Origin of the sequence: Bacillus sp. LNXM65, assembly GCF_002998575.1 — a bacterium.
Taxonomy (GTDB): domain Bacteria; phylum Bacillota; class Bacilli; order Bacillales; family Bacillaceae; genus Bacillus.
Map to the genome: position 1 here is coordinate 1 of NZ_PVRB01000001.1, position 115,343 is coordinate 115,343.

Annotated in this window: 94 protein-coding genes and 3 pseudogenes; 68 read left to right on the top strand and 29 right to left on the bottom strand. The window is 42.8% G+C overall.

Translation table 11 applies throughout. The annotated features are described in order from the left end of the window. Positions 1–301 (top strand): transposase (locus tag C6Y03_RS00005; protein ID WP_142393295.1); only part of this gene is annotated, 301 nt, incomplete at its 5' end. Positions 302–421: 120 nt separating this feature from the next. On the opposite strand, the gene C6Y03_RS00010 is transcribed toward C6Y03_RS00005, so the two are convergent. Together C6Y03_RS00010 and C6Y03_RS00015 are read right to left on the bottom strand one after the other, a co-directional pair. Further along, positions 422–1,084: a lysozyme family protein gene (locus C6Y03_RS00010; protein WP_034660911.1), complete on the bottom strand. Its 663-nt coding sequence runs from the start codon at positions 1,082–1,084 to the stop codon at positions 422–424. 97 nt (positions 1,085–1,181) lie between these two features. Further along, positions 1,182–2,507: an APC family permease gene (locus tag C6Y03_RS00015; protein ID WP_066030775.1), complete on the bottom strand. Its 1,326-nt coding sequence runs from the start codon at positions 2,505–2,507 to the stop codon at positions 1,182–1,184. 186 nt (positions 2,508–2,693) lie between these two features. Between C6Y03_RS00015 and czrA the strand changes: the two genes are divergently transcribed. Next, entirely contained in the window at positions 2,694–3,023 is a 330-nt protein-coding gene (gene czrA / locus C6Y03_RS00020) for a Zn(II)-responsive metalloregulatory transcriptional repressor CzrA (protein WP_007500691.1), read from the top strand. Positions 3,024–3,055: 32 nt separating this feature from the next. Here czrA and C6Y03_RS00025 read toward each other — a convergent pair whose 3' ends face one another. Continuing rightward, a complete protein-coding gene (locus C6Y03_RS00025; protein ID WP_106037307.1) occupies positions 3,056–3,580 on the bottom strand; it encodes a CcdC protein domain-containing protein in 525 nt (174 codons plus the stop codon). Positions 3,581–3,698: 118 nt separating this feature from the next. Here C6Y03_RS00025 and C6Y03_RS00030 point away from each other — a divergent pair, with 118 nt between their 5' ends. The 5 genes and pseudogenes from C6Y03_RS00030 to C6Y03_RS00050 all read left to right on the top strand — a co-directional run bounded on the left by C6Y03_RS00030 (position 3,699) and on the right by C6Y03_RS00050 (position 8,541). Further along, positions 3,699–4,631 carry a helix-turn-helix transcriptional regulator gene (locus tag C6Y03_RS00030; protein WP_034660908.1) on the top strand — a complete coding sequence of 311 codons (933 nt, stop codon included), beginning with the start codon at positions 3,699–3,701 and terminating at the stop codon, positions 4,629–4,631. 54 nt (positions 4,632–4,685) lie between these two features. Continuing rightward, positions 4,686–5,159, top strand: coding sequence for a GyrI-like domain-containing protein (locus tag C6Y03_RS00035; RefSeq protein WP_106038611.1), 474 nt, complete (start codon positions 4,686–4,688; stop codon positions 5,157–5,159). Between the two features lie 307 nt (positions 5,160–5,466). Next, a complete protein-coding gene (locus tag C6Y03_RS00040) occupies positions 5,467–6,348 on the top strand; it encodes a hypothetical protein (protein ID WP_106038612.1) in 882 nt (293 codons plus the stop codon). Beyond that, a complete protein-coding gene (locus C6Y03_RS00045) occupies positions 6,311–6,916 on the top strand; it encodes a DUF4166 domain-containing protein (RefSeq protein ID WP_106038613.1) in 606 nt (201 codons plus the stop codon). The genes C6Y03_RS00040 and C6Y03_RS00045 overlap by 38 nt, the downstream gene beginning before the upstream one ends. Then, a pseudogene (locus C6Y03_RS00050) lies at positions 6,909–8,541 on the top strand (YndJ family protein). Before C6Y03_RS00045 ends, C6Y03_RS00050 begins: the two are co-directional and overlap by 8 nt. Here C6Y03_RS00050 and C6Y03_RS00055 read toward each other — a convergent pair. Beyond that, positions 8,531–9,010: a site-2 protease family protein gene (locus C6Y03_RS00055; protein ID WP_106038614.1), complete on the bottom strand. Its 480-nt coding sequence runs from the start codon at positions 9,008–9,010 to the stop codon at positions 8,531–8,533. The pseudogene C6Y03_RS00050 and the gene C6Y03_RS00055 overlap by 11 nt on opposite strands. A 231-nt stretch (positions 9,011–9,241) precedes the next feature. Between C6Y03_RS00055 and csaA the strand changes: the two genes are divergently transcribed. The 3 genes from csaA (at position 9,242) to C6Y03_RS00070 (ending at position 13,109) form a co-directional block, all read left to right on the top strand. Next, a complete protein-coding gene (gene csaA / locus C6Y03_RS00060) occupies positions 9,242–9,574 on the top strand; it encodes a chaperone CsaA (RefSeq protein WP_003215734.1) in 333 nt (110 codons plus the stop codon). Between the two features lie 513 nt (positions 9,575–10,087). Next, positions 10,088–11,479 carry an MFS transporter gene (locus C6Y03_RS00065; protein ID WP_095285278.1) on the top strand — a complete coding sequence of 464 codons (1,392 nt, stop codon included), beginning with the start codon at positions 10,088–10,090 and terminating at the stop codon, positions 11,477–11,479. 22 nt (positions 11,480–11,501) lie between these two features. Beyond that, complete coding sequence (locus C6Y03_RS00070; protein WP_106031103.1) at positions 11,502–13,109, top strand: glycoside hydrolase family 43 protein; 1,608 nt, start codon at positions 11,502–11,504, stop codon at positions 13,107–13,109. Positions 13,110–13,153: 44 nt separating this feature from the next. Here the strand turns inward: C6Y03_RS00070 and xylR are convergent, their stop codons facing one another. Next, entirely contained in the window at positions 13,154–14,314 is a 1,161-nt protein-coding gene (gene xylR, locus C6Y03_RS00075) for a transcriptional repressor XylR (protein ID WP_066030783.1), read from the bottom strand. Between the two features lie 213 nt (positions 14,315–14,527). Between xylR and xylA the strand changes: the two genes are divergently transcribed. The 3 genes from xylA to C6Y03_RS00090 all read left to right on the top strand — a co-directional run bounded on the left by xylA (position 14,528) and on the right by C6Y03_RS00090 (position 18,172). After that, complete coding sequence (gene xylA / locus C6Y03_RS00080; protein ID WP_106031105.1) at positions 14,528–15,865, top strand: xylose isomerase; 1,338 nt, start codon at positions 14,528–14,530, stop codon at positions 15,863–15,865. 35 nt (positions 15,866–15,900) lie between these two features. After that, entirely contained in the window at positions 15,901–17,400 is a 1,500-nt protein-coding gene (gene xylB, locus C6Y03_RS00085) for a xylulokinase (RefSeq protein ID WP_060596529.1), read from the top strand. 88 nt (positions 17,401–17,488) lie between these two features. Further along, on the top strand, positions 17,489–18,172 hold the full coding sequence (locus C6Y03_RS00090) for a glycoside hydrolase family 11 protein (protein ID WP_106038615.1): 684 nt from the start codon (positions 17,489–17,491) through the stop codon (positions 18,170–18,172). Positions 18,173–18,218: 46 nt separating this feature from the next. Here C6Y03_RS00090 and C6Y03_RS00095 read toward each other — a convergent pair whose 3' ends face one another. Continuing rightward, complete coding sequence (locus C6Y03_RS00095) at positions 18,219–20,261, bottom strand: molybdopterin oxidoreductase family protein (RefSeq protein WP_106038616.1); 2,043 nt, start codon at positions 20,259–20,261, stop codon at positions 18,219–18,221. A 128-nt stretch (positions 20,262–20,389) separates the two neighbouring features. Next, entirely contained in the window at positions 20,390–21,586 is a 1,197-nt protein-coding gene (locus C6Y03_RS00100; RefSeq protein ID WP_060596527.1) for a cytochrome P450, read from the bottom strand. Between the two features lie 470 nt (positions 21,587–22,056). Here C6Y03_RS00100 and proC point away from each other — a divergent pair, with 470 nt between their 5' ends. The 3 genes from proC to C6Y03_RS00115 are packed head-to-tail and all read left to right on the top strand — an operon-like array spanning position 22,057 to position 25,287. Then, positions 22,057–22,854, top strand: coding sequence for a pyrroline-5-carboxylate reductase (gene proC, locus C6Y03_RS00105; RefSeq protein ID WP_066030788.1), 798 nt, complete (start codon positions 22,057–22,059; stop codon positions 22,852–22,854). Positions 22,855–22,881: 27 nt separating this feature from the next. Next, positions 22,882–24,000, top strand: coding sequence for a glutamate 5-kinase (gene proB / locus C6Y03_RS00110; RefSeq protein ID WP_060596525.1), 1,119 nt, complete (start codon positions 22,882–22,884; stop codon positions 23,998–24,000). 18 nt (positions 24,001–24,018) lie between these two features. Further along, the gene (locus C6Y03_RS00115) at positions 24,019–25,287 is read left to right on the top strand and encodes a glutamate-5-semialdehyde dehydrogenase (protein WP_066030789.1); all 1,269 of its coding nucleotides are present in this window, start codon (positions 24,019–24,021) and stop codon (positions 25,285–25,287) included. 63 nt (positions 25,288–25,350) lie between these two features. Here the strand turns inward: C6Y03_RS00115 and C6Y03_RS00120 are convergent, their stop codons facing one another. Beyond that, positions 25,351–25,920 carry a GNAT family N-acetyltransferase gene (locus C6Y03_RS00120; RefSeq protein ID WP_060596523.1) on the bottom strand — a complete coding sequence of 190 codons (570 nt, stop codon included), beginning with the start codon at positions 25,918–25,920 and terminating at the stop codon, positions 25,351–25,353. Positions 25,921–26,010: 90 nt separating this feature from the next. On the opposite strand from C6Y03_RS00120, the gene C6Y03_RS00125 reads away from it, so the two are divergent. Then, the gene (locus C6Y03_RS00125) at positions 26,011–26,832 is read left to right on the top strand and encodes a MerR family transcriptional regulator (RefSeq protein WP_106038618.1); all 822 of its coding nucleotides are present in this window, start codon (positions 26,011–26,013) and stop codon (positions 26,830–26,832) included. A gap of 49 nt (positions 26,833–26,881) precedes the next feature. Here the strand turns inward: C6Y03_RS00125 and C6Y03_RS00130 are convergent, their stop codons facing one another. The 3 genes from C6Y03_RS00130 to gltC all read right to left on the bottom strand — a co-directional run bounded on the left by C6Y03_RS00130 (position 26,882) and on the right by gltC (position 31,438). After that, complete coding sequence (locus tag C6Y03_RS00130; protein ID WP_034660888.1) at positions 26,882–28,711, bottom strand: ABC transporter ATP-binding protein; 1,830 nt, start codon at positions 28,709–28,711, stop codon at positions 26,882–26,884. Continuing rightward, positions 28,708–30,441 carry an ABC transporter ATP-binding protein gene (locus tag C6Y03_RS00135; RefSeq protein WP_095285267.1) on the bottom strand — a complete coding sequence of 578 codons (1,734 nt, stop codon included), beginning with the start codon at positions 30,439–30,441 and terminating at the stop codon, positions 28,708–28,710. The genes C6Y03_RS00130 and C6Y03_RS00135 overlap by 4 nt, the downstream gene beginning before the upstream one ends. Before the next feature lie 94 nt (positions 30,442–30,535). Next, positions 30,536–31,438, bottom strand: a complete 903-nt coding sequence (gltC, locus tag C6Y03_RS00140) for a glutamate biosynthesis transcriptional regulator GltC (protein ID WP_106038619.1) — start codon at positions 31,436–31,438, stop codon at positions 30,536–30,538. A 153-nt stretch (positions 31,439–31,591) separates the two neighbouring features. Here gltC and gltB point away from each other — a divergent pair, with 153 nt between their 5' ends. Next, complete coding sequence (gene gltB, locus C6Y03_RS00145) at positions 31,592–36,163, top strand: glutamate synthase large subunit (RefSeq protein WP_106038620.1); 4,572 nt, start codon at positions 31,592–31,594, stop codon at positions 36,161–36,163. A 16-nt stretch (positions 36,164–36,179) separates the two neighbouring features. After that, on the top strand, positions 36,180–37,664 hold the full coding sequence (gene gltD / locus C6Y03_RS00150) for a glutamate synthase small subunit (protein WP_106038621.1): 1,485 nt from the start codon (positions 36,180–36,182) through the stop codon (positions 37,662–37,664). Positions 37,665–37,726: 62 nt separating this feature from the next. On the opposite strand, the gene C6Y03_RS00155 is transcribed toward gltD, so the two are convergent. Continuing rightward, on the bottom strand, positions 37,727–38,929 hold the full coding sequence (locus C6Y03_RS00155) for a nitrate/nitrite transporter (protein WP_106031113.1): 1,203 nt from the start codon (positions 38,927–38,929) through the stop codon (positions 37,727–37,729). Between the two features lie 169 nt (positions 38,930–39,098). Here C6Y03_RS00155 and C6Y03_RS00160 point away from each other — a divergent pair, with 169 nt between their 5' ends. From C6Y03_RS00160 to C6Y03_RS00200, 9 genes and pseudogenes are all read left to right on the top strand, one after another. Then, entirely contained in the window at positions 39,099–41,357 is a 2,259-nt protein-coding gene (locus C6Y03_RS00160) for an FAD-dependent oxidoreductase (protein WP_106038622.1), read from the top strand. Further along, positions 41,354–43,492: an assimilatory nitrate reductase catalytic subunit NasC gene (gene nasC / locus C6Y03_RS00165; protein ID WP_106038623.1), complete on the top strand. Its 2,139-nt coding sequence runs from the start codon at positions 41,354–41,356 to the stop codon at positions 43,490–43,492. Before C6Y03_RS00160 ends, nasC begins: the two co-directional genes overlap by 4 nt. A gap of 87 nt (positions 43,493–43,579) precedes the next feature. Beyond that, on the top strand, positions 43,580–45,994 hold the full coding sequence (gene nirB, locus C6Y03_RS00170) for a nitrite reductase large subunit NirB (RefSeq protein WP_223260716.1): 2,415 nt from the start codon (positions 43,580–43,582) through the stop codon (positions 45,992–45,994). 23 nt (positions 45,995–46,017) lie between these two features. Then, positions 46,018–46,341 carry a nitrite reductase small subunit NirD gene (nirD, locus tag C6Y03_RS00175; protein WP_034660879.1) on the top strand — a complete coding sequence of 108 codons (324 nt, stop codon included), beginning with the start codon at positions 46,018–46,020 and terminating at the stop codon, positions 46,339–46,341. Positions 46,342–46,368: 27 nt separating this feature from the next. Beyond that, entirely contained in the window at positions 46,369–47,112 is a 744-nt protein-coding gene (locus C6Y03_RS00180; RefSeq protein ID WP_170938391.1) for a DUF421 domain-containing protein, read from the top strand. Between the two features lie 82 nt (positions 47,113–47,194). After that, positions 47,195–48,175 (top strand): annotated as a pseudogene (locus C6Y03_RS00185) (pectinesterase family protein). Positions 48,176–48,302: 127 nt separating this feature from the next. Further along, positions 48,303–49,787, top strand: a complete 1,485-nt coding sequence (gene dacB / locus C6Y03_RS00190; protein ID WP_106038625.1) for a D-alanyl-D-alanine carboxypeptidase/D-alanyl-D-alanine endopeptidase — start codon at positions 48,303–48,305, stop codon at positions 49,785–49,787. 19 nt (positions 49,788–49,806) lie between these two features. Next, positions 49,807–51,174, top strand: a complete 1,368-nt coding sequence (locus tag C6Y03_RS00195; RefSeq protein WP_060596512.1) for an MATE family efflux transporter — start codon at positions 49,807–49,809, stop codon at positions 51,172–51,174. 64 nt (positions 51,175–51,238) lie between these two features. After that, positions 51,239–51,799 (top strand): CatB-related O-acetyltransferase, encoded by a 561-nt coding sequence (locus C6Y03_RS00200; RefSeq protein ID WP_106038626.1) that lies wholly within the window; start codon positions 51,239–51,241, stop codon positions 51,797–51,799. Positions 51,800–51,819: 20 nt separating this feature from the next. Here C6Y03_RS00200 and C6Y03_RS19245 read toward each other — a convergent pair whose 3' ends face one another. Continuing rightward, positions 51,820–52,155, bottom strand: coding sequence for a BclA C-terminal domain-containing protein (locus C6Y03_RS19245; protein ID WP_106071668.1), 336 nt, complete (start codon positions 52,153–52,155; stop codon positions 51,820–51,822). Positions 52,156–52,654: 499 nt separating this feature from the next. Further along, positions 52,655–52,915, bottom strand: coding sequence for a hypothetical protein (locus C6Y03_RS19250; protein ID WP_066030800.1), 261 nt, complete (start codon positions 52,913–52,915; stop codon positions 52,655–52,657). A 183-nt stretch (positions 52,916–53,098) separates the two neighbouring features. Between C6Y03_RS19250 and C6Y03_RS00210 the strand changes: the two genes are divergently transcribed. Next, a complete protein-coding gene (locus C6Y03_RS00210; protein ID WP_060596504.1) occupies positions 53,099–54,118 on the top strand; it encodes an LLM class flavin-dependent oxidoreductase in 1,020 nt (339 codons plus the stop codon). A 38-nt stretch (positions 54,119–54,156) separates the two neighbouring features. Here the strand turns inward: C6Y03_RS00210 and C6Y03_RS00215 are convergent, their stop codons facing one another. Continuing rightward, the gene (locus C6Y03_RS00215) at positions 54,157–54,777 is read right to left on the bottom strand and encodes an acetate uptake transporter (protein ID WP_106038627.1); all 621 of its coding nucleotides are present in this window, start codon (positions 54,775–54,777) and stop codon (positions 54,157–54,159) included. Between the two features lie 142 nt (positions 54,778–54,919). Here C6Y03_RS00215 and C6Y03_RS00220 point away from each other — a divergent pair, with 142 nt between their 5' ends. After that, positions 54,920–55,741 carry a uroporphyrinogen-III synthase gene (locus C6Y03_RS00220; protein ID WP_106038628.1) on the top strand — a complete coding sequence of 274 codons (822 nt, stop codon included), beginning with the start codon at positions 54,920–54,922 and terminating at the stop codon, positions 55,739–55,741. 40 nt (positions 55,742–55,781) lie between these two features. Here C6Y03_RS00220 and uptA read toward each other — a convergent pair whose 3' ends face one another. After that, entirely contained in the window at positions 55,782–56,384 is a 603-nt protein-coding gene (uptA, locus tag C6Y03_RS00225) for an undecaprenyl phosphate transporter UptA (protein ID WP_095285257.1), read from the bottom strand. A 357-nt stretch (positions 56,385–56,741) separates the two neighbouring features. On the opposite strand from uptA, the gene C6Y03_RS00235 reads away from it, so the two are divergent. Together C6Y03_RS00235 and C6Y03_RS00240 are read left to right on the top strand one after the other, a co-directional pair. Further along, positions 56,742–56,972: an excisionase family DNA-binding protein gene (locus C6Y03_RS00235; protein ID WP_034660863.1), complete on the top strand. Its 231-nt coding sequence runs from the start codon at positions 56,742–56,744 to the stop codon at positions 56,970–56,972. Between the two features lie 79 nt (positions 56,973–57,051). After that, positions 57,052–58,041: a hypothetical protein gene (locus C6Y03_RS00240; RefSeq protein WP_223250437.1), complete on the top strand. Its 990-nt coding sequence runs from the start codon at positions 57,052–57,054 to the stop codon at positions 58,039–58,041. 12 nt (positions 58,042–58,053) lie between these two features. On the opposite strand, the gene C6Y03_RS00245 is transcribed toward C6Y03_RS00240, so the two are convergent. From C6Y03_RS00245 to C6Y03_RS00270, 6 genes are all read right to left on the bottom strand, one after another. Continuing rightward, complete coding sequence (locus tag C6Y03_RS00245) at positions 58,054–59,154, bottom strand: Ger(x)C family spore germination protein (protein WP_066030803.1); 1,101 nt, start codon at positions 59,152–59,154, stop codon at positions 58,054–58,056. Further along, positions 59,151–60,251: a GerAB/ArcD/ProY family transporter gene (locus C6Y03_RS00250; RefSeq protein ID WP_060596498.1), complete on the bottom strand. Its 1,101-nt coding sequence runs from the start codon at positions 60,249–60,251 to the stop codon at positions 59,151–59,153. Before C6Y03_RS00250 ends, C6Y03_RS00245 begins: the two co-directional genes overlap by 4 nt. Positions 60,252–60,263: 12 nt before the next feature. Next, positions 60,264–61,751, bottom strand: a complete 1,488-nt coding sequence (locus C6Y03_RS00255) for a spore germination protein (RefSeq protein ID WP_060596497.1) — start codon at positions 61,749–61,751, stop codon at positions 60,264–60,266. Positions 61,752–61,824: 73 nt separating this feature from the next. Next, on the bottom strand, positions 61,825–63,168 hold the full coding sequence (locus C6Y03_RS00260; protein ID WP_106038629.1) for a (Fe-S)-binding protein: 1,344 nt from the start codon (positions 63,166–63,168) through the stop codon (positions 61,825–61,827). Further along, positions 63,165–64,574: a glycolate oxidase subunit GlcD gene (gene glcD / locus C6Y03_RS00265; protein WP_106038630.1), complete on the bottom strand. Its 1,410-nt coding sequence runs from the start codon at positions 64,572–64,574 to the stop codon at positions 63,165–63,167. The genes C6Y03_RS00260 and glcD overlap by 4 nt, the downstream gene beginning before the upstream one ends. A gap of 77 nt (positions 64,575–64,651) precedes the next feature. Continuing rightward, positions 64,652–65,785 carry a CdaR family transcriptional regulator gene (locus C6Y03_RS00270; protein WP_106038631.1) on the bottom strand — a complete coding sequence of 378 codons (1,134 nt, stop codon included), beginning with the start codon at positions 65,783–65,785 and terminating at the stop codon, positions 64,652–64,654. 125 nt (positions 65,786–65,910) lie between these two features. On the opposite strand from C6Y03_RS00270, the gene C6Y03_RS00275 reads away from it, so the two are divergent. Further along, the gene (locus tag C6Y03_RS00275) at positions 65,911–66,489 is read left to right on the top strand and encodes a branched-chain amino acid aminotransferase (RefSeq protein WP_106038632.1); all 579 of its coding nucleotides are present in this window, start codon (positions 65,911–65,913) and stop codon (positions 66,487–66,489) included. Between the two features lie 24 nt (positions 66,490–66,513). Here the strand turns inward: C6Y03_RS00275 and C6Y03_RS00280 are convergent, their stop codons facing one another. Further along, entirely contained in the window at positions 66,514–67,284 is a 771-nt protein-coding gene (locus C6Y03_RS00280; protein ID WP_095285250.1) for a DeoR/GlpR family DNA-binding transcription regulator, read from the bottom strand. A 122-nt stretch (positions 67,285–67,406) separates the two neighbouring features. On the opposite strand from C6Y03_RS00280, the gene C6Y03_RS00285 reads away from it, so the two are divergent. The 10 genes from C6Y03_RS00285 to C6Y03_RS00330 all read left to right on the top strand — a co-directional run bounded on the left by C6Y03_RS00285 (position 67,407) and on the right by C6Y03_RS00330 (position 79,518). Next, entirely contained in the window at positions 67,407–68,213 is an 807-nt protein-coding gene (locus C6Y03_RS00285; protein ID WP_060596491.1) for a tyrosine-protein phosphatase, read from the top strand. Positions 68,214–68,237: 24 nt separating this feature from the next. Then, positions 68,238–69,776, top strand: a complete 1,539-nt coding sequence (locus tag C6Y03_RS00290; RefSeq protein ID WP_106038633.1) for a glycoside hydrolase family 10-like protein — start codon at positions 68,238–68,240, stop codon at positions 69,774–69,776. A gap of 142 nt (positions 69,777–69,918) precedes the next feature. Continuing rightward, complete coding sequence (locus C6Y03_RS00295; protein ID WP_034660853.1) at positions 69,919–71,061, top strand: acyl-CoA dehydrogenase family protein; 1,143 nt, start codon at positions 69,919–69,921, stop codon at positions 71,059–71,061. Between the two features lie 42 nt (positions 71,062–71,103). Further along, a complete protein-coding gene (locus C6Y03_RS00300; RefSeq protein ID WP_034660852.1) occupies positions 71,104–72,741 on the top strand; it encodes an AMP-binding protein in 1,638 nt (545 codons plus the stop codon). Positions 72,742–72,749: 8 nt separating this feature from the next. Then, on the top strand, positions 72,750–74,099 hold the full coding sequence (locus C6Y03_RS00305; protein WP_095285246.1) for an acetyl-CoA carboxylase biotin carboxylase subunit: 1,350 nt from the start codon (positions 72,750–72,752) through the stop codon (positions 74,097–74,099). After that, positions 74,096–74,311, top strand: coding sequence for an acetyl-CoA carboxylase biotin carboxyl carrier protein subunit (locus tag C6Y03_RS00310; RefSeq protein ID WP_034660850.1), 216 nt, complete (start codon positions 74,096–74,098; stop codon positions 74,309–74,311). Before C6Y03_RS00305 ends, C6Y03_RS00310 begins: the two co-directional genes overlap by 4 nt. A gap of 11 nt (positions 74,312–74,322) precedes the next feature. After that, positions 74,323–75,231, top strand: coding sequence for a hydroxymethylglutaryl-CoA lyase (locus C6Y03_RS00315; protein WP_106038634.1), 909 nt, complete (start codon positions 74,323–74,325; stop codon positions 75,229–75,231). A 14-nt stretch (positions 75,232–75,245) separates the two neighbouring features. Then, complete coding sequence (locus C6Y03_RS00320) at positions 75,246–76,028, top strand: enoyl-CoA hydratase (RefSeq protein ID WP_034660848.1); 783 nt, start codon at positions 75,246–75,248, stop codon at positions 76,026–76,028. Between the two features lie 18 nt (positions 76,029–76,046). Then, positions 76,047–77,570 (top strand): acyl-CoA carboxylase subunit beta, encoded by a 1,524-nt coding sequence (locus C6Y03_RS00325; RefSeq protein WP_106038635.1) that lies wholly within the window; start codon positions 76,047–76,049, stop codon positions 77,568–77,570. A gap of 13 nt (positions 77,571–77,583) precedes the next feature. Next, a complete protein-coding gene (locus tag C6Y03_RS00330; protein ID WP_106038636.1) occupies positions 77,584–79,518 on the top strand; it encodes an AMP-binding protein in 1,935 nt (644 codons plus the stop codon). A gap of 29 nt (positions 79,519–79,547) precedes the next feature. Here C6Y03_RS00330 and cysI read toward each other — a convergent pair whose 3' ends face one another. Together cysI and C6Y03_RS00340 are read right to left on the bottom strand one after the other, a co-directional pair. Continuing rightward, positions 79,548–81,266, bottom strand: coding sequence for an assimilatory sulfite reductase (NADPH) hemoprotein subunit (gene cysI, locus C6Y03_RS00335; protein WP_106038637.1), 1,719 nt, complete (start codon positions 81,264–81,266; stop codon positions 79,548–79,550). A 37-nt stretch (positions 81,267–81,303) separates the two neighbouring features. Beyond that, positions 81,304–83,124, bottom strand: a complete 1,821-nt coding sequence (locus C6Y03_RS00340) for an assimilatory sulfite reductase (NADPH) flavoprotein subunit (RefSeq protein ID WP_106038638.1) — start codon at positions 83,122–83,124, stop codon at positions 81,304–81,306. A gap of 275 nt (positions 83,125–83,399) precedes the next feature. Between C6Y03_RS00340 and C6Y03_RS00345 the strand changes: the two genes are divergently transcribed. Continuing rightward, positions 83,400–83,798: a DUF3221 domain-containing protein gene (locus C6Y03_RS00345; RefSeq protein ID WP_223249559.1), complete on the top strand. Its 399-nt coding sequence runs from the start codon at positions 83,400–83,402 to the stop codon at positions 83,796–83,798. A 62-nt stretch (positions 83,799–83,860) separates the two neighbouring features. Here the strand turns inward: C6Y03_RS00345 and C6Y03_RS00350 are convergent, their stop codons facing one another. Further along, positions 83,861–85,288 carry an aldehyde dehydrogenase family protein gene (locus C6Y03_RS00350; RefSeq protein ID WP_066030817.1) on the bottom strand — a complete coding sequence of 476 codons (1,428 nt, stop codon included), beginning with the start codon at positions 85,286–85,288 and terminating at the stop codon, positions 83,861–83,863. Between the two features lie 211 nt (positions 85,289–85,499). Between C6Y03_RS00350 and C6Y03_RS00355 the strand changes: the two genes are divergently transcribed. Genes C6Y03_RS00355 through C6Y03_RS00365 form a run of 3 tightly spaced genes read left to right on the top strand, consistent with a single transcriptional unit; the run spans position 85,500 to position 87,126 of the window. Continuing rightward, positions 85,500–85,925: a DMT family transporter gene (locus tag C6Y03_RS00355; protein ID WP_060596692.1), complete on the top strand. Its 426-nt coding sequence runs from the start codon at positions 85,500–85,502 to the stop codon at positions 85,923–85,925. Positions 85,926–85,938: 13 nt separating this feature from the next. Continuing rightward, positions 85,939–86,619, top strand: a complete 681-nt coding sequence (locus tag C6Y03_RS00360) for a Crp/Fnr family transcriptional regulator (RefSeq protein WP_066030818.1) — start codon at positions 85,939–85,941, stop codon at positions 86,617–86,619. A gap of 21 nt (positions 86,620–86,640) precedes the next feature. Continuing rightward, entirely contained in the window at positions 86,641–87,126 is a 486-nt protein-coding gene (locus C6Y03_RS00365) for a DMT family transporter (protein ID WP_034660841.1), read from the top strand. A 10-nt stretch (positions 87,127–87,136) separates the two neighbouring features. Here C6Y03_RS00365 and C6Y03_RS00370 read toward each other — a convergent pair whose 3' ends face one another. After that, positions 87,137–88,543, bottom strand: a complete 1,407-nt coding sequence (locus tag C6Y03_RS00370; protein WP_106038640.1) for a phospholipase D-like domain-containing protein — start codon at positions 88,541–88,543, stop codon at positions 87,137–87,139. 159 nt (positions 88,544–88,702) lie between these two features. On the opposite strand from C6Y03_RS00370, the gene C6Y03_RS00375 reads away from it, so the two are divergent. From C6Y03_RS00375 to C6Y03_RS00395, 5 genes are all read left to right on the top strand, one after another. Continuing rightward, positions 88,703–89,479 (top strand): MurR/RpiR family transcriptional regulator, encoded by a 777-nt coding sequence (locus C6Y03_RS00375; RefSeq protein ID WP_106038641.1) that lies wholly within the window; start codon positions 88,703–88,705, stop codon positions 89,477–89,479. A 130-nt stretch (positions 89,480–89,609) separates the two neighbouring features. Continuing rightward, the gene (gene pfkB, locus C6Y03_RS00380; RefSeq protein ID WP_106038642.1) at positions 89,610–90,524 is read left to right on the top strand and encodes a 1-phosphofructokinase; all 915 of its coding nucleotides are present in this window, start codon (positions 89,610–89,612) and stop codon (positions 90,522–90,524) included. A 13-nt stretch (positions 90,525–90,537) separates the two neighbouring features. Beyond that, on the top strand, positions 90,538–91,953 hold the full coding sequence (locus C6Y03_RS00385; RefSeq protein WP_106038643.1) for a PTS fructose transporter subunit IIC: 1,416 nt from the start codon (positions 90,538–90,540) through the stop codon (positions 91,951–91,953). A gap of 15 nt (positions 91,954–91,968) precedes the next feature. After that, positions 91,969–92,427, top strand: a complete 459-nt coding sequence (locus C6Y03_RS00390; protein WP_106038644.1) for a PTS sugar transporter subunit IIA — start codon at positions 91,969–91,971, stop codon at positions 92,425–92,427. 2 nt (positions 92,428–92,429) lie between these two features. Further along, complete coding sequence (locus tag C6Y03_RS00395; RefSeq protein WP_034660835.1) at positions 92,430–93,299, top strand: class II fructose-bisphosphate aldolase; 870 nt, start codon at positions 92,430–92,432, stop codon at positions 93,297–93,299. A gap of 43 nt (positions 93,300–93,342) precedes the next feature. On the opposite strand, the pseudogene C6Y03_RS00400 reads toward C6Y03_RS00395, so the two are convergent. Next, positions 93,343–94,861, bottom strand: a pseudogene (locus tag C6Y03_RS00400) (MDR family MFS transporter); the annotation flags it as partial. 119 nt (positions 94,862–94,980) lie between these two features. Here C6Y03_RS00400 and C6Y03_RS00405 point away from each other — a divergent pair. The 16 genes from C6Y03_RS00405 to C6Y03_RS00480 all read left to right on the top strand — a co-directional run bounded on the left by C6Y03_RS00405 (position 94,981) and on the right by C6Y03_RS00480 (position 114,583). After that, a complete protein-coding gene (locus C6Y03_RS00405) occupies positions 94,981–95,451 on the top strand; it encodes a MarR family winged helix-turn-helix transcriptional regulator (RefSeq protein ID WP_106038646.1) in 471 nt (156 codons plus the stop codon). 303 nt (positions 95,452–95,754) lie between these two features. Then, entirely contained in the window at positions 95,755–96,816 is a 1,062-nt protein-coding gene (locus tag C6Y03_RS00410; RefSeq protein ID WP_223251116.1) for a dimethylarginine dimethylaminohydrolase family protein, read from the top strand. Between the two features lie 429 nt (positions 96,817–97,245). Then, entirely contained in the window at positions 97,246–99,318 is a 2,073-nt protein-coding gene (locus C6Y03_RS00415) for a BglG family transcription antiterminator (RefSeq protein WP_223260718.1), read from the top strand. 15 nt (positions 99,319–99,333) lie between these two features. After that, positions 99,334–99,600: a PTS sugar transporter subunit IIB gene (locus C6Y03_RS00420; RefSeq protein ID WP_106038648.1), complete on the top strand. Its 267-nt coding sequence runs from the start codon at positions 99,334–99,336 to the stop codon at positions 99,598–99,600. 24 nt (positions 99,601–99,624) lie between these two features. Beyond that, positions 99,625–100,887 (top strand): PTS ascorbate transporter subunit IIC, encoded by a 1,263-nt coding sequence (gene ulaA, locus C6Y03_RS00425; RefSeq protein WP_106038649.1) that lies wholly within the window; start codon positions 99,625–99,627, stop codon positions 100,885–100,887. 17 nt (positions 100,888–100,904) lie between these two features. Next, the gene (alsE, locus tag C6Y03_RS00430; protein WP_106038650.1) at positions 100,905–101,597 is read left to right on the top strand and encodes a D-allulose 6-phosphate 3-epimerase; all 693 of its coding nucleotides are present in this window, start codon (positions 100,905–100,907) and stop codon (positions 101,595–101,597) included. A gap of 182 nt (positions 101,598–101,779) precedes the next feature. Next, the gene (locus C6Y03_RS00435) at positions 101,780–102,820 is read left to right on the top strand and encodes a LacI family DNA-binding transcriptional regulator (protein ID WP_060596466.1); all 1,041 of its coding nucleotides are present in this window, start codon (positions 101,780–101,782) and stop codon (positions 102,818–102,820) included. A 216-nt stretch (positions 102,821–103,036) separates the two neighbouring features. After that, positions 103,037–104,293 carry an ABC transporter substrate-binding protein gene (locus C6Y03_RS00440; protein ID WP_106038651.1) on the top strand — a complete coding sequence of 419 codons (1,257 nt, stop codon included), beginning with the start codon at positions 103,037–103,039 and terminating at the stop codon, positions 104,291–104,293. 30 nt (positions 104,294–104,323) lie between these two features. Then, positions 104,324–105,256, top strand: coding sequence for a carbohydrate ABC transporter permease (locus C6Y03_RS00445; protein ID WP_060596464.1), 933 nt, complete (start codon positions 104,324–104,326; stop codon positions 105,254–105,256). After that, positions 105,256–106,086 carry a carbohydrate ABC transporter permease gene (locus C6Y03_RS00450; RefSeq protein ID WP_060596463.1) on the top strand — a complete coding sequence of 277 codons (831 nt, stop codon included), beginning with the start codon at positions 105,256–105,258 and terminating at the stop codon, positions 106,084–106,086. Before C6Y03_RS00445 ends, C6Y03_RS00450 begins: the two co-directional genes overlap by 1 nt. A gap of 31 nt (positions 106,087–106,117) precedes the next feature. Further along, complete coding sequence (gene melA, locus C6Y03_RS00455) at positions 106,118–107,449, top strand: alpha-glucosidase/alpha-galactosidase (RefSeq protein ID WP_106038652.1); 1,332 nt, start codon at positions 106,118–106,120, stop codon at positions 107,447–107,449. A 347-nt stretch (positions 107,450–107,796) separates the two neighbouring features. Then, entirely contained in the window at positions 107,797–109,257 is a 1,461-nt protein-coding gene (locus C6Y03_RS00460) for a CoA-acylating methylmalonate-semialdehyde dehydrogenase (protein ID WP_066030829.1), read from the top strand. Positions 109,258–109,480: 223 nt separating this feature from the next. After that, positions 109,481–111,016, top strand: a complete 1,536-nt coding sequence (locus C6Y03_RS00465) for a glycoside hydrolase family 43 protein (RefSeq protein ID WP_066030830.1) — start codon at positions 109,481–109,483, stop codon at positions 111,014–111,016. Between the two features lie 53 nt (positions 111,017–111,069). Beyond that, on the top strand, positions 111,070–112,338 hold the full coding sequence (gene xynC / locus C6Y03_RS00470) for a glucuronoarabinoxylan endo-1,4-beta-xylanase XynC (protein ID WP_060596459.1): 1,269 nt from the start codon (positions 111,070–111,072) through the stop codon (positions 112,336–112,338). A gap of 131 nt (positions 112,339–112,469) precedes the next feature. Further along, positions 112,470–113,177 (top strand): response regulator transcription factor, encoded by a 708-nt coding sequence (locus C6Y03_RS00475; RefSeq protein WP_034660819.1) that lies wholly within the window; start codon positions 112,470–112,472, stop codon positions 113,175–113,177. A 2-nt stretch (positions 113,178–113,179) separates the two neighbouring features. Continuing rightward, positions 113,180–114,583, top strand: coding sequence for a sensor histidine kinase (locus C6Y03_RS00480; protein WP_106038653.1), 1,404 nt, complete (start codon positions 113,180–113,182; stop codon positions 114,581–114,583). Positions 114,584–114,637: 54 nt separating this feature from the next. Here C6Y03_RS00480 and C6Y03_RS00485 read toward each other — a convergent pair whose 3' ends face one another. Beyond that, on the bottom strand, positions 114,638–114,946 hold the full coding sequence (locus C6Y03_RS00485; RefSeq protein ID WP_106038654.1) for a magnetosome magnetite crystal formation protein family: 309 nt from the start codon (positions 114,944–114,946) through the stop codon (positions 114,638–114,640). Between the last annotated feature and the right edge of the window lie 397 nt (positions 114,947–115,343).

The window sequence follows — 115,343 nt, forward strand, 5'->3', positions numbered from 1 at the left end:
CGTATCGTGTCCTTTCCTTGAGAGCTGTACAAGATCGAAAAATCATCAAAAAGTGATCTCAAGACATGTATGGGAGGAACACAAAGAAAAGATCAGACAAAATCGTCTGTCTGCCTCTGGAAAAGAGCTATATAAAAAAAGAAAAGAAAAAATAGAGCGAAGCTTTGCAGATTCAAAACAACTGCACGGGCTTCGCTACTGTCGGTTGAGGGGAAAACAAAACGTGAGTGAGCAAGTTCTCCTCACAGCTGCGTGCCAGAACATGAAGAAGATTGCCACACACCTAGCGAAGCTAGGCTAGGTGTGTGGGAGGCCTTTTTCATTAAATCCCATCCATCATAATTACGATGAAAATAAAAAAGATTGTAGAAAAACATGAGTTTCTCTACAATCTGAGCACTTCCTAAACGGAAGTGCTTTTTTACGATGATGGTGTGGATGATGAAGCCAATTTCATCTTTTCTTCAACTGTTTTCGTTTTTTCTTTTACTTTTTCAGCATAAGTGAAATCACCGTAGCAATACGGATAGCGGAAGTTATCTTTGTTGCCTCCGCACGTATAGACTTCGGGGTTTTGTTTCACTTGCTTTTTGGAGTATTGCTTTGCCAATTTCTCGGAATGTTTTCCCCCGTTTTTTGCAACAAAATCAATATAGCCGATTCCCATATTATAGCTTTGAATAATGGTTTCCAAATCAACGCCTTTTTTCTTCCCATGCTTGTACATAGTAGAAAAATGATGGACTCCTTGTCTAATGCTTTTCTGAGGGTCATTGATTTCATTTCGTTTCAAACCAAGAGATTCAGAGGACTGCATTGGATCTCCGCCTCTGCCTTTTGATTCTTGATACATCATACCGAGGATTAACGCGGTATATTGATCTAAATCTTGATCTCTTAGCTCTGTTTCTACAAGCGGCTTGTAATCATCCAATCTCGACAAAACAATTGATTCCGTATCAATCGGCAGCTTTTTTAATTCCTTTTGATTAAAGGACATGACAATGGCTGCTAATACGAAAACAAACAGAAAAATCGTGAAGCAGCCTGAAATGGCAAAACATCCTGTTTTTTTCTTTTTCAAGGTCAGTTCACCCCTGTTTTGCCCCGCTTTTAAAAGGGAAGTACAGCCTTTTTATTATGCCATATCCTGTACAGGATACCAAGTGAAAACCTTATAATCAATCATACCCAAATGTAAATTCGGTTCTTGTTTTCAGTCTGTAGCAGAAATAAACAAAACCGATAATCAGCCAAAGCATACCAATGATTAATGCATTTGTACTGATGCTCGTTAACAGCCAAATACAAAAGGCCGTCCCGCACAGAGGGATCAATGCGTATCTCAATGTATTGAGCACACCTCTTTGTTTTTGTCTGACGAAATAGTACGCAAAAACAGACAAGTTCACAAAAGTGAATCCAATCAACGCGCCGAAGCTGATAAAGGAATAAATGACTTCAAGTTCGCCAACGACTGCGGTTAAGGAGAAAGCACCAATTAATAAAATATTAAAAACAGGGGTTTTTAATCTCGGATGAATATATCCGAAGAAACGCTTCGGTAACGACTCATCTCTACCCATTGCATATAACAGCCTTGCTGCACTTGCATGTGACGATAAGGAAGAAGAGATGACAGCGACCATTGTGCCAGCTAAAAAGAACGAGTGGAGAAATGCGCCCCCCACAAATTCCGCAATTTCAAGTGAGGCAGCATCGGGATGCTTGAACTGTTGAAAATTTGGAAATACCTGCTGCAAAAAATAAGACGTCAAGGTAAACAGTACGCCTCCAATGGCGACGGTTAAGAAGATGGCAAGTGGGATCGTCTTTTTTGGCTTAATGGTTTCCTCAGACATGGTCGAAATTGCATCAAATCCTAGAAACGAAAAACATAAAATGGTCGCTCCTGAAAAAATAAGCGCTGGTTCTAAGCTCGCTGAATAAAAAGGCCGGGCGGACAATAATTCTCCACTTCCAGCGTTTTGTGTGAGCCCATAAATAACAAACCCAACAAAAGTGACGGCGACAATGACCTGGAAGGTCACAAATAGTGCCGTGATGTTGGCTGTAAGCCGAATACCGATTACATTGACAGTCGTTATGGCGATAGCAAGTATGATGATCCAAATGTAATGAGGTACATCAGGAAAGGCTGCGGTTAAATAAGCACTTCCGATCGCAAAATTCACCATAGGCAAAAATAAATAATCCAGTAAAAGTGTCCAGCCCACAAGGAAGCCGACATGAGGATGAATACTTTTTTGCGCATATGTATAAGCAGATCCTGCTTTTGGAAAAGCCTTCACCATATTCCCATAGCTAAGCGCTGTCAATAGTAATGCAAGTAACGTAAATATATAAGCTGCAGCGACGTGTCCTTTCGTCAGCTGAGCAACAATGCCGTATGAATCAAATACGACAAGTGGATCCATATAAGCAAGCCCGATCACAACAAGTGGAAAGACAGTCAGGCTGCGTTTTAGTCTTGGCTCTTCAGTCAATTTGCCTATCAGCTCCTCTAAAAAAATGAATAAATAATGCTCATTTTAAAAAGAATGCTACCAAGTGTCAATGCTATTTGAGTAAATCTTTTTTCTAAAGTGTGCCCGCTTTGCATGCCGGACGTTTTGGTATATGATGATACAGAGAATAAGTCGTGATTTGACGGACAAGAAAGGTGAAGCAAAATGAAGGAAGAACTGAATACAAATCAAGAACAGGAACGGATGGAGCTGGATGAAGAAAGTCTATTTCTTGTCTCCCAAACCTTTAAAGCTTTATCTGATCCGACTCGTATTCGAATTCTGCACCTGCTGTCTCAAGGTGAACACTCGGTAAATGATATAGCAGAAACACTGAATCTCATGCAATCAACCGTTTCTCATCAGCTGCGCTTTTTAAAAAACCTTCGTCTCGTGAAATCTAGACGAGCAGGGACCTCGATTTTTTACAGCCCTGAAGATCAGCATGTGATGGAAGTGCTTGAACAGATGATTCACCATGCACAGCACGATTGATAAAAAACCTTCCTACGCCTATAGGAAGGTTTTTATGCATGATGCACATGTGTCGATCGTTTACTTGCTTTCATCATGTGATAAGAAAAAACAACATAGTAAGCAGCTAAAAGAAAAAAGCTGAGCATGGTCATCGCATCATCGCTCACGATATGCTGATATAGTTCAACGACACTGATCTTGGTCATCGAATGGTTTGTCAGCTCAACCAGCTTAAAACTAAGCCTGGATAAAAACAAACATAAAATGAAGCTTTCAATCCATTTACTCGTTTTCATATACAGCCGGCCATTTTCTTCTTTCATTCGAATCGTCTGATAGGCATGAACAGCCAGGCTGCTTCCAAAAAGCATGCCAATAGCGGCATAGATGAAGATACTGTGATTTTGCCATCCTTCTGATAGGAGAATAAGGGCAGAGAGACCAAAGATATACATTCTCATCAAAAGACTGATGGGGCGTACAAGCTGATAGCGTCTCATTCGATTCATTCGAATCATGATGCAGATCAACATAATGCTCCCAATCATGAACAACTGCCACACGTTATGTGTCATGATGCAACCTCCTCCTGCACGTGCAGGGATGTAAACGAATGCTGGCTGTTACTTATCTTTACCATTCTTTCTTTTTTTATCAAAACAAAACCTACATTTATGAAAAAGAGGAAAAGTCATGAAAATCGACCGCATTTTATCTATTGTGATGCTGCTCATTAGCAAGAAGCAAGTACAGGCGAAAGATCTTGCTGAACTCCACGAAGTGAGCGTGAGGACCATTTATCGTGATATTGATACCATCAATCAAGCGGGAATCCCTATTGTGACAACCCAAGGAGCAGGTGGAGGCATTTCACTTGTTGAGGACTATCGTTTAGAGAAAAAATTATTTACCGATGATGACATCGAGGTCATTTTAACAGCCCTCGAAAGCATGACGAGTGCGTACTCCTTTAAAGAAAGTGAGCATGTACTGAAAAAAATCAAATCGCTCATTCCCACGCATACGGGTGAGAGCGAAAAACAGCATCATGTCTTCATTGATTTAAGCTCCTGGGGAAAAGACAGCCAGGCAGAGCAGAAGCTCCAGCTCATCCATACAGCTGCCTCAGCGCACCAATATATTCAGTTCACCTATCGCAATGCGAAAGGCGAAACACTTCCACGCAAAGTGGAGCCTTATACGCTTGTTTTAAAAGGAAGGCATTGGTATTTGTATGCGTTTTGTTGTGTGAAAAAAGCTTTTCGTCTGTTCAAGCTGACCAGAATGACGGGTCTTGTCACCATTTCAGGATATTTCCAACCGAAAAGAATCAAAAACGAAGAGAAGCCTTGGAATGACTCTTGGCAAGAACAACCATCGGTCAGCTCTGTCACGCTCAGGTTAACGGAAGCATCAGTGGGCAAAGTGAAGGAATGGGTGGATGAGAACGAATTGAACGTATGTTCAGACGGAAGCTATCTTGCCACCATCACTGTACCTCAAGATGATTGGTTAAATAGTTTCCTATTCCATTTAGGTCCAGATGTCGACATTCTTTCCCCGAAGCATGTCAAAGAAGCGTTTGATCTCCAGTTGAAACAATTTCTCAAACGAATGGAAACTTGACACAATGTTGTCAGGTTTCTTTTTATATGATAGAAAAAAAGGAGATGAGAATGTATGTACGATATCGTGACATTAGAGAAACAATGGATGAAAGGGTTGTCTGTTCGAACAACAAACGAAATGGAGCAAACAAAAGAGCGGAAGATTGCTCCGCTCTGGCAGCAATTTTTCTCGCAGCAGCTTCACGGAGGGCAAGCGCCCGTCATAGGGCTGTATTCAGATTATGAGAAAGATGAACATGGCTCTTATTTATTTACTGCTGGGCAATTCGTGGATCAGCAGTTAGAACATGCCATAGAGATTCCTGCGTCCACCTACGTAAAATTCCAAACGAGAAAGGGCCCGATTGAAGAGGTCGTGTTTGAAACATGGCAGCAGATTTGGACGTGGGATGAGCGCCATTACCGCACATATACAGGCGACTTTGAATGGTATGATGAAAGATCTATAGATCCAAAAGAAGCGCAAATTGATATTTATATTGCGATTGATCAAGAAATGCTTGCTAAAACTAATAGCGTTAGTTAAGTTATTGGAGCTACGCTTATCCTGGCGACCTTATCATAAAGCCTCAAGAAAAGCTTCAAGCTGCCGTTTGTGAAGAAGGCATACACGGAGGGATAAAGAAGAAGCTGTTTTACCCTTTGCCATGCAGTATGTTCAATTAAAGGAGATCTGTCTCATTGACAGGTCTTTTTTTTGCAGTGAATCGATATTTTAAAAGGGCGGCCGTCTTGAAGAATTTTTTTAACAGAAAACGAATAAAGATTTGACAGTTTTGTGAAACATGGTATGCTTATTATGTGAAATAATTCACATAGAGGAGTAGAGGCAGATGAAAAGAAAGCCTGTTTATGTGGAAACAACCATTCATGCACCTATAGAGAAAGTATGGGAATATACGCAAAATCCAAAGCTTCACGAACAGTGGGATTTGCGTTTTTCAACCATTTCATTAAATGAACCCCAAAATGAACAGCCCCAATCCTTTTTGTATGAAAAGCATCTTGGGTTTGGTTTAAGTGTCACAGGGACAGGAGCGTATCGAACAAGAATGATGGATGAACGGAATGAGCGGGCATCCTCACTTAATTTCAAATCGTCACACCCATTGTCTTTTATCAAAGAAGGCAGTGGCTACTGGAAGTATATGAAAACAAGCGATCACATTGTATTTCAAACTCAATTTGATTACGAAACGAAAGAAGGAAAAGGTTGGACATGGGCAGACCGGATTCTTTTTCGCCCGATGATAGGATTTATGACGGCCTTTAGTTTTGGCGCTTTAAAGACGTGGCTTGAAAAGGGAACGCATCCTCGGTTATTACTAGAGAGAACACTTGCTCATTACGGGATTTGTTTGCTGTTTGCCATCGTCTGGCTATGCCAAGCGGTCATCCCTTTTTCACATTCTGCTTTTGATCATAGCATGAGTTTTCGATTGTTTTATGCGCTTTTAGGTGTATCATGGCTAATTCCTAAGCTATCAAAAAAATATCTTTTCATTCTACAAAGCATTTTTTTTCTGATCATGCTTTGTATAGGGATCCTATCCCCGCAAACGACGCTTCATGAGCCGCTTGTGATGAGTGCATTTTTCATCTTGTCGATTGCAGGTATGATCAATTTAAGAGATTGTATAGATGTATTTTCCATCAAACGAAAAAGGGGAGGTAGACATGGTCGTTCATCGTCATCAAGTAAAGGATTACGATAAGCTGCATCCAAAACTAAAAGAGAGATACAACCGCGCGTTTTCTGCTGAAGGCACCATGGGGGAGATAGGCGGCGGGTCAAGACTCATTCGATTGATCTTCAGAATTGGTCCATTGTTTCGTTGTTTTTTCCCTGAGAGAGGAAAAGATATTCCTTTCCAAATTGTCAATGAGCCCTTTGTGACAAATAAGGGGGAGGAAGGGATGCACTGGTATCGAACGTTTTATTTCCCAAAGAAGGAGCGGCACTTTGATGCAGATATGATCATTGATCAGAAGAGTCATACAGTCCTAGACTACTTTGGAAAGCCTAGACTTCTTGTGTCAGAGCTTCATTTTACAGTAACAAAGCATGGTTTCCTGCACATTCAATCCGGCCGGCAGAAGTTTTTGATGTTCGGCAGGGAATGGCCGCTGCCTTCATGGCTTTATGGTGTGTCAGATGTAACGGAAGGCTACGATGAGGATGCAGGTGAATATACCATTGATGTCCACGTGAAAAATCGCCTGTTTGGTACTCTTTTTACATATAAAGGCCGTTTTACAGAAAGGATGTCTCCTGATGAATAAGTGGCATTTGACCTCCAGTCTGATCTTTATGTCTTTTTTTATCGCCACCCGTTTGATGACAGGTCCGATAGCAGAATTTTTTGTTCTCATGGCGATTCTATTTTTTCTTCCCGCTGCCTTACACTTTTTTGAGAAAGAAGGGAAGAAACAAAAGCCAGGGATGCTGATCGGCTTTTTAATGAAAGCCTTTCCACTAGCGGCTCTTTGTGCAACCGCTGCTTTTATCTATCATTCCGCCTGGTTTGCATCGGGCTGGCTTTTATATACATTCCTGTTGGCGTTATTTGGCTTTGCTCGTTTGCTGAAAAGAGGAATCTTTCCGCTTCATGAGCTGATGATCGATGGCGCATGGATGTATATCGCTTTAGGCGGGCTTTGGTTTTGGCTGTACACAGCAGATATACAGGTGATGACATTTTCGCCGATCATTGTTCTTTTGACCGCTATTCATTTTCATTACTCGGCTTTTTTTATCCCGCTTTTTTATGGATTATTAGGGAGACAGCGAACAAAGGAGACAGCTTTATACAAAGCGGCGGGCTGGGTGATTTTGCTGTCGCCTGTGATGATTGCTGTTGGGATTAGCTTCTCCCGTCTATTTGATACATTCAGCGTCATTCTTTATGTGGTTGCCCTCTACATATATGGAATCCTTTGTGTGAAAACAAGATTTCGGTCAACTTTCGCAAAAGGTCTTGTTGTGTTTTCTAGCTTTGTTTTAATGGGGACGATCGTGTTATCTCTTCTTTATTCAGCGGGTATGCTTATGCGCGTGACCTACATCAGCATTGATCAGATGATTTGGTTTCATGGCAGTATCAATGCTTTTTTTGTGATTTTGCCAGGTTTAATTGGCTGGGTGATCGAAGGACCGAAGGATCAATTGAAGCAGAAGGATTTTCCGATTTCGAAAGTGCATGGTCGCTTTCATTTGATCTCTTTTCAAGAGGAAAGAGTGCACGATCGAGAGAAGCTCGGTTTAGTCGATTCACTTGATGAATTAAATGGAACGACATTTTCAGCTGATCGGGTTTCACCTGTGATTCGCAGATTTTATGAGAACCCTATGGCTTTTACGTTAAAAGCAGCCGTCAGCTTTCATTGGTGGGTGAGGCCTTTTGTTTTTTTACTTCAGCCAGTGTTTAAGAAAATAGGTCAGCTTTATTTGGGGTCATCTCGTATTCCTTATGAAATGCCGGAAAGTCTTTGTAGATTTCAACACCCTAAGGAAGAAAGAGAGAATGTGCGTGCGTGGATTCGTCATAACGCAAAAGGGGAGCAAGTCTTTTTTGCACTTTATGCTCTTCATCACGATGCAGCTGCGGGTTATATGAATATTGCGCTGCCGCTTCCGTATTCTCAGCTGACTGCCATTTTAAAACCTTTTAATGAAAAGGAAGACTTTCTATTAAAAAGCACATGTCCAAAAGGCAGTACCGGTGACGAAGGATTGTATTTACATACGCCTTTTATCACCATGAAACTGCCAATGGAAGAAAGCTTTCATTCTGAAGCCGGAGACAGATCAAAGTCTCACAGCGGTCCACCAAATGAAGCTGTTCGGTATTCCTTTTTTAACGATTCATTATCATATTGACAGCGAAAGTCATCATGTTAGTCAATGATGTCACATGGTTCACCGTGCCGAATGATGTTCACAATCGCTTGCCCATCACTCGGATGATGATCTGCATACTGGACTGGCAGCAGTGCAAAAAATACATAGTAGATTGAGAAGTAAGCAAATTGATAGAAAAATTGGTGCTCTGGCAGGAAATCATTGGCGATCATTGTATTCAGTATGAGAACACTGAGCAGGTTGCATAATGAACCGCCTAAGTAGACAAGAATGTGCGAAAATCGGTTATTTTTCCTCATTTCTTCATAGTGGCAAAATGCATCTAGAAAATAGATTCGTCTAATTTCAACGACGCCTACTTTCAACACTTTTTTGCCTCTGCCAAGAGCAAAGGAAACCTTTGCCCCAAACATCCACGCGACCACAATATGGCCAAGCTGATGAAGGATGGCAACGATAGGAAGAATGACGAAAAACGACCAGCAAAACGTCCACATATCCGATAATGTAAACAAGTGTGAACCCTCCCCAATATATTCGGGAGGAAGCAGTAGGATTATTTGCCATTTTACTGAATTCATTTTCAGGATGCAAACATTTAATACACGACTATAAATTTATTATGTAAACTAAAAGGGAGATTTTAGCGCTGAATAGGCTTTTTGAACCTCCTTTTTGACGAAATGAATGTGCTACAATGGATAATCAATAGATTACGTTACCTTTCGTGAAGGGGAGAGAGTCATATGGCAGATATTGAACAGTTTTTGGCGTTAGATATTCGTGTTGGGACGATCATAGAAGCAGAATTTTTTGCAGAGGCAAGAGTGCCTGCGTTGAAACTCAAGATTGATTTTGGTGAAGAAATTGGTGTAAAACAATCTAGTGCTCAGCTGACAAAGCGTTATACAGCGGAGAATCTTACCGGCAAACAAATTGTAGCAGTCGTTAATTTCCCGCCAAGAAGAATTGCAGGGTTCAAATCAGAAGTGCTTGTCTTAGGAGGCATGCCATCAAAAGAAGACGTGGTTTTGCTAGCCACAGATGAACCGGTTGAGAATGGAACAAAAATAGGGTAAGAAAAAAGACATCTTCCTCAGAAGATGTCTTTTGCGTATTGAGGCGGAATAACCACACGCCACATTCGTGTGTGTCTCAAAGAGACATGTTACCCGACTTACACAATTCAGCTCATCGCTTGATTAATATAGCATGGGATGAGCTTGAATGCAACCATTAAATGAATTCTTTCAGATTTTCATGTCATTTTACAAGATGAATGACAAAAAATCGATTATTTGGATTATTTTTTCAAAAAATATTGAAAAGTCAGATCAGATTTTATAAAATGAATTCATCTTAGTTTGTTTGGTCAATAAACTAAGATGGATTTCAAGCATTGATTCCTATATTGAAGGAGATGATTCCGTCATTCAACTGATTTGCTGCTTAAATGGGCTAAGCTGAAAGGATGAGATGTTCAGCTACATTTTTACAACAAATTGAAAGCGCTTTATATTTCCCGCATTGATTGCTGCTGCCCTCCATCATCTGTTCGTTAGAAGAGGCTAAGTGAAGAAGGGAGAAAGCTCATGGTTAGTGAGAATTTAAAGAAGATTCGTATGTCTGAAAAAGTGGGATATGCTTCAGGAGATTTCGCATGTAATTTGATTTATGCAACTGTCTCTACGTATCTATTATTTTTTTATACAGATGTGTATGGTTTATCAGCGGCAGCAGCAGGGACGATGTTTTTGGTTGTTCGCGCCATCGATGCGCTTGCAGATCCATTTATTGGTGCATTGGTGGACCGGACGAACAGCCGTTTTGGCAGGTTCAGACCTTACTTGTTATTCGGTGCGTTTCCTTTCGTCGTACTTGCCATCCTTTGCTTTACAACACCTGATTTTTCCGAAATGGGTAAACTCATTTATGCCTACATCACGTATGTTGGTTTATCGCTTACATACACATTCATCAACGTTCCTTATGGTGCTTTAACTTCCGCAATGACAAGAAATAACCAAGAGGTTGTCAGTATTACGTCCGTTCGTATGGTTTTTGCCAATCTAGGCGGTCTAGTTGTGGCTTTTTTTGTTCCTTTTCTTGCGACCTTTTTAAGTGATACGACAGGTAATACAGCACTCGGCTGGCAGATGACGATGGCTTTTCTCGGCGTTCTTGGCGGTGCATTACTGATTTTCTGTTTTAAAAGCACGAATGAACGTGTCACGCTTCAAAAGCCAGAGGAAAAGATTAAATTCAGTGATATCTTTGTCCAGTTGCGAGTGAATCGTCCGCTTGTTGTATTAAGCATTTTCTTTATTATTATTTTTGGTGTGAACTCGATCAGCAACTCTGTTGGGATCTATTATGTGACGTATAATCTTGGCAGAGAAGATTTAGTGAAATGGTACGGACTCATTGGCAGTCTGCCAGCTTTAATGGTGCTGCCGTTTATTCCTAAGCTGCACAAGCTGTTAGGAAAGAAAAAGCTGCTGAATTATTCTTTATTGCTGAATATCGTAGGTCTTCTTGCATTACTTGTGATACCGCCGAGTCAAATCACTTTAATACTTGTTTTTAGGCTCGTCGCTGCTGCGGGGAGTATTACAGCCGGTGCTTACATGTGGGCACTTATTCCAGAGACTGTTGAATATGGCGAATATAAAACAGGGAAAAGGATGGGCGGGCTCATCTACGCAGTCATTGGGTTCTTCTTTAAATTTGGGATGGCATTAGGCGGGATTGTTCCGGGGCTTGTACTCGATCGATTTGGCTATGTCGCGAACCAAATACAGACACCAGAAGCATTACTTGGCATTTTAATCACGGTAACGGTGATTCCTGTATGCTTACTGATTTTAGCGATGATTGATATTAATTTTTACAACCTAGATGAAGAAAAACACAAAAAAGTTGTAAGGGAGCTTGAGAATAGGGATCAAGTATATATCGATCATATGGATGATTTTAAAATGTAGGTCGTGAAGAGGAGGAAGTTGAATGAAAATTACCAATCCAGTGCTCAAAGGGTTTAACCCGGACCCAAGTATTTGCCGTGTAGGAGAAGATTATTACATGGCGGTCTCTACATTTGAATGGTTTCCAGGGGTGCAAATTTATCATTCGAGGGATTTAGTCCATTGGCGGCTTGCTGCGCGTCCTTTGCAAAAAACGTCGCAGCTGGATATGAAGGGGAATCCTGATTCTGGCGGAGTATGGGCACCGTGCCTAAGCTATGCAGATGGTCAGTTTTGGCTCATTTATTCAGATATCAAAGTAGTGGATGGTCCATTTAAAGATGGTCATAATTATTTGGTCACGGCAAGTGAAGTGGATGGTGATTGGAGTGAGCCGGTCCGTCTCAATAGCTCTGGCTTTGATCCCTCTTTATTTCATGATCAAAGCGGCAAGAAATACGTCTTAAATATGCTGTGGGATCATAGGGAAAAGCACCATTCATTTGCGGGTATTGCCCTGCAGGAATATAGCGTGACGGAAAAGAAACTCATTGGTCAGCGGAAGGTCATTTTTAAAGGCACGCCGATAAAATTGACAGAAGCGCCGCATCTTTATCACATTGGTGATTACTATTATTTATTAACAGCAGAAGGAGGTACCCGGTACGAGCATGCGGCAACAATTGCCCGTTCCTCGCAGATTGAAGGGCCTTATGAGGTTCATCCTGATAACCCCATTTTAAGTGCTTTTCACGCACCTGAACATCCGCTTCAAAAATGCGGGCATGCTTCCATCGTTCAAACGCATACAAATGAATGGTATTTGGCTCATCTCACTGGCCGCCCCATTCAATCAAGCAAGGAATCTATTTTTCAACAGAGAGGGTGGTGTCCTTTAGGAAGAGAAACAGCGATTCAAAAGCTCGAATGGAAGGATGGCTGGCCGTATGTTGTGGGCGGAAAAGAGGGGGCGCTGGAGGTTGAAGCGCCAGCGATAAACGAAAAGGTTTTTGCTCCTACACACCATACAGTCGATGAATTTAAAGAATCAACGTTAAATAGACACTTCCAAACATTAAGAATCCCTTTTACTGATCAGATCGGTTCATTAACGGAAAAACCTCAGCATTTAAGGTTATACGGTCAGGAATCTCTAACATCTAAGTTTACCCAAGCTTTCGTTGCAAGGCGCTGGCAAAGCTTTTATTTTGAAGCAGAGACAGCTGTGTCGTTCTTTCCAGAGAATTTTCAGCAAGCCGCTGGTCTTGTGAATTATTATAATACGGAAAATTGGACAGCGCTTCAGGTGACATATGACGAGGAACTTGGCCGCATTCTTGAACTATCTGTCTGTCAAAACCTTTCCTTTTCTCAGCCGTTGACACAAAAAATCGTCATTCCAGAGGAGGTCACGTATGTGTATTTAAAAGTGACCGTTCAGAAAGAGACATATACCTATTCTTATTCTTTTGATCAACGAGAATGGAAGGAAATTGATGTGTCATTTGAATCAAGCCATTTATCCGATGACTTCATTCGAGGAGGTGGATTTTTTACAGGGGCATTTGTCGGCATGCAGTGCCAGGATACAAGCGGCGAGCGTCTTCCTGCTGATTTCAACTATTTCCGTTATGAAGAAACAGATAAATAAAAAAGACAACACGCTGAGAGCTGTCTTTTTTATCTATGAACCTGTCATGGTGAGAGGGTGGCATCTTGCAGGAAAGCTTCAATGACTAGAGATGTCATCCCTAATACCGGTGCGTTGTGTCCTAATGACGAAGGAAGCAGCTCTACATGTGAACTGAATTGAGTATCTATCCTTGAGGATACCTCCTCTTGAATCACACGTAAAACCGTTGGCTGTGCTTCAATCACCTTGTTTCGTAAAATAATCGCTTGCGGGTTAAAGGTATGCAGGACGTTTGTGAGACCGACGCCAAGGTAAAAACCAAAGTTGCGCAGGGCATTGAGCGTTTTCATATCATTTAACGTCGCCAGCTGTTCCAAGTCTGGATGGGAGATGGGCTGATCATTTGTTTGAAGAGACTGAAACAAGGCTTTCTCAGATGCATACAGCTCCCAGCATCCACGGTTTCCGCAGCTGCATGTTGGTCCATTAAAGTCGATGGTCATATGTCCCATTTCACCAGAAAAGCCGTATGCGCCTCTGTATAAATGATGATTGATAATGATCCCGATCCCAATGCCAGTGCCGATGCTGGCATAGATCAAATGATCATAGTGTTTAGCAGCGCCAAAGATTTTTTCACCATATGCACCCGCGTTTGCTTCATTTTCAATGAAGACGGGTACTTGGAAAGCGTCTTGGAGCGTTGTTTTCAGGTCAACATTTTTCCATTTGGAATGAGGCGTAAACACGATTTGTTCATCGGTATCCACTAACCCAGGTATACATAGGCCAATACCTATGAGCCCGTATGGGGAAGAGGGGATTTGTGCCATCAACTGCTGTATTAATTCAATTAAAATGCGTATGGTCACATCAGGAGAGCTTGATGGGAGCTTGATCTGCTCTTCATGAAGAATGAACCCTTCGAGGTCGGTTAAAATGCCGTTGACATAATCAACGCCGACATCAATCCCGATGGAGCAGCCAGCACGTTTATTAAACATCAGTAAAACCGGTCTTCTCCCGCCGCTAGACTCACCTTGACCGATCTCATAGACGAGATGCTCTTTCATTAATGTACTTACTTGAGAGGAAACAGTCGATTTATTTAATCCAGTGCGTTCAGATAATTTTGCTCTGGAAATTGGCGCATGCTGGAGAATTTCTTTTAATAATAGCTTTTGATTTATTTTTTTCACAAAGTTCTGATCAGCAATATCCACGTTATCCACTCCATTTGTTTCGTCTTTAGATTAAGTTGAAAAAAAGTTACTTTTGTTTGCCTGTATTCTGTAAGAAGGATGATTTTAACTTTATTATAACGAAAATATTTCTAAAAAACTAAAAAATATGGAAAATTCAAAGTGAATTGATCATAGATTGAACATTAGTTTGTTGAATCAACTTACTAAGTATATTCATAGGAGGAATAAAAGATGGCCAACTCAAATATGAAAACGTTACACAACTTAGAAGGAATCGGAAAAATACAATATGAAGGAAAACAATCAAAAAATCCACTCGCTTTTAAACACTATGATCCAAACGAAATGATTGGCGGAAAAACAATGAAAGATCACCTGCGCTTCTCAGTCGCTTATTGGCATACATTGACTGCAGATGGAACAGACATGTTTGGAACTGGCACGATGCAGAGAGCCTGGGACTCCTATAGCGGAATGGATTTAGCGAAAGCTAGATTAGAAGTGGCCTTTCAACTTTTTGATCTATTGGATGTTCCGTATTTTTCCTTCCATGACCGTGACATTGCACCGGAGGGAGATACGCTTCAAGAGACCAATCAACAATTAGACATCATTTTAGATAGAATGAAAGAATACATGCGGGATAGCGGAGTAAAGCTGCTCTGGAACACGGCCAATATGTTCAAACATCCTAGATTTGTACACGGCGCAGCGACATCTTGTCATGCAGATGTCTTTGCCTATGCGGCCGCACAGGTGAAAAAAGGCATCGAAACAGCTAAAGAACTCGGCGCTGAAAACTACGTTTTCTGGGGAGGACGAGAAGGATACGATACTCTGCTGAATACAGATATGAAAAGAGAGCTTGACCACATGGCGTCGTTCTTGCATATGGCTGTTGATTATGCAAAGGAAATAGAGTACACTGGCCAATTTTTAATTGAGCCTAAGCCAAAGGAGCCAACCACTCATCAATACGATGCAGATGCAGCGACATCTATCGCCTTTTTAAAGCAATACGGATTAGATTCACATTTTAAATTGAATATCGAGGCCAATCACGCGACGCTTGCCGGTCATACGTTTGAGCATGAATTACGAGTAGCAAGAATACATGGATTGCTCGGTTCTGTGGATGCGAACCAAGGGAATACGCTGCTCGGCTGGGACACTGATGAATTTCCAACAGATTTATATGCCACAACTCTTGCCATGTATGAAATTCTGCAAAATGGCGGACTAGGAACTGGTGGTCTCAATTTTGATGCAAAAGTTAGAAGAGCTTCTTTTGAGCTTGAAGATATTTTGTATGCCCATATTGCGGGTATGGATGCATTCGCAAAAGGACTGCGGGTCGCTCATAGACTCATAGAAGATCGTGTGTTTGAAGATGTGATAAAGCACAGGTATCGCAGTTTTTCTGAAGGGATTGGCCGTGACATTTCAGAAGGAAAGGCAAACTTTCATACATTAGAAGAGTATGCGCTCAAACACCCTTTGATCAGAAACGAATCGGGAAGAGAGGAACAGTTGAAAGCCCGGTTAAATCAATATTTGTTAGAAGATTGATTAAAGGAGCGGACCTGTTTTGAAGGAGTGAAGACATGAAGTATGTGATGGGAATTGATCTTGGAACGAGCGGAGTCAAAGCAATATTAGTAGATGAGAATGGAAAGGTGTGCTGCGAGGCCTCTAAGCCTTACCGCCTCATTCAAGATAAACCTGGATATTGTGAGCAGAACCCAGAGGATTGGGTTGAGCAAACAGTGGCTGCGATGAAAGAACTGATGGCAAGACAGCCTGTTCATTCAAAGAAAGTAGAAGGCATCAGCTTTTCTGGACAGATGCATGGTCTGGTTCTTTTAAATGAATCCCGCAAGGTACTCCGCCCTGCGATTTTATGGAATGATACACGAACGACAGCGCAATGTACACGCATCACAAAAAAGCTGGGGGAACGGCTGCAAAAGATCACGAAAAATCAGGCGCTAGAAGGATTTACACTGCCAAAATTATTATGGGTAAAGGAACATGAACCAGAAATTGATCAACAAATCGACATGTTTTTACTCCCGAAAGATTATGTCAGATTTCGTTTAACAGGGTCTGTTCATATCGATCATTCTGATGCGGCTGGCACATTGCTGTTAGATATTGGAGAGCAAAAGTGGAGTGAAGAGATTTGTCAGGCATTTGATATTCCTCCTCATATTTGTCCGCCGCTTGTCTCATCAGAGGATGAGGTCGGTACACTATTGCCGCATATTGCACGTGAGGCGGGGATCGAAGAGGGTGCAAAAGTCTTTGCTGGCGGGGCAGACAATGCTTGCGGAGCAATTGGAGCTGGCATTTTATCCTCTGGCCGCACGTTATGCAGCATTGGCACATCTGGCGTCATTCTCTCTTACGAAGAGGATCATGAAAGAGCGCTTCAAGGAAACTTGCATTTGTTTTATCATGCAAAAAAAGACGCTTTTTACACAATGGGTGTCACCCTTTCAGCAGGATATAGCCTTAACTGGGTAAAACACTTACTGGCTCCAGAGGAATCGTTCCAATCGCTTTTAGAGGGTGCGGTTGATGTCGCGCCAGGAGCGAATGGATTGCTCTTTACGCCATATTTAGTCGGGGAGAGAACACCTCATGCGGATTCTACCGTTCGTGGAAGCTTGATTGGATTAGACAGCAGACATGAAAGGACACATATCGTAAGGGCTGTGCTAGAAGGGATTACCTTCTCGTTAAATGAATCCATCGCCTTATTCCGGCAAGCAGGGAAACACATAGATTCTATTGTCTCCATTGGGGGCGGCGCGAGAAGCCGGACATGGCTTCAAATGCAAGCAGACATTTTTCAGGCTGAGGTCATCCAGTTAGACAATGAACAAGGGCCTGCTTTAGGTGCAGCTATGCTGGCCGCCGTTGGCTGCGGATGGTATCCATCGCTTGAGGCATGTGCAGATCAGTTTATTCATCAAGCTGCTGTCTATGAGCCAGAGCAGCAGCATGCAAGTATATATGCTGATCTATTTCATCTGTATCAAAAGATCTATACACAAACAAGAGACATCCATGCCGGGTTAGAACAATACCGTTCTGTCTAGCAAGAAAGGTTACATGAAAGGAGGTGATGGGCTCGTTTCATCTTAGAGAAGGCAGAATAATATGATGAAAAAAGGAGAGGGATGAAAAATGAATTTGAAAAGATTGAGGCTGTTGTTTGTGATGTGTATTGGATTTGTGCTGACACTGACTGCTGTACCAGCTCATGCGGAAACGATTTATGATAATAGAATAGGCACACACAGCGGATACGATTTTGAATTATGGAAGGATTACGGAAATACCTCAATGACACTCAATAATGGCGGAGCATTTAGCGCACAATGGAACAATATTGGAAATGCTTTGTTTCGAAAAGGGAAGAAGTTTGATTCCACTAAAACTCATCATCAACTTGGCAACATCTCCATCAATTACAACGCAGCCTTTAACCCAGGCGGGAATTCCTACTTATGTGTCTATGGCTGGACACAATCTCCATTAGCTGAATACTACATTGTTGAGTCATGGGGCACATATCGCCCAACAGGAACGTATAAAGGGTCATTTTATGCCGATGGAGGCATATATGACATTTATGAAACGCTACGTGTCAACCAGCCTTCTATTATTGGGGATGCTACCTTTAAGCAGTATTGGAGTGTACGTCAAACAAAACGTACGAGCGGAACTGTATCCGTCAGTGAGCATTTCAGAAAATGGGAAAGCCTAGGTATGCCAATGGGGAAAATGTATGAAACAGCATTAACTGTAGAAGGCTACCGAAGCAACGGAAGTGCAAATGTGATGACCAACCAGCTGATTATTCGATAAAACCAAATGAAAAAAAGCCAGCAGTTTTTGCTGGCTTTTCTTCTGTCTATGATAATTTTTCAACTTCCACTCTGCCAGAAAAGAACGTCGCGCCGCCGCCCATATCTGCCAAGCGATCTGGTGTTAATCCATTGACTAGATGTTTTTTGCCTTTTTGATCTGCCCATAATCCTTGACTGACCACAACACCAGATAATACATTTTGACCGACTGATACGACAAGCTCACATTCTCCTCGGTCATTCAGCACACGCACCATGTCACCATCTTCAATCTCTCTTGCCTTTGCATCCTCTTCATTCATATGAAGCTTAGGAAACTTCTCAAGCTTTTGATGCTTTTCATGAAGTGAGAAGGTTGAGTTAAGAAAATTATGATTCGGTCCCGGTATAAAGGTAAGCGGATAATCGCTTTCCTGATAGAGGGGCACATAGGTTGGTAGTGCTGGATAGCCGTCTTTTTTCATTTGTTCAGAATAAAGCTCAATTTTCCCGCTTGGAGTAGAGAGCTTTAAGTCTTGGAAAGGTCCTCGTTTTGCTTTGATCCATTTCTTTTCTTTTAATGCTTCGTACGAAATGTCCTCATAATGCGGATTTTCCGGATGGTGAAGGGCTTGTTCCATGAGCTCCGCATCTGTCTCGCGGAAGGCTTCATCTTCAAAGCCCATCGCATGGGCTAACAGGCGGAACACTTCCGTATTGGATTTACTTTCTCCATAGCGTTCAATCACCGGCTCTTGAATTTGAATATAATGGTGCCAGTATGATGTATAGAAATCCTCATTTTCAAAAGCGGATGTTGCCGGCAGGACAATGTCTGCATACGCAGCTGTCTCTGTGAGAAATAGGTCATGAACCACTGTAAATAAGTCCTCTCTCAGCAAACCTTCTCTTACTTTATTTGCTTCAGGTGTCACAACGGCTGGGTTGCACGAGTAGACAAAGAGTGAATCAATGGAAGGCGCTGCATTCGTCAGCACACTGCCTAGCTGATTCATATTAAATGATCTAGGCGTGCGGTCCTTTAATAGATCCGGCCGCTGAAGAGCGGTTTCATTATAGCTGAGAAAAGAAGAGTTTGATTTCATCGCACCGCCGCCCTTGTAGAGCCATTGACCAGTCAGGGCAGGGAGGCAGGAAATGGTTCGAATACTCATCCCGCCATTATCATGGTGCTGCAAACCATTGCCAATGCGAATGAGAGATGGCGATGTCTCTGCGTACATTCTCGAAAGTGTAAGGATGTCCTCTTTAGAAACCCCAGTGATACCCTCAACGGTATCTGGATCATACTGCTTCACATGCTCACGCAGCTCTTTATGACCGGTTGTATATTCCTCTAAAAAGGCTTCATCTGTCAGTCCTTCTTTAAAAAGGACATGCATGATGCCAAGGGCAAGTGCGCTGTCAGTACCAGGTCGAAGCGGAATAAACCAATCTGCCATCCGTCCGGTTTGGTTCTTGTGAACATCAATCACGACAATCTTTGCTCCTTGCTTTCGCGCTTTTTGTGCGAGGGTGATTTGGTGCATATTGGTCGACACAGCATTGATGCCCCAAAAGATAAATAGTTTCGTATGAATGGTGTCTTCTGGGTCTGTCCCGATGCTTGCACCCATTGTATATTTATAGCCAGTCGTTCCTGCTGACTGACAGATGGTCCGGTCTAACTGACTTGAACCAAGACGATAGAAAAAGCGGCGGTCCATGCCTTCTGCATTCAGATTGCCCATGTTCCCATAAAAGCTGTAAGGCAGAATACTTTCTGGACCTTTTTCTTCAATCAGCTTTGTCCATTTTTGACGAATGGTTTCAATGGCTTCTTCCCACGTAATCGGTGCAAATTGACCATCGCCTTTGCGTCCAACACGTTTCAAAGGAGTGGTCAGCCGTTTTTCATCATATAAACGGGCTGTGACATTCCGCACCTTGTTGCATATGTTGCCTTGGGTAACTGGGTGGTCTGGATCTCCCTGCACTTTTACGATCTTTCCATTTTCTTTATGTATCAAAAGACCGCACTGATCCGGGCAATCTAACGAACAAACTGATTTGAATATTCCGTCTTTCATTGCTGTATAATCGGTCATGAATTTTTGGCTCCCTTTCTGCAATCCGTTATCACTTTGTATGGACTTTATTTTAGCATGTTCGGAGATGGAAGGTAAGAAAGAGATGATGAATTGAAGAAAATGAAAAAGCCCCTCAAAAGGGACTTTTAAAAACGGGTGACCTGTACAGGAAATTCTTTTACCCCAAAAACAAATGTGCTTTGAATGGGTTTTAGCTGATCTGCCGCACAGGTGATGTCTTGAAACGTCTGGAGTAAAACCTCAAGGGCAATGTTGCTCTCAAGGCGGGCAAGCGGTGCACCGAGGCAAAAATGAATGCCAAAGCCAAAGCTCATATGCGGATTTGATTTCCGGTCAAGGCGGAACGTATCTGGATCGTCAAATTTCTGTTCATCGCGATTTGCAGAAGCGACCCAGCTAATGAGATAGTCACCTTTTTCAATTTTTGAGCCTGCAATCTCCACATCCTCGGCCGCGATTCGCCCAATGGCTTGAACAGGTGGGTAATAGCGTAATGTTTCCTCGGTCAATTGAGGAATAAGAGAGGGGTCCTGCCGTACTGCTTCGGCGATATGCGGCTGCTCTGTAAGCAGTCGTACTGCATTTGTAATTAAATTGGTCGTTGTCTCATTACCAGCAACAAGTAATAGAATACAAAAGCCAAGCAGTTCATTCTCGGTTAAACGCTCACCATCGATTTCCGCTTGAATGAGAAGTGAGATCAGGTCATCAGCAGGGGATTCTTTTCGTTTTTGGATTAAGTGAGCAAAATAAGCGGACAGCTCTTCCTCTGCGCGTTTCTGCATATCGACAACTGCCTGAATGGCTTCTTTTGATTCATCCTTAGCACCTGCCACTAGGGCATCAGAATGTTTCTTAATCAGATCTCTATCTTTTACCTCTGCACCGAGAAGCTCAGCAATAATCATCACAGGCAGGGGAGCTGCTAGATCTTGCACGATATCAAACGTACGTTGATCCTTGACTTGTTGCAACAGGTCATGTGTCAGGTCTTTAATCTTACCTTCTAATTGCTTGATCGCTTTTGGCGTGAATGCTTTATTCACGAGTGCTCTCATCTTTGTATGTTTTGGAGGGTCCATTGTTAAAATACTCGTTTTCGAGGTGCTTCTTCCTCGCTGTGAGGAGAACACTTTCGGCTGCTTGAGAACAGATTGGATATCCGCATATCGAAAGAGATCCCAGCACTTTCTTGTCTCATCATATCTCATATCACTCTGCGCACGTAGCTCATTGTAAATAGGGAATGGGAAAAGAAGGTCATCGGTAGAACGGATTTCTTTCATTGGAATGACATTGACATAGTTTTCTTTCACTTTCATTATGAACGCTCCTTTTTCACTTGGTTTCTCTTTCACCGTATCACCAGTAAAATGTCATTTCAACGGACATGTTTTCTAAAATATGTCAATAGTCTAATCGGAAGATTCAAGCACATTCATCGTATAGGAAAATAGAAAGTCATTAAAAATGATAGCGCTTTCTAAAAAATAGAATTGAAGTCACCGAATCAAAAATAAAATGGGGAATTCAGTCGAAAGAAAGGGTACTATGATGCTAATTCGAATAGTTCTTTTGATCTAAATTGTTGTTTCGTAAAAGCGCAGTCAGCATACATATAGCAAGCGGTTCGCTATACAATCGGGACTTTTGAAAAGCACTAGCTCTTTCTTGACACGATTTCTCATCATGTTACGATAACTAACGTGTGAAAAACACGAACAAAAAGCGAACAAGGGAGAGGATCAATATCATTGATCAAAAGAAAGTTGCTTTCATTGGAGCAGGCTCTATGGCGGAAGGAATGATTGCAGGGATTGTGCGATCAGGACAGATGCCGCTAGGCCAAATTTACGCAACAAACAGACAAAATCAACATCGATTGAATGAACTAACGAAACGATACGGAATACAAACAGCCACAATGGATTCTTTTCCTTTTGAAGAAATGGATATGTTGATCCTGGCCATGAAGCCAAAGGATGCTGAAACAGCACTTGAATCGTTAAAACCTCATATTCAGAGAGACCAGCTGATCATGTCTGTCCTTGCAGGCGTTAAGCAATCATATATTGAAAATATGCTGCATGAAGGGCAGCCTGTTATGAGGGTGATGCCCAATACGTCAAGTACGATCGGGGCTTCAGCGACCGCTTTATGTGCTGGACGTTATGTGAAAGACGACCATATCAGCATGAGTCAGGCTCTTTTATCTGAAATGGGCGAAGTCTATACCATTCAGGAAGAGCAAATGGATATTTTCACTGGAATTGCCGGAAGCGGCCCAGCCTATTTTTATTTCTTAATGGAGAGAATCGAAGAAGCAGGAGAAGAAGCAGGTTTATCTAAGGAATTGTCTCGTCAAATTGGCGCGCAGACACTTCTCGGTGCTGCGAAAATGCTGCAAGAAACAGAAGAAGACCCTTCTACTCTAAGAGAGAAAATTACGTCACCAAATGGAACAACGGCTGCTGGATTGAATGCATTAGATGATTTTGGCGGTGGAGAAGCGATCAAGCAGGCCGTCAAACATGCTGCTAATCGATCAAAAGAGATCAGCAATCAGCAAAAACAAAAAGTATCTATATAAATAGAGCTCAGGTACAGGAGTGATAAGGTGTACGCAGATAAAGAGAGAAAACGAATTGTTGTGAAAATCGGAAGCAGCTCGCTTACTAGCTTTCAAGGGGAGATTAGTTTAAAAAAACTAGAAAACCTCGTCAATCAAATTGTGAAACTCAAAGATGCAGGACACGAAGTCATTTTGGTTTCATCTGGTGCGGTTGCAGCTGGTTACCGAAAACTAGGATTTATCGATAGACCCAAAACACTGCCGGAAAAACAGGCATCTGCCTCAATTGGGCAAGGCCTTTTAATGGAATCATATTCTACTTTATTTTTATCACACGGTTATATTGCCTCACAGCTTTTAATCACAAGAAGTGATTTTTCAGATGAAACGCGCTATCAAAATGTACGCAACACGATGAATGTGTTATTAGATCGAGGCATCATCCCAATTATTAATGAAAATGACACAGTGACGATCAATCGGCTGAAGTTCGGAGATAACGATACATTGTCTGCAAAAGTAGCTGGATTGATTGATGCGGATTTCCTTGCCATTTTATCTGATATTGATGGCTTGTATGAAGATAACCCGCATACAAACCCAAATGCAAAGAGAATTCTTGAAGTCACAGACATCACAGAAGACATCGAAGCAGCGGCTGGAGATGCAGGCAGCAGTGTGGGCACAGGCGGAATGAAATCAAAGCTCGATGCGTTTAAAATTTCCATGGCCGCTGGCATCAATGGCTTTTTAGGAAAAGCGGATACGCCTCACATTTTAGATAAAGCGATCAATGGGACAGAGGACGGCACTTATTTTACGGCTGATGAAAATTTAGCTCCGCTGAATTACAAGAAGCAGTGGATTGCCTTTCATTCTGGACCAAAAGGCGAGATCGTTGTTCAAAAAAAATCACAGGAGCACCTCATGCACCGCGAGAAAAGCCTTGATTCCGATGGCATTGTCAATGTAAAGGGTTCGTTTAAAAAAGGCGATGTCGTCCGTATTTTAGATCAAGATGGTAGAGAAATAGGGCTTGGTATTGTGAATTACCCAGCTGACGAACTTGCACTGAGCAGTGACTCGTTACAGGATGAAGTAGTTCATGTCGTCGATCTTGAAGCGTTTGTTTGTCATTTAGAATTATCGATACCAGTTTGCTAACCAAAAGGGAGGAATTCCATGACACTGACAGCTGAAGTTGTCACATCGGTCAAAGAAAAAGCAAAAAAAGCAAAGCACGTTTCAAAAAAACTAGGTTTACTTCATACAGAGGATAAAAACGAGGCGCTGCTTAAACTAGCAGAAGCGTTAGAACAAAAAAGCACCTTCATTTTACAGGAGAACCAAAAGGATGTAGATGCCGGGAAGGAAAAGGGCTTCTCAGAGGCACTCTTGGATCGTTTAATGTTAAATGAAGAAAGAATTCATGAGTTTGCGGAAAGCTTACGGCTTGTGACGAGATTAACAGATCCTGTTGGAGAAATATTGGATGAATGGACTCTTGAAAACGGCTTGCACGTGAAAAGCCGAAGAGTACCGCTCGGCGTGATCGGGATGATCTATGAAGCGAGACCGAACGTCACTGTCGATGCAGCAGGGCTTGCCCTCAAGGCAGGCAACGCAGTGATTTTAAAAGGCGGTTCCTCCGCTATTTCTTCCAACAAAGCCATTGTCCGTGTCATTCATGAAACATTAGATCAAACAAAGATTCCGCGTGATGCGGTGCAATTGATTGAACAAACAGACCGTTCATCGGTTCAAGCGATGTTCCATCTAAAAGAATGGATCGATGTCTTAATTCCGCGAGGGGGAGCTTCTTTAATCAAAACAGTGGTTGAACAATCCACTATTCCCGTCCTTGAAACAGGGACAGGAAACTGCCATGTCTTTATTGATCAAACAGCCAATGTAAAAAAAGCCATTGAGATTGTCATCAATGCAAAAACGAATCGTCCGGCTGTATGTAATGCACTTGAGACGCTGATCATCCATCGCGATTGGCTGAAAGAGAATGCGGCATCATTGAATGAAGCCCTGCTGGAGCACCATGTCACTGTACATGGTGACGAGGCAGCATTGTCTCATTTTTCAAACGCCATTCCTGCTGAGGAAGTGGACTGGACAGATGAGTATTTAAGTCTTGATCTTGCAGTAAAGGTAGTCGATTCAATCGAGGAAGCCATACACCATATTGATCAGTACGGTACAAAACATTCAGAAGCCATCGTGACAGAAGATGAAAAGCAGGCACTCACGTTTTTAAACGCAGTCGATGCGGCGGCGGTTTATCATAACGCATCTACCCGCTTTACAGACGGCGGCGCACTTGGGTATGGGGCTGAAATTGGCATCTCCACTCAAAAACTGCATGCAAGAGGTCCAATGGGACTTCCTGCACTCACGACAACGAAGCTGCTTCTATCTGGCGATGGCCAGATTAGAGGCTAGAAGAGATGCAAAAAACACTACCTTTTTTATGGGGTAGTGTTTTTTAGTGTATGATGAAGATTTTCATTTGCTAGAGCAAGTTTTCTTCATGACTTTCTCAAATTTAAAGAATTCAAATTCCTCAGGTGCTGAAAGCTCATTTTCTTGATCATCTGCATGAGGTGCGTTCGGATCTGGATGTTTCATGTGATAAAATTCAACAATTTGAAAGCCGCACTTATTGACATAAAAATGAATGTTGCGTTTTTCAAAATAGGGGGTCACAACCTCCCAAACAATCGTTTCTGGATATTGCGCCTCGATGGCTTTCCATGCTGCCTGACCAATGCCTTTTCCGTGTGAGGATGAAGAGATGTATAACAGGTCAACTGAGTTGCGCTGTGTCTCTTGATTGATTTTGATGACAACGCCGCCTGCCTTTTCACCATTTAGCATAATATGATAAACAATGTGTTCATTTGATTGAAAAGATTCATCAATCACTTCATCTGGAGGAATCGGTCCATCATGCGCATCGCCAAATGCGTCGATCACGCCAGCTGTAAAAGCTTTCTGCAGCTCTTTTTTCATAAAAGGGAAATCCTCTTTATTTGCATGTGCTAATGTCACTTCATGTTGAGTTATGTTGTTCATATTTTTATCCTTTCCCAGCGTAGTGGTGGTTCTGCATGTTATCATGATAAAGGGTGGAGTAACTCCATAGTCAAGAGAGGAGCCTTAATCATGATCAATGATGTGCAAAAAACGTTTTTCACTGGAGAATTTGCCAAGCTATTTGATGTAAAAAAAGATACCCTGTTTTATTACGATAAAATTGATTTATTTAAGCCAGCTGGTGTCCATGAAAATGGGTACCGTTACTATACACTCGAGCAATTTGATCATTTTATAGCGATTCAATCCCTTCGAGCTGTTCAATTTCCGATAAAAGAGTTAAAACAATATTTTACAGAGCCTTCCCGCGAAAGGCTTCAAAGCCTAGCAGCCGAACAAATAGAAAAGGTCAAACAAGAGATTGAAAAACTTCAAGATATCCAGTCTTTTCTTAAGCGGGTGATGGAGACGACGCAAGAACTATCATCTATAAAAATAGGGGAGGTTCAGTTTCAAGAGATGCCAGAAGAACCTGTTGTATTAAGTGCATCGAACCCAATTGACATGAATACATCCGTAGAAGAAATATCACGTATTGTTGGAAAATTTCTAAAGGGAATTGGTATAAAAGGTGCTGCGGCAAATGGTGCTGTCTTAAAAAAGGAGCAGTTTCTTCAGCGTCACTATCATCAGTCAGATCAGCTGTTTTGCCGAATGGAAGCGCCAGGAGCAGTTAAAAAACCTGCGGGCCTCTATGCGGTGATGTATGATCAAGGATCATATGAGGAGATTGAGTCTGCTTATTCGCGCTTGTTAGATGAAATCGAGAAAGAGGAAATGATGCTGGATGGAGATGTATTTGAGGAGTATTTGCTTCATTCACTCATGTCTAAAGATGAAGCAGAGTATATAACGAAACTCAGTGTAAAAGTGAAAAAGCGAGCTGATTAACAAAAAAGAGGATAGACCGCATGGGCGCGTGTCTATCCTCTCTTTATATTTAACCCACTTGATTCTCCGAAAATTGGCTCATATATAAGTCTGCATAAAAGCCTTTTTGTTTCAAGAGTTCACTGTGCGTTCCTTTTTCAATGATGGTGCCATCTTTCATGACTAGAATAAGGTCTGCATCCTTGATCGTCGACAGCCTGTGTGCAATGACGAAGCTCGTTCTGCCTTTCATCAATTCATTCATCGCTTTTTGAATGTGCATCTCTGTCCGTGTATCCACACTGCTCGTCGCTTCATCTAATATCAAGATCTTTGGATCAGATAAAATCGCACGGGCGATGGTTAACAGCTGGCGCTGACCTTGGGACAGATTGCCGGCATCTTCTGTTAAGAGTGTGTCATATCCGTCTGGTAGTGTGCGGATGAAGTCATCAGCATAAGCATGTTTGGCGGCTTTGATGACATCCTCTTTTGAGACGTTCTGCCTGCCATAGGCAATATTGTCGTGAATCGTTCCTTCAAAAAGCCACGTATCCTGAAGAACCATCGCAAATAAGTCGCGTACTTGCTGACGGCTGAGGTCAGTTGTTTTGACGCCGCCGATGCGGATAGAGCCTTGATCTAATTCATAGAAACGCATTAAAAGATTGATGATGGTTGTTTTTCCAGCGCCTGTTGGCCCGACAATAGCAACCGTTTGTCCTTCTTTTACATCTAAAGTCAAATCTTTAATAATCGGATGGTCTTTTTCATACCCAAATTGAACTTGTTCAAAGCTCACATCGCCTGAAAGTGATTCAAGATCAATTGCTGCATCTTCCTCGGCACTTTCTTCTTCCTCATCGAGGATTTCAAATACCCTTTCAGCAGAAGCAATCGCTGATTGAACCAAGTTGGCGACGCTTGATGCCTGCACGAGCGGTTGAGACATTTGCTGCGTGTATTGGATAAACGCCTGCACATCTCCGACACGAATATTCCCATTAATGACAAGAATACCGCCGGCTACACTGACTGCCACATAGCCAAGGTTCCCGATAAACGTCATCAATGGCATCATTAAACCAGAAATGAACTGCGCTTTCCTTGATGATTCATACAGCTGTTCGTTTAATTGATCAAACGTATCAATCGCTTTCTTTTCGTAGCCATACGCACGAACCGTTTGATGCCCTGAGAACATTTCATTAATATGTCCGTTGATCATCCCGAGCTCTTTTTGCTGCGCTTTAAAATGCTTTTGAGAAAATGACGTAATGCCGCGAATCGCAAACAGGCTGAGCGGCAGCGTTAAACAAACAAGCAAGGTCAATAGCGGACTAATCAATAGCATCATGACGACAATCCCAATGACCGTAATGACAGATGTAATCACTTGGGTGAGTGCCTGCTGAAGCGATGTATTAATATTATCGATATCATTCATCACACGGCTCAGCGTGTCCCCATGGGTTGTTTTATCAAAATACCGAAGGGGGAGACGTGTGAGCTTGTCATTTGCTTCTTGCCGTAATTCAGCAATGGTCTGTTGGGAGACACCCGCCATCACATATTGCTGAACGAATGAAAAGAGAGAGGCAATGACATATAGCGCGACAAGCAGTAATAAAATACGTGAAATGACATCAAATTGAACAGCTGTTCCTTGAGTAAAGCTGTCAAACAGGGAAGAGGTGGCATCCCCTAGCAGCTTTGGACTAATGACGTTAAAGACGGTTGAACCGACCGCTGCAATGAAGACAATGATCAATTGAATTTTCCTCGGTTTTAAATAACCAATCAAACGAAGCAGTGTTTTCTTAAATTCCTTCGGTTTTGTGACAGGTCCTCTAGGGTGGCCGCCTTTATGGCCCATGCCGGAAGACATTTTCTTACTCATCCTCGCTCCACCTCCTGACCTTCCTGGGATGCAACAATCTCTTGATAGACAAGATTGTCCTTCAGTAATTGTTCATGTGTTCCGATACCTGCGATTTTCCCATCATCTAGTACGATGATTTTATCACTATGCTTCACTGTGCTGATTCTTTGCGCCACAATGATGAGGGCTGCATGCGCTTTTTCAGCTTCTAATGATGCCCGAAGCTTCGCATCTGTTTTGTAATCAAGTGCTGAGAAACTATCGTCAAACAGATAGAATGACGGCTTTCTCACTAGCGCTCTTGCAATAGAAAGACGCTGCTTTTGACCGCCAGATAGATTCGATCCACCCTGGTCAATTTCCGCATTGATTCCGCCATCTTTTTGCAAAACAAATTCTTCTGCCTGCGCCGTTCGCAGCGCTTGCCAGACGTCCTCATCGCTTGCATCCTGCCTGCCAAAACGCACATTATCGGCAATGGTGCCGCTAAATAAAACCGCTTTTTGAGAGACATAGCCCATCTGGCTTCTTAGTTTCTCCTGAGGCAGCTCTCTAATGTCTACACCATCTAGTGTAATCCGGCCATCTGTTGCTTCATAAAAGCGTGTCATCAGCTGGAGAAGAGTGGTTTTCCCAGAACCTGTACTTCCGATAATAGCTGTCGTTTCGCCAGTTTTGGCTTCAAACGTAATGTCTTGAACTGCCGGTTTCTCAGCTTTTGAGTAATAAAATGACACATCTTCAAAACGAATGGATTGGGCTGGCGCGCGCAGGTCAATAACAGTTCCTTCATTGTCTTTAATCTTCGGTTCCATGTTTAACACTTCGTTCATACGTTTAGCTGATGCTTGTGCTCTTGGAACCATAATAAAGCTCATCGACAGCATAATAAGTGCCATTAAAATCATCATCGCATATTGAATGAAAGCAATGAGATTCCCAACTTCCATCTCTCCGGCATCAATTCGGTTTGCACCTAGCCAGACAATACCGATATTCGTGAAGTTCATGATGATCAGCATAAATGGAAACAAGTAAGCCATTAATCGGTTGACTCTAAGGCCAGTATCCTTGTAGGATGTGTTGGCTTCTTGAAAACGCTCCTTTTCATCATCTACACGGTTAAAAGCACGAATGACCCGGATGCCTGAAAGAGATTCTCGCATAATTAAATTCAGCCGGTCTGTTTTCTTCTGAAGCTGGCCGAATAATGGAATGGCTTTTCTCGATACCAAATAGATAAATCCGCCAAGAAGGGGAAGAGCTGCTAAAAAAATGAGAGACAGGACAGCATCTCGGGATACAGCCAAAATAATTCCGCCCACAAGCATGAGCGGTGCTCTCGTCATCATTTGTAAAATCATGATCGTGACATCTTGGACTTGTTTCACATCATTTGTTGATCTTGTAATAAAGGAAGACGTCCCGATCCTTTGAAATTCTTCTAGTGAAAATTGTTCGACATGCACAAACAGCTGTCTTCTCATATCACGCCCGAAGCCAAGTGCGGTCTTTGATGACAAGTAAGACTTCCAGATAGTGAGCAAGATGGCAAGTAAAGAACAGGCCACCATCCAGCCGCCAACCTTCCATATGTAAGCAATATCTCCTTGGACGATTCCGACATCGACGATATCTGCCGTAAGCGTCGGTAAATACAGCTGGAGCATGCTGCTTAAAAAGGTGAGGATAACAATGGACACAACGGACAGCCGATACGGCTTTAAAAACGATAAAATTGATTTCATACGAATACCTTTCTTCCATATAGTGTGTTGTTCTGTAACCCATCATATACAAAGAGGGATTATTTCCACAAATGAAATGTCCTGTTTTAATAAATTATTTATATTGTTCAATTTTAGAAAAGAAATCCTTCACAAACACATAAAAATCATGGGCAGAAGGAGACATTTCTCGTGACTTAGACGCAATAATTCCAACAGTTCTTCTCACTTGCGGAAAATCGATCGGAATTTTCGCTGTAAATCGCGGTGTGGTTTCATAAAAGGCGCTTTCGGGTAATAAGGTAACGCCCATACCCGCTGATACAAGACCTTTAATGGCGTCTAAATCCTCTCCTTCAGATGAAATGGTTGGCTTATAGCCTGCCTGCTTGCAAGCATCAACTGCAATTTGTCTCAGCACATACCCTTCAGGAAATAACACGAAATGATCCTTTCTTAAATCACTTAAATGAATACTCTTTTGTTCGCTAAAGGGGTGGCTAACCGGCAAAAGGGCATAAATGCTTTCTGAAAACAAAATATTTCCTTCTATTTGAGGATCGTTTGTCGGTACGGGTCCTAAAAAGGCGAGATCAATATCCCGATTTTTTACAGCTTCAATGAGAAATTTATAGGATCCTTGACGAAGTAAAAAATCGACCTCTGGATATTCCTGCTTAAAGGCGGAAATGACTGAAGGAAGCACTTGGCTTGCTAGACTTGTAGGAAAGCCGATATTCACCGTTCCTTTGTGCGGATCTAAGTATTCATCAATTTGCTCTTTCGCATAATCAATGGCTTTTAGTGCCGTTCTGACATGATCTAAAAATTGTCTGCCGATTTTCGTTAATTTGATATTTCGGCCTTCTCGTTCGAATAAGGCCACTCCAAGTTCTTCTTCTAAATTCGCAATCTGCCGGCTGATAGCAGATTGGGCGACATGTAAGTTTTCAGCCGCTTCTGACACGTGCTCACGGTCTGCGACTTCTACAAAATAACGCAACTGACGAAGCTCCATTTTTACACTTCACACCCATCTATCTCAAAAAGAGATTGTTTTCATCTAAATTATATATTGTTTATATTAATTTGAAAACTTAAAATAAGTTACAGAGTTTGTGAGATTTTATGACTGTGAAAAAACGGATCTTTTAAACGGGGGAGAGAAACGATGACTTATAATCAACTACCACAACCACAAGGTCTCTACCGTCCTGAATTTGAACATGATGCATGTGGAATCGGACTGTACGCTCATTTAAAAGGGGAAGCGACACACAGCATCGTCAAAAAGGGATTACAAATGCTTTGCCAGCTTGATCACCGCGGCGGGCAAGGCAGTGATCCGTATACAGGTGATGGTGCCGGCTTAATGGTACAGCTGCCAGACGCTTTCTTTAGAAAAAGCTGCAAAGACTTTGCACTTCCTGAAAAGGGCCGTTACGGGGTAGGAATGGTCTTTTTTTCAAAAGAGGATGACGAGAAAACGCGTCAAGCCATCGAGCAAAAAATCAACGGATTCATTAAACAAGAAGGTCAAACATTAATTGGCTGGAGAACAGTCCCTGTCGATGCCGGGAAAATTGGTACTGTCGCAGCGAAGAGCTGTCCGGTTGTGAGGCAAGTCTTTATTGGGGCAAACGACAACATCACAGATCGTTTGTCATTTGAAAGAAAATTATATGTCATTCGTAAGCAGGCTGAGAACTGGGGAACAGCAGAGGAAAAGCAATTTTACTTTGTCAGCTTGTCGAGTCAAACCATTGTATACAAGGGGCTTTTAACATCAGATCAAGTCGATGCTTTTTATCTTGATCTTCAGGATGAAACATTTGTTTCTGCATTTTCACTTGTTCATTCACGATTTAGTACAAATACATTTCCTACATGGGAAAGAGCCCATCCAAACCGTTACTTGATTCACAACGGTGAAATCAACACATTAAGAGGAAACATCAATTGGATGAGAGCAAGAGAACAACAATTCGTATCTGAAGCTTTCGGAGACGATTTAGACAAGATTTTGCCAGTGCTGAATGCAGACGGAAGTGATTCATCCATTCTAGACAATGCCTTTGAATTCTTTGTGCTTGCAGGCCGTACACCTGCTCATACAGCCATGATGCTGATTCCAGAGCCTTGGACTGAAAACACGCACATGTCAAAAGAGAAACGGGCATTTTATGAATACCATAGTTCTCTCATGGAGCCGTGGGATGGACCAACAGCCATTTCCTTTACAGATGGTAAACAAATCGGTGCCATCTTAGACCGAAACGGATTAAGACCGGCAAGATATTACGTCACAAATGATGATCATATCATTTTCTCTTCTGAGGTCGGCGTGATCGACACAAATGAAGAGGATGTCAAATACAAAGACCGTCTTGAGCCGGGCAAAATGCTGTTAATCGATTTAGAAGAAGGACGAATTATTTCTGACGAAGAAGTGAAATCCACGATTGCGAATGAACTTCCTTATCAAAAATGGCTTGATGAAGAAATGGTTCATGTCAATCGCTCGGAAGAAAATTCAGAAAATTCTAGTATAATGGATGATTTATTGACTCGTCAGCGTGCGTTCCATTATACGTACGAAGACATTCAAAAATATTTAATTCCTTTACTAGAAGAAGGTAAGGACCCAATCGGTTCAATGGGAAGCGACACACCGCTTGCTGTGTTATCAGATCGTGCGCAGTCTCTGTTTCATTATTTCAAGCAGTTGTTTGCACAGGTGACGAACCCGCCGATTGATGCTATTCGTGAGCAGCTTGTGACATCTACCATGACTTGGTTAGGTGCTGAAGGGGATATTTTACATCCGAATGAATATTCATGCCGAAGAATTAAACTTTATACACCGGTCTTAACGAGTGGACAATTTAACGGCTTGAAAACGATTGTTCATAATGCCTTTAAAAGCAAAACGATTCATACTCTATTCACCGATGATTTAAAGCGCGGATTGGATGCGATGTTTGAAGAGGCGGAAAAAGCGATCCGCGAAGGCGTATCTTTATTAATCCTTTCAGATCGTGAAATGACAGACCAAAAAGTGCCGATTCCACCGCTTCTAGCGCTCAGTGCACTGCATCAGCATCTTGTACGCCAAGGCTTACGGACAAAGGTTAGTCTGATCGTTGAATCTGGAGAAGTCAGAGAGGTCCATCATTTTGCTGCACTGATTGGCTACGGAGCAGATGCGATCCATCCTTATCTTGTGTATGAAACGTACAAACAGTTGATTGCAGAAGAAGCGATCTCTTTCAGCTTTGATGAAGCAGTCACAAAGTTTGGTAAAAGCGTGACCGAAGGTGTCGTCAAAGTCATGTCTAAAGTGGGAATTTCCACTGTGCAAAGCTATAGAGGAGCGCAAATCTTTGAAGCTGTCGGCATTAGTGAAGATGTCATTCAGGCGTATTTCACGGGAACAGCTTCTCAGCTTGGCGGGATTGATCTTGAGACCATTGCACACGAGGCAAAACTCCGTCATGAAGCAGGGTATCAGGCAGCGACTGACCAAACACTCGAATCAGGCAGTGATTTCCAGTGGAGAAAAAATGGAGAGCACCATGCCTTTAACCCAAAAACGATCCATACGCTTCAGTGGGCATGCCGCAATGAAGATTACGATCTATTTAAGCAATATACAAAGGCAGCGGACGAAGAAAGAATCGGCTTCCTCAGAAATTTATTTTCTTTCCAGCCAAAACAAAAGCCAGTTCGTCTGGAAGACGTTGAATCTGCTGAATCCATCGTGCGCCGATTCAAGACAGGTGCCATGTCATTTGGATCTTTAAGTAAAGAAGCGCACGAAGCGCTTGCGATTGCCATGAACCGAATTGGCGGTAAAAGTAACAGCGGAGAAGGCGGAGAAGATCCTGCACGCTTTACAGTTGATGAACGCGGCGATGATCGCAGAAGTGCGATTAAACAAATTGCTTCCGGCCGCTTTGGCGTAAAGAGTCATTATTTGGTCAATGCAGATGAACTCCAAATTAAAATGGCGCAGGGAGCAAAACCTGGAGAAGGCGGACAGCTGCCAGGAAATAAAGTATACCCTTGGGTTGCCGATGTACGTGGCTCTACACCAGGCGTCGGATTGATTTCACCACCGCCGCATCATGATATTTATTCCATCGAGGATTTGGCGCAGCTGATCCATGATTTGAAAAACGCGAACCGTGATGCCCGCATCAGCGTCAAGCTTGTGTCTAAAGCCGGCGTTGGGACGATTGCAGCAGGTGTAGCAAAAGGGACGGCGGATGTCATTGTGATCAGTGGATACGATGGCGGCACAGGAGCTTCGCCAAAAACGAGTATTAAACACACAGGACTTCCTTGGGAGCTCGGTTTGGCAGAAGCACATCAAACCCTTGTGTTAAATGGTCTTCGCGAGAGAGTCGTTCTTGAAACGGACGGCAAGTTAATGACTGGACGCGATGTTGTCATGGCTGCGATTTTAGGAGCAGAAGAATACGGCTTTGCAACAGCTCCACTTGTCGTATTGGGCTGTGTGATGATGAGAGCATGTCATTTAGATACTTGCCCAGTCGGCGTCGCTACACAGAATCCAGAGCTTCGCAAAAAATTCATGGGGAACCCTGATCACATTGTGAATTTCATGATGTTTATTGCAGAGGAAGTAAGAGAAATCTTAGCGGAACTTGGCTTTACATCAATGGATGAATTAATTGGACGCACGGAAGTTCTAGGAGTCAGTGAACGAGCAAAAGCACACTGGAAAGCAGGGCAGCTAGACCTTGAAACACTGCTTTATCAGCCAGAAGGAGCTCGTACATTCAGAACACCGCAAAATCATAAAATTGATGAATCACTGGATATGAATGAAATCCTCCCTTATGTACAGGAAGCGCTGAATCATCAAACACCGGTTGATCTATCATTGAATATTCGCAATATCAACCGTGTGGCCGGAACCATTACTGGAAGTGAAGTGTCTAAGCGCTACGGGGAAGAAGGCTTGCCAGAGGATACGATCACACTAAGGTTCACTGGTTCCGCAGGACAAAGCTTCGGCGCATTTGTGCCAAAGGGCATGTCTCTCTATTTAACAGGTGATTCAAATGACTATATCGGCAAAGGACTCTCTGGAGGCAAAATTGCGGTCAAAACCTCTGATCACTTTGTACAAAATGGACATGAAAACGTCATTGTCGGAAACGTCGCATTCTACGGAGCGACAAGCGGAAAAGCCTTTATTAACGGTCGTGCAGGTGAGCGCTTTGCCGTTCGTAATTCAGGTGTGCATGTGGTCGTTGAAGGAATCGGTGATCACGGCTGTGAATACATGACTGGCGGACGTGTCGTCATTTTAGGAGACGTCGGAAAAAACTTCGGCGCAGGCATGTCTGGCGGCGTAGCTTACGTCCATACATCCGATGCGAAACAGTTCAAAAGAATGTGCAACATGGAAATGATCATGTTTGAAAAGCTCACAGATCATGAAGAAGAACAAGAAGTGAAACAGCTGATTAAAGAGCACCTTCATTATACAAACAGCTCAAAAGCATCGGCACTTCTAGAAAACTGGGCGCAAGAAAAGGATCAATTCATCAAAGTTATTCCGAGAAATTACAAAATGATGCTTCAAAGCATTGAAGAACAAAAACAAGCGGGCCTCAGTCATGAAGAAGCGGTCATGTTCGCCTTTGAAGCAAACACAAAACCGAAAAATCAAGAAACGGCAAACGGGCAAAAAGCAGCCCTCGCTCATTAAGAAAGGGGAGAGGACAATGGGCAAAGCAACAGGTTTTATGGATTATAAAAGAGAAAAGCCAAATGAACGTGACCCTCTCACTCGTCAAAATGACTGGAAAGAATATTCAGCTCCTTATACAGATGACGTATTGAAGAAGCAGGGCGCTAGATGTATGGATTGCGGCACACCGTTTTGTCAAATTGGGATGGAGATCAGGGGCGGCGTCTCAGGCTGTCCGATCTACAATTTAATTCCAGAATGGAATGACCTTGTGTACCGCGGGAGATGGAAAGAAGCGCTCGAAAGGCTGCAAAAAACAAATAATTTCCCTGAATTTACTGGGAGAGTATGTCCAGCACCTTGCGAAGGGTCATGTACAGTTGCCATCAATGATCCAGCCGTTTCGATTAAAAATATCGAACGCACGATCATTGATAAAGGCTTTGAAAATGGATGGATCACACCAAGAATTCCTTCAAGCCGTACAGGCAAGAAGATTGCCATTGTCGGCTCAGGGCCAGCAGGACTTGCAAGTGCGGATCAATTAAACCAAGCAGGCCACGCCGTAACAGTGTTCGAACGGTCTGACCGCCTTGGCGGGCTGCTGACATACGGCATTCCAAACATGAAGCTGGACAAAGAAGTGGTGGAGCGAAGAGTCAAACTGTTGAGACAAGAAGGCATTGATTTTGTAACGAACACAGAAATCGGCGTCGATGTCACTGCCGACGAACTGAAAGAACAGTTTGATGCGGTCATCCTTTGTACAGGTGCACAGAAGCAGCGTGACCTGTTGATTGAAGGCCGGGAAGCTAAAGGGATTCACCTTGCGATGGATTATTTAACCCTCGCAACAAAAAGCATGCTTGATTCAGGATTTAAAGACAAAAACTTCATTGATGCAAAAGGAAAAGACGTCATTGTCATTGGCGGGGGAGATACAGGTGCGGATTGCGTCGCAACTGCACTTCGCCAAAAAGCAAAAAGTGTTGTTCAGTTCGGGAAGCACCCAAAACTTCCGGATACACGTGTAGGGGATAACATGTGGCCTGAACAGCCTTACGTCTTCTCACTGGATTATGCTTATGAAGAAGCACAAGCAAAATTCGGAGAAGATCCGCGTCAATATTCCATTCAAACCACAAAAATTGTGGCAGACAAAAATGGGAAATTAAAAGAGCTTCATACCATTCAAATGGAAAAGATGAAAAACGAACAGGGGAAGTTTGAATTTCATGAGATTCCAGGGACAGAAAAGGTATGGCCTGCTCAGCTAGTCTTTATTGCAATTGGTTTTGAGGGAACTGAACAGCCACTCGTGAAACACTTTGGCGTGGACAGCAAAAACAATCGCATTGACGCAAAGTATGGGGAGTATACAACAAATGTAGAAGGCGTATTTGCAGCGGGAGATGCAAGACGCGGGCAAAGCTTGATTGTCTGGGCGATTAATGAAGGCAGACAAGTGGCGCACGAGGTAGACCGTTATTTAATGGGGAGTTCGGTTCTGCCAAAATAGGTCATACAAAGGGTGTTTACACATATAAAGAAAAGCCATGGCCAAAGAGTGGTCATGGCTTTTTATGATTCAGAAATGGTGTGGTTGATGATGACTTTTTTGCGTTTAAGCTGCGATATGACTAAACAAATAAAGACAACTAGAACAAAAAGAGAAATGGTCAAAAAGCCAAACATATATGAGCCCGTCACTTCTTTTAAACTGCCCAGAATATTAGGTAAAAAGAAGCCGCCAATGCCCCCAGCAGCACCAACAATTCCGGTCACGATCCCAATTTCTTTATGAAATACTTGAGGCACCAGCTGAAAAACTGCGCCATTCCCCATCCCAAGACACATCATCCCGGTAAATAAAAGGGTAATGACCAAAGGTAAAGCTGGAAGACTGCTCACCCCTCCTAAGCAGATGCCGATGACTGCGAATAATCCAAGCAGTACTTTCATTCCACCTATTTTATCCGCAATGAGACCACCGATGGGGCGAAAGAAGCTGCCCGCCGCCACACAAAGAGTCACAAAATCACCTGCATGAATTTTCGAGATACCATATTGATCCACAAAGAAAATACTGAGAAAACTGGAAAGCCCGACAAATCCTCCGAATGTAATCGCATAAAGCAGGCAGAAAAACCATGCCGATTTCACCTGAAATACTGAAAAATACGACCGTAGCGGCTTTGGAGCGGGCTGATTTGGTGCATCTTTTGCTGTGAAAATAAAAAACAAAAAGACAAGACTTAACGGAATCAGGGCGAGCCCCATGACTGCATGCCATCCATAAATCTCGGCAAGACGTGGACCAAATAGTGTGGAGATCAGTGTTCCGCTGTTACCGGCACCTGCAATCCCCATGGCCACGCCTTGTAAATGAGGAGGATACCACCGGCTTGCCATTGGCAAAGCAACAGCAAAGCTTGCTCCTGCTACTCCTAACAAAATACCAATCAGCACGAGCTCGGAAAGGGTTGTACCAGCGATGAACCCCCAGATGAGCGGGATGGTGGTGAAAAGCATGCCAATTACCGCTGTCTTCTTAGGTCCTATACGATCAGTGAATAAGCCAAGTACAATCCGAAAAAAAGAACCAGATAAAATCGGAATGGCAACAATCATGCCTTTCTCTGCAGTCGATAAAGCAAAGTCTTGCGCAATAAAAGCACCCAGTGCCCCTAATAAGACCCAGATCATAAAGCTCACATCGAAATATAAAAAGGAACTTAGCAATGTCTTAGGGTGACCACTTGATTTTAACTCTGAGAGTTTCATAAAACGCCTCCTCTATTTTGAATTTTCTGACTTAAAGATAGCGAGTTATCCCAAGTAATAAAAGTATCATGTTAGAAAAATTGACATGATTACACACTTTTTTACAGGCATGTGCCATAATCTATCCATACAATGTGTTGGGCAAGATGCTTAGAGAGGTTGATTTCATATGGCAAAACGCAAACTCGTGTTTATCGGAAACGGCATGGCGAGTATGAAATGTATCGAGCAGATGATTCAAAAACAGCCAGAACACTATGCCATAACAGTTATTGGAAAAGAGAAGCGCCTTGCCTACAATCGAATAAAACTTTCATCGATTTTACAAAAAAGCGACTCATTATCTCAAATTGAACTCAAGGAAAAAGAATGGTACACCGCGCATGACATCATCATGTACAAAGGGGAAACAGTCGTCCATATCGATACAAACAAGAAGTGTATCATGACAGAAGCGCGCCGGGAAATTTCCTATGACAAGCTCGTCATCGCAACAGGATCATTGCCGTATTTTCTTCCAATTCAGGGCGTGTCCAAAAAAGGGATTTATGCTTTTCGTACAATTGATGATTATGAGGCCATTTGTGCGGATGCGATGCGTTATCAACGAGCAGCAGTGGTCGGAGGCGGTGTGCTTGGTGTAGAGGTGGCGGCTGGCCTGCAGATTGCGGGACTTGAGACAACCATCATTCATCATGCCGAGTGGCTCATGCAGCGCCAATTAGATGAAACGGCTGCTAGTCTATTACAGCAGCAATTAACGCGTAAGGGCATCCAGGTGAAAACAAATGCCCATACCATTGCATGCTTAGGGGACGAGAGGGTAGAAGGCGTTCTATTGAAAAATGGCGACATCGTGGATGCTGATCTTGTTGTTTTCACAACAGGTATCCGTCCAAACATACAGCTTGCAAAAAATCACGGCATTCATACGCGAAAAGCCATTGTCGTCAATGACATGATGCAAACAAATGTCCAAGATATTTATGCCATTGGGGAATGTGCAGAGCATAAAGGAATGGTGCATGGCCTTGTTCAGCCCATTTATGAACAAGCAAATGCACTTGCCAATCATCTATTAGGCGAGCAAATTACATCTGTACCTCATCCCATTTACTCAACAAAATTAAAAGTACCTGACATGCCTATCTATTCTGCGGGATGTATTGAACTCCATTCCCCGTATACGTCAGTGGTGACATATTTAGATGAAGAGCAAGAAGTGTATAAAAAATTCGTCTTTGAACGCGAGGCACTAACAGGTTTTTTATTAGTTGGAGAGCTGGAGAAAGCCGATCAGCTTTTGCAAGATGTGAAAGTGGGGCGTGATAAAAGTGTCGTCATGAAAGCTCTTCATGAGGAGCAGCCATCTCCTCTAGATTCATTAAAAATGGACGATCTCGTCTGCCAATGTCAAAGCGTTACAAAAGGGACGATTTTGAACACCATATCCGTCCATCAGCTGACAAGCTTAGAAGAGGTTCAAAAACAAACAGGGGCAGCAACCGGCTGCGGCGGCTGTCAAGAGCTCGTCCGTGCCTGCTGTCAGTTATCATCACATGAACAAATAGATGAGCCGGCCTCTTTTTGTTCATGTACAGAAGCTGATGAGCAGACCATTTTTTCGTTTATCAAAAAGCAACTGCTGCTGAATGTGGAGGAAATCAGAAGACATTTTCATTGGAAAACGGAGAACGGCTGCAGCAACTGCAGGTCTGCCATTCCATACTATCTCGAGCAATTCCAATCACCGATTGAAAAAATCAGCGGTGCTGATCAAGAAGACATGTTGCCTCAGCTATACGGAGGGCGTCTTGAACTGGATTTCCTGAAAATCATGACGTCTTTGTTAGAACAAAAACTGATTGATCAGGCAGAGCTGACAGAGCATAAACGAATACGGCTCATCGGCGTGTCAAAACAGGCGGCACAGATCGTCAAAAAACATTGGCCCATCATGGCGAAAGAAAAAAGAAGACTATCTCATGTCCTTACATGTGATTGTAGTCACGATCCAGCTGTCACAGCACTAGTAATGGAGTTTGAAAGACAAGTAGAAGACACACTTTTACCAGCCGTCACCTCTATTCATGTCGCCGGCTCTTCCTGCACGTGTAAACTATCTCTAATATATGACATTTGCATGAAGAAACAGCTGGGGGAATGGAACATTTATATAGGAGGTGACGTATGTCAGCCGAAGGCCGGCCAGCTTTTTTACACTTTGCCTCAATCAAGTGAGCTGATCCCTTTTTTAAAAGCGCTGCTTGAAGATTATAGAAAAAGTGCATACTTTCAAGAATCCATCGGCGATTGGCTTCTCCGTTATGGACTCATTTCTATTCGAGAAAAATTGCTTGATGAGGAAAGAAGAAAAGAGCTCTGTGAACAATTTGACCAAAGCAGACAAAAGGATGTGAAGGTATGAGTCAGTCTTTTTTACGATATGCCCAGCAAATATCAGAGCAGGAAGAACGAAAGCGAGTGCATCCATCCCAATGTCCATTTTGCAGTATGCAGTGCAAAATGCAGCTAGTAGAGCAGCATGTGGAAGGACGAACCAGATATCAAACGATTGGCGTACACAATCCAACTACGCACGGGAGACTTTGTATAAAAGGACAGCATGCACACCAGCACGCACTGCACAAAGAACGTTTGAATCACCCGCTCATCAAAAGAAACGGGCAATTTGTAAAAGCGTCATGGCAGGAGGCACTTAATGAAATCAAAACAAACATGGAATCCCTTCAGATGGCACACGGGCATGATGCCATCAGTGTGTACGGAAGCGCATCTATTACAAATGAGGAGGCGTACTTACTCGGAAAGTTTGCGAGAGTGGCGCTGAAAACGAAATACATCGATTACAACGGGAGACTTTGTATGTCGTCAGCAGCAACTGCGGCGAATCAAACATTCGGACTTGACCGGGGTCTTACGTTTCCTCTCAGTGACATCAAGCATACACGGGTATTGATATTGGTTGGAACGAATATAGCAGAATGTCAGCCAACCTTCATGCCGTACGTCGAAGAGGCGAAAAAAAACGGTGCATTTCTCATCGTCATCGATCCGCGCAAAACACCGACAGCCCAATTAGCCGATTTACATGTCAGCCTGAAACCAGGATCAGATGCTGCACTGGCAAACGGCATCTTGCACATTATGCTTCATGAACATTTAATAGATGAATCATTTATTCGTCATCGAACGTCAGGGTTCCAAAAATTAAAGGAGCACGTCTCGCGCATGTCCCTCTCAAACATTGCTGAGCAAACCGGTGTGATGATTGAAGTTCTGCAGAAAATAGCAAGGAAATTCGCACAAGAAAAGACAGGCATGATTTTCACAGCAAGAGGCATTGAGCAGCAAATAGACGGGACAGCATCTGTGCGAAATTTCCTGAATATTCTGCTTGTTACTGGGAAGATCGGCCGCGTTGGGTGCGGCTATGGCGCAATAACCGGGCAAGGAAATGGCCAGGGGGCAAGAGAGCATGGACAAAAAGCAGATCAGCTTCCAGGGTATCGAGATATCACAAATTCTGCTCACAGAAAAGAAATAGCTGACATATGGAACATTGATGAAAAAGAACTCCCTGGAAAAGGCGTGTCTGCTTTTGAGATGTTTGAAAAAATGCAGGAAGGAGAGATAAAAGCGCTCTTTTTAATGTGCTCTAACCCCGTTCAGTCAGGCCCGCACGCGCGCTTTATTCAACAAGCCATCAAGAAATTGTCCTTTTTTGTAGCTGTTGATTTATTTATGTCTGAGACAGCTGCGCTGGCAGATGTAATTTTACCTACTTCGTCATATTTAGAGGATGAAGGTACGGTGACAAATGTAGAGGGGCGCGTTACGCTTAGAGAAGCAACCTATCCACTTAAGCATCAAAGAAAACACGATTGGCAAATCATTTGTGATATAGCAGCTGTATTAGGCAAAAGCGGCTATTTCTCCTTTTCATCCGCAGAAGAGATTTTTGAAGAATTAAGAGCCGCAACGAAAGGCGCAAAAGCGGATTACTCAGGCATGACCTATGAAAGACTGAGGAAGGAGCAAGGCATATTATGGCCTTGTACGCATCTAGAAGACCCAGGAACCGAAAGATTATTTGAACATGCATTCTCACATTCTGACAGTTTAGCAAAGTTTGCCGTCGTCACACACGGAAAAAATGTGGCAAAGGAACCAGTCAGTCAAGAATATCCTCTTTATTTAACGACGGGCAGAGTGATGGCTCACTACCAAACGGGCGTTCAAACAAGAAAAAGTACCTCTCTTGTTGCCCGGCAGTTTGAATCTTATGCAGAGCTTCATCCTGACACAGCAAAAACGTATGGACTTCAGCACGGGGAGCTTGTGACCATCCAGTCAAAAAGAGGAAGTGTCATCATGAGATGCCGCATATCAGACACCATTCGAAAAGATACCGTGTTTGTTCCATTTCACTGGAGTAAACATCAATCCATTAATCAATTAATTAGTGAACAACTAGATCCGCACAGTAAAATGCCAGGCTTTAAATATTGTCCTGTACAGCTGTCAGCCTATGTGAATTAAAAAATATGTGAGAAATCATAACATGTATTTTCCATCTATGTTTAGATGATGGTACTTTCTAAAAAATGATCACATGAGGGGTGTTTTATCGTGAAAGAAAAACTCGTATTAGTGGGGAACGGTATGGCTGGCATTCGAAGCCTCGAAAACATTTTAAAAACAGACAGCGAACGATTCGACATGACGGTATTTGGAAGTGAACCGCATCCTAACTATAACCGGATTCTTTTATCGAAGGTGCTTCAAGGAGATACGAAGGTTGAAGATATTACACTAAACGATTGGAATTGGTATCAGGAGCATGATATTCAGTTGTTTACAAATGAGACCATTGTGAAGATCGATACAGATAACCAAACAGTCACCAGTGATCAAGGACGGACCGTGCATTATGACCGATTGATTTTAGCAACAGGGTCACTTCCGTTTATCCTGCCGATTCCAGGGAGTGATAAAAAAGGCGTGACGGCCTTTCGTACATTGCAAGACACAGAGGAAATGGTCAATGCCTCTAGCAGGTACAAAAAAGCAGCAGTCATTGGAGGCGGCCTACTTGGACTGGAAGCAGCACGCGGCCTACTCAACTTAGGCATGGAAGTGAATGTCATTCACCTCAGCTCTCATTTAATGGAACGCCAGCTAGACCCTATTGCAGGTCAGCTTCTACAAAAAGCATTAGAAGAACAGGGCATGAACTTCCTGTTAGGAAAACAGACAACTGAGATTTTAGGAGATACAAGAGTTGAAGGATTATCATTTTCAGATGGCACGACACTTGAGACAGACCTAGTCGTCATGGCTGTAGGAATTAAACCAAGTAAAATGCTTGCAGAGATAAGCGGCCTTGAAGTGAACCGAGGTATTATTGTCAATGATTTCATGGAAACGAGTGTCCCAGGCATTTATGCCGTCGGAGAATGTGTAGAACACAGAGGACAAACGTACGGGCTTGTCGCTCCTTTATACGATCAAGCGAATGTGCTTGCTGGGCATGTATGTGACATGAATCCTGTGCCATATGAAGGCTCTGTTCTGTCAACGCAACTGAAAGTATCGGGGGTTGACGTGTTTTCAGCTGGTGACTTTATAGAAAACGATGAGAAAAAAGCGATCAAAATCTTTGACGAACAAAAAGGCATCTATCAAAAACTAGTCTTCCAGCAAAACCGATTAGTTGGTGCCGTCATGTTTGGAGAAACAAGCGATGGACCTCGTCTATTCTCGTATATTAGAGAAGGGGTAGATATGTCGGATATGGAGAAGGTATCTGTCTTAACCTCGAATGATCCGGCGCAAGAAAGCACGATTGAAAGCATGGCAAATGACCATATCGTTTGCGGCTGTAATGGTGTCTCAAAGGGTCAGATTGTGGAAGCCATTCAAAAAGAAGGCTTAACAACGATTCAGGAAGTGAAGCAATGTACAAGTGCCTCACGATCATGTGGAGGCTGCAAGCCCGTTGTCGAAGAGATTCTTTGGCACACGTTGGGCGATGATGCGAATCGAACAGCCCAAAAAGAAACCATCTGCGCCTGCACCACTCGTTCACGAGATGAAGTCATTCATGAAATCAAAGAGAAGGGCCTGCAGCATGTCAAAGAAGTGATGAACGTACTTGACTGGGAGACAGAGGAAGGCTGTTCAAAATGCCGACCTGCCCTGAATTATTATTTAGGCATGCTTCAACCTCTTGAGTACAAAGATGAAAAGAGCTCACGATTTGTGAATGAACGCATGCATGCCAATATTCAAAAAGATGGCACCTATTCGGTTGTTCCGCGGATGTACGGTGGCGTGACAAATGCAAATGACCTGAGAAAAATAGCTGATGTCGTCGACAAATATGAAATACCGCTTGTGAAAATGACTGGCGGCCAGCGTATTGACCTTCTAGGTGTCAAAAAAGAAGATTTACCTAAAGTATGGGCAGACCTGGATATGCCATCTGGTTATGCATACGGAAAATCTTTAAGAACGGTCAAAACTTGTGTTGGAGAACAATTTTGCCGGTTCGGCACACAGGACTCGATGGCTCTTGGCATTGCACTTGAAAAGAAATTCGAAGGTCTTGCGACACCGCATAAAGTCAAAATGGCTGTCTCTGCTTGCCCTAGAAACTGTGCAGAATCTGGCATTAAAGACCTTGGCATTGTGGGAATTGATGGAGGGTTTGAATTGTACGCCGGCGGAAATGGCGGCACACACTTGCGGGCTGGAGATTTATTGATGAAGGTCAGTACAGCAGAAGAAGTAGAGCAAGTGGCAGCTGCGTACCTTCAATATTACAGAGAAACGGCAAATTATCTAGAAAGAACCTCTGCTTGGGTTGAACGACTTGGATTAGATCATATTCAATCAGTACTCCTAGATGATGAGAAACGAGAAGCCTTAATCCAAAGAATGGACATCGCACTGTCAACGTATGAGGAGCCTTGGCAGGAGCTGCGCGAGAGTCAAAAAGACACGAAACAATTATTTCAAAAAGCGACGGCTTCTGTATAAATCAATTGAAGGGATGAGATCATATGACAGTTTCAGTTGTAAAAGTTCACATTGGCACCCTTTCAGATTTTCCGCTGCAGCTAGGGAAAACAGTCGCAGCCGGTACTCTTGAATTAGCTGTCTTTCAAACCTCTAATAAGCAGTTCAAAGCCATTGAAAACCGCTGCCCTCATAAAGGCGGTGTTCTGGCTGAAGGAATGGTAAGTGGAGACCATGTCTTCTGTCCAATGCATGATTGGAAGATTGATCTTTCGTCAGGGAACGTTCAAGCACCAGATCACGGATGCGTTAAAACGTATGAAACATTGGTCGAGGGGGACGATGTCTTTATTTTATTGCCCTCATAAATAGTTTAGATCCTTCCTTTCATGTATATGCTGTATGTAAATGCAGCAAGAAAGGAAGGAATTTCTGTGCCGTTTTTTAGTATTTTGATTGAACTATTTATCGGGTTTTCCGCCTTATTTTTTATTACAAAATTATTAGGGAAAACACAGTTTGCACAAATCACGCCGTTTGATTTTATTTCTGCACTGATTTTAGGCGAAATGGTCGGAAACGCCATTTTTGACCCAGAAGTCAAGATTCAGCACATTTTGTTTGCTGTTGCAGTGTGGGGCGTTCTCATCTATACAGTTGAATGGTTTTCACAACGCTTTAAAGGTATTCGAGCCTTTTTAGAAGGAAGACCTACGCTTGTCATTGATAAAGGGAACATTCACTACAATCGTTTGAAGAAAAATATGCTTGATCTCAATCAGCTGCAGACACTGATTCGCGCGAAAGGTCATTTTGCCTTGCATGAAATAGAATATGCCATTTTGGAAACAGACGGCTCTGTCAGTGTTCTTCCGAAAATGAAATACGCAACTGCCACAGCAGAAGATGTGAACGTGAAGGGAAAAGAAGTCAAATTGCCTAGAACATTTATTATTGATGGCGAAATTTTAAAAGATGACCTACAAGAAGCTGGCTTTGACGAAACATGGCTGAGTGAGCAATTAAAAAAGCAGCACATTTCTTCTCATCGAGACGTTCTATTTTGTGAATGGATTGAAAATGAAGGGATTTATGCGATAAAATATGAAAAATCTAAAAAACATCCACAACAAAATTAAGTGGGTGTTTTTTTTGTGTGTCATGAATAGGATCAAAAAGAATGTTTGATTGAAAATGTTCACAAAGAGGAGGAGATGTGCGATGAAGTATGGAAAGGTATGGCTTGTATTCGTTTTGTCTTTATTACTATTTGACTCAGCTTCACTTCAAGCAGCCGGACATCAGAATCAAACAAACCGCGTCCTTGTGGTCGATCATAAGGGAAATGGCACGTTTCGAACCGTTCAGTCTGCCATTGATGCGATTCCAGCGAACAATCAACAGCGCGTAACGATCTATATTAAAAATGGTGTGTATAAAGAAAAGATCCTGCTTCCGCAAAATAAACCGCACGTGTCCTTTATCGGCGAAAACCAGCACAAGACGATTCTGACGTATGATGATACAAATGCAAGTACTGGCAGCACAACAAATAGCTCCAGCACTATGATTCGTTCGAACGACTTTTACGCAGAAAATATCACCTTTCAAAATACAGCTGGCAGACATGCTGGTTAGGCGGTTGCGCTGTATGTGTCTGGCGACCGGGCTGCGTTCAAACAAATACGGGTCTTAGGGTATCAAGATACACTTTATGCAACAGGCTCAGGCCGGCAATATTATGAAAACTGCTATATCGAGGGCACGGTCGATTTTATTTTTGGATCAGCCACAGCTGTGTTTAAAAGAGCTGAAATAAAAAGTCTTGGAAATGGGTATATTACTGCAGCATCCACAACAGAAGCACAAAGGTATGGCTATGTATTCATCGATTCTAAGTTGAAAAAGGGGACGGCAGCTGCTCAATCGGTTTATTTAGGACGTCCGTGGAGGCCACATTCCGCTGTGACATTCCTCTATACAAAAATGGATAAACATATTAAGGCAGAGGGATGGCATAACTGGGATAACCGTGATAACGAAAGAACAGCAAGATATAAAGAATATGGATCGACTGGGACCGGAAGCAATGTAGCAAATCGCGTTAAATGGTCCAACATTTTAACGAAAAACGAAGCAAGTCAAATCACGGTGCAAGCTGTTCTTGGCGGAACCGATGGCTGGAATCCAGAAAAGAGGTAAAGGGCTTGTCAGTTTTCGTCAAAGAAAGCTGACTTTTCTGTTTAAAAAACCTTTGAGAACAAACGTTCTTTTGTGTATAATGAACATATTCTTCTAAAATTGGCTGCGATAAAAAAGGAGGGATTGCGTGAAGCGTTTTTCACAGCTCTTGTTTTTACAAATATGTATCCTGTCGATTTTATTTCTCCCTTTTTCAGCAAAAGATGATCAACTTACAGCTCGTGACGACTCACTGCCGTGGATGACAACTTTAGATGAATTCATACGAACAGCACCTGATTTAGAAGGCGCGATCTCCGGCATCAGCGTCCGCAATACTTCTGACTCCTCTCTTCTTTATGAACATCAAGCCGATATTCGTCTTACTCCTGCTTCTAATATGAAACTGCTCACATCAGCCATCGCCCTTGATATACTAGGAGAAACACACACATTCCTGACAGATATCTGGATGGATGGTTCTATTCAAAAGAAAACGTTACATGGCAACCTGTATCTACGCGGTACCGGGGATCCGACTTTATTAGAGGAGGATTTTGCAGCACTTGCCAAACAAGTGAAAAAGGCCGGAATACATACGATTCGCGGACAGCTTGCGGCAGATGACACTTGGTATGATGATACGCGATATTCTATTGATTTGCCTTGGAGTGATGAAGATCAATATTACGGTGCACAAATCTCTGCTCTCACAGCTTCACCGAATCAAGATTATGATGCAGGAACCGTGATTCTCGAAGTAAAACCAGGAAAGAAAGCAGGGCAAAAAGCGACCTATGACATCATCCCGAAGACTTCTGTCCCTCAAGTCATGAATCAAGTAAAAACCGTGCCAGAAGGCGGAAAAAAGAAGATTTCTTTTAAGCGCTCTCACGGCACAAACAAGATTACGTTGACTGGAACCATTCCGGTTAAAGCGAGTTCATCTAGACAATGGGTAGCGTTATGGGAGCCAACCACTTATGCGTTAGATTTAATGAAACGAGCGTTAAAGGCGGAAGGGATTCAAGTAAAAGGACCGCTTAAAACAAAACAAGTTCCTAAAAAAGCCAAGAAAATTGCCACCCATTCATCGATGCCTTTATCAGATCTGCTTGTTCCCATGATGAAACTCAGCAACAATACCCATGCAGAAATGTTGCTAAAGGAACTTGGAAAACAAGTGAAAAGCAAAGGGAGCTTTGAGGATGGACTGGATGTCATGAATGAAAGGCTTCCTGCTTTTGGCATCAATCCTTCGCATGCAGTGCTGCGAGATGGGTCGGGCATATCACCTATTAACCTTGTTTCTGCCAACCAGTTCACGTTATTTTTGACAAACATTCAAAAGGAAAAATGGTTTAAGACCTATGAACATGCGCTTCCGTTAGCAGGGGCAAGTGAACGAATGGTCGGAGGGACGTTAAGGAACAGATTCAAAGAACCAGCTACACTAGAAAAAGTACGTGCAAAAACAGGTTCATTAACAACGGTTAGCACACTTTCTGGATATATTGACACGAAGAGCGGAAAGACGGTCGCCTTTTCCATTTTATTAAATCATCTTGTTGATGACGAAAAAGGGAAAGAGATAGAAGACCATATTGTCAGCATTTTAGCTGAGAATCTTTAGATAGAGAAGGAGTACCATCATGACGTTAGATAACAATCAATCTTTAGTAAAAACCATGTCCATTTTTCTCGTCCCGCTTTTGCTTAGCAATATTTTGCAATCAATCGGACAGCTTGTATCCATCGTTCTTGTCGGTAGATGGATTGGAGAGGATGCAGTAGCTGCTATTTCTGCATTCTTTCCGCTTTTCTTTTTACTCGTTTCTTTTTCCATTGGAATTGGATCGGGAAGTTCCATCCTTATTGGACAAGCGTATGGCGCGAAAAATGAAAAAAGATTAAAAGAAATTATTGGCACAACGCTTTCATTCACCTTTTTAATCGGACTTTCTTTAGCGATCATTGGAGGTTTATTTGCAACAGACATCCTAAATCTCATGGGAACACCTGCAAATATTGTGGAGGAAAGTGCGGCATATGCCAGAATTCTATTCATCTCAATGCCGATCTTATTTCTTTATTTTGTTTACACGACCTTCCTGCGAGGAACTGGGGATTCAAAAACGCCTTTTTATTTCTTAATGATTAGTACGGCAACGAATATTTTGACGCTGCCCATTTTATTATTTGGCTGGATGGGACTGCCGGCATTTGGTTTATACGGCGCTGCATATGCTTCTGTGATTTCAACCATTGTGACGTTTATTATTCTACATATCTACTTATATAAGACAAAGCACCCGCTTCGCATTGATGCATCAGTGAGAAAGCATTTATTGATGAAAGGGGATCTACTAAAAACATTATTAAAGCTCAGCATTCCATCGAGCATTAATATGATCCTTATTTCTTTATCAGAAATTGCTGTTATTTCTTTTGTCAACGATTATGGATCACAGGCCACAGCTGCCTATGGTGTTGTCAATCAAGTCGTGAGCTATGTGCAGATGCCGGCAGTGAGTCTTGGCATTGCAGTCTCTATCTTTGCAGCACAATTCATCGGTGCAGGGAATATCAACCGCTTGAAAGATGTGATAAAAATCGGGTTAGGGCTCAATTTTGCCATAGGCGGATTCATTATTATCATCGTTTATCTCTTTGCACCACAGATTTTATCTATCTTTTTAACAGATTCTAAGACGATTGACATTGCCTATAGCTTGGTCGTCATTACATTATGGAGCTATCTTATTTTTGGAACGGCCCAAATTGTTGCAGCCACGATGAGAGCAAGTGGAACAGTTTTATGGCCAACAATCTTTAGTATTTGCTCCATTTGGCTTGTAGAAGTACCAGTCGCTTATGTGCTATCGCACTACACATCCCTTGGCATCAAGGGCATATGGATTGGCTATCCTGCGGCTTTCTTTGTGAACTTACTCCTTCAATACGGCTACTATCAGCTCGTATGGAAGAAAAAACAAATTGTAGCGCTTGTTCAGTCATAATGTGAAAGTGTGAAGCAGCATATACATACGAAGATCTATCACTTTTCAGGAGGTCTGATCTTCTATGTTTTTGAATCAAAGAAGTGAACTGAGCTCGCACAATATCGGTGATTTTTCTTATGCCGGACCAGATTTCCAAGTGCTGACATGGGGGGAAGGTGCGACACTAAACATTGGGAAGTTTTGTTCCATCGCAAACGAAGTGAAAATTTTCCTTGGCGGTGAACACCGGACAGATTGGGTCACAACGTATCCGTTTAATCAAATTTTCAAAGAAGCTGCCCACATCAAAGGACATCCCAAATCAAAAGGAGATGTGCAGATAGGACACGACGTATGGATTGGATATGGCGCGACGATTATGTCAGGAGTATGTATAGGGAACGGAGCAGTGATCGGAGCAAATAGTGTCATCACAAAAGATGTGCCGCCATATGCAATTGCTGCAGGAAATCCGCAGCAGTTCATGAAATATCGGTTTTCATCGGAAATAATTGAACAACTTCAATTATTAGAATGGTGGAATTTAGAGTTTGCAATCATCCAATCTATTTTTCACCTCTTACAGTCTCATGATATTGAACATTGTATAAATGTAATAGAAGACATAAAAAAGAAAGGCTGAAAAAGCCTTTCTTTTTTCGTTTAGCTGAGCCGTATAATGGTCAAGGCAGCACCTGCAGCAGCACCCCCGCCAACTAAAACAGCTGTGGCAACAGCCCCAAAAAACTGCAGTGAAATGATGCTTCCAGCTGTTAAATTAACGATTACAGTATTATGGATAAACGAAGTAGAGATAACAGGTGATTGAACAGAACCAGGCACAGTGGTTGCTCCATTTAAAAGCAAACATGTATTAATTAAAAGAGCTGCAGTGGTGTTGACTTGATACGTAATATAATATTTATCAGTTTGCAGAACGGTAAAAACAGTACTTGTGCCGTTTGCTGTAAAACCAGTAATGTTTTGAAAGTTTGGCAAAGGAATATTCGTTCCTCCGGCTACAGTAACAATGGTAGGGCCAGAACTATTAGCAGCATAAAGTGCTGTATCCGTAAAACCACCTGTTCCAGTAGCACCGGTGATTCCCGTTTCGCCAGTAGGTCCAGCAGCACCTGTGCTACCTGTTGAACCTGTAGCACAGGTGCTGCCAAAAGCGTATAATCCGGTGACGTATCTGGCGTACCTAAAGGTGGAGCAGAGTCCACAATATACGTACCACCTTCATAAGTGACCACTTGACCCACTGAATATGTTGATGCTATTGCAGGATCATATGCTTTAGCACCACTTAATTCTATCCCTGTAGGGCCAGTCGGACCAGTTTCCACAGAAGCTGCCAAAAGTGTATAGTCGGGGGAGAGCCCAGGTATTCCTGATGGAGCATCTACATTGGCTATATAAATACTGCCATTAAACGTGACAACTTGACCCGCCTCGTAATCTTGTGATTGTGAGGGGTTAAAAGGGAGGGTGCCGGTTAATCCGCCAGCAGGTCCAGTTGGTCCGGTTGGCCCAGCGGGACCTGCTGGGCCTCTTCGTCCAACCCTTTGAATTGTTTTTGATTGTTTTTCTCCTTTTTCACAGGGGGATTCCCTCGAGACCTGTTTTGTTTTGAATGTTCTTGATTGATAAATGGACAGTCTCTTCTTTGAGGACGGTCAAGACGTAATCTTTTGTAATGAGGCTGCTCATGATATTTACCGCAAAAGGGACATTTGTGATCGAATTGATTGTACAAATTGCCCATCTCCTAAAATTGATATTTCATTCTATGTGCAAATTTTTAAATTTGAAGTAAAACCTAGAAACTCATCATTTCGAAAATCATCGAATCAAATCATTTAAATGTTTCATGATTTTATGTTATGGTGTTGAAAGTATATAACTAGTATGATTTTTGACAGAAATGGGGACATCATTTATGAGTCAATCAGTTTTACAGCGCACAGCTTATTCCGTTTTAAATTTATCCTCTGTGACAGAAGGAGGCACCATTAAGGAGTCTTTTGAACATAGTATGGATTTAGCAAAAAAGGCGGAGAAGTGGGGTTATCATAGATACTGGCTAGCAGAACACCATAATATGGAAGGTGTTGCGAGCTCTGCAACGTCCGTTTTAATTGGATATATTGCTGGGGGAACCGAAAAAATTCGAGTAGGATCTGGCGGGATTATGCTGCCAAACCACTCTTCACTTGTCATTGCTGAACAATTTGGGACACTTGAGACATTATATCCGGGGAGAATTGATTTAGGTCTTGGAAGAGCACCAGGGACAGATCAGTTAACGGCAAGAGCTCTCAGACGTAACCTTCATAACGGAGAAGATTTCCCTGAGCAGCTAGAAGAACTTCGGCAATATTTTAAACCAACCGGACAGGTCAAAAAACATGTAAGAGCCGTTCCGGGAGAGGGTCTAGACATTCCGATTTGGCTGCTTGGTTCAAGCGGTTTTAGCGCAAGACTTGCAGGAGAGCTTGGATTGCCATTTGCCTTTGCGGCACATTTTTCACCTAAAAATACAATTCCTGCTTTAGAGTTGTATAGACAGTCATTTAGACCTTCTGATGTGTTAAAAGAGCCTTATGCCATGGTGGGTGTGACAGTTTTTGCTGCAGATCAAACAGAGCGAGCTGAATATTTGGCGACCTCTCATTATCAGCGGTTTTTGAGTCTCATTCGAAATACTCCAGGAAAACTCAAAGCGCCTGTTGACAGTATGGACGGCCTTTGGAGTCCGTATGAAAAAGCGATGGTGGATGAACAATTAAGTTCGACAATGATCGGGGATAAAGAAAAGGTGAAAAAAGAATTGGAAGCCTTTATTGAAGCCACTCAAGCAGACGAAGTGATGATTAATTCGGATATGTTTGACCATCAAGAAAGAATGCGCTCGTATGAAATCATCGGAGAGATCTTCCAAGAGGCACAAGAAAAATAAACATGAAAAAAGAACTGCACAAAGCAGTTCTTTTTTATTTATGCTTTTGTAAAAATACGAAATGGTTGTCCAATTGGCAGCACAGTACGGCCAAAATGAGTATTGAGCACAACTGCTGCTGAACCATAAAACGAAAGCAGGGAAATGATCAATTCTGCGATACCTGCAATGGTATGAGTCACATCGTACATCACACCAAACGAGCTAAGGGAAAGACCAAGGAATAAGAAATCAATAAAGACGAAAATCAAAAATAATACTTTATGTGTTTCCATTGCACCAATCGTCATAAACAAGCTGAAAATCAAATAACCGATAAACGCAAAACCTAGTTGTTTTGGATCTGCTGCTCCCGCAAGCGTTTTCCCAAAAACGCCGGCTTGAATGAGCCAAGTCGTTCCAACGCCCATCCAAAAAAGACCGAATGCGCCAAAGGCAGTGGCTCCAAAAATATTATGATGCTTTGAATCTTGTATGGACGCGATTAGCTGCGCGATGCCTCCAAGGAAGATAGCCCAAGGTAAAATAAGGGAATTGCCATCTGTAATTCCTAGTTTTTGTGAGGACGCAACGAGCGTCACCATTGCTAAACCAAACAAACCAAGTGGTGTTGGGTCTGCAATTGATAATCGAATAGCTTGAACATTCTGTTTTTCCATAATGACCTCCTACAATTTGCACTTACAAAAGATACTCGAATTAGACCGAAACGTCAAGCTCTTTTTTAGTAGACACTTGCAACGTCTTCCAAATAAATCTATATTTAATACATATCAAATGTGATAGAAAAAGAGGGATAAAATGAGTAAAGGCTTAGCTGGAAAAACGATTGCCATTTGTGGAACGAGAAAAACAGAAGAAATGCGTACACTTGTCGAAAAGCAAGGGGGACAAGCCGTTATTCGTTCTCTTCAAGGAACTGTATTTTTAGCCAAAGAGGAGTTAAAGCCAGGCATTGAAACCTTTGTGAAGCAAGGTGCGGATTGGGTGATTTTCACAACAGGCATCGGGACAGACACATTGATTGAGAGTGCAGAAGAGCTTCATCTGGGGGAAGCATTTATGCACATTCTATCAAATGCGCATATTGCTTCAAGAGGGTATAAAACCTTTGCAGCACTCAAAAAACGCGGAATTCAGCCAGACGTATCTGATGAAGATGGAACGGTTCGTGACATGATCTCAAAGCTTGAAGACAAGGAGTTTCATGGCAAACGCGTCATGGTGCAGCTTCACGGGGAAAACGCTCCGGCTCTCATCCAGTTTTTACATGACAAAGGGGCTGATGTTTTGCCACTTTTACCTTATCAGCACACACCTCCTGAACCAGAGGCCGCAGAAACATTGCTTCAAGAAATGAAAGATGATAAAGTCCATGCCGTCTGTTTTACAACCGCTGTTCAGGTTCACGCCTTTTTCACACTAGCGGCAAAATGGGGTAGAAAACAAGAACTCCAAGAGCTATTCGAGCAGCACGTACTGGCAGTGGCCGTCGGAAAAGTCACAGCTGAAGCTTTAAAAGAAGAGGGAATAGACAGAATTCTAGCTCCGTCACTTGAGAGAATGGGTGCAATGATTATGGAATTATCCCAATATATGGAAAAACAATCATCACATTCATAGAAAAAACGCCTTTCACCCGATCAGTGGAAGGCGTTTTTCATTAGATTGTCCGTTTTCGGTTCGTACGAATTTTTTTGAGGACGAAATAGAGAACGATCAGGACGATCGCAATGGCCATAATAGGGGTTGTATAAGCGTGAGCAACACTTTGAATGTGATCCCACTTTGTCCCAAGCTGCATACCGAGATAGATAAATAAGATCGACCAAGGGATGGCAGCTAATCCTGTCAAGAGGACAAATTTCAAAAAAGGCATTTTGGCAATACCTGCTGGAATGGAGATGGCGTGGCGGACAACAGGAATAAAGCGCGCTGTAAACACCACACCGGTTCCATATCGGTCAAACCAGCGCTCTGCAGTTGCGATATGGTGTTCATGGATGAATAAGTATTTTCCGTACTTTGTTAAAAAAGGTCTTCCGCCATAAAGACCGATCCAGTATATAAAACACTGTGCGAGCGTACCTCCGATGACGCCAGCGATAACAGCTCCAACAAAACCGATTGTTCCTGTTGACACCATATATCCGCCATAAGCAAGAACAATTTCGCTCGGAATGATTTCAATCATCAGACCTAGTGCTACACCTACATAACCAAGGCTTGTCAGCCAGGTTAAAATTTCATTGAACAAGGTTCCCATTCATTTCACTCTGCCTTTAAATACGAATTTTCTTCAAGCATCCTTATAAAAGCCTATGCTTGTTTTGCTTTTCTCATGAGTATGCTTTCCGCTTACCTCCCACGGCTAAACCGAAAGACGCCTCATGAATGCCTGGCTTTTCCACCAAGTCTGTGACGATAAACTCTCGTCTAGCAAACTTTATCATACCATATTTGCTTGTACCTAGACGATCTACTTGCTGAACACTTGTTATGTGAAGAACTATCATGATGTCAGTGGTCAAATCAGTAAAGAAAATATGAACAGGCTGCATCCGTTTTTTTCAACAGATCATGATATAATTTGTTAGATGAAACGAACGGGTGGTGCACAAACATGTATTTAACAATCGCAGAAACAGCTGAATACTTAGAAGTAGCTGAAGCGTATATTGAGAAATTAATCCAGCAAAAAAAGATCCGCTATGTATTTGACGGCGAATCCTATCTGATTTATCAAGGACAGTTTCAAACGCATATGAAGCAGCTTGAACAATACAAAGAGCTCGTCCAAGAGATTTTAAATGAACCGATTCCTGAAGATCCAGATGTAAAGGACGAAGATTAGAAAACATTGTTCTTTTCACATGATTCAATGATGACAAATATAAAAGATCATACATATGCAATAAAAGGAAGTGAATGGAGTGGAAAAAGCCGCTTTATGTGAAGCCTGTCAAAAAAACGCAATGAATGTAGTAGAGAATTCTGATGAGCCGAAACAGCCTTATCAATTATGTCATCCGTGTCACAAGAGACTACTCAACTATTCATTACGACCTATTGAATGGTATAACTTAGCCGTTCTCCATTCTCCTAAACAATTTTTACTGCACGATGACTTTTATGGAGAGGACGGACAGGCTTTCCAATTAGAGGATGATGTCATCGTCACCAAAGAAGATAAAGCACCCACATTACAAGACGTTCGGCAAGATTTGGCGTCTTTATTAGACTTTTCAATCACTAGGTGGTTTCTTGAGGGTGATGTCATCGATGCTCTGAAACAGCACGATGAGAAAAAGATCTTAGACTCTGTTCAAAGTCGGTTTGATGAAACTCGGCATGTCGAAGTGAAATCACGAATGATAGAAATCGCGGCTGATGTTTTAGGTACATCTGCCGCTGGGTGGGTTAGGGAACTTTTGGATCAGGCTGACGAAGAATTTCTTTATCCACTTTCCTGGGCAGCAGCCAGCAGCCTGCCAGAAGATGAGGGTTTACAACATGTGATAGAGAAATTGAAATCGATCAGTGAAAAAGAATTGCCGACAGCTGCTTTTATCTGCCTGTACCGTTTCCGTTCTTACAAAATCATGGATTGGATGGAGTCTGCCTGTACCCAATTTCACGATCATTGGGGAAGGCTGGCAGCCGTAAGCTGTCCAACCTGGGATAGAATGAAAACATGGCTCGACAAAGGAAGACCTTTCAGCTTAATTGCACTGGATACAATGGCAAACTGCGCTAAAGGGAATAGACCAGTCCTTGTGGAACAATGTTCACCTAAAATCCTTAGAACAGATAAAAATGAAGTAGAGAACACTTTAAATGACTATCTTCAAAAAGATCGCGTGCCACGAGTCAAAATGAAAGTGTCTAAAATAATGAATAACAAAGAAGACATTTTCGAATAATTTTTCACTCATTTATTGACTGACACCGGTTTGAACAATTTTCATATGGCATTTAATTTGTACATCCGCATCAGGATAGATTTCCTGCCATTTTTCTGGTGTCATTGCTTTGTCTTTTGATCGATACCTCAAACCCAGCCCAAGCGGATCTATGTTTTGCTTTTTAAAGGACTGAACAAGGTCTTGTCCTTGCTGAGCGACACGTTTTTCAACTTTTCTTTCAACATGGTCCAATATAGAAGGTTTATCAATTTTTTTGGACTTCATAAATTCTTTTAATTCACCTTTCAGCTTGATATCAATCGTGATATGAGGCTTTTTTGTTAGGTTTTTCGTTGGTTTGATCTGGTAAGACACATGTGATTTGATATTTTCAATGACGACATGGGTCTTTGCTTGATCATCCAATTGAAACTCGTAGATGCCATTTTTATGATTTTCAATCATCGCTTTAAATGTGAACGTTTCTTCTCCAGGGATATGACCCACCATTTTTTCTTGATCAAACAGAGCGACTCCTGTGACCTTGATGGCATTGCTTGTTTTTTTGATGTAAGGGAGGTAAGCATCGACCCCTTTTGCCAGCATCTGATTCATAAAAATATGCTGATTGGTCACAGGTTCATTGCCATTTCGCATATTTTGGGTTAACAGATCAGAGAGATACACGCCAATATTCAAGTTCGTTTGATTCATTTTTGTGTATAATAACTCTTCAACTTCTCCGCCTACAATCGCAAACACTTGGCGTGAACCAATGATAGGATCACGATAAATGTAATTCATTAAATCGATCATGCCGACTTCTTTTGCTAATTTTTCACTGATTAAAATAACGAGCACCTGGCCCATGACCACTGGAAAAGGTGATTTTTCTGACACGAGAAACTGAATATTACTAATGGTGTTTGACCTCGCACTTAATATTTGATAACTTCCTTGCTCTTCACTTTTAAAGACAGGGAAGACGAAGAAGCCCTTCATTTCGCCATCTTCTACTAAATCAAATCCTGCCGCCTGAGAGATATTTAATTCATCTAAAAGGCGAGGCTGTGCACAGCTAGTTAACAAAAGACTAAACAACATGAGACCCATGAGTATATAACGTTTCATGCTCGTTTTTTCACCCACCTTTTTTTCAGCATCAGCCCAATGACCATACAGACAATCAATCCATATATAAGAATGTATCCGCTATATTCCACCCATTGATTAAAGGCTTCAAAAGAGGTTGCCCCGGCAAAAAACGAAAACATGACCAAAATGAGGATGCTGAGACAGATTAAAGTGACGCGCTGACTCGTATGAAATACTTGTTTCGCCATTCGGCTCGCTGCCCATAATGGAATGGCGATATTTGGAATGATCAGAAGCAGCCAGAGGGACACTTCAATAAATTCAAAGCGCTGGATAAAGGGAAGTTTCACAATACTTGTTAACGTTAATGTCGGCCATTTTGTTAATTTGAGCTGAGCACTAGAGTAATACGCAATGGAGACGAGAAAGACAAGTAAATTTAAGCATGTCGTGAATAATGCCCCCATGTGGGCAAATTTTTGTGACGTCTGTGCTTGTTTAATAAAGGGATAATAGACAAGCAGCGTGCCAAAACCAAACATGGATAAGGAGGCATCTTTGACGCCCATTACCAGCTGCGAAAATGTATGATCAAACATCGGAAACATGAAGCGAATGTGACTATATTTCATGACATAAAAGCAAATAAACGTCATCCAATACGTCAGTACAATGCTAAAAAATGCCCATCCAGCAATGGTTCTAAAGCCGCCGGTATGAATGTAATACACAAGCAGCAGCAGTACAGACGCAAACAATAGACCAGGAATTTCTTTAAACAGCCATACATGGATCACATCCATATAGTGGACGAGAACGGTCAACGACAAAGAAGCAAAATATAAGATATAGAGTATGTTGAATAATTGCCCAATCCATTTGCCAAATACGTATTGCGTGATATCACCAAATTCATCCGAAGGGGCCTTTCTAAACATCAAGTACATCAGAAAGATCATCACATTGACGCTGATGCCAGAAATAAGAATGGCGATCCATCCATCATTATTCATAGAACGAACAAGGTTTGTTTGAAAGTTTAAAATGCCGACACCTACTTGATTGGCATTGATGAGAAAAAACACAAAAAAAGGGGAAACTTGAAATTTTTCTTTCACAGAAGAAGAACTCATGCTTTCACTTCCTTATTCATAAAAATCATTTTTCCCCTTACGGCCTTGCTTAGGCTTTTGCCGGTGAATCGTTTCATTTTGCGGGCGTAAATTTTCCGGTCTTTTATTCAAAAAGCGGAGCTGAGGACGAATCAAGCTACCCTTTAAATCCGTCAGACGCAGCGGAAAAATAGGCTCTAGATACGGCCTTCCAATAGACGTTAATTTCATTAAATGGGTGAGTAGGAAAGATCCCATCACGGCAATGCCTAATGCACCCCAAATCTGTGCTGCAAATAGAAATGGAAATCTCAGCAGCCGAATGGCACTGCCCATTTTGTAAATAGGGGTGACAAATGAGGCAAGAGCAGAAAGGGCGACAATAATGAGTAAAATATTACTTGTTAAGCCTGCTGCCACAGCAGCCTGTCCAATGACAATCCCGCCAACAATCCCGAGCGTCTGCCCGACTTTAGCTGGGAGCCTCGAACCTGCTTCTCTTAGTAATTCAATCGAAATCTCTAAAAATAGGGCCTCAATAATCGGAGGAAATGGAACAAGATAGCGCGAGGACACAATGGTTTCTAATAAATCCTTTGGGATCAGCTCATAATGAAAGGTTAAAACGGCTACATATAAAGGTGTCGCAAAAATGGAGAATATCACTGCAAATATGCGTAACAGCCGAAAGCAAGAAGCCGCCATCCACGACATATTGTAGTCTTCCATTGTGGAAAAATACTCAAGTAAAATAGTCGGGGCAAGCAAGACATGAGGCGATCCATCGACTAAGATGGCAATTTTCCCTTCTGTTAAACCTGACGACACGCGGTCGGGTCTTTCTGTATTTAAAAACAATGGAAAGATCGTATTGGATACATCATAAAGCATTTGAGCGAGGTAATTCGCATCTAAAATCTGATCATAATCAACGTCCTCAATGCGCTGGAGAACGGTTTCGATGTTTTGCGGGTTGGCGATTTCTTCAATATATAACACCGCTACTTTTGTTTGAGATAGCGTGCCAACTGTCTTTTCTGCCACTTTCAGGTTCGGCGTCGGCAGCCGCCGCCTGACCAAATTTAAATTGGTATCCAAAACCTCCACAAATGCTTCCTGGGCACTGATAATGCCAAATTCAATCTCGGGGGGCCCAACTTGTCTGCCTTTCTTTTCTTCAATCGGTATCAGAAGTGCTTTGCCCCAGTCCGTTTCGAGCCGAATGGCCATATTGCCCAGATGAAGGGCTTCTTCCACTTTTTGAAGATCGGTCGTGATGACAGACTGTTCAATGGGGATTCGTTCTTTCAGCTCCTCAAGAGTGGGGGTGAGGTGCAACTCTTTCATGCAGGGCAAAATTTGTTCATGGAGTAGATGACCATTAATTAAAGAACGAAAAAAAGAGATTCGATAAAGAAAACCTTCACTTCGTGACAATTCGTTTGTAAAATCAGAGGAACGTGACAATGCCTCAAATACTGAATTTGGGTCCTTTTGATGTTGTTTGTTTTTCTTCAGCACTTGAATCATCTCCTTCCGCGATTTGCCTCTATTATCCAACTAATTGTCTGAAGATATGCATGAAAAAAAGCGTTCAGCTTGATGAGCTAGACGCTTTTTTTCCATATTGAACGGCTTCTAATAAAAAATCTGCGAGATGGACGGCACGCATGCTGGGCGATTGTCCTGAACGTTTGATACCCGCTGCCATTTGCAAATGACAGCCTGGATTGGACGTGACAATGGCAGCCGCCGCTGTTTGACTAGCTTCTGTCATTTTATGATCTAAAATTTGCATCGACATCTTTGGTTGCAAAATATTATAAATTCCGGCGGATCCGCAGCAGCGGTCGGCATCCTTCATTTCTTTAAATGATACCCCGTGAATCGCCTTCATCAGCACCCTTGGCGCTTGCTCTACACCCATTCCATTTCGTAAGTGACAAGAGTCTTGATAGGTGATGATCTGCTCTGGCAAGGCAAGCGATGTACGCCGGTGAAACTTAAGCTCCACGAGAATATCTGATATATCCGTGATTTTATTTGAGAAGGCTTCACCTCGCTTTTGAAAAGCCGGATCATCCTTTAGCAAATGATCATAATCACTTAAAAAGGCACCACATCCGCCCGCATTCATGACAATGGCATCTGCCTCAATCTCCTCAAATGCTTCAATATTCCGCCTTGCTAACTGTTTCGCTTGCTCCTTTTCTCCGCTATGGCCATGAAGTGCACCGCAGCAAGTCTGAACAGGAGGGACGACAACGTCACAGCTGGCCAGCTGCAAAAGCTGGATGGTCGCTTCGTTTGTGCTGGAAAAAACGGTGTCCATTAAACAGCCAGTAAAAAAGGCCACACGCTTTCTTGCCGTGCCAATGGCTTTGTATTCTAACGCACGGCTTTTTTGTTGACGCGGCACCTTTGGAAGGGCCTGCTCCATCAGCTGTAAATGCGGCGGAAGCACCTTTAGCATGCCAGACTTGCGGGCGGCCGTTTGCAGACCAGAGGTTTGATAAAATCGCAGAAGTCCAGCCGCTTGACGCATTCGGCTTTGTGAAGGAAAGAGTCCTTTAAACACAACACGTCTCACAAATTTGACAGGAAGAGATTGTTTTTTGTGCTGCTGAAGGATGTCTCTCGCATCCTCAAGTAAACGTCCATATTTGACGCCGGAAGGGCAGACCGGTTCACATGCACGGCATCCAAGACAAAGGTTCAGTGAATGTTCGACATCTTCATCCGGCTCAATCACGCCGTCTCTCACCGCCTTCATTAAAGCAATCCGGCCGCGGGGAGAGTGAGTTTCTTGTTGACCGGATTCAATATAAGTAGGGCAGGAAGGGAGGCAGAAGCCGCAGCGCATGCAGTTGAGCAGCTCCTTTTCATCCATTTGCTGCTGAAAGTTTTGCTGAATCTCTGATTGTTTAGGGGAATTCATGAGACCACCACCCGCTTTCTTGCTGCTTTTCCAAACACCTTATCAGGATTCATAATATTTGCTGGATCTAGCGCTTGTTTGATTGCTTTCATTGCAGCGATTCCTTCTTTTTTGACCTTTAGCTCTAAATAGGGGGCTTTCATCAGACCCACGCCATGTTCACCCGTAATAGTGCCGCCAAGGGAGACTGCTTTTTCAAAAATGGCCTGAAAGGCTTCTTCGACCCGCTTCATTTCTTCTTCATTTCTTGCATCAGTTGCACAAGTAGGGTGCAGATTTCCGTCACCTGCATGGCCAAATGTACAGATTTTCACGTCGTACTCTCTCGCAATGTCTTCGATCGCCCGCACCATGTTCGCAATTTCAGACCGGGGGACTGTGGCATCTTCTAAAATGGTCGTAGGGCTTAAACGGGCGAGGGCAGATAAAGCGGCTCGTCTCGCTGTTAAAAGGGCACTTGCCTCTTCTTCAGAATGTGCGATATTCACTCCTTTTGCACCGTGCTGCTGACAGACCTTTGCGATGTTCTCTATATCACGGGAAACGGCCTCAGGGTTGCCGTCCTGTTCGATTAATAGCACCGCTTGAACGTCAGTCGGCAGGCCGATTTTGGCAAAGTCTTCGACGACTTTCAGTGTCGGCTGATCCATAAATTCTAATGTGGCGGGGATAATACGCTCTGCAATAATCGCCGAAACTGAAGCGGCTGCTTCCTCTAGGCTTTCATATAAGCAAAGCATCGTTTGTTTGGTTTCTGGAAGCGGCAAAAGCTTCAGCGTGGCTTCTGTGACAATTCCGAGCGTTCCTTCTGATCCAACAAATAAACGGGTCAGATCATATCCGGCCACGTCCTTTGCGAGCTTGCCGCCCGTTTTGATGATGTCACCGTTTGGCAGAACCACTTCAAGTCCAAGTACATAATCTCTCGTCACGCCATATTTTAACCCCCGGAGACCACCTGAATTTTCATTAATATTGCCGCCTAACGTGGAGATTTTCATCGAGCTTGGATCTGGTGGGTAGAAGAGACCTCTTGCCTCTACTTGGCGAATAAGTTCCTGTGTGATCAAACCAGGCTGGACCGTTGCGGTGAGGTTTTCTTCGTCTATTTCGATTAATTGGTTCATTCTTGTAAACAACATCACAAGTCCGCCTTGTGTAGGACAGGTTCCTGCACAAAGGTTCGTTCCTGATCCTCTTGGCACGATCGGCACCTTATATGAAGCGCAGAGCCGGACAATTTGCTGGATGTCCTCAGCCGCGCGCGGGCTTACGATGACATCTGGCATATGCTGAAAATTAGGTGTTGCATCATAAGAGTAGGCAAGCCGATCGGCTTTACTGTCTTGTACATAGGGCGCCCCGACAATCTTTTTTAATTGACTTAAAAATTCAGAATTTAACATGCGCATTCACTCCTACTGATTAGACATACCGTTTCTTTCAGTATAAAAAAAGAATCGTCTCATGCCTATGGACGATTCTACAAAATATTGGGCTGTTCGCCTCGTTTATTTGGATGATGATCTAATAGCATCAAGGCTAAATAAAAGAGCATCGCATCTTGCATGCGTTTTGGATCAAGTGTCGTTAAATCTTGGATACGTTTTAGTCTGTAATGCAGTGTATTGATATGTACGTGCATCGCTTCCGCGGTATACTTCAATGAGTAATCTGATGTTATGAGTACACGCAATGTTTTCACTAGTTCAGGGTAGGGGAGAAGTGGGGCGATCGTTCGATCAAGGAACACTTCTTTTGTTTCCTGACTCACTTCTTCTATAAAAAGTTCAAGTGTTAAATCCTCATCAAACACAATCGGTGTATCCACATTCGCCAATTTTAAGGCACGAAAGGCTTGATGAAAGGATTGCTTCATCATATGTCCAGCTGCTGGTTTTCCCGCACCTATCAAAACCTTTGACGTGGAACGTGAGGTGAGGGAAGCATGGATGTGAAAAAGACGCTGCTGCAAGGTATCACGATCATTTGCCGAGGTTTGCAGCATGAGCAAAAAGCGGGCATGTCCCCAGCGAACGATCATTTCCTGACTTGTGAGATGCAGCATTTCCTTTACTTTTTTGTATTGATCCTGCTTCATAAACGATTCATCGTGACAATCAATGAGGACGACGATACGCTGCTTGTTGACATCAAGCTGAAGCCGCGCTGCTTTTTCAGTGAGATTGATTGCTGTCTCTGGCAGATGAAGCCAGTCGAACACAAACGCTTCAAGCTGCCGTTCATCGGTTTCCGTTTCTAGAAAAAATTCATGCTCTTGAATAAGCAGTTCGGTCATTTTTCGTAATATTTCGCCAAATGGAGAGACATGGACGGGATTTCCTGTCATCCCAATCACCCCAATGACCTCTTGCTTAAAATAAATAGGCAGATTGATGCCGGCTTTGACCCCTTTCATTTGCTGCTCATCATCCTTTGTGAGGGTTCGTTTTTGTCCTTCAAAGGATGTCAGATACGCCCCTTCATGAAATTGACCAATGCGCGCTGGATCTGTTGCCGCAATGATGGTGCCGTTTGTTTGTGCGATGATGATTTCCTCAGTCAGCACTTTTTTGACCTCGTCTACGATTTTTTCTGCCAGTGTCATTGTGAGCAAAACGTACCCCTCCGAGATGTTTCTTTTGACACTATCATACCATCATATGCTGAGTCATATCTTTCTTTTCATGAGTTATGCTAAAATAATAAACGCACATGAAAGAGAAGAAAGGAGACATAGCCATGTCATTGCAAAATCGCTTACAAGATTTACTGAAAGAAGGACAAGCGCTGCCAGACTTTGAATATGACGAAGCGGCGCGCCACAATTGGCCTTTAGAAGGTGCAAGAATAAAGGAAGAGGCACGCTTTAGCGATGTATATATAGAGCGTGTAGACAAAGAATCCGAGGACATAATTCAAACAGAAGGCGCCTCATTTCTAAACACACCGCTTACATATGTAAAACAACATCAAAAAGAATTCATTTATATCGAATCAAAGTGGTTTGATGTGGTGAGAGTCGATGGATTAGCCATTGAATGGGACGAAGTGTTTCAAACGTATACCGTGTTATTCGGTTTAAAACGTCCTAAAAAAGACACAGGTATTTTAAAAGACATGCTGGCTTCATTAAATGGTGCGCAGCTTCAATTTAATGGGCAAGACGGCTTATTCGATGTGAATTTACAGCTTCTTGAACTTGAGGACATCCATGAAGATATGCCTTTTATTGAAGTCATCTCAGCCGTGTACCGTTTTTTATTCCGCATGATCATGCAGCTTGAAATGAATGAATCAAAAAACGGCTCAAATTCCTGAGCCGTTTTTTTGTGATCCATTTATTTACGTCTTCTCATTTGATGAAGGCGTGGCAAACCGTACATCATGATCTTTTCCATATTGAAGATAATCTTCATTTGGCTGTTTATTCGTCACGACGACATCAAGATCGTGTAAATCACAAAACGTGGTCAAAGCGTAGTGATCGAACTTACTATCATCAACTAATAAAAACGTTTTGGCACTTTTTTCAACAACTGTCTTTTTAATATCCGTTTCAAGCGGGGACGAATTCGTGACTCCGTGATCAATGGATAAACCAGTTGATGCGATAAAGGCTTTATTGACATTGTAAGCTTTCAAACGCTCTACACTTTGATAGCCAACGAAAGAATTCGTTTTTCTCTCAAGCATCCCGCCGGTGGAAAAGATAGTGAGATTTTCATAAGGCATCGCCTGTGTAATAAAATCTACATTATTGGTCACAACGGTCACCTGTTTCTCAGTCAAATAGGGAAGCATTTCAAGTGTTGTCGTACCAGAATCAACAAAAATCATATCCCCATTTTCCACAAAAGCAGCAGCCGTTTGTCCGATCAATTGCTTTTTACTGAGCTGGCGGGTCTTTCGCTCTTGATATACTACTAATGTTGAATGGTTCACAGCGACTCCGCCGTACACTTTCTTTAGTACGCCGGACTCGACCAATGCTTGTACATCTCGGCGTATCGTGTTTTTTGAGACGCCAAAATGCGCCACAAGCTCATCAAGTGAGGCAGATTCCCGGTCAAACACATACTCTTTGATTTGCTGAATCCGTTTTGTTTTTATCATGCTTCATATCTCCAATCCATCCGAATCTCCTTTTTCCATTATACCAAATGGCTTCTCTTTTCCCCATCTCAATAAAAGCGTATGATAGAGAAAAGAACGTAACGGAAAGGATTTTCACTTCTATGAATCAATCAAACAACCCATTTTCAAAGCTTGCGAATTTTAGAGAAGTAGGGGGACTTCAAACAACAGGTGAGATGGTGATCAGGCAGGGAATGATTTATCGATCCGCAGATCTATCGCGTCTCACAAAACAAGATATGTTGACGTTCTCAAAGCTTAGGATTCAAACCATTTGTGATCTCCGAACAAGCTCAGAACGCAAATCACATCCGCCAAAAATCAAGGAACACAACAAAATCGTTCATATCCCGATGCAGCCTGACAGTAAGATGCCAAGTAAGTGGACCATGTTTCGTATGCTGACAACTGAAGGGAAATCTCTTTCATTTGCACCGATTATGAAAGATTTATATCAAAGTATGCTCACAGAACGTAAAGAAGAGATTCAGCAGCTGTTCTCGCTGCTTTCAGATAAGAGCAATTACCCGCTGATGCTTCACTGCACGAGCGGTAAGGACCGGACAGGCTTTTTATCTGCCCTCATTCAATTAGCAGCAGGTGTACCGATGCCGGCCGTTTTAAGTGAATATATGCGTTCCAATGAAGGTGTGAAAATGCTTGTCAGAAGGCAGCAGCGATTTGTCCGCATGATGAGTTTATACCGGGTGTCAAAAGAGCAAATTCAACCGCTTCTCGGTGTGCAGCAAGATTATCTGGAAGATGTGCTAAACGAAATGATGGACACATACGGAAGTGCAGAGCGGTATTTAATCGAGGCTTGCGAAATACCTGAAGCTCAGCTCAAGGAAATGAAAAACATCCTGCTGACACCATCTGCTGGCATTCGATCTCAAAAAGCGGAATAAACTGAATATGAGGTGATGCAAAAAATGCTGAAAAAAATCAGTATGACGTGTCTAACACTAATTTTGATGTTTGTATTCTTATTGATTCCTTCTAGCAGTCTAGCTCGTCCAATGCCAAAAGGGAAGCTTGAAAGCACAAGAGAGATGCGCGCGGTATGGATCGCATCGGTTTATAACCTAGATTGGCCTTCAAAGAAAGGACTGCCTGTCAAAGAGCAGAAACAAGAGTTTATTCATTTGTTAGATGAGATCAAAGCGATGAATATGAATGCCGTGATCATGCAAATTAAACCGACAGCAGATGCCTTTTATCCTTCGGCATACGGCCCGTGGTCCGAATATTTGACCGGGACACAAGGGAAAGATCCCGGGTATAACCCGCTTGAATTCATGATCGAAGAAGCTCATAAACGCGGGCTCGAATTTCACGCTTGGTTTAACCCGTATCGAATCACAATGAATCATACCGACCTCAGCCGTTTATCAGCCGATCACCCTGCAAAAAAACATCCAGATTGGACTATTGCGTACGGTAATCAGCTTTACTACAATCCAGGCATTCCTAAAGCTCAGGAGTTCATTGTCGGCAGCATAGAAGAAGTCGTGAAAAACTACGATATTGATGCAGTGCATATGGATGATTATTTTTACCCGAATAAAATAGCCGGTGTGCCGTTTCCAGATCAAGAAACGTATGAAACATATGGAAAAAAGGCATTCACGCATATAGAAGATTGGCGAAGAGATAATGTGAACCAATTGGTCAAGCAAATCAACGACACCGTGAAGAAAGTAAAGCCGTATGTGAAGTTTGGTATTAGCCCCTTCGGAGTCTGGCGCAACATAAAGGATGATCCGACTGGTTCAAACACCACAGCAGGGATGACCAACTATGATGATTTGTATGCTGATACAAGAGAGTGGATTCAGCAGCACGATATCGATTATGTCACCCCGCAAATTTACTGGAGCATCGGCTTTCAGGCAGCCGCATACGATGTGCTAACAAAATGGTGGTCAAATGAAGTGAAGGGAGAGCCTGTTCACCTGTACATTGGTCAGGCGACGTATAAAATTAATCAAAACAGTGATCCTGCTTGGTCTGATCCAGAAGAATACTTTCGGCAGATCAAACTGAACAGACAGTCGCCTCTCGTGCAGGGAAGCATGCACTTTAGCCTAAAGGATATCAATCGCAACCCTTTGAATGTCAAAAATCGATTGATAGAAGATGCTTACCGTAAACCGGCTCTCATTCCAGAAATGCCTTGGCTTCATCAGAAAGCGCCAAAAAAACCAATCATTCAATCTATTAAAAAGACAGCAGAGGGTGCGGCTTTACAGATCAAAAATGATCCGCAATCTACCGCATCCTATTACGCGGTCTATCGCTTGACGACGAAAGGAACATATGAATTGCTGCAAACCGTTAGAAAAGAAACCGGCACGCTGACATCTGTCAAAAATCTTTCAGTTCATCAGAATAAGAGTGATACTTACAAAGTAACGGCTCTCAATCGACTTCATCACGAAAGCAAGCCTTCTACAATAAAAGTGAGATAACGAAAAAGTATGAATGAGGATTTTCTTCGTTCATGCTTTTTTCTATTATTTTTGTTTTAATATTCTGAATTCAGCCAAGCTTGGCATGAAGCAGCCACTTGATTAATAAATATGATAGAAAAGAGCCAAAGGGGGAAACATGATGGATTTTGAATTAACGAAAGAACAACAAATGATCCGGCAGATGGTCAAAGAATTCGCCAAGGAAGAAATTGCTCCACTCGCTCAAACCATTGATGAACAGGCTGTATTCCCGGTCCAAACTTTTCAAAAAATGGGAGAGCTCGGCTTGATGGGCATCCCTTTTCCAGAGAAATACGGAGGCTCAGGAGGAGATACAATCTCATATGCGCTCGCTGTAGAAGAAATCGGAAAACAGTGTGCCAGTACAGGCCTTAGCTATGCCGCAGCCGTTTCCTTAGGCGCAAGCCCGCTTTATTACTTCGGTACAGAGGAGCAAAAGATGGATCACCTTGTCCCGCTGGCATCTGGAACAGCACTCGGTTCCTTCGGATTAACAGAGCCAAATGCAGGGTCAGATGCAAAAGGGACGAAAACAAAAGCGGTCAAAGACGGACAAGAGTATGTGATTAGCGGGGAGAAGTGCTGGATCACAAATGCCAATTTTGCCAGAACCATTATCGTCACCGCTGTCACGGATCGTGATGAGCACGGCCGCCCGATCATCTCCGCCTTCATTGTAGAAAAAGGTCAAAAAGGGCTGTCCATTACAAATCCATACGACAAAATGGGGGTGCGCGGTTCAGATACGGCTGAAATCATTTTAGACAGCGTACGTGTACCAGCACATCATATATTAGGAGACCCAGCCAAAGGCTTCAAGCAATTTTTATATACATTAGACGGAGGACGCATATCAATTGCTGCCTTATCTGTTGGTATCGCGCAAGCTGCACTAGATGCTTCTCTCTCCTATGCAAAGGAAAGAAAGCAATTTGGGCAGACCCTCTCGTCCTTTCAAGCCATTCAATTTAAACTGGCAGATATGGCGATGCAAATAGAACTTGCTCGTCAAATGGTGTGGAAAGCCGCCTGGCTGAAAGATCATGGAAAGCCATTTACAAAAGAAGCTGCCTATGCCAAGCTTTTCGCTTCGGAAATGGCGACAAAAGCAAGTCTCGATGCTGTCCAAATTCACGGAGGAACAGGCTACATGAAAGAGTGCGGGGTAGAACGGCTTGTGAGAGATGCCAAGCTCATGGAAATCGGAGAAGGCACCTCTGAAATTCAGCGTTTAGTCATCGCAAGACAATTGTTAGCTTAATCCTGTTATGAAAACGCTTACCATTGATGGAGGAGGAAAATCATGATGTCGATTCATCCACAAACGATCGGCTCCCTATTAAAAGAGAAAAAGGAGCAGCACCCAGCACATGAAGCCATTGTGTATCCAGAACGTTCATTACGTTATTCATACGAAGCGTTTTTTAGAGAGGTCAAGGAAACAGGGAAAGGTCTTATGGCATTAGGGGTTCAAAAAGGGGATCATATCGCCATCATGGCACCTAATGTCCCTGAATGGCTCATGCTGCAATTCGCCTGCGCCTCCATTGGAGCCGTTCTTGTCACCGTGAATACGAACTTTCAATCACAAGAACTCGCTTACTTACTAAAGCATTCTGATAGCAGCATGCTGTTTATCGTTGACGGGTTTAAAGAGACATCATATGTCAGGATGCTTGAAAACCTCATTCCAGAGCTTCAAACAGCTCATCAAGACGAGATCAGTTCATCATCATTTCCATATTTAAAAAGTGTCGTATATATTGGCGAGCACACGCCAAAGGGCATGCGCAGCTGGGACAGTATTCAAGCTGCTGCTAAAAGAATGGAGGATGATGCATGGGAGAAACGAATGGATGAGCTGGCGCCTGATGACGTTATTAATATGCAATATACCTCTGGCACAACCGGCTACCCAAAAGGCGTCATGCTCAGCCATACAAACATCGTCTGCAATGCCAGTCAGATCGCAGATTGCATGAAGCTCACCCATGAAGACCGCATGTGTATCCCCGTGCCGTTCTTTCATTGCTTTGGATCTGTTCTTGGCGTACTTGCTTGTCTCACAAAAGGAGGCACGATCATTCCAATTGAATCTTTCCACCCAGAGCGAGTCCTTCAAACAGTGGAACAAGAGAAGTGCACTGTTCTTCATGGCGTCCCGACAATGTTCATTGCAGAGCTTGATCATCCGAATTTCCACCAATACGATCTGTCCACATTACGAACAGGCATTATGGCAGGATCTCTTTGCCCATCCCATGTGATGAAAGCAGTCATTGAACAAATGGGACTGAAGGAGCTCACGATTGCCTACGGTCAAACCGAAAGCTCACCTGTCATTACCCAAACTAGAACGGATGATTCATTTGAAAGGCGGGTTCAAACGGTAGGTAGGGCACTTCCTCACATCGAGGTAAAAATCACCGCCCCAGGTACGCCGGATGAAGTACCAAGAGGAGAACAAGGCGAGCTGTGTACAAGAGGCTATCATGTGATGAAAGGCTACTATAAAAATGAAGAAGCCACAAATGAAGTCATTGATGAGGACGGGTGGCTTCATACAGGAGATTTAGCAGAGATGGATGAGGATGGCTATGTGAAAATCACAGGACGGCTGAAAGATATGATCATTAGAGGCGGGGAAAATGTTTATCCAAAAGAGATTGAAGACGTTCTTTACACGCATCCAGCCATTCTTGATGCACAGGTTGTTGGTATTCCTGACGAGACCTATGGAGAGGAAGCCGCCGCATTCATTCGGCTCAAACAAGGTCATACGGTGACGATTGAGTCATTAACCAGCTATTGTCAGTCACAAATGGCTCGCTACAAAATTCCAAAATATTTTTTCATCACAGACGAGTATCCGATGACCGCATCAGGGAAGATTCAAAAATTTCGTCTGAAAAAACAGGCGCTTGATCTAATAAAGGAGTGAGGGCAGCGATGTTCAAAAAAGTACTGATCGCAAATCGAGGCGAAATTGCTCGTAGAATTATTCGGACTTGTAAAAGGCTCGGGATCAACACCGTGGCTGTTTATTCAGAAGCAGATCAGCATGCGCTTCATGTGCAAGAAGCAGACAGCGCCTATCTGATTGGAGGAGCGAAAGTATCTGAAAGCTATTTAAACATGGAAGTGATCATCGAGGTTGCCAAGCAGACAAATACAGATGCCATCCATCCTGGATATGGCCTCTTATCAGAAAATGCGGCCTTTGCTGAACGCTGCCGCAGCGAAGGAATTATTTTTATTGGACCATCCGCACAGGTCATTCAGCGAATGGGGAATAAAATTGAAGCGAGAAAAACGATGGACCATGCGGGGATTCCCATTGTACCAGGCGTTTCAGCCCCGCTCCATGACGCAGAAGAAGGAGTCAGTAAAGCCCAGTCACTCGGTTATCCGATCATGCTCAAGGCATCAAGCGGAGGCGGGGGAATTGGCATGCAGCTTGTGCGAAATGACGAGGAGCTGCATAAAGCTTTTGAAGGAAATCAAAAAAGAGCGCAAAGTTTTTTCAACGACGGGACGCTTTATATGGAAAAGGTCATTGAAGACGCGCGGCACATTGAAATTCAAGTCCTTTTTGATTCCTTCGGCCATGGGGTTCACTTATTTGAGCGCGACTGTTCACTCCAAAGAAGACACCAGAAAATCATCGAAGAAGCACCTGCCGCCTGTCTCGATGAATCAGTGAGACAACAGATGGGACAAATGGCCGTCAAAGCAGCCAAAGCCATTGGCTATGAAAACGCAGGGACGATTGAATGTTTAGTCGATCAAAACCAACAGTTTTATTTTCTAGAGATGAACACGAGATTACAAGTAGAGCACCCTGTCACAGAAGAAATTACAGGTATTGATCTTGTCGAGGAGCAGCTGAAAATCGCTGCATCAGAGCCGCTTTCCTTCATTCAGGAGGATATTCATCAAATTGGGCATGCCATCGAGGTCAGAATCTATGCGGAGGACCCCGTTACCTTTTATCCGTCACCAGGAACAATCACTCGGCTATTTATGCCAGAAGCTCCCTATATACGCCATGAATCAAGTGTGACAAGCGGGAGCGTCATTACCCCATATTACGATCCAATGATTGCGAAGATGATTGTTTACGGTGATACACGAAAACTTGCAATAGAACGATTAAAAAAGGCGTTACAAGCATATGAAATAGAAGGGATCAAAACCAACTTACCGCTTTTAAGGGAAATGGCTGGATCTTCTGCTTTCTTACATGGCAGCATCACAACCGATTTTCTCATGAAAAAAAGGGAGGGGAACCGTTCATGAAAATGGTCACGATACAAATGGCCGGAAACTTATGGAAGCTTCTTGTGAAACAAGGCGATGAAGTGCAAAAAGGGCAGGAGGTCGCTATCTTGGAATCAATGAAAATGGAGATTCCAATTGTTGCAGAAGAGGCTGGTGTCATCAGCAAAGTGTATAAGGCAGAGGGGGAATTTGTCGATGAAGGAGAGGTCCTTCTAGAGCTGACAGAATAGGAGGGAGCGAGATGGCATTACCAAAGCGTGTACTTATCAGAGAGGTCGGCCCGCGGGACGGACTGCAAAATGAATCCACTTGGCTGGACACAAGCGAGAAGCAAAGGTGGATTGAACTGCTCACAGCAGCCCGGCTTCCTTATATTGAAGTCACCTCATTTGTTCATCCTAAATGGGTCCCAGCCTTAAAAGACGCCAAAGAGTTAGCTCAATCCTTACACAAAAATGACAACATCACCTATGCAGCACTCATTCCTAATGAAAAAGGCTTGGCTCACTTTTTTGAAGCAAATCTTGACGCAGGCGCTATGTTTATCTCTTCGAGTGAAACACATAACAAAAAAAATATGAATCAATCCATCGACGAAACACTTCCTGTCATCAAACAAATGACAGCTGATTTAAAAGCAGCAGGAAAGATCACACGCGCATATATTTCTACCGTGTTTGGCTGCCCTTATGAACATCAAGTGCCAATGGATCAAGTTCTGCGGTTAACGGATATTCTGCTCTCTTATGGCATTGATGAAATATCACTCGGCGACACCATTGGAGAAGCCCATCCGCTTCAAGTAGAAAGGCGATTAGACATTTTACTTGAACGTTTTCCTGCTGATAAAATCGCTCTACATTTTCACGATACGAAGGGGATGGGTCTTGCCAATATTTATACGGCATTAAAAGCGGGAATCACAACATTTGACTCCTCTAGCGGCGGGCTTGGCGGCTGCCCATATGCACCTGGCTCTAGCGGAAATGTCGCGACAGAAGATGTAGTGCATATGCTTCAAAAACTAGGAACCGAAACCAATATCGATTTTCCTGCATTGATAAAAGCGGCAGAATGGATCGAAACAAAAGTAGATCGAACCCTGCCTAGTCATTGTTTACGTGCTTTTCACTCTCATACTACTTCATAAAGGATGAATGTGACATGACATCATTGGTTAATTTTATGATACAAGATGAACGGATTGGGATCATGACCTTAAACAGGCCGAAACAAGCGAATTCCCTATCCGCTGCGATGCTTGAGGAGATCAATCAAATCATTCAAGAAATCAAACACGATGAAAGCATCCGCTGTCTGCTCATTACAGGAGCTGGTTCTAACGTCTTTTGCGCAGGAGCTGATTTAAAAGAGCGACGATTGATGACAGAAGAAGAAGCAAAAGCGGCGGTTCTGTCGATTCAGCAAACCTTTACAGAAATTGACTCCCTTCCTGTGCCTGTCATTGCCGTGATGAATGGACACGCACTCGGCGGAGGCCTTGAGCTCGCACTGGCTTGTGATCTCCGCATCGCACGAGCCGGAGCAAGATTCGGCCTGCCAGAAACTGGACTAGCCATCATACCAGGAGCCGGAGGAACCCAGCGGCTTCCGCGCCTGATTGGACTCGGTAAAGCAAAAGAACTGATTTTCACAGGTGGTTCATTACAAGCTGAAGAAGCCATTCAAATCGGGTTGATTGAGCACCTCTCTTTAGCAGATTCTCTTATGGATGACGCCATTTCTCTCGCAAAACAAATCGCCAAAAACGGTCCAATTGCTTTAAAAGAAGCGAAACAAGCGATTCAAATGAGCCTTGATCATGATTTACGTACAGGTCTGATGAAGGAATACGAAGCCTATGTACGGCTCATTGATACAGAAGATCGAATGGAGGGACTTCAAGCTTTCCAAGAAAAACGAACGCCTCATTACAGAGGCAACTAGCAAGAAAGGGGAATGGGCATGATCGAAGAATATGAAGTGAAAAAACAGCGGATTGTAAAAGGAGGAGCCGAACGATACCATCAAAAAAACAAAGAAAAAGGAAAATTGTTCGTCCGTGACCGGCTCCAGTTGTTATTAGATGAGGATTCTTTCATTGAGGATGCCATGTTTGCCGAGTGTAAAGATCAACATTTACCAGCAGATGGGGTTGTCACAGGGACGGGGCGGATGAATGGGCAAACGGTTTGCGTCATGGCGAATGACTCTACCGTCAAAGCTGGATCATGGGGCGTCAAAACGGTAGAAAAAATCATTAGAATCCAAGAAACAGCGGAAAAGCTCAACTGCCCGATGCTGTATTTAGTCGATTCTGCGGGTGCAAGAATCACCGATCAAATTGCCATGTTTCCAGGCAGAAGGGGCGCGGGGCGCATTTTTTATAACCAGGTGAAGCTGTCTGGACGTATCCCGCAAATTTGTTTACTATTTGGTCCTTCTGCGGCAGGAGGTGCTTACATTCCTGCTTTTTGTGACATCGTCGTTATGGTCGAAGGGAATGCCTCGATGTATTTAGGCTCTCCGAGAATGGCCGAAATGGTGATTGGAGAAAAAGTATCACTAGAAGAAATGGGCGGGGCAAACATGCATTGCAGCATATCAGGATGTGGTGATATTTTAGCCAAAACAGAGGAAGAAGCCATTCAAATCGCCCGCGACTATTTAACCTACATGCCTGCCAACTATACAGAGAAACCAAAACGGGCAGCCGCCAAAGCACCTCAGCCATCTGAGATGACCATCCAAGACCTTATCCCTAAGGGGCAGAATACCCCTTTTGATATGTATCAGCTCATTGATTTACTCATTGATGAAGGGTCATTTTTTGAAATCAAAAAACTGTTTGCCGCGGAGCTGATTACAAGCTTTGGCCGCATGAATGGTCAGCCTGTTGGTCTTATTGCCAACCAGCCTAGGGTGAAAGGCGGGGTGTTATTCCATGACTCAGCTGACAAAGCCGCCAAGTTTATTCAGCTATGTGACGCCTTTCATATCCCGCTCCTTTTTCTTGCGGATATACCGGGATTTATGATTGGAACAAAAGTGGAACAAGCCGGCATTATTAGACACGGGGCGAAAATGATCTCCGCTATGTCAGAGGCCACTGTTCCGAAAATATCGGTCATTGTGCGTAAAGCATACGGTGCAGGGTTATATGCAATGGCAGGGCCAGCGTTTGAACCAGACTGCTGTCTTGCTCTTCCATCGGCGCAAATTGCTGTCATGGGGCCAGAAGCCGCTGTGAATGCTGTCTATGCGAATAAAATTGCCGAGCTGCCTGCCGAAGAGAGAGCTGCATTTATACAAGAGAAACGTAAGGAATATCAGGAAGATATGAATATATATGAGCTTGCCTCTGAAATGATTGTCGATGGCGTCATCCCGTTTGACCACCTGCGAGCTGAGCTTTGTCATCGATTACAAGCCTATTCCTCAAAAGAGATGACATTTACAAGACGAAAACATCCGGTCTATCCGGTCTAAAGGGGGCATCCTTATGATGAACCTGAAACCAGCATGGGTACCGGAAGAGCAGAAGGTCAAACATACACGTCTTTACAAATGGATGCACTCACTTGGTTTCTCTACTTATGAAGCATTCTACGAAGCTAGTATTGAGCGGACCGATTGGTTTTGGAGAGAAGCTGAAAAGGCGGTCGGCATCAAGTGGAAGGTGCCATATGAAGCCGCATTAGGGCAAGATTCATTCATGTGGCCGAAGTGGTATAAAGGCGGTCAACTAAACGTGACCGAAACGGCCGTGGACAAATGGGCAGAGAACGAAGAGACACAGCATCAGCCAGCCGTGATTTGGAGAAATGAAGTTGGGGCTGAGAGGAGATGGACGTATCTCGACCTTCAGGAAAAGGTTAATCGCCTCGCTGCTGGTTTTTTGAAGAATGGGCTTCAAAAAGGAGATGTGGCGGTCATTTATATGCCGATGCTTCCTGAAACGGTCGCTGTCATGCTAGCCTTTGCAAAAATTGGTGTCATCTTTAGCCCCGTCTTCTCCGGATATGGAAGCGAGCCTCTTGCCGTGCGTATTCGTGCGGCAGGTGCAACCATTGTCGTCACAGGCTCCGACATGACGCGACGCGGGAAGACGATCAATATGCGGGAATGTGCGGCAGATGCGATTCACAAAACAGACACTGTCAAAACCGTCATTGTACACACTCCCTCTCATACTGAATATGAAGGAGATATCAGGCTAAACGATTTGTTAAAAGAAGATCCGATAAGTGAAACGACCTATCTCACAAATGAAGAGCCTCTCATGATCTTATACACTTCTGGAACAACTGGTACGCCAAAAGGAGCTGTCCATACACACGCAGGCTTCCCTGTAAAAACTGCTTTTGACGCCGGTCTTTGTATGGACGTTGCAAAAGGAGACCGTTTGTTTTGGCTCACAGACATGGGCTGGATGATGGGGCCATTTCTCGTCTTTGGCGGCTTGATCAATGGAGCTGCAATCGTTTTATATGACGGTGCACCCGATTATCCAGATGAACAGCACCTCTGGTCATTCATCCACGAGCAAAAAGTCACCCATTTTGGACTTTCACCTACTTTTGTTCGGTCTGCGATGCAGCAAAACCTTTCAGGTATTCAGCTGCCGCATGTCAAAGCCATCATTTCTACAGGTGAACCGTGGAATGAAGCACCATGGCAATGGCTTTTTGACAAAATCGGTCAAAAGCATATTCCGATCCTAAATTATTCAGGGGGAACAGAGGTCTCTGGCGGAATTGTAGGAAGTACGCTGCTTCGCCCAATCAAACCAGTTCTTTTTAATGCGGCGATCTTAGGAATGGCGGCAGATGTGTATAATGAAGCAGGTCAGAGCGTCATAAATGAAGTAGGAGAACTTGTTTTGAAAAAGCCATGGGTCGGCATGACCTGTGGTTTTTGGAAAGATCCGGGGCGATATGAAGACACGTATTTCAGACGATTTGATGGGGTGTGGACACATGGTGATTGGGTGATGCAATCAGCGGATGGCACATTCCATATCACGGGCAGATCGGATGATGTCATTAATTCAGCAGGAAAACGTGTCGGCCCAGCAGAAATTGAATCCATTCTTGTCGGACATCCAGCCGTACACGAGGCAGCTGTAATTGGGGTAAAGGATGAGGTGAAAGGGGAGGCACTCGTGTGCTTCATCGTGACTAGCTCACAATCTTGTGACGAAGCAAAACTGATTCGAGAGCTCAAAACTCATGTTGGTTCACACGCGGGAAAAGCTCTCATGCCAAAGGAAATTCATCTCATTTCAACTTTACCGAAAACAAGAAACGGAAAAATCGTCCGGCGTTTATTAAAAGGAGCCTATGAACAGCAGCCCTCACTAGATCTTTCTTCTTTAGAAAACCCTCATGTGTACAAAAGCATTTGCGAATACTTGAAACGGAAACAGAATCCATAGAAAAAGACAGGAGAGTGTCCTGTCTTTTTCTATTGCACATGAAAATTCGTGCCATCTGTTGTTTCTTTGACAATCCCTGCCCGAACGACAAAATCACCGAAATGTTCTTGGTCTTCTCGTTCTTTTGCATAGCGAGGGAGCAGAGAGCCAAGCTCGTTTAAAATGTCTTCCTCACCAACATTTTCACGGTACAGCTTACTTAATCTGCTGCCATCAAACGCAGCGCCAAGATACATGTTGTATTTGCCAGGTGATTTGCCGATAAAGCCAATTTCACCTAACGCATGGCGGGCACATCCATTTGGACATCCAGTCATTCGAATCGTGATTTCTTTATCACTTAAGCCGTTTTCTTCGACAATCTCTTCAATTTTGTCAATCAAGCGTGGAAGGTAGCGTTCTGCTTCTGCCATCGCTAAGCCGCATGTTGGAAGAGAAACACAGGCCATTGAACTGCGGCGCAGTGCAGAGTGCTGCTGGCCAGCTGATAAACCGAACTCCTGAATGAGCTGCTCGATTTGTTTCTTTTTATGAGATGTGACATTTCCAATTATTAAATTTTGATTCGCTGTTAAGCGGAAGTCTCCTGTATGAATCTTTGCAATTTCCCGAATACCTGTCATCAGCGGGTAGTCATCGTAATCCGTGATGCGGCCGCCTTCTACAAACATCGTATAATGCCATCTGCCATTGATGCCTTTTACCCAGCCATAGCGGTCTCCGTTATGATCAAAGTGATAATCTTTTGCGTCTAAAAGGGCAAACCCAAGGCGTCGTTCAAGCTCTTCTTTTACATTCTCAAGACCGAGGCGGTCCACTGTATATTTAAAGCGGGCGTTTTTTCGCACCGAACGGTTTCCATAGTCACGCTGAATGGTAATCACTTGTTTCGCAATCTCTACAACTTGTTCCGGTGTACAAAAGCCAATCACTTTTGCAAGCTGAGGATAGGTCGCTGTATCACCATGAGTCATGCCCATTCCACCGCCAATTGCGACATTAAAGCCGATCAATTGCTCATTTTCGATGATCGCAATGAAGCCTAAATCCTGCGAAAAGACATCAATATCGTTAGCAGGAGGGACCGCCACACCAATTTTGAATTTTCTTGGCAAATAAAGCGGGCCATACATCGGCTCAACCTCTGTATCAGGCGTTGCCGCTACCTTTTCCTCATCAAGCCAAATTTCATGATACGCTCTAGTTTGCGGAAGCAGGTCATCACTTAATTTTTTGGCCAGCTCATATACATCATGGTGCACTTCTGATTGATAGGGGTTTGATGTACACATGACATTTCGGTTCACGTCGCCGCAAGCAGCGATCGTATCTAGCATAGTCGAATGGATGTCTTGAATGGTCTTTTTCATGTTCCATTTTAAAATACCGTGAAGCTGAAAGGTTTCACGAGTAGTCAGCTTTAACGTACCGTTTCCGTATTTGTGAGCAAGCTCATCCATCACTATCCACTGCTTAGATGTGGCGATTCCGCCAGGCAGGCGTACGCGCAGCATAAATTGATAGGCTGGCTCAAGCTTTTGTTTTTGCCGTTCATTTCTGAGGTCTCGATCATCCTGTAAATAGCTGCCGTGATGCTTCATCAGGCGGTTGTCATCATCAGGAATGCCCGCTGAAATCGGATCAAGCATCACTTCTTTTAACGTACCCCGTAAATAATCACTTTTTTCTTTGATTTCCTCTACGTCGCTCGGAGGTCCATCCGGCGCTGTTAATGCTGTCTTCACCATGTAAGTAAAAGCTCCTTTCTTTCAAGCATCAAATCCATCAATATACGTCGCGCTGATAGCGTTTTTGCTGCTGCAAATTGGCTAAATAGCTTTCTGCTTTCTCCTTACTCATCGCACCTTCTTCTTGGATGATCGATAGAAGGGTACCATGAACATCATGCGCCATATGTTTTTCATCTCCGCAGACATATACATAGGCACCTTGCTCCAGCCATTCGAATAATTCTTTACTTTGTTTCTTCATTTGGTGCTGGACATATACCTTTTCCTCTGAATCTCTTGAAAAAGCCACATCCATTTTCGTTAAGACACCATCTTTTAACCACTTTTGCCATTCAGTTTGATATAAGAAATCCGTCACAAAGTGCTGATCACCGAAGAATAGCCATGACTTTCCGTTTGCACCGATTTCTTCTCGTTCCTGCATAAACGAACGGAAAGGAGCGATACCTGTGCCTGGTCCCACCATAATGATCGGTGCATCAGGGTTTTCAGGAAGCTTAAAGTTTTGGTTGTGCTGGATATAAACAGGCAGTGTATCACCTGGCTCTAAGCGCTCCGCACATAAGATGGAGCAGACACCTTGCCGTTCTCTCCCGTGTGCATCATATCTCACAGCACCTATTGTCAAATGAACTTCTTCTTCATTGGCTTTCAGGCTGCTTGCAATCGAATAAAGGCGTGCAGGGATTTTTCTTAAAATAGCGGTGAAATCTGCGGCTGTTCCTTCAAAAGGACCAAAATCGCGCGCAGCATCTACTAGATCTCTTCCTGCTATATACGCTTTTAACTTTTCTTCATTCCCTTCTTCTAAAAGGGCATGGAGGGCTTCACTTTTTGAAAAGTCCGCCATCTTTTGAAGAAGGGGTTTTGTTAATACTGTAATCTCAAAGTGCGAGGTGAGTGCTTCTTTCAAAAGAAGAGTGTCGCCATTTTTATGCACGGTTACGGCTTCCTCTGCATTCCATCCGCATGTCGTGAGCAGTTCATCAACAAGCGCAGGATCATTTGTTGGATAAATACCAAGGCTGTCACCCGGCTCATAAACAAGTCCTGATCCTTCAAGAGAGAGCTCCAAATGGCGGGTTTCTTTGTTAGAGCCGCGGCCATTTAGGTTGATATTTTCAAGAACTTCCGCATAAAAAGGATTCGTTCTTGAGTATTCAGAAGCTGCTGTTTGGTTGGTTGCTCCTGCTGATTCTTGCGGGAATGCTGCGGCTTCACCTTCGCTAAGTGCCGATGTCACCCCTTGAAGCCATTCAGAAAACGGCTCATCATAATCAAGGTCACAATCCACTCGGCCTATAAGACGCGTTCCGCCAAGTTCTTTGAGGCGCTCATCAAATTCTTTTCCAGTCTGACAGAAGAATTCGTAAGAGCTGTCGCCAAGCGAAAGAACAGAAAAGCTTAAATGATCGAGCTTTGGCGCACGTCTACCATGGACATATTCATGGAAAGAAAGGGCATTATCAGGCGGATCTCCCTCGCCATGTGTGCTGACGATCATCAGTAAATTGTGTATTTTTTTCAGATTATTTGGTTTAAAATCTGACATAGAAGAGAGCGTCACTTGAAAACCTTTCTCCTCGAGATGCTGCGCTGTCTTTTTCGCTAATCCTTCAGAATTGCCTGTTTGCGAGCCATAAAGTAAGGTCACATCTTTACTGACAGGCTGCGCAGGGGCTGCGGCAGAAGGAGTAGGGGCCAGAGCGGCCGTTTCTGATCCGGCTAGAGCTGCCTGTGCTGATAAATAACCGGTAAGCCAAATTTTTTGTTGATCTGTTAAAGTCGGAAGCAGCTGATTGAGCAAGTCTGCCTGCTGCTGACTAAACGGACTGTTCAATACATGAAGTTGCAACGATATCCACCTCACAAGGAATATAAACATAGATTAATTCGATAGGAATTATATATATAGGTTCAATTTGAACTTTACCGAAAGTTTGCCATTAAGTAAAATATATAATATTGATTGTCATGATTAAGATTTCTAATACCTTTACAAGGTGAATGAACTTGAAGGTAAATCAGCTTAACTTATAAAGCACCTTAAGAAAAATAGGCGTTTTGTTCTGAGAATGCTAGCATGAAGAAGCTATCGTGAAGAATTGAAAAGGGGGTGTATGAAAGTTGATGCAGCTAAAGTTTAAAAACATAAAATGTTTTCGGCTTGTCATCTTGATTTTTCTCATTTTATTAGTAGCGTGCAATTCTCCAAAAGGAAATATAAAAGATTCATACAATAAGAATAAAACAACAGCACCTTTTTCAAAAAAAGGCATACTGCTGAGTAAAGAGGAGACTGGTTTACTTCTTATAAACAATAAAACTCCTCTAAAAAGCGATTATTCATTGAATACTCACCTTCTTATTGATAAGTATAAACATGATCTCATCATTATGGATTTATCGAAAGTTGATACTAAAGAGCTGTCACAGGGTCAAACGATTGAGGTTTGGTTTGATGAGTTACAAGAATCGTTTCCTCCTAAAGTAACGGTTGAAAAATATAACATCATTATGGATAAGTAGGGGAGCAGTTCTTAAAATCCACAAAAAGGAGAAAAACCTTAAGGCTTTTCTCCTTTCGTAAATTATGCCGTTGGAAGTCCCATCACAGCTTTCACTTCTAAATATTCCTCGATGCCGAAGTCTCCCCATTCTCTTCCGATACCAGATTGCTTAAAGCCGCCAAATGGGGCAAAGTAATCTGTTTCGGCATTGTTAATGGTGATTTGGCCAGCACGGATATGTTCAGCTACATATTTTAAAGTTTTTTCATCTTTTCCAACAACATACCCGGCAAGGCCATAAACCGTATCATTGGCGATGTCAAGGGCATGATCTAGGTCCTGATACGTAATCACACTCATGACCGGTCCGAAGATTTCTTCTTGCGCAATGGTCATATCATTTTTTACATTGGTGAAAATGGTATGCTTGGCGAAATATCCTTTATCGATTCCGTCCGGCTTTCCAGTTCCCCCTGCAAGCAGAGTAGCACCTTCATCGATTCCTTTTTCAATATAAGATTGCACGGTATCCCATTGTTTCTTGGAGACAAGCGGGCCTGTGGCGTGATCTTCTCTCGGATCACCAACTGTAAACTTCGGCAGGGCATTCAGCAGCGCTTTTTCAAACTTGTCTTTCATTGATTCTGGAATAAGCACACGCGTAGCTGCAGAACACACTTGACCTGTATTCATCGCAATATGATGAATGGCGGTTTCTGCTGCCTCATCCACATCTGCATCATCTAAAACAATAAGAGGGGATTTCCCGCCAAGCTCAAGAGCCACTTTCTTCACATTGTCAGCAGCGTTTTCCATAATCTTCGAGCCGACAGCACCTGATCCAGTAAATGAAACAAAGTCAATATCAGGATGTGAGCTAATACCGTCACCAATCACGTCACCAGTTCCGTTTACTAAGTTGAAGACTCCTTTCGGTACGCCTGCTTCATCAATGATTTCTGCAAGAATCATCGCAGCAAAAGGTGTAATTTCCGCTGGCTTTAAGACAACTGGTGAGCCTGCCGCAATGGCACCCGCAATTTTAAGAGATGTTTGATTCGTTGGGAAGTTCCACGGTGTAATCAATCCGCTGACGCCAATCGCTTCTTTTATAATGGTATGTCCGCCGCGGTCCTCGGTAAATGTATAAGATTTAAGTGCTTCCGCTGCTTTAGAAAAATGTTCATAGCCCATTGTGTAATGAACTTCTTCTGATACTTTCAGCGGTGCACCGAGCTCTTGTGTCATCACTTCTACAAGTTCATCCTTGCGTTTTTCGTACCCGCGCACAATGTTTTCCAGCATCTTCACGCGTTCATTTCGAGATGTTTTCGAGAAAGAAGGGAAGGCGGCACGAGCTGCTTTCACTGCCTTATCTAAATCTTCTTTTGTTCCTAAGCTAATGGTGCCAATGACTTCTTCTGTCGCAGGGTTGATGACCTCTGTCTTTTCGTTTCCTGTTGAAGCAATCCATTCTCCATTAATAAAATGTTTCTCCTGATTTCTCATTCTGACATGTCTCCTTTTTATATGTGATTCAATCAATATTCTGTTTTCAGCTGATATAAAACTGTACCCACTGTGAAAAATCTAAAACGAAGAAACTGCAAAAGAAAAAGTTTCTGATATAATACGCAAAGTGGGACATATGTCCTTTTCAATAGGTGAGCATGTATCATTTAATGGAACTAGACTGAAAAAAGAAGGAGCATTTGAACGAATGAAAGGTGTTATTTTCGCTTTATTAGGAGGCGCTTGCATTACACTGCAAGGCGTGGCCAACGCAAGAATCAGCCAGGATATCGGCACATGGCAGGCAGCAACTATCACACAGCTAACCGGTTTTATCATCTCGCTTGTCATCTTACTGATCGTTCGAGACGGGCACTTCAGGGAATATCAAAAGGTGCGGCCACTTTATTTAATAGGCGGCGCATTTGCAGCCATTATTATTTTTAATGAAGTCACCGCGATTCAAATGATCGGTGTCACACTCACCATCGCAGCGTTACTTATTGCACAGCTTGCTTTTACCTTTGCAATCGATGCAAAAGGATGGTTTGGTGTACAGAAGAAGAAAATGAAATGGCCTCATTATGCAGGAATTTTACTGATGGTCGCAGGCGTGATCATTTTAAAGCTATAAAGGAGGGCGTCAGATGGAGGAGCTTTATGATGAATCTCTTTTTGCCTCATATATGAAGGCACATCAATTAGAAAACGTCTTTCATCAAAAGCTCATATCACACGTGAGCTTGTGGCGCTATGAGCAGGGTGAGCTCGTTTGTTCAAAAGGGGATAAGAGGGAGTACCTGTACTTGTTAGTGAAAGGAAAATTAAAGATTTTCACGACCACAAAGGAAGGGAAGACCTTTATTCTTAGCTTTAAACATCCCCTTGAAGCGATTGGAGATATTGAATACGTTCAGCAGACGGATATGGTCAATACAGTCGAAGCTGTCACAGAAGTACATATGCTAAGGGTTTCTCATCAAGCGCTCATGCGCCATGCGAAGGATGACCCACGCGTGTTAACCTTTCTGCTAAAAGGCATCACAAACAAATTTTATACAAAATCAAACGATTTGAGTTTCCACCTTTTATATCCTGTGGAGGTCAGGCTTGCAAGCTACTTATTGTCTGTTGTAACAAATGATGACAGCGCGAGCGCCCTTCGTCTCACTGATGCGGCAAGCTTAATCGGTACAAGCTATCGTCATATTAACCGGGTCATTCAGCAATTCTGTGAAAAAGGGCTGATAGAGAGGCGTAGAGGAGAGATTACGATTTGTGACCGGAAAGGGCTCCTAGAAATAGCAGAGCACAATATTTATGAATAGAAGAAATGAAGGGATTTATATATGATCATAGGAATACTATTAGCTATCACTGCTGGCGCACTCGTCAGCTTACAAACCATTTTTAACAGTAAGGTCAATGAGCATACAGGCTCTTGGTCAACTACAACCCTCGTTCTTGGAATGGGCTTTATTGCTTCACTCCTGATGGGTCTCTTACTAGAGGGAACTGGCATGTTTCAATTAAGACATATGGAAGCTTGGTACTGGATCAGCGGAGCCATTGGGGTAGGAGTGGTCATTTGTCTTGTTCAGAGTATCAAACGTCTTGGACCGACTTATGGCATCTCGATTGTCCTCACGTCACAGCTGGGCTGCGCTCTTTTGTTTGATTCGCTTGGCTGGCTTGGGTTAGAAAAAGTGGCATTTTCTTTTACAAAACTATTAGGTGTCATTGTGATTGTTGCTGGGATCTTAGTGTTTAAATTGACCAAATTGGAGTCAGCAGAAAAAGATCAATCGCAAGAAAAAGGGCTGCCACAAGAGTAGCCGCCCTTTTTTAAATCAATCGCCGCCATAATACCGTTATCGCGGATAATCCATTTAAAAGGAGCCTTTTCATCAAAGGCTTTTTTTTCTGCCCATATGCGCTCGCATGATAGGCTGTTCGGTCTTTAGCAACGAGATTACTGTAGGCGATTTTTCGTTCGATTGCCTGTGTAAGTGATAACGCAAACGGGGCACTGTCAATCACCAAAATCGACTCTGTGTTTAAAAAACTAGACCGCGCATCTAAGTTATATGTCCCAATAATACTCAAGTAATCATCAATCACCATTGATTTCCCATGAATGGAATAGGGGCCTTCATATTCATACAAATGAACGCCTGTTTTCATCAGTTCCTTTTTCGTGCTTAAATATCCAGCAAAGGCTAACGGATTTGGTGTCGCTGTAAGAGAATTCGTGACCATTGTCGTTTGAATCTCACTACCTAAGGGGGTGAGTCCGGCTTTCATTGGGCGTGTTGGGATGACATAAGGCGTCTGTATGAGCACAGAACGCTTTGCCCGGTGCGCAAGATCGTTCAGTTTTTTCAGCACAAGTGGCCGCTTATTGAAGCGTTCCACAGGATTTGTGAAAAACGCAATCTGTTTCACAGAAGTGGCATCTGCTGCCCAATTAAAGGAGGACATCACAAAAGGTTCTTTTGTGCGCACTGCTTCTTGATAGGATCTGAGCAGCTGTTTTCTTAGCTTTAGCCCTTTTTTCGCTTTTGCCTTGGAGAACACATCTTTTGTTCTTTTCGTAAAATCATGATTCCATAGATAAACGAAATATTGCTCCATTTCATCTAATACTTTTCCCTTTTTGGCGTTATAGAGCAGCACATCGCGGTCAAAAGCAAAGTCTTTCGGCGGCTGATCTGCAAAGTATTTATCACCGATATTTCTTCCGCCCATCACAGCCACTCGACCATCTGCTAGTATCAGCTTATCGTGTAGCCGATTATGCCACGTCCATGGCTTGAACAATCGAAAGGGCTCATAAAAACGAATCGACATGTTCGGATGATTTGCCACCGCATAGCGCAAATGCTTCAGCGGCCCGCGCAAACTGTGACAGATGCCATCTAACAACAGCTGGACTTTCACACCTTGATCAGCTGCTTCAATTAAAGCACCTAGTACCCATTCGGCTGTTTTTCCCTTTTGAATGGAATAGTAACTGAGACGGATCACCTTCTTTGCCTCACGAATCATTTGGATTCTCACCTGGCCAGATTCAAACCCGTCGTCAAGAAGCATCACTTGATTTGTCCCCTGATCGTCTCCTGAGATAGAAGAGGCTTTATAAATACAATGTTCTTTGCATGTTTTTCGTATCGGTAAATAAAACAAAACAAATGCGGTCAAAAATACATAGACGACATAGAGAAGGATGAGAAAAAACAAGAGATGAAGCATAGGTATCAGCTCCTTTCACACAGACACAACTTTTCCTTAGTGTATGTCAAAAATCAAATTTCACTCATTTTGGCTTTCCATCAAAATATATGACAAAAGAATCACCTTGTTTTTATTGGGTATTTAATTATAGTATGAAATGAGTAAGGGGGAATCGAATTGAATGAACCACTATTTAACATTCCAAGCGATGTGTATCAAACGTTAAGTGAAACAGAACGTTATTTACTCCATTATATTCACCAGCATCTAGAGGAAATCTCCACCTTATCCATCGTCACATTAAGTGAAAGAGCGAATGTGTCGACAGCCACAATTGTCAGATTGATGAAAAAAATTGGTTACAACGGCTATACTTCCTTTAAATATCGATTGAAACAAGAAAAGAAAATGACCGATGCAAGTGATCAGCTAAAAAACATCGATGAAGACATCAAACTAGCGATTCGGAAAAATGAAGAAGAGGTTTTAAAGACGATTCAGCTGCAAAGTATTGGGCAAATTGAAGATGCCGTTCAAAAAATACATAATGCGGACAAAATTTATATTTTCGGCAGAGGCTTCTCAGAGATGATTGCCAAAGAAATGACCATCAAATTACAGCTCATCGGAAAAACATGCGAAGTACATGACGATCCGAATATCATTCGGCTGAAATCGAGAGACATCAGTAAAAACGAACTTGCGATCTTTGTTTCATTAAATGGCGAAACAGCAGAGCTCGTTGAAGCGTGTCAAAATCTCAGCATGAAGCAAGTCACGACCATTACCGTCACGACAAGAATAGATTCTACAATAAGCAAAATATCAGATATGACTCTAGTCGGATATAAAGGCGAACAATCTTTCTTCCCAGATTATGAAGTCAGATCGCGCCTGTCTCTTCATGTCATTGCCCGCATTTTACTAGATGCCTATGTGATCCGAATGAAATAACCGCTAAAGAAGCCTTCGAGACTTTGATCTGGAAGGCTTTTTATCATGAAAACCTTTACACAATCTGAAAACATTTTCACTCCATCGTATGAGATACTTTCTTTAGAGAAAAGAAAGAAGGTGAAACCAATTGATTTATACCTGCACCTTAAATCCTGCTATTGACCTATATATTGCATTAAAAGAAATGAAGGCAAATGCAGTCAACCGCACAGAAGATGAAGATTATCAGCCGAATGGCAAAGGAGTCAATGTCTCCATTATGCTAAAGAAATATGGATTCACCAGCACTGCATTAGGATTTATTGCTGGGTTTTCAGGCTCTTATATTGAACAATCCTTAAAGGACCTTTCCATTCAAACCGATTTTATCTCGGTTGAAGGAATTACACGCATTAATGTTTTTATTAATACGACAGAAGAATACAAGCTCGTGAACCAAGGACCTGCGATTGAAGCAAAAGCGCTTCACGCCTTTCGTGAAAAAATAGCGGCCATCCCGCAGGGGGACATCCTTATCATGTCAGGCAGCCTGCCAAAGGGCGTACCCGCCAGCATTTTTTCAGAAGTAGCAGCTATTTGTCATCAGCACAACGTCAAGTTTATTTTAGACACAAGCTCCGCAGCAGTTCTTGAGACGCTTCAATACAAGCCGTATTTATTAAAACCGAATGAAGAAGAAATCGCTGCTTTTTTTGGCAAAACACATCCTATGTCAGAAAAAGAACTCATTCAATCAGGAGAAAAACTCATTGAGATGGGTGCAGAGCAAGTGCTTATTTCCCGCGGAGGAGAAGGGGCTTTGTTCATTACGAAAGACGTCATCTTAAAAGGAAACGCACCGACAGGCACTGTGGTAAACACAGCTTGTTCTGGAGATGCAATGCTCGCAGCCTTTCTTAGTAAACAGCTTGAAGGTCATTCACCTGTAGAATGCTTACGTTACGGCATTGCAACGGGCGCATCTACTGCATTTTCTAAAGGCTTAAGTGATTTACATGACATTCATTCATTAATTGAGCAAGTACACATTCACAAGATATAAGGGGGAATCAGATATGAGCCGTAAAAAAATTGTCGCTGCAACTGGCTGTCCAACAGGCATTGCACACACGTTTATGGCAGCTGAGGCATTAAAAATAGCTGCTGAGCAATTAGGGGTCGACATCAAAGTCGAAACGCATGGTCAAGTAGGAATTGAAAACGCTTTAACCGATCAAGACATTCTGGAGGCCGATGGGGTCATTGTCGCAGCTGACAAAGATGTGAATACAGATCGTTTTCACGGCAAACCACTTATTGAAGTGCCTGTAGCGAAAGGCATCCGCACGCCAGAAGAACTGATCCAAGGCATTATCAATGGAGATGCACCCGTTCATCAAGTGAAAGGAAGAGCTTCTGGGACGGAGAAAACATCTGCTCCTTCATCCTCTCAACAAAAGACGACGAATAAGTGGATACACACGATCTACAAACATTTAATGAACGGTGTATCACACATGCTTCCATTTGTCGTTGGAGGCGGAGTCTTAATTGCTATTTCTTTTCTATTCGGTATTTACTCAGCTGATCCTCAGCATGAAACGTATCATCCGTTTGCTGCCTATTTGAAAAGCATTGGTGGACTCGGCTTTAGCTTAATGGTGCCTATTTTAGCAGCATTTATCGCTGATTCAATCGCCAGACGCCCAGGGATGGTTGTCGGGTTTATCGGCGGCCTGCTTGCAAACGACGGAGGCGCTGGATTCTTAGGTGGTATTATCGCAGGTTTTGCAGCAGGATATATCATCGTATTACTTCAATTCCTGCTTCAAAAATTACCTGCATCACTTGACGGTTTAAAATCAATCTTCATCTATCCTGTTATCGGTATTTTCTTGATTGGAGCTGTGATGACACCACTATTAGTTCCGATCACAGGCCTAAATAATTCATTAATGGATTTTCTCTCAGCTGTTCAATCCACGAACCCGCTGCTCTTAGGTTTAATTGTTGGAGCGATGTGTGGATTTGATATGGGAGGTCCTTTTAACAAAGCAGCCTATGTCACAGGAACGGCTTTACTTGCACAAGGCAACCTTTACTTCATGGCAGGTGTGTCCGCAGCATGTATCACACCACCACTTATCATTGCGATTGCCACAACGATTTTCAGAAAACATTTCACACCGCAGGAACGAAATGCAGGGGCAATCAACTATATTCTAGGGGCGACACATATTACAGAAGGGGCCATCCCATTTGCGGCAAAAAACCCGATCGTTGTCCTGCCAATTATCATGTTTGGCTCAGCCATCTCTGCTATATTGACGTATCTATTTGGCGTACAGGTTCCAGCTCCGCATGGTGGATTCCTTGTCCTTCCAGTCGTCACAGGTGCATTTCAGTGGGTACTATCCATACTGATCGGATCACTTGTAGGTGCCATTCTATACGGACTTTACCGTAAAAAAATAGACAAACCCGCAGTTTAATAGGGAGGAAGAGAAATGATGGAACATATTTATATGAATCTTCATGAAACCGTGTCGTCACAGGCTGGCGTTTTCGCAGCCATTGCTGACATTGCCTACAAAGCAGGTATTTGTACATCAGCAGAGGATGTCAAAAAAGGCTTAGCTGAAAGGGAAGCACTGAGCACGACTGGATTTCAAGATGGATTTGCCATTCCACATACACAAACAGAAGCCATCACAAAACCAGCACTTGTGATCGTCCGCACTGAAACAGGCATTGAATGGGACGCTTTTGATGGGAAGCCATGCTTTTTCTTCTTATCCTTACTGATCCCCAAAAATGAAGCGGGCACCACTCATCTAAAGGCTCTTTCTGCTCTTTCACGAGGATTAATGGATGAAGCGAAACGACAAAAGCTGCTGGAAACAAGAACAAATGAAGACATGCTTACTGTTTTAGAAACAGATATTTTAACGAGAGAGGATGTTTGATTATGCCTTTACTTTCAACAACACCGATGCTTGAGGCTGCGAAAAAAGAAAAATACGGAATCGTTGCATTCAATGTACACTCCTTTGACAGTATTTATTGGGTGCTCGAAACGGCCGCAGAATTAAAATCACCTGTCATTTTGCAAACAACGGTTGGAACGGTTCAATCACTTGGAGCAAAAGCGATTGCAGATACAGTCAAAGCGGCGGCTGATCAATATCAAATCCCAATCGGTCTGCACCTCGATCACTGCACGGACTTTGATGTAATTCTCACCTGTATCAGGGCCGGATATACATCCGTCATGATCGATGCATCCATGCATTCATATGAAGAAAATGTACGCCGCACAAAAGAAGTCGTAGACCTCGCGTTAAAAGTAGGGGTGAACGTCGAAGCAGAATTAGGCAAGGTAGGCGGCGTAGAGGATGATATCGTCGTCGATGAAAAGGATGCTGAAAAAGCCATTCCATCAGAATGCCGTCAATTTGTAGAAGAAACTGGGGTACCTACTTTAGCGCCTGCGATTGGTACTGCTCACGGCATTTATAAAGGAGTACCGGATATTGACTTTGACCGCATTGAACAAATTGCAGCGCTGGTCGATGTTCCACTTGTGCTGCACGGCGGTTCCGCTGTACCGGATGAGGACGTCAGACGATGTGTAGCACTTGGTATGGCAAAGGTCAATGTCTCTACTGAATTGAAAAATGCGTACTCTGAAGCCATCCGTGATCATTTCTCAAACGAACCTGAAAGCTTAGATCCACGTATGTATTTACAAAAAGCAAAGCAAGCAGCAAAAGACATGGTCACATCGAAAATACGTATCGTTGGCAGTGAGGGCAAAGCCCATCCTCTATATCAGTGAAACGAAAAAAAGCAGAGCCGCTAACGCTCTGCTTTTTCACATTATTCGCTTTCTTTCATTTCATTTGATGTGCGTACTCGTGCATTTCCCATAAATAGGACCGTAATCGCTGCAAGGGCAATAGGGAATAACGCAATCAAAAATACGTACGTAATGCTTTGTGACATCGCATCGATGACTTTATTTAAAATATCAGGCGGAATTTGTGAACGGGCACCTTCTTGGAATATGGCTTGTGGATCGCCTATTTGAGAAGGGGCTCCTTTCATTCCGCTAAAGGCATCTGCTAAGCGATTCGTTAGGACATTGGTTTGAATCGTCCCAAAAATCGTGACACCAAGCGTCATCCCAAGTGATCTCATAAATGAATTGGTTGAGTTTGCACTGCCTCGGTAACGAGGGGCAAGATCATTCATTGAAGCTGAAGGCAGAAGGGAGAAGCTAAAGCCGACGCCAAAGCCTGATATCATCATAAAGAGTGTAAGCCACAGTCTAGCTGTATCTGGTGACATATTGGCAAGAAGCAGCATCCCAGCAAAAAATGAAATAACAGAGATCGTCATAAGACGTCTGAAAGGCACTTTCGTCTGCATCGTTCCGCCAATCATACTGCCAATCACAGATCCTATCATCATCGGTGTTAAAATAAACCCTGCACTTGTCGCAGATTCACCATACACCGCTTGCACGAAAATAGGAATAAAGACGGCAAGAATAATAAATGTCCCCCCATATAAAAACGCCAATATTTGAGATGTCGCAAATAAACGATTTTTAAACATCCAAAAAGAAATAATCGGTTCCTCCGCTTTACGCTCAACAATAAAGAAGATGGTACCAAACACAAGAAACACGGCAAAAAGTGTGAGGATTTGCACCGAATCCCACGCATAAGATTTACCGCCAAGCTCAAGTGCGAACATTAAGCTCACAACTGCCACGACAAGTGTAATAGCACCTGACCAGTCAATTTTTTGCTTGCGATGTTCCAGCGATTCATGATAGTATCTGGCGATCAAGAACACACTAACAATACCGATTGGCACGTTAATATAGAAAACCCAATGCCAGCCGATCGAATCTGTGATAATAGCTCCTAACAGTGGTCCTAGTACACTCGATAAACCAAACACTGCACCAAACATACCGGACATTTTTCCGCGCTTTTCAGGCGGGAAGATATCAAAGATGATCGTAAACGCGATCGGAAGAAGGGCACCGCCTCCAAGCCCTTGAATGGCTCGATAAATAATGAGCTGATCCATCGTTTGTGCGATACCGCACAGCGCTGATCCAATTAAAAAGAAAATAAGTCCAAACAGAAAAAAACGCTTTCGACCATACATATCAGAAAGCTTTCCGTAAATCGGCATTCCAGCCATTACTGCCACCATATAAGAAGCCGTCACCCAAGCAAATTTATCAAAACTGCCCAAATCTGCTACGATGCTTCCCATCGCTGTTGCAACAATGGTATTGTCCATCGCTGCCATAAAAATCCCTAACAGCAAACCGATGACAACAAAGCGAGTGGATGCCTTGCCTTTATCCACATGATTCATTTCATTTACCTCCTGCTTACGTTCTCTCCTTATTTTTGCTATGATCAACTTAAATATAAAGGAAGAGAACATTTATCTTGATGATCAAGATAAATTGATTTTAAAGGGAGGAGAACAAGTTGTCAATAAAGAACGAGACTGAAGACAGAGCAGACCTGATCATCCATACAATGAGGCGCCTAGCCACACGAACGGTTTTATTCCACCAAGCGGCCGCACAATCGCTTGGCCTTTTCCCAACAGATCTCAAATCAGCCGATTTATTAAACGAACTCGGCCCCCTCACAGCAGGGGAATTAAGTGAAAAAACAGGTCTTAGCTCAGGTGCGGTCACAGCTCTGATTGACCGCCTTGAAAAAGCTGGCTACGTCAAAAGAGAAAAGGACCCAAAAGACAAGCGAAGAGTCATCATTGTTCCATTAACGGCTGGGAAATCACAGGTAAAAGAACTCTTCCGATCCTTATCGGCATCAACAAAACAGCTCACAAACGAATACAAACGAGAAGAATTAGACTTAATCATTCAATTTATTACCGAAGCAGCAGATATTATGGACCAAGAGCTGCAATTGTTTAAGTCTAAGTCGTAAGAAAGCGCACTGTTGGAGGTGTGCTTTTTCTAATGAAAAAATTAACCTGCATCGGATGAAGAATTTTAGATTCCTTTGGATCTGATATACAGAAGATGAATTCGCTGAACTAGCCCTTTTCACTATTTTTAATAGATTCAAAGGTTTAGAGATGAAAAAGGATTGTTATAATCTGAAAAAGCAAGCAACATGTAATCTTTCCACTTTAAAAATAAAAAAAGCCTAAAAGTTAATAAATATTTAAGATTTAATAGTTACTATTTTTATTAACCACAAAATAAATAAAATGGAGGGTTAATTGGAATGAAAAGAAAATTTATTAATTTAGTTGGCTTTGCTACGGTATTGACCGTTATTGTAACAGGCTGCTCGCAGTCAAAAAGCTCAGATAGTGTGAAAGCAGAAAAAGTCTCAGCTGAAAACGAAAAAAATAAAGGAAATGTGTATGTAGAAAGTGAATTTGCTCCATTAAAACGTGTCGTTTTGTCTCAGTCTGAAGTTTATTTTCCCGAGGGAGATAGCGGCTCAAACATGATGGAAGATATGAAAGATATTCAAATCAAAATGGAAAAAGAACGTGAAGAGTTTAAAAAAGTACTTCAGAAATACGATGTAGACACCCAAATGCCACGCCTTTTAACAGAGAATGAAAAGAAATTAGGTTTAGCTGAAAATGGTATAACTGGTGGAGCAGGGGCTACGAATTTCTTTGTTAGAGATCCATTCTTTACAATAGGAAATCACATAATCGAAGGATCGTTCTTTTCAAGCTACCGCAGACTAGAAGTTTTCCCAGCAAGACATATCCTTTTAAAAGAGGTAAGAGCGAACAAAAATCCATATGTTGCTGTTCCACAGCCGGATGTTTCAAAAGGCATAAATTCTAAGACTGGTCCATTTCTAGAGGGTGGAGATATTCTTGTGTACGGGAAAACAATTTTTGTTGGGAACTCTGGTCAAGCATCTAATAAAGAAGGAATCGATTGGCTCCGTAATTATTTAACACCAGATGGTTATAAAGTAGTTGAAGTGAAACTCGAGAAAAATACTCTTCATCTTGATTGTGCCATTAGTTTTGTGCGAGACGGTCTGATGATTGTGAATGAAGACTCACTACCAAACGGAGTTCCAGATGAATTAAGAGATTGGGATAAAATAAAAGTAAGCTACAAAGAAGCGCAAAATTTAGCTATTAATGGGTTACCGATTAATGAAAAAGTATATGTAACGGATATAGCATATCAAAATACAATTGGAAAAGAATTAGAAAAAAGAAATATCAAGGTGGAATATGTTGATTTTAAAATAACAAGAAGCTATGGTGGCGCTTTCCGATGCACGACTCAGCCATTACTTCGTAAATAAAAAAACAGAAAAGCATCCTGATTAAGAGCATCTTTTTTCTATGTGGATCATCGTATAATAGAGACTAGCAAAAAACGATTATTTTGTCCAGAAAGAAGAACCTGCAGACGCTGATCATTAGGCACTTAAGTGCCTTGATTGGTGTCCGCTTTCTTTATCGGCAATGAAGCCCAGTACATATGTGTGAATCAAGAATGCCAAAAGAATTGTAAAAAATCAAAAAAAGGCATTCAAAAAAATTTCTATCACGTAAAAGAAGACAAATGATTCTTTGTATACAAGTCTAAAGCACACTCAAGCGGGTGTGCTTTTTCTTATGGCAAAAGAGCACCCAAAAGCTGCACAGCATGTGCTGAAGACATTTGGGCTTCTTTGACGCATGTGAGTTGATTAGACTTATAATCAAAGGGAAGAAGGGAGGAATTCCAACTGTATTTAACCAAAAGGGGCACGACTTTACTATCAATGCTGATTCACACGACATCTTATTTATCAATTGAAGATTTACAGAATCGACTGAATGTCTCTACTCGAACCGTCTACTCTGAAATCAAACGAATGAATAGCTGGCTGGAAACTCAGCAGCTGAGTGGTATTCAGCGAAAAGATCAACTTGGCTACTACTTACAAACACATGAAAAAGAAGTCATTATTCAAAAAGCGAACACCATTCTCGTTGGCCATGATTATGAACCATGTGTAAAGGAAAGAAGGGCCATCCTGCTCTTATCCATTGCATGCAGTGAGAAACGCCTAAGAATTGATGATTTTATGAAGATGACCAAAGTGAGCCGGAATACATTGCTTGAAGATATGAAACAGCTAAAAGAAGCACTTTCAAAGCAGCAGCTTATCCTCCACTATCAGGCAGCCTGCGGCTATTTGATTTCAGGAGAAGAAAGAGCGATTCGATTGGCGCTGAAACCTTATATTCATTCCATTCGCACAATGATAAAAAACGAAAAAGCGTTTCCACCTTTTTGGTTAAAGGGGCCAATTTCATATAAACGGTTAAAGCATCTCCTCGAGCAGTCAGAACAAGAGCTTAAGCTCGAGTTTGCAGATGACATGCTGGATCAGCTGTCTTTGGATCTCTTTTTCTACTTTAAGCGGATGAAGCTAGAACGTGCTGTACACCTTTCAAACGAAGAAAAGCGTACATTGCAGGAAACAGATGAATGCTTTGCGGCTATTCGTTTCATGGCACGAATTCAAAGAGAAACCGGCCTTCATGTTCATGATGATGAAATCTATTTTCTTACTACTCTATGGCTCAGCGCCAAGAAACAAAAGCTTCCATCAAGTAAAAAACCAGAAGAGCATCTCATTCGCACCATTGCCAGACAAATGATTTTTGACTTTCAGCGGTATGCATGTATTTCCTTTCAAGAGTACGAAGCCTTGGAGCAAAACTTGACAATGCATCTCATCCCGGCCTATTACAGACTCGTCTATCACATTGATATCAACAATGAATTAACAGAATCTATTAAAAAAGCACAGCCAGAGGTGTTTGACATCACTCAAAAGGTCGTATGCCATTTAGAAAAGGCGACCTGTTCAAAGATCAGCGACCATGAAATTGCATATGTGGCGATGCATTTTGGTGGTTGGATGAGAAGAGAAGGGATTTCACCAATTGTGCGGCGTTCTGTATACATTGTCTGCGGCGAAGGAATTGGCACAAGTCACATGCTGAAAACACAGCTTATCGAATTAATCGGTTATATCGAAGTACGTGAACTATTATCAAAGCGTTCATATGAAGAAAGGTCATCCATTGATGTCGACTTTGTTGTGTCAACAACACCTATTTCGTTTAAAGGAAAACCTGTTCACCTCGTTCATCCCATTCTCACTACCTATGAGAAAAAAACCTTACTTCAATATGGGGAAGGTGCAGAAATCAGGCTTGATGAGAACAATGTGGACGCTTTATTCAACATCATTCAGCAGCATACCATCGTACAAAATGAAAAAGCACTGCTTCGTGATCTTAAAGAGCTACTTCATCCCGCATATGTATCCCATCAGAAAGGGTGGAAACCAGTGTTAAACGATTTATTAACAGAAAAAACCATTCATCTCCAGCAAACAGCAGATACTTGGCAAGAGGCCATCACAAAAGCAGCGCAGCCTTTACTCGATCAAAATGCCATTCAGAGAGGTTATGTGGAGGCCATGATTCAGTCTGTGCATCAAAATGGACCTTATATTGTGATTGCACCACAAGTAGCCATTCCGCACGCCAGACCAGAGGACGGCGTGAACAAATTAAGCATGTCACTCATGTCATTTGAACCGCCCGTTTTTTTCTCTAAAGATGGAAAAAAACAGGTTCGTCTCATCATTGTGCTAGCAGCCATTGACAGTATGACCCACTTGAAAGCACTCAAACAGCTGACCATGCTGTTAAGTGATGAAAAACGGAGAAAACAACTGGTTGAAGCAAAGGAATTAGCATCGGTGCAAAAACTAGTTGATCAATTTTCACAACTATAAAGGAGGAAAAAGAGAATGAAAAAAATTCTTGTTGTGTGCGGAAACGGATTAGGAAGCAGCTTTATCGTAGAAATGAATGTAAAAAAAGCATTAAAAGAGTTAGGACTTGTAGCTGAAGTGGATCATACCGATCTCAGCACAAGTAAAAATGAACAGGCCGATCTATATATCGGAGCAACAGACATTATCGATCAGCTGGATGACGGCACAAGAAAGGTCGCTGGATTAAATAACTTGTTAGACCAGGAAGCCATTAAAGACGTCCTTCGTAAACACATATAAGCCACAAAAAAGGGGGATCACATCATGATGGAACTGATCATGAACGATATATTGGGCACACCGGCAATTCTCATCGGTTTGTTTGCACTGGCCGGTTTACTTTTGCAGAAAAAATCAGCCGCAGATACCGTGTCAGGCACCTTGAAAACAACCATGGGTTTTTTAATATTAGGAGCGGGCGCCACGGTCGTGTCTGATTCACTTGGAGTTTTTCGAAAAATGTTTGAAGCAGCCTTTCACATTCAAGGGGTTGTCCCAAATACAGATGCCATGGCGGCCATTGCCCAAAAGGAATTCGGTACACAGACGGCTCTCATTATGATTTTTGGCATGCTGGTCAATTTGTTATTGGCAAAATTCACGCCCTTTAAATACGTCTTTTTAACAGGGCACCATACCTTGTATATGGCTGCAATGCTCGCAGTCGTTCTCTCGACAGCCGGAATGCAAGGAGGATTTCTTGTGACCACCGGTTCGATTATATTAGGAACAGCTATGGTCATTGCACCCGCTATCCTTCAGCCATTCACAAGGAAAGTCACCGGAAGCGATGATCTCGCGCTCGGACACTTCAGTACCTTCGGTTATTTTACAGCGGGAATGATCGGCAAATGGATCGGTCGTCCAGAGAAATCAACGGAAACCATTCAAGTGCCTAAATCACTCGGCTTTCTAAGAGATACATCTGTTGCCATTTCGATCACGATGGCTTTGCTGTTCTTTGCGATTGCACCGTTTGCAGGGATTCCCTTTATAGAACAAATTAGCGGGGGCACGAACTTCGCTGTCTTCATTCTCATTCAGGCTATTACCTTTGCTGCAGGTGTGTACATTATTTTAGCCGGGGTGCGGATGGCAATCGGTGAAATCGTGCCTGCTTTCAAAGGGATTGCCGATCGTTTTGTGAAAGGGGCAAAGCCGGCACTTGACGCGCCAACCGTTTTTCCATTTGCTCCAAATGCAGTGATTATCGGATTTTTATGCAGCTTTGCAGGAGGCATCGTATCCATTTTTCTTTTACCTTTGTTTGGTTTAACTGTCATTGTCCCTGGTCTTGTCCCGCACTTTTTTTGCGGCGCTACAGCAGGAGTGTATGGTAATGCAACAGGAGGCGTAAGAGGTGCTGTCGCTGGGGCCTTTGTGAATGGATTGCTACTTTCCTTTTTACCTGCTTGTTTATTACCTGTGTTAGGAACCCTTGGCTTTGAAGGGACAACTTTTGGAGATACAGACTTTGGTATCATCGGAATCTTGATTGGATTGATCAAGCTTTTATTTCAACTCTAAAAAGGAGGAGCCTAAGAATGACAGCCATTTTTTCACCTTCATTGATGTGCATGGATTTAACGCACTTCCGCGAACAAATTCATATACTCAACACAAGAGCAGATCGATATCATGTCGACGTCATGGATGGTCATTACGTGAAAAATATCACCTTATCGCCCTTTTTCATAGAACAGCTTCGAAAACTGACAGATAGACCAATTGATGTTCACCTTATGGCGGAATACCCCCAAGAATTTTTAATCGATGCCTGCATTGATGCAGGCGCAAGCATGATCTGCTTACACCCAGAGGTCGTGCAAAGAGACGTTTTTAGAATCATTCGGCATATCCATCAAAGAGACTGCAAGGTCGGCTTTGTCTTAAATCCCGCCACACCAATTGCAGCGTTAGATTCCTATCTACATTTAATAGACCGAGTGACGATCATGACGATTGATCCAGGCTTTGCAGGTCAGCCTTTTATTAAAGAAATGCTTCAGAAAATTAAACAGGTGAAAGAGATAAAAGAGAAGAGAGGATACACGTTTTCAATTGAAGTAGACGGCTCTTGTAATGAGAGCACGTTCCGGCTGCTTGCTGAGGCTGGAAATGAGATCTATATCATCGGCAACTCAGGTTTATTTGGACTTCACAATCAACTCGATAAAGCTTGGGAGACAATGAAGCAATTGTTTGCAAAAGAAACAGCCTCAATTGAATCACGTTAGTAAAAGAGGATGTAATCCATCCTCTTTTTTACGCAATTTTACTAAAACACCACAATCTCACCAAAACATACCCAAATACAAAATAAAAAATTACAAATCCACAATTGAAAGCGCTTTACTTATATGTTATCCTTCAAATATCTTTAGTAAATATTTAGTCAAAATCTAAGAGGAGTTTGCCTATGACCACACTCAAAGATATTGCCCATGATGCAAAAGTGTCCGTATCCACTGTATCCCGTGTGTTAAATGGCGATCAAACACTTGCCGTTTCACACGCAACAAGACAAAACATCCTCGACATTGCAAAGAAGCTAAACTATACCCCAGTGAGAGCAAGAAAAGCCGATCAAGCAGAAGAAAAACCTCCATCTGAATCCCCAGTCATCGGTATCGTTGTCGCTCAATCCATTGACGAAGAATTAAATGATCCCTTTTTTTCATCGATTCGAAAAGGAATTGAAAAAGAATATGCCAAACAAGGGCTGTCCACCCTCCATACCTTTCGCCTGAGAAGCATGGACAAAGGGGCGATGCTAAAGGATATTGACGGTTTGATTGTCATTGGACGAATCAGTCCCGATACAGTTGAAAAAATGACAAACCGAATGGAGCACATTGTTTTTATTAATCATTATGCGGATGAGGATTTGTATGATTGTGTACATGTTGATTTTGTAAGAGCGGCAGATCGAGCAATTCGCCATCTGCAATCGCTTGGCTATACACATCTAGGCTATATTGGCGGAAAGGAGCGGGAGCATTATTTCGAAGGAAACGCTGTGATTGAGGACGAAAGGCAAACGACGTTTATGAGAAGAATGCAGGAGGCGGGATATCTTCATCTGGATGACATCCACATTGGGGAATACTCCATGCAAGAAGGCTATACGCTTATGCAGCAAGCCATTAAAAAAGGAAACCTTCCACAAGCCTTTTTTATCGGAAGTGATTCAATGGCGATCGGTGCAATGCGTGCGCTCAACGAAGCCGGTCTGCGTGTTCCTTTCGATGTATCCATTGTTGGGTTTAATGACATTGAAGCTGCTTCATTTTCAAGTCCACCGCTTACAAGCGTAAAAGTATATACAGAAGAAATGGGGGAAGTCGGCTTGAAGCTTTTGCTTGAGCGAATAAACGGAAGAAAGCTCCCTCTAAAAGTCGTCGTGCCAACAAAACTCATCGAACGGGGCAGCACATGTCTCATCCATGAAAGGGGGTGAACCAAGATCTCAGCAAACAAAAAAGAGACAAAAAAGCAGAAAGCAGCTGCTCAGCATGATGGCCAGATCATGCTAAGAACAAGGCAGCCTGCCGTTATGCTCTCTTATCTCTTTGAAAAGAATAGAATTCCAGTATAATGGACTTCTTTTGTTTCCGCAACTGCATGAATTCTACCGATTATCGTCTGAATTTTCAGTGATCAAAAGGAGGAAACCATGAATAAAAAATTCATGCTGCTGACTGCGGCCTTTGTCTTGACCATTCTTTTGTCTGCTTGCGGCAATAACGGTACGTCCGAAGCAAACGGAAAGGTCACCCTGACTCTCTTTTCGACGATGAGCAACAGCGGGGAAAGAAAAGCATTTGAAGAAGTGATTCGTGAGTTTGAAAAAGAGCATCCACATATTCGAATCGATGCCAACTTCCCAGGCAACAGCTATGAAGATATGATCCGCGTCAAAATGGGGGCAAACGATATGCCGGATCTGTTTGACACACATGGCTGGGCCAAACTGCGCTACAGAGAGTATGTGGCTGATTTAAAAGAGATGGATTGGGTCAAACAGCTTGATCCATCACTCGATCAGATTTTAAAGGACCAAGATGGCAAAGTATACGCGTATCCGCTGAATCAAGCAAAAGACGGGCTTAGCTTTAATGCCAATCTATTAAAGGACTATGACATTGAGGTACCTAGAACACTTGATGAATTCCAATCGGCTTTGCTGACAGTGAAGGAAAAGAGCAAAGGAGAGGTTGTGCCGCTCTGGATACCAGGAGGAGATAACTCAAATATCGCCCAAGTCTTTGATGAACTAGCCACACCTTTATTAATCACCGATCCAAAACATCAATACGGAAAAGAACTTGAAAACGGATCTTTTGATTGGTCTCACTATACACCGCTTGCACAGTTCATGAAGGAGCTGAAGGATCAAGATCTTTTAAACAAAGATGTCCTGACAGCGAAACTATCTCAAGCACCTGAACTGATGGCACAAAACAAAATAGCCTTCACCTTTGTCGGAGGTTCTTTAGGACCTGAAGCGTCAGAACTCAATCAATCGATCAAAGTAGGCACGATACCTGTTCCTGCCATTCATGAAGGAGATGAGCAAAGCTGGATTGGGGGAGAACGATTTACTGTCGCTGCCTGGAAGGACTCCAAGCATCTAAAAGAAGCAAAACAATTCATCGATTTTCTCGCAAAGCCTGAAAATGCGGAAAAAATCGCAGAAGGCACATCCTCTGAAGCAGCCTTAACGCATGTAAAAGCGAAAAACTATTACTCTACGTTTTACGATCAATACGAACAGGTGAAGATTGAACCTTACTTCGATCGAAAATACTTACCAAGCGGAATGTGGGCTGTCATGGCAACGACGGGTCAAGAATTATTAGCAGGCTCCATCACACCAGAACAATTATCGAAGAAGATGGAAGAGGAATATAAGCGTCTGAAAAAACAATAGCAGGCCCATGCTGAAACAGGAGTGAAGCCAATGAATGACATCACAAAAGCAAAGCAGCCAGCCGCATTTACCTCTTTACCAAAACAAAAGATGCAAAAAAGCCGGAATTCATCACTTTGGTGGATGTACATGCCAGCTGTACTCGTCGTCAGTACCTTTATCATTTATCCTTTTTTGAACGGCATTCAGCTATCTTTTACGAATTGGAACGGGTTCTCACAAACTTATGAATGGATTGGGCTTGATCAATATAAACGTCTGCTTCAAGACCCAACGACATGGCTTGTTGTCAAAAACACGCTTCTCTACGGAATTGGGAGTACAATCTTACAAAATATCATTGGACTTGGATATGCTCTCTTATTAAACCAAAGTTTAAAGATAAGAGGCATCACAAGGACGGTGATCTATCTACCTGTCATGATCAGTCCGATTGCCATGGGCTATATTTGGTATTTTGTGTTTGCTTACCAAGGCGGTGCCTTAAACGATGTGGTGACGTTTTTTGGATTTGACCAAATGAATGCGCTTGGCAATCCGCAATTAAACACATGGATCATTGTGCTTGTCAACACCTATCAATTCGTCGGAATTGCGATGATCATTTATTTAGCAGGCCTTCAAAGTATTCCTAAGGATTATTATGAGGCGGCACAATTAGACGGCGCATCAAGCCTCCAGCAATTCAGACGGATCACATTGCCGCTGCTTATGCCGTCTATCACCATTAATGTTGTGCTTAACGTCATTGGCGGGCTGAAACTTTTTGATGTCATTGTGGCACTAACAGGCGGCGGACCTGGAGATTCCTCGCAATCGATGTCGACCTTTATGTATGATCTGTATTTCAAACGTCAGGATGCAGGCTATGCAGCAACGCAAGGAGTCTTCATGGCGGTCATCATCCTTGTCATTAGTGTCGCAGCACTGATTTATTTCAAACGAAAGGAGACCGAGGTGTGATGGATAACGCCTTTAAACGCAAAAAGAGATGGTACACCTTCCTCGCACTTTTGGTGACATTGCTTCACCTCATTCCATTTTATATCTTGGTGACGACATCATTAAAGGGGATAGGAGATTTCAGTTCAAAATGGCTGTTTCCGAAAGCGCTCCATCTTGAAAACTTTCGCACGGCATGGACAGAGGCTCAGCTTGGCCAGTCCTTTTTGAATACAGTGATGATTACGTTTAGCTCCGCTGTATTACTCATCATACTTGGATCTCTTGCAGCCTATCCGCTCGCAAGAAGAAACACAAAGCTAAATAAAGCAGTTTATGTTTTATTCATCACCATTATGGTCATTCCACCGCTCACAGCCCTTGTCCCGCTCTATAAAATGGTCGTTCAAATCGGGATGATGAACACCTATCAAATCGCTATTTTAAATAATGTCGCTGCTTTTTTGCCGCTAACCATTTTCTTATACGCAGGCTTTATCCGGTCGACCATTCCAAAGGAGCTTGAAGAAGCAGCACGTATTGATGGAGCGGGGACACTCAGAGTTTTTTTCACTGTCGTTTTTCCTCTTCTGAAGCCCATTACCGCTTCTGTCTTAATCATTGCCTGTGTGTATATTTGGAACGACTATCAATTTGCCATCTTCTTTTTGCAAGATAAAGAGATGCATACACTCACAGTCGCCTTATCCCATTTTTTTGGTCAAAATCAGCATCAGCTCCAGCTCGTTGGTGCCGCTGCGCTCATTGCGATGCTGCCAATGGTTACGATGTTTTTACTGTTGCAAAAATATTTTATCGCAGGGCTTTCACAAGGCTCTGTCAAAGGGTAGTTCAATATGGATGTAAAAAGGAGAGTCGTCAATGTCTAAAATTACATTTATCGGTGCAGGGAGTACCGTGTTTGCTAAAAATATATTAGGAGATTGTTTGTTCGTCCCTGCACTTAGCGGCTTTGAATTCGCATTATATGATATCGACCACAACCGGCTGAATGAATCAGACACGATGCTTCGGCATTTAAAAGAGAACTACGGTGCAAATGTGACCATTAAGCCCTATCACAACCGAAAAGAAGCCTTAAAGGATGCGAAATATGTCATCAATGCCATCCAGGTTGGAGGCTATCGGCCAAGCACTGTAATTGATTTTGAGATTCCGAAAAAATACGGATTAAGACAAACGATTGCGGATACGGTTGGCATCGGCGGCATCTTCCGCTTCCTTCGAACAATTCCTGTGATGCTTGATTTTGCAAAGGAGATGGAAGAGGTTTGCCCAAATGCTTTATTATTAAATTACACAAATCCAATGGCCACACTGACAGGTGCGATGCTGCGCTATACACCGATTCAAACGGTGGGTCTTTGTCATAGTGTGCAGGTGTGTACAAAGGATCTATTTGGATCACTTGAAATGGATCATGAAGGCATTGAAGAAAAAATTGCCGGCATCAACCATATGGCATGGTTATTAGAGGTGAAACGGGACGGAAAAGATTTGTACCCAGACATCAAAAGAAGAGCGAAAGAAAAGCAGCAAGCGCGGCACCTTGATATGGTACGTTTTGAGCTGATGGATAAATTCGGCTACTATGTCACAGAATCCTCAGAGCACAATGCCGAATACCATCCTTATTTTATCAAAGCACGCTATCCAGAACTGATCGGTCAATTTAACATTCCGCTCGATGAATACCCGAGACGCTGCGAGGAACAAATCAACAACTGGAATACAATGAAGCATGACCTTGTGGGCAATACACAGATCACACATACTCGCTCAAAAGAATATGGTTCTCGTATCATTGAAGCGATCGAAACGAACGTTCCCTTTAAATTTGGAGGGAATGTGCTGAACACAGGAGGACTCATTCACAATCTGCCTGAAAAAGCGTGTGTCGAAGTACCATGTGTTGCAGATCGCAGCGGCATCATGCCTTGCTATGTCGGAGAGATCCCTGAACAATTGGCTGGACTCAACCGGACCAATATCAGCTCACAGCTCATGACAATCGAAGCAGCAATTAGCGGCAAAAAAGAGCACATTTATCAAGCGGCATTACTTGATCCACACACAAGCGCTGAACTATCCATTGATGACATCATCAAATTATGCGATGAACTCATTGAAGCACATGGTGAGATGCTCCCGCATTTTGCAGAACCGAATCAATATGTTGCATCAACTGAATAAAAGAAAAGAACCAGCCTCTACCTGATGCAACGCGCATCAGGTTTTTCTTATGTTACAAAAAGAGGATTGACTGAAAGCGTTTTTAATATTATGATTTTTCTACAGTTACCCAATAGTTGATCAAAAATACACCATGAATAAATCACATTCCGGAATCATTTCTCACAAACAAATCGATGGGCGGCAACCTTTCACACTTTAGAGCAAGCTCTTTATCACAACGTAAACCAAAACGTCAGTTTCATTTGACAAAGAGTGTATACAGATGGGCGCCCGTTAGATGAGACAATGACAACCATACACATCCTATAAGCATGAAATTCTTTCATAAAAAGGAGAGAGGGAACATGACCAAAACAGATGTACAAATGTTGAAAAATTATATTGGCGGACAATGGATTGAGGCAGAAACAAGTCAAACAGAGGCAGTATATAACCCAGCTACTGGCGAGATCATCGCAGAAGTGCCGCTTTCAACAAAAAAGGATGTCGAACGTGCGGTACAGGCAGCACAAGAAGCATTTACCACTTGGTCGAAAACACCAGTTCCCCGCCGTGCACGCATTTTATTTAAATACCAGCAGTTACTCGTTGAAAAATGGGATGAGCTGGCTGAACTCGTAACGATTGAAAACGGAAAAAGCATAACAGAGGCAAAAGGAGAAGTGCAGCGAGGGATTGAATGTGTGGAATTTGCCGCTGGTGCACCGACCTTAATGATGGGAAAACAATTACCAGATATCGCATCTGGACTCGAATCTGGCATGTACCGCTATCCGATTGGTGTCATTGGCGGCATTACGCCATTTAACTTTCCGATGATGGTCCCGTGCTGGATGTTCCCGCTTGCCATTGCCTGCGGAAATACGTTTGTTTTAAAACCTTCAGAACGAACGCCCATTCTTGCCGCGCGGTTAGCCGAGCTATTTGAAGAAGCTGGTCTTCCAAAAGGTGTTCTCAACATCGTCAATGGGGCTCACGATGTCGTCAACGGTCTGCTTGAACATCAAAAGGTCAAAGCCATTTCATTTGTCGGCTCTCAGCCAGTCGCAGAATACGTCTATAAAAAAGGCACAGAGCATGGCAAACGTGTCCAAGCACTTGCAGGTGCAAAGAATCACTCCATTGTCCTCAAAGATGCAGATTTAGATGCGGCAACGAAACAAATCATTGGTGCTGCCTTTGGATCAGCGGGAGAGCGCTGCATGGCCGCGGCCGTTGTCGCGGTGGAAGAAGAAGTGGCAGATGAGTTCATTCAAAAATTAGTTGATGAATCGAACGAGCTCGTCATTGGAAATGGAATAAATGAAGATGTCTTTCTTGGTCCAGTCATTCGAAAGGAACATAAAGAACGAACGCTTCAATATATCCAGTCAGGGATTGAAGAAGGAGCAAGCCTCATTCGGGATGGTAGGAATGACCTTGAAACAAATGGAAAAGGGTATTTCGTTGGACCGACGATTTTTGACCATGTCACAAATCAAATGAAAATTTGGCAGGACGAGATTTTCGCCCCAGTCTTATCAGTTGTCCGTGTCTCTTCACTAACAGAAGCGATCGACCTGTCCAATCAATCAAAATTTGCGAACGGTGCCTGCCTTTACACGGACAGCGCATCAAGCATCAGAGAATTTCGCGAAAACATCGAAGCAGGTATGCTCGGCGTGAATATCGGTGTGCCCGCACCAATGGCATTTTTCCCGTTTTCCGGCTGGAAGGATTCTTTCTACGGGGACTTACATGCGAACGGAACAGACGGAGTAGAGTTTTACACAAGAAAGAAAATGGTGACCGCTCGTTATATGTAATCTACATTCATTGAATAAGAAGAAAAAATGCAGTTCCAAAGTGGAGGACTGCATTTATTATTGTCTCCTAGTCAAAAAGTAAGGGTTTTCATGATGATTTCAGCAGTGATTTCCCCTAGAAATCATCCTTTGTATTCATTCTTCATCAGCGCATATCAACATAATTTGAAATTGGGCGTAAACCCCAATATTAGGAAGATGAAAACAGGAGGAAAATGACACGATGAGGAAGAGGATGAAGTGCGGTGTAGGTTTTTTGATTCTTGCTTTGGTGCTGAGCTGTATACCGGTATATGATGCGAGTGCAGCAAGTACCCCCATTGCAAAACGAGTAGGAAATGCAAATCCACTCATAGACCATCACCTGGGGGCGGATCCGTTTGCGCTCACCTATAACGGCAGAGTGTACATTTATATGTCGAGTGATGACTATGAATATCACAGCAATGGAACGATTAAGGATAATTCTTTTGCGAATTTGAATAGGGTCTTTGTCATCTCTTCGGCGGATATGGTGAACTGGACAGATCACGGAGCGATTCCAGTAGCTGGCGCAAATGGGGCCAATGGCGGGAGAGGGATTGCCAAATGGGCAGGCGCTTCCTGGGCTCCATCCGCTGCGGTGAAAAAGATCAATGGGAAGGATAAATTTTTCCTTTATTTTGCTAACAGCGGCGGAGGGATTGGCGTCTTGACAGCAGACAGCCCGATTGGACCTTGGAAAGATCCTATCGGAAAAGCGCTCGTCACGCCAAATACACCAGGGATGTCCGGTGTTGTATGGCTTTTTGATCCAGCCGTATTTGTAGATGATGACGGAACCGGTTATCTATATGCCGGAGGAGGCGTTCCAGGCGGTTCAAATCCAACGCAGGGACAATGGGCCAATCCTAAAACAGCAAGAGTTCTGAAACTAGGATCTGACATGACTAGTGTGGTTGGCAGCGCATCAACCATTGATGCTCCTTTTATGTTTGAAGATTCGGGTATGCATAAGTATAACGGTACCTATTACTATTCCTATTGCATCAATTTTGGCGGCTCCCACCCAGCAGATAAACCACCTGGTGAGATCGGTTATATGACGAGCTCAAGTCCAATGGGCCCCTTTACGTATAAAGGACACTTCCTGAAAAATCCGGGTGCATTTTTCGGCGGCGGCGGTAACAACCATCATGCTGTGTTCCATTTTAAAAACGAGTGGTATGTCGTGTATCACACGCAAACGGTGAGCTCAGCCTTATATGGAGCAGGGAAAGGCTACAGATCTCCACACATTAATAAGCTTGTGCATAATGCTGACGGCTCCCTTCGAGAGGTCGCAGCCAATTTTGAAGGAGTTAAACAGCTTTCCAACCTGAATCCTTATCAACGGGTAGAAGCTGAAACATTCGCTTGGAATGGACGCATTTTAACAGAGGCCTCCTCAGCACCAGGTGGACCAGTCAATAACCAGCATGTCACAAACATTCAAAACGGTGATTGGGTGGCTGTCAGTAATGTCGATTTCGGATCGAGCGGTGCCAGAACCTTTAAAGCCAATGTAGCATCCGCTTCAGGCGGACAAATAGAAGTACGTCTTGGCAGTCCAGACGGCAGAATTGCCGGAACACTCAATGTCCCTTCCACAGGCGGAAACTGGCGAGAAATAGAAACGGCAGTGAACGGAGCAGCAGGAGTGCACAACGTATTTTTTGTCTTCAAAGGAAATGGTGCCAACCTATTCCAATTTGATTCCTGGCAGTTTACTCAAAGGTAAACAAAATCAGATGCTGCGGCATCGATCACTGGTTGATGGGAGAGTGGGAAAATTTGATGTCCATAATCAAAAAACCAATTTGTACTTTATTGATCTGCTTCACTATGCTGTCTGTCATGTTCATAGGGCCTGGGGTAACTGAGGTTTCAGCAGCAAGTGATGCGAATATTAATGTCAATGCGGAAAGACAAGTGATTCGCGGCTTTGGCGGAATGAACCACCCGGCTTGGATTGGTGATTTAACCGCCCCTCAAAGGGAAACCGCCTTTGGCAATGGGCAGAATCAATTAGGGTTCTCCATTTTACGAATTAATGTAGACGAGAACAGAAATAATTGGCACAGAGAAGTTGCTACCGCCAAAAGAGCAATAGAGCATGGCGCTTTAGTGATCGCTTCGCCTTGGAATCCTCCAAGCCATATGGTGGAGACTTTCAACCGTAATGGTGCGTCTGCAAAGCGGTTGAGATACAATCAATACGCCGCGTATGCTCAGCATCTGAATGATTTTGTGACATACATGAAAAATAATGGTGTCAACCTCTATGCCATTTCTGTACAAAACGAGCCTGATTATGCACACGAATGGACATGGTGGACGCCTCAGGAAATCCTGCGATTCATGAGAGAAAATGCCGGCTCCATTAATGCACGCGTGATTGCACCAGAATCTTTTCAATACCTTAAAAATATATCAGATCCTATCTTAAACGATCCGCAGGCGCTTAGAAATATGGACATTCTCGGTGCCCATCTGTATGGAACCCAGATCAGCCAGCTTCCGTATCCTCTTTTTAAACAAAAAGGAGCGGGGAAAGAGCTGTGGATGACAGAGGTATATTACCCGAATAGTGATAACAATTCAGCGGACCGCTGGCCTGAGGCATTAGGGGTGTCAGAGCATATTCACCATTCGATGGTGGAAGGTGATTTTCAGGCGTATGTTTGGTGGTACATCCGCAGATCATACGGTCCTATGAAGGAAGATGGAATGATTAGCAAACGTGGCTACAACATGGCGCATTTCTCCAAGTTTGTGCGTCCAGGGTACGTCAGGATTGATGCAACGAAAAGCCCTGAACCGAATGTTTTCGTCTCAGCCTATAAAGGGGACAATAAGGTCGTCATTGTAGCGATTAATAAAAACAATACAGGCGTTAACCAGCACTTTGTCATGCAAAATGGAACCGCTTCACAAGCGTCAAGATGGATTACGAGTAGTAACAGCAACCTTCAGCCTGGAACTGACTTAAATATATCAGGAAATCAATTTTGGGCTCATCTCCCGGCTCAAAGTGTGACAACATTTGTGGTCAAACGCTAAAAAAACACCAAAAGCCAATTTTCTCATTAAAAAAGAAAATTGGCTTTTTTCTGTGCAAATAGAAAGTTGATTTTTCACGATGTCTACACTTTGGGTATAATAATAACAATGACTTCAGGAGAGTGATCATAATGCCAAAGCTTCAAAGCAAAGTATTGATTATAGATGACGAAAAAGAAATTTTGGAATTAATCCATACAGTATTAACAAGAGAAGGCATTGACCGGGTGATAACAGCTTCAACTGCCCGTGATGGGCTCACGCAATTCCATCAAGAACATCCCGATCTCGTCATACTGGATATTATGCTGCCAGACGGTGAAGGCTACGATATTTGTAAACAAATCAGAGACGTCTCGCATGTTCCGATTATCTTTTTATCAGCAAAGGGAGAGGAATCAGACAAAATTGTAGGACTTGCCATTGGCGGCGATGATTATATTACAAAACCTTTCAGCCCAAAGGAAGTCGCCTACCGGGTAAAAGCCCAGCTGAGACGGTCATCATACTTACAGCCTTCTCAAGCTGATCCCGTGATCAAAAAAGGGCCATTTGAGTTAAATGAGCAGCAAGCCGAACTGACGAAAAACGGAGCGGTAATTGAGCTCACACCGAAAGAACTTATGCTGATGACCTATTTCTTGCAGCATCCGAATCGCGTGATCAGTAAAGAAACGCTTTATCAAACCGTTTGGGGAGAAGATTTCTTCGGTTCTGACAATACGGTGATGGTTCATATACGAAGACTTCGGGAGAAAATAGAGAATTCCCCATCTACACCAGAATTTCTCGTGACGGTCAAAGGGCTTGGCTATAAATTTGTTGTAAAGGATGCGTAAGGATGAAATGGCGATTAACAGGCAGATATATGGTCTCTGTCATTATCGTGACCATTATCACTGTCTTTATTAACTTATTTGGATTCATGATTTGGCTTGTACTACAAGCAAGCAGCCAGCAAAACGAAGAAAATACGCCCGAAACCTTCACAAGAACATTTGAACAATACATAACCTTTTCCGATCAAGGCATCACTGTGAACAAAGAAGGACAGCAAGCCTTAAAACAACAAAATGCGTGGATTCAAATATTAGACGAAAATGGACAAGACGTCTATCATGCACACGCACCTAAAGGAATAAAGAGCAAATATACACCTATAGAAATCGTGAACATACATAAATATAAAGATAAGCAATTGCTATCGACCATTTATGCCGGCGGAAAAAAAGGAAAGGGCAGGGAATACAGCTACTTTATCGGATTTAAGAACCCTGCCATCGGAAAATATTTATTCTCGTTCGACACGAAGGACTTAATATCAAGATTCAATATCGGGACGATGATTTTATTATCGATCGATGCCATCATTGCCTTATTCATTGGATACTTATTCAGCCGGCAGCTCATCAAACCGCTCGGCCGTGCCATTCATGGAATCCAGCGGCTCGCAAACGGAGATTATACGACAAAGCTGCCAACTAAGGGAATATATAAAGATGTCTTCTATAATGTCAATCACTTATCAGAGCAGCTCGCTTCAAGCCAAAAGGAAAAAGACAAATTAGAGCAAATGCGGGAAGAGTGGATCAGTCATATTTCTCATGATATTAAAACACCATTATCCTCTATTCAAGGCTATGCAGAAATCATCAAAGATCCAAATTATCCTCTTTCAGATCAAGACATCAGACATTATGCCAGCATCGTAGAGAATAAATCACTGTACATCAAAGATGTCATGGAGGATCTAAATTTAACAACAAGGCTGAAAAATAACGACGTGATGCTGCATAAAGAGCTAGTGAACATTGTGCCGTTGCTGCGGGAAACGTTAATTGATATCCTAAACGATTCGAGATATGCAGATCAGACGATTGAGCTGCAATCGAATGTAGACAAGCTCATGCTAAATATTGATACGATCCTCATACGAAGAGCGGTCACCAATCTCATTTTAAATGCCCTTGTTCACAATGATTCTGATGTGAAAATCATTGTACAGCTGGAACAAAAAGAAAATACCCACATCACGATTCAAGACAACGGCAAAGGAATCGAAGAGGCAGAGCTAGAAAAAGTGTTTGACCGCTACTATAGAGGGACGAATACAGGAGGGACACATGCAGGCTCTGGTCTCGGAATGGCCATTGCAAAGGATATTATCCAAAAGCACGGCGGGGATATTACGATACGCAGTATAATAGGGGAAGGAACAACGATTGATATCCAATTACCCGCATGAATGGACATACAAAAAAACGGTTCTGATCAATCACAGAACCGTTTTTCCCATCTATTATTCTGAAAACACTTTAATGCCTTTGACAATGTTCCAAATAAAGAAGTAGATCGCCACAAGGAATGTCACAGCATACGTTGCAATTAAGAACGGACCAGCATGTCTGATATCGTTCACGCCAAGTAAACCTGAACCAAGGATGCCAATGCCAAAAATCAAATAAGGAATAAAATGTGTCCATAGCGATTTTTTCGCATGATATTTTACTTCGTCCTTCCCTAAGAAATAGACGATAATCGGAAACAAAAATGGCGCAAAAAAGATACTGAAGTAACATAATGAAGACAAAATTTTATTTTCTCTCAAACCTTTTCACCTCTATGATTGATTTAGAAGGGGGAGAATCATTCGACTCATCCCTCACTTCCTTACAAACCCATTGTACAACCTCAACCTTAACCTGTATTAATCCGAACCTTACAGCAACCTTAAAAATGTTAAAAGATCGAACGCTACATGAAAGATAAAGGAAATACAAGTTATGGAACTGCTGAGTCAAGACATAGAACCTGATACTTTAAGAAGGATAGTCCATCACAAACACGAAGAAATTGAAAGGAAAATCAAACGCTTCCGTCAAATTCAAGACCTTTTATCTAACTTGTTAAAGACCTCTGATAAAGAAATACAAGTCTACCTCGAATCATTTCGTGTGATACATCAAGATGAACAATAAAACAATTGACTTAAAGGAGAGAAAACA

What these genes read in the sequence shown, in the direction of transcription:
- czrA (WP_007500691.1), top strand. Translation starts at nt 2,694, where the DNA reads ATGAAGGAAGAACTGAATACAAATCAAGAACAGGAACGGATGGAGCTG.
- C6Y03_RS00025 (WP_106037307.1), bottom strand. Translation starts at nt 3,580, where the DNA reads ATGACACATAACGTGTGGCAGTTGTTCATGATTGGGAGCATTATGTTG.
- C6Y03_RS00030 (WP_034660908.1), top strand. Translation starts at nt 3,699, where the DNA reads ATGAAAATCGACCGCATTTTATCTATTGTGATGCTGCTCATTAGCAAG.
- C6Y03_RS00035 (WP_106038611.1), top strand. Translation starts at nt 4,686, where the DNA reads ATGTACGATATCGTGACATTAGAGAAACAATGGATGAAAGGGTTGTCT.
- C6Y03_RS00040 (WP_106038612.1), top strand. Translation starts at nt 5,467, where the DNA reads ATGAAAAGAAAGCCTGTTTATGTGGAAACAACCATTCATGCACCTATA.
- C6Y03_RS00045 (WP_106038613.1), top strand. Translation starts at nt 6,311, where the DNA reads ATGGTCGTTCATCGTCATCAAGTAAAGGATTACGATAAGCTGCATCCA.
- csaA (WP_003215734.1), top strand. Translation starts at nt 9,242, where the DNA reads ATGGCAGATATTGAACAGTTTTTGGCGTTAGATATTCGTGTTGGGACG.
- C6Y03_RS00065 (WP_095285278.1), top strand. Translation starts at nt 10,088, where the DNA reads ATGGTTAGTGAGAATTTAAAGAAGATTCGTATGTCTGAAAAAGTGGGA.
- C6Y03_RS00070 (WP_106031103.1), top strand. Translation starts at nt 11,502, where the DNA reads ATGAAAATTACCAATCCAGTGCTCAAAGGGTTTAACCCGGACCCAAGT.
- xylA (WP_106031105.1), top strand. Translation starts at nt 14,528, where the DNA reads ATGGCCAACTCAAATATGAAAACGTTACACAACTTAGAAGGAATCGGA.
- xylB (WP_060596529.1), top strand. Translation starts at nt 15,901, where the DNA reads ATGAAGTATGTGATGGGAATTGATCTTGGAACGAGCGGAGTCAAAGCA.
- C6Y03_RS00090 (WP_106038615.1), top strand. Translation starts at nt 17,489, where the DNA reads ATGAATTTGAAAAGATTGAGGCTGTTGTTTGTGATGTGTATTGGATTT.
- C6Y03_RS00095 (WP_106038616.1), bottom strand. Translation starts at nt 20,261, where the DNA reads ATGACCGATTATACAGCAATGAAAGACGGAATATTCAAATCAGTTTGT.
- C6Y03_RS00100 (WP_060596527.1), bottom strand. Translation starts at nt 21,586, where the DNA reads ATGAAAGTGAAAGAAAACTATGTCAATGTCATTCCAATGAAAGAAATC.
- proC (WP_066030788.1), top strand. Translation starts at nt 22,057, where the DNA reads ATGGCGGAAGGAATGATTGCAGGGATTGTGCGATCAGGACAGATGCCG.
- C6Y03_RS00115 (WP_066030789.1), top strand. Translation starts at nt 24,019, where the DNA reads ATGACACTGACAGCTGAAGTTGTCACATCGGTCAAAGAAAAAGCAAAA.
- C6Y03_RS00120 (WP_060596523.1), bottom strand. Translation starts at nt 25,920, where the DNA reads ATGAACAACATAACTCAACATGAAGTGACATTAGCACATGCAAATAAA.
- C6Y03_RS00125 (WP_106038618.1), top strand. Translation starts at nt 26,011, where the DNA reads ATGATCAATGATGTGCAAAAAACGTTTTTCACTGGAGAATTTGCCAAG.
- C6Y03_RS00130 (WP_034660888.1), bottom strand. Translation starts at nt 28,711, where the DNA reads ATGAGTAAGAAAATGTCTTCCGGCATGGGCCATAAAGGCGGCCACCCT.
- C6Y03_RS00135 (WP_095285267.1), bottom strand. Translation starts at nt 30,441, where the DNA reads ATGAAATCAATTTTATCGTTTTTAAAGCCGTATCGGCTGTCCGTTGTG.
- gltC (WP_106038619.1), bottom strand. Translation starts at nt 31,438, where the DNA reads ATGGAGCTTCGTCAGTTGCGTTATTTTGTAGAAGTCGCAGACCGTGAG.
- gltB (WP_106038620.1), top strand. Translation starts at nt 31,592, where the DNA reads ATGACTTATAATCAACTACCACAACCACAAGGTCTCTACCGTCCTGAA.
- gltD (WP_106038621.1), top strand. Translation starts at nt 36,180, where the DNA reads ATGGGCAAAGCAACAGGTTTTATGGATTATAAAAGAGAAAAGCCAAAT.
- C6Y03_RS00155 (WP_106031113.1), bottom strand. Translation starts at nt 38,929, where the DNA reads ATGAAACTCTCAGAGTTAAAATCAAGTGGTCACCCTAAGACATTGCTA.
- C6Y03_RS00160 (WP_106038622.1), top strand. Translation starts at nt 39,099, where the DNA reads ATGGCAAAACGCAAACTCGTGTTTATCGGAAACGGCATGGCGAGTATG.
- nasC (WP_106038623.1), top strand. Translation starts at nt 41,354, where the DNA reads ATGAGTCAGTCTTTTTTACGATATGCCCAGCAAATATCAGAGCAGGAA.
- nirD (WP_034660879.1), top strand. Translation starts at nt 46,018, where the DNA reads ATGACAGTTTCAGTTGTAAAAGTTCACATTGGCACCCTTTCAGATTTT.
- C6Y03_RS00180 (WP_170938391.1), top strand. Translation starts at nt 46,369, where the DNA reads ATGCTGTATGTAAATGCAGCAAGAAAGGAAGGAATTTCTGTGCCGTTT.
- C6Y03_RS00195 (WP_060596512.1), top strand. Translation starts at nt 49,807, where the DNA reads ATGACGTTAGATAACAATCAATCTTTAGTAAAAACCATGTCCATTTTT.
- C6Y03_RS00200 (WP_106038626.1), top strand. Translation starts at nt 51,239, where the DNA reads ATGTTTTTGAATCAAAGAAGTGAACTGAGCTCGCACAATATCGGTGAT.
- C6Y03_RS00210 (WP_060596504.1), top strand. Translation starts at nt 53,099, where the DNA reads ATGAGTCAATCAGTTTTACAGCGCACAGCTTATTCCGTTTTAAATTTA.
- C6Y03_RS00215 (WP_106038627.1), bottom strand. Translation starts at nt 54,777, where the DNA reads ATGGAAAAACAGAATGTTCAAGCTATTCGATTATCAATTGCAGACCCA.
- C6Y03_RS00220 (WP_106038628.1), top strand. Translation starts at nt 54,920, where the DNA reads ATGAGTAAAGGCTTAGCTGGAAAAACGATTGCCATTTGTGGAACGAGA.
- uptA (WP_095285257.1), bottom strand. Translation starts at nt 56,384, where the DNA reads ATGGGAACCTTGTTCAATGAAATTTTAACCTGGCTGACAAGCCTTGGT.
- C6Y03_RS00235 (WP_034660863.1), top strand. Translation starts at nt 56,742, where the DNA reads ATGTATTTAACAATCGCAGAAACAGCTGAATACTTAGAAGTAGCTGAA.
- C6Y03_RS00245 (WP_066030803.1), bottom strand. Translation starts at nt 59,154, where the DNA reads ATGAAACGTTATATACTCATGGGTCTCATGTTGTTTAGTCTTTTGTTA.
- C6Y03_RS00250 (WP_060596498.1), bottom strand. Translation starts at nt 60,251, where the DNA reads ATGAGTTCTTCTTCTGTGAAAGAAAAATTTCAAGTTTCCCCTTTTTTT.
- C6Y03_RS00260 (WP_106038629.1), bottom strand. Translation starts at nt 63,168, where the DNA reads ATGAATTCCCCTAAACAATCAGAGATTCAGCAAAACTTTCAGCAGCAA.
- glcD (WP_106038630.1), bottom strand. Translation starts at nt 64,574, where the DNA reads ATGTTAAATTCTGAATTTTTAAGTCAATTAAAAAAGATTGTCGGGGCG.
- C6Y03_RS00275 (WP_106038632.1), top strand. Translation starts at nt 65,911, where the DNA reads ATGTCATTGCAAAATCGCTTACAAGATTTACTGAAAGAAGGACAAGCG.
- C6Y03_RS00280 (WP_095285250.1), bottom strand. Translation starts at nt 67,284, where the DNA reads ATGATAAAAACAAAACGGATTCAGCAAATCAAAGAGTATGTGTTTGAC.
- C6Y03_RS00285 (WP_060596491.1), top strand. Translation starts at nt 67,407, where the DNA reads ATGAATCAATCAAACAACCCATTTTCAAAGCTTGCGAATTTTAGAGAA.
- C6Y03_RS00290 (WP_106038633.1), top strand. Translation starts at nt 68,238, where the DNA reads ATGCTGAAAAAAATCAGTATGACGTGTCTAACACTAATTTTGATGTTT.
- C6Y03_RS00295 (WP_034660853.1), top strand. Translation starts at nt 69,919, where the DNA reads ATGGATTTTGAATTAACGAAAGAACAACAAATGATCCGGCAGATGGTC.
- C6Y03_RS00300 (WP_034660852.1), top strand. Translation starts at nt 71,104, where the DNA reads ATGATGTCGATTCATCCACAAACGATCGGCTCCCTATTAAAAGAGAAA.
- C6Y03_RS00305 (WP_095285246.1), top strand. Translation starts at nt 72,750, where the DNA reads ATGTTCAAAAAAGTACTGATCGCAAATCGAGGCGAAATTGCTCGTAGA.
- C6Y03_RS00310 (WP_034660850.1), top strand. Translation starts at nt 74,096, where the DNA reads ATGAAAATGGTCACGATACAAATGGCCGGAAACTTATGGAAGCTTCTT.
- C6Y03_RS00315 (WP_106038634.1), top strand. Translation starts at nt 74,323, where the DNA reads ATGGCATTACCAAAGCGTGTACTTATCAGAGAGGTCGGCCCGCGGGAC.
- C6Y03_RS00320 (WP_034660848.1), top strand. Translation starts at nt 75,246, where the DNA reads ATGACATCATTGGTTAATTTTATGATACAAGATGAACGGATTGGGATC.
- C6Y03_RS00325 (WP_106038635.1), top strand. Translation starts at nt 76,047, where the DNA reads ATGATCGAAGAATATGAAGTGAAAAAACAGCGGATTGTAAAAGGAGGA.
- C6Y03_RS00330 (WP_106038636.1), top strand. Translation starts at nt 77,584, where the DNA reads ATGATGAACCTGAAACCAGCATGGGTACCGGAAGAGCAGAAGGTCAAA.
- cysI (WP_106038637.1), bottom strand. Translation starts at nt 81,266, where the DNA reads ATGGTGAAGACAGCATTAACAGCGCCGGATGGACCTCCGAGCGACGTA.
- C6Y03_RS00345 (WP_223249559.1), top strand. Translation starts at nt 83,400, where the DNA reads ATGCAGCTAAAGTTTAAAAACATAAAATGTTTTCGGCTTGTCATCTTG.
- C6Y03_RS00350 (WP_066030817.1), bottom strand. Translation starts at nt 85,288, where the DNA reads ATGAGAAATCAGGAGAAACATTTTATTAATGGAGAATGGATTGCTTCA.
- C6Y03_RS00355 (WP_060596692.1), top strand. Translation starts at nt 85,500, where the DNA reads ATGAAAGGTGTTATTTTCGCTTTATTAGGAGGCGCTTGCATTACACTG.
- C6Y03_RS00360 (WP_066030818.1), top strand. Translation starts at nt 85,939, where the DNA reads ATGGAGGAGCTTTATGATGAATCTCTTTTTGCCTCATATATGAAGGCA.
- C6Y03_RS00365 (WP_034660841.1), top strand. Translation starts at nt 86,641, where the DNA reads ATGATCATAGGAATACTATTAGCTATCACTGCTGGCGCACTCGTCAGC.
- C6Y03_RS00370 (WP_106038640.1), bottom strand. Translation starts at nt 88,543, where the DNA reads ATGCTTCATCTCTTGTTTTTTCTCATCCTTCTCTATGTCGTCTATGTA.
- C6Y03_RS00385 (WP_106038643.1), top strand. Translation starts at nt 90,538, where the DNA reads ATGAGCCGTAAAAAAATTGTCGCTGCAACTGGCTGTCCAACAGGCATT.
- C6Y03_RS00390 (WP_106038644.1), top strand. Translation starts at nt 91,969, where the DNA reads ATGATGGAACATATTTATATGAATCTTCATGAAACCGTGTCGTCACAG.
- C6Y03_RS00395 (WP_034660835.1), top strand. Translation starts at nt 92,430, where the DNA reads ATGCCTTTACTTTCAACAACACCGATGCTTGAGGCTGCGAAAAAAGAA.
- C6Y03_RS00410 (WP_223251116.1), top strand. Translation starts at nt 95,755, where the DNA reads ATGAAAAGAAAATTTATTAATTTAGTTGGCTTTGCTACGGTATTGACC.
- C6Y03_RS00420 (WP_106038648.1), top strand. Translation starts at nt 99,334, where the DNA reads ATGAAAAAAATTCTTGTTGTGTGCGGAAACGGATTAGGAAGCAGCTTT.
- ulaA (WP_106038649.1), top strand. Translation starts at nt 99,625, where the DNA reads ATGATGGAACTGATCATGAACGATATATTGGGCACACCGGCAATTCTC.
- alsE (WP_106038650.1), top strand. Translation starts at nt 100,905, where the DNA reads ATGACAGCCATTTTTTCACCTTCATTGATGTGCATGGATTTAACGCAC.
- C6Y03_RS00435 (WP_060596466.1), top strand. Translation starts at nt 101,780, where the DNA reads ATGACCACACTCAAAGATATTGCCCATGATGCAAAAGTGTCCGTATCC.
- C6Y03_RS00440 (WP_106038651.1), top strand. Translation starts at nt 103,037, where the DNA reads ATGAATAAAAAATTCATGCTGCTGACTGCGGCCTTTGTCTTGACCATT.
- C6Y03_RS00445 (WP_060596464.1), top strand. Translation starts at nt 104,324, where the DNA reads ATGAATGACATCACAAAAGCAAAGCAGCCAGCCGCATTTACCTCTTTA.
- C6Y03_RS00450 (WP_060596463.1), top strand. Translation starts at nt 105,256, where the DNA reads ATGGATAACGCCTTTAAACGCAAAAAGAGATGGTACACCTTCCTCGCA.
- melA (WP_106038652.1), top strand. Translation starts at nt 106,118, where the DNA reads ATGTCTAAAATTACATTTATCGGTGCAGGGAGTACCGTGTTTGCTAAA.
- C6Y03_RS00460 (WP_066030829.1), top strand. Translation starts at nt 107,797, where the DNA reads ATGACCAAAACAGATGTACAAATGTTGAAAAATTATATTGGCGGACAA.
- C6Y03_RS00465 (WP_066030830.1), top strand. Translation starts at nt 109,481, where the DNA reads ATGAGGAAGAGGATGAAGTGCGGTGTAGGTTTTTTGATTCTTGCTTTG.
- C6Y03_RS00475 (WP_034660819.1), top strand. Translation starts at nt 112,470, where the DNA reads ATGCCAAAGCTTCAAAGCAAAGTATTGATTATAGATGACGAAAAAGAA.
- C6Y03_RS00480 (WP_106038653.1), top strand. Translation starts at nt 113,180, where the DNA reads ATGAAATGGCGATTAACAGGCAGATATATGGTCTCTGTCATTATCGTG.